At 41.6% G+C, this 113,477-nt stretch carries 100 protein-coding genes, 1 tRNA gene and 5 pseudogenes (1 of these 106 only partly in view); 37 read left to right on the top strand and 69 right to left on the bottom strand.

Translation table 11 applies throughout. The features are described from left to right. Positions 1–443 precede the first annotated feature (443 nt). From H571_RS14660 to H571_RS0107755, 3 genes are all read left to right on the top strand, one after another. Positions 444–1,700: a GGDEF domain-containing protein gene (locus H571_RS14660; protein ID WP_036217901.1), complete on the top strand. Its 1,257-nt coding sequence runs from the start codon at positions 444–446 to the stop codon at positions 1,698–1,700. Positions 1,701–1,703: 3 nt separating this feature from the next. Next, positions 1,704–2,375 (top strand): SOS response-associated peptidase, encoded by a 672-nt coding sequence (locus tag H571_RS14655; protein ID WP_051168230.1) that lies wholly within the window; start codon positions 1,704–1,706, stop codon positions 2,373–2,375. 82 nt (positions 2,376–2,457) lie between these two features. Next, positions 2,458–5,211, top strand: coding sequence for an insulinase family protein (locus H571_RS0107755; RefSeq protein ID WP_169445767.1), 2,754 nt, complete (start codon positions 2,458–2,460; stop codon positions 5,209–5,211). 7 nt (positions 5,212–5,218) lie between these two features. On the opposite strand, the gene H571_RS0107750 is transcribed toward H571_RS0107755, so the two are convergent. The 3 genes from H571_RS0107750 to H571_RS14650 form a co-directional block, all read right to left on the bottom strand. Beyond that, positions 5,219–6,403, bottom strand: a complete 1,185-nt coding sequence (locus H571_RS0107750) for a multidrug effflux MFS transporter (RefSeq protein ID WP_027848800.1) — start codon at positions 6,401–6,403, stop codon at positions 5,219–5,221. Between the two features lie 93 nt (positions 6,404–6,496). Next, on the bottom strand, positions 6,497–7,960 hold the full coding sequence (sbcB, locus tag H571_RS0107745) for an exodeoxyribonuclease I (protein WP_027848799.1): 1,464 nt from the start codon (positions 7,958–7,960) through the stop codon (positions 6,497–6,499). Between the two features lie 3 nt (positions 7,961–7,963). Beyond that, positions 7,964–10,414, bottom strand: a complete 2,451-nt coding sequence (locus H571_RS14650) for a phosphoketolase family protein (protein ID WP_084482752.1) — start codon at positions 10,412–10,414, stop codon at positions 7,964–7,966. A 260-nt stretch (positions 10,415–10,674) separates the two neighbouring features. Between H571_RS14650 and H571_RS0107735 the strand changes: the two genes are divergently transcribed. Continuing rightward, positions 10,675–13,278, top strand: a complete 2,604-nt coding sequence (locus tag H571_RS0107735; RefSeq protein WP_027848798.1) for a DUF349 domain-containing protein — start codon at positions 10,675–10,677, stop codon at positions 13,276–13,278. A 79-nt stretch (positions 13,279–13,357) separates the two neighbouring features. On the opposite strand, the gene phbB is transcribed toward H571_RS0107735, so the two are convergent. Beyond that, positions 13,358–14,095 carry an acetoacetyl-CoA reductase gene (gene phbB, locus H571_RS0107730; protein WP_027848797.1) on the bottom strand — a complete coding sequence of 246 codons (738 nt, stop codon included), beginning with the start codon at positions 14,093–14,095 and terminating at the stop codon, positions 13,358–13,360. Between the two features lie 242 nt (positions 14,096–14,337). Here phbB and H571_RS0107725 point away from each other — a divergent pair. After that, a tRNA-Met gene (locus tag H571_RS0107725) sits at positions 14,338–14,414 on the top strand. 373 nt (positions 14,415–14,787) lie between these two features. Here H571_RS0107725 and H571_RS0107720 read toward each other — a convergent pair. After that, on the bottom strand, positions 14,788–15,015 hold the full coding sequence (locus tag H571_RS0107720; RefSeq protein WP_027848796.1) for a helix-turn-helix domain-containing protein: 228 nt from the start codon (positions 15,013–15,015) through the stop codon (positions 14,788–14,790). A 151-nt stretch (positions 15,016–15,166) separates the two neighbouring features. On the opposite strand from H571_RS0107720, the gene H571_RS0107715 reads away from it, so the two are divergent. From H571_RS0107715 to H571_RS0107700, 4 genes are all read left to right on the top strand, one after another. Next, positions 15,167–15,400 (top strand): hypothetical protein, encoded by a 234-nt coding sequence (locus tag H571_RS0107715; protein ID WP_027848795.1) that lies wholly within the window; start codon positions 15,167–15,169, stop codon positions 15,398–15,400. Next, positions 15,393–16,601 (top strand): site-specific integrase, encoded by a 1,209-nt coding sequence (locus H571_RS0107710; RefSeq protein ID WP_027848794.1) that lies wholly within the window; start codon positions 15,393–15,395, stop codon positions 16,599–16,601. The genes H571_RS0107715 and H571_RS0107710 overlap by 8 nt, the downstream gene beginning before the upstream one ends. 14 nt (positions 16,602–16,615) lie before the next feature. Next, positions 16,616–16,876, top strand: coding sequence for a hypothetical protein (locus H571_RS0107705; protein ID WP_027848793.1), 261 nt, complete (start codon positions 16,616–16,618; stop codon positions 16,874–16,876). 171 nt (positions 16,877–17,047) lie between these two features. Next, a complete protein-coding gene (locus H571_RS0107700) occupies positions 17,048–18,409 on the top strand; it encodes an ankyrin repeat domain-containing protein (protein ID WP_027848792.1) in 1,362 nt (453 codons plus the stop codon). A 46-nt stretch (positions 18,410–18,455) separates the two neighbouring features. On the opposite strand, the gene H571_RS0107695 is transcribed toward H571_RS0107700, so the two are convergent. From H571_RS0107695 to H571_RS0107660, 8 genes are all read right to left on the bottom strand, one after another. Beyond that, the gene (locus tag H571_RS0107695) at positions 18,456–18,875 is read right to left on the bottom strand and encodes a hypothetical protein (RefSeq protein WP_027848791.1); all 420 of its coding nucleotides are present in this window, start codon (positions 18,873–18,875) and stop codon (positions 18,456–18,458) included. A gap of 2 nt (positions 18,876–18,877) precedes the next feature. Further along, entirely contained in the window at positions 18,878–19,705 is an 828-nt protein-coding gene (locus H571_RS0107690) for a GAF domain-containing protein (protein ID WP_027848790.1), read from the bottom strand. A gap of 168 nt (positions 19,706–19,873) precedes the next feature. Continuing rightward, on the bottom strand, positions 19,874–20,104 hold the full coding sequence (locus H571_RS0107685) for a hypothetical protein (protein WP_036217899.1): 231 nt from the start codon (positions 20,102–20,104) through the stop codon (positions 19,874–19,876). A gap of 2 nt (positions 20,105–20,106) precedes the next feature. Next, positions 20,107–20,940 (bottom strand): hypothetical protein, encoded by an 834-nt coding sequence (locus H571_RS0107680; RefSeq protein ID WP_027848788.1) that lies wholly within the window; start codon positions 20,938–20,940, stop codon positions 20,107–20,109. A gap of 5 nt (positions 20,941–20,945) precedes the next feature. Then, entirely contained in the window at positions 20,946–21,503 is a 558-nt protein-coding gene (locus tag H571_RS0107675) for a hypothetical protein (RefSeq protein ID WP_036217897.1), read from the bottom strand. Continuing rightward, a complete protein-coding gene (locus H571_RS15925; RefSeq protein ID WP_051168229.1) occupies positions 21,500–22,705 on the bottom strand; it encodes a restriction endonuclease subunit S in 1,206 nt (401 codons plus the stop codon). The genes H571_RS0107675 and H571_RS15925 overlap by 4 nt, the downstream gene beginning before the upstream one ends. Continuing rightward, on the bottom strand, positions 22,698–24,335 hold the full coding sequence (locus H571_RS0107665; protein ID WP_027848786.1) for an HsdM family class I SAM-dependent methyltransferase: 1,638 nt from the start codon (positions 24,333–24,335) through the stop codon (positions 22,698–22,700). The genes H571_RS15925 and H571_RS0107665 overlap by 8 nt, the downstream gene beginning before the upstream one ends. A gap of 35 nt (positions 24,336–24,370) precedes the next feature. Further along, entirely contained in the window at positions 24,371–27,490 is a 3,120-nt protein-coding gene (locus tag H571_RS0107660) for a type I restriction endonuclease subunit R (RefSeq protein WP_027848785.1), read from the bottom strand. A 457-nt stretch (positions 27,491–27,947) separates the two neighbouring features. Here H571_RS0107660 and H571_RS0107655 point away from each other — a divergent pair, with 457 nt between their 5' ends. After that, entirely contained in the window at positions 27,948–28,166 is a 219-nt protein-coding gene (locus tag H571_RS0107655) for a hypothetical protein (RefSeq protein WP_027848784.1), read from the top strand. A gap of 135 nt (positions 28,167–28,301) precedes the next feature. Here the strand turns inward: H571_RS0107655 and H571_RS0107650 are convergent, their stop codons facing one another. The 5 genes from H571_RS0107650 to H571_RS0107625 form a co-directional block, all read right to left on the bottom strand. Further along, positions 28,302–33,668, bottom strand: a complete 5,367-nt coding sequence (locus H571_RS0107650) for a site-specific integrase (RefSeq protein ID WP_027848783.1) — start codon at positions 33,666–33,668, stop codon at positions 28,302–28,304. Positions 33,669–33,698: 30 nt separating this feature from the next. Then, positions 33,699–34,565 carry a hypothetical protein gene (locus H571_RS0107645; protein WP_027848782.1) on the bottom strand — a complete coding sequence of 289 codons (867 nt, stop codon included), beginning with the start codon at positions 34,563–34,565 and terminating at the stop codon, positions 33,699–33,701. 884 nt (positions 34,566–35,449) lie between these two features. Continuing rightward, positions 35,450–37,039, bottom strand: coding sequence for a sensor domain-containing diguanylate cyclase (locus H571_RS0107635; RefSeq protein WP_169445766.1), 1,590 nt, complete (start codon positions 37,037–37,039; stop codon positions 35,450–35,452). Positions 37,040–37,323: 284 nt separating this feature from the next. After that, on the bottom strand, positions 37,324–37,656 hold the full coding sequence (locus tag H571_RS0107630; protein WP_027848780.1) for a Rid family hydrolase: 333 nt from the start codon (positions 37,654–37,656) through the stop codon (positions 37,324–37,326). A gap of 27 nt (positions 37,657–37,683) precedes the next feature. Further along, positions 37,684–39,318: a methyl-accepting chemotaxis protein gene (locus tag H571_RS0107625; protein ID WP_051168228.1), complete on the bottom strand. Its 1,635-nt coding sequence runs from the start codon at positions 39,316–39,318 to the stop codon at positions 37,684–37,686. 370 nt (positions 39,319–39,688) lie between these two features. Here H571_RS0107625 and H571_RS16340 point away from each other — a divergent pair, with 370 nt between their 5' ends. The 4 genes from H571_RS16340 (at position 39,689) to H571_RS0107610 (ending at position 42,842) form a co-directional block, all read left to right on the top strand. After that, on the top strand, positions 39,689–39,955 hold the full coding sequence (locus tag H571_RS16340; RefSeq protein WP_156887855.1) for a transposase domain-containing protein: 267 nt from the start codon (positions 39,689–39,691) through the stop codon (positions 39,953–39,955). Positions 39,956–40,165: 210 nt separating this feature from the next. After that, a complete protein-coding gene (mhpD, locus tag H571_RS0107620) occupies positions 40,166–40,957 on the top strand; it encodes a 2-keto-4-pentenoate hydratase (RefSeq protein WP_027848778.1) in 792 nt (263 codons plus the stop codon). Between the two features lie 50 nt (positions 40,958–41,007). Then, positions 41,008–41,946, top strand: a complete 939-nt coding sequence (locus H571_RS0107615) for a 3-carboxyethylcatechol 2,3-dioxygenase (protein ID WP_027848777.1) — start codon at positions 41,008–41,010, stop codon at positions 41,944–41,946. Positions 41,947–41,987: 41 nt separating this feature from the next. After that, positions 41,988–42,842: an alpha/beta fold hydrolase gene (locus tag H571_RS0107610; protein WP_027848776.1), complete on the top strand. Its 855-nt coding sequence runs from the start codon at positions 41,988–41,990 to the stop codon at positions 42,840–42,842. Between the two features lie 75 nt (positions 42,843–42,917). On the opposite strand, the gene H571_RS14640 is transcribed toward H571_RS0107610, so the two are convergent. The 4 genes from H571_RS14640 to H571_RS0107590 form a co-directional block, all read right to left on the bottom strand. Further along, positions 42,918–43,682: an IclR family transcriptional regulator domain-containing protein gene (locus H571_RS14640; protein WP_036217896.1), complete on the bottom strand. Its 765-nt coding sequence runs from the start codon at positions 43,680–43,682 to the stop codon at positions 42,918–42,920. A 157-nt stretch (positions 43,683–43,839) separates the two neighbouring features. Beyond that, positions 43,840–44,598: an SDR family NAD(P)-dependent oxidoreductase gene (locus tag H571_RS0107600; protein WP_027848775.1), complete on the bottom strand. Its 759-nt coding sequence runs from the start codon at positions 44,596–44,598 to the stop codon at positions 43,840–43,842. Positions 44,599–44,607: 9 nt separating this feature from the next. Beyond that, positions 44,608–46,524 (bottom strand): TRAP transporter large permease, encoded by a 1,917-nt coding sequence (locus H571_RS0107595; RefSeq protein ID WP_084482748.1) that lies wholly within the window; start codon positions 46,522–46,524, stop codon positions 44,608–44,610. A 64-nt stretch (positions 46,525–46,588) separates the two neighbouring features. Next, a complete protein-coding gene (locus H571_RS0107590) occupies positions 46,589–47,596 on the bottom strand; it encodes a TRAP transporter substrate-binding protein (protein ID WP_036217894.1) in 1,008 nt (335 codons plus the stop codon). A gap of 305 nt (positions 47,597–47,901) precedes the next feature. On the opposite strand from H571_RS0107590, the pseudogene H571_RS14635 reads away from it, so the two are divergent. Beyond that, positions 47,902–48,918: pseudogene (locus tag H571_RS14635) on the top strand (IS30 family transposase). A gap of 86 nt (positions 48,919–49,004) precedes the next feature. Here the strand turns inward: H571_RS14635 and H571_RS15915 are convergent. The 11 genes from H571_RS15915 to H571_RS0107530 all read right to left on the bottom strand — a co-directional run bounded on the left by H571_RS15915 (position 49,005) and on the right by H571_RS0107530 (position 58,347). Continuing rightward, positions 49,005–49,142, bottom strand: coding sequence for a hypothetical protein (locus H571_RS15915; RefSeq protein ID WP_156887854.1), 138 nt, complete (start codon positions 49,140–49,142; stop codon positions 49,005–49,007). A 301-nt stretch (positions 49,143–49,443) separates the two neighbouring features. Beyond that, positions 49,444–50,244, bottom strand: coding sequence for a 2-oxo-3-hexenedioate decarboxylase (dmpH, locus tag H571_RS0107575; RefSeq protein ID WP_027848772.1), 801 nt, complete (start codon positions 50,242–50,244; stop codon positions 49,444–49,446). Next, positions 50,244–51,272 carry a 4-hydroxy-2-oxovalerate aldolase gene (dmpG, locus tag H571_RS0107570; RefSeq protein ID WP_027848771.1) on the bottom strand — a complete coding sequence of 343 codons (1,029 nt, stop codon included), beginning with the start codon at positions 51,270–51,272 and terminating at the stop codon, positions 50,244–50,246. The genes dmpH and dmpG overlap by 1 nt, the downstream gene beginning before the upstream one ends. Before the next feature lie 12 nt (positions 51,273–51,284). Continuing rightward, positions 51,285–52,196 (bottom strand): acetaldehyde dehydrogenase (acetylating), encoded by a 912-nt coding sequence (locus tag H571_RS0107565; protein WP_027848770.1) that lies wholly within the window; start codon positions 52,194–52,196, stop codon positions 51,285–51,287. A gap of 35 nt (positions 52,197–52,231) precedes the next feature. Further along, positions 52,232–53,017, bottom strand: coding sequence for a 2-oxopent-4-enoate hydratase (dmpE, locus tag H571_RS0107560; protein ID WP_027848769.1), 786 nt, complete (start codon positions 53,015–53,017; stop codon positions 52,232–52,234). Positions 53,018–53,035: 18 nt separating this feature from the next. Then, the gene (locus H571_RS0107555; RefSeq protein WP_027848768.1) at positions 53,036–54,361 is read right to left on the bottom strand and encodes a TRAP transporter large permease; all 1,326 of its coding nucleotides are present in this window, start codon (positions 54,359–54,361) and stop codon (positions 53,036–53,038) included. Next, positions 54,354–54,863 (bottom strand): TRAP transporter small permease, encoded by a 510-nt coding sequence (locus H571_RS0107550; RefSeq protein ID WP_027848767.1) that lies wholly within the window; start codon positions 54,861–54,863, stop codon positions 54,354–54,356. The genes H571_RS0107555 and H571_RS0107550 overlap by 8 nt, the downstream gene beginning before the upstream one ends. A gap of 90 nt (positions 54,864–54,953) precedes the next feature. Continuing rightward, positions 54,954–55,970 (bottom strand): TRAP transporter substrate-binding protein, encoded by a 1,017-nt coding sequence (locus H571_RS0107545; protein WP_027848766.1) that lies wholly within the window; start codon positions 55,968–55,970, stop codon positions 54,954–54,956. A 56-nt stretch (positions 55,971–56,026) separates the two neighbouring features. Continuing rightward, the gene (locus H571_RS0107540) at positions 56,027–57,031 is read right to left on the bottom strand and encodes a VOC family protein (protein ID WP_027848765.1); all 1,005 of its coding nucleotides are present in this window, start codon (positions 57,029–57,031) and stop codon (positions 56,027–56,029) included. A 4-nt stretch (positions 57,032–57,035) separates the two neighbouring features. Further along, entirely contained in the window at positions 57,036–57,482 is a 447-nt protein-coding gene (locus tag H571_RS0107535) for a lipocalin-like domain-containing protein (RefSeq protein ID WP_036217891.1), read from the bottom strand. Positions 57,483–57,507: 25 nt separating this feature from the next. Continuing rightward, positions 57,508–58,347 carry an alpha/beta fold hydrolase gene (locus tag H571_RS0107530; RefSeq protein ID WP_027848763.1) on the bottom strand — a complete coding sequence of 280 codons (840 nt, stop codon included), beginning with the start codon at positions 58,345–58,347 and terminating at the stop codon, positions 57,508–57,510. A 235-nt stretch (positions 58,348–58,582) separates the two neighbouring features. On the opposite strand from H571_RS0107530, the gene H571_RS0107525 reads away from it, so the two are divergent. Further along, positions 58,583–59,275, top strand: coding sequence for a GntR family transcriptional regulator (locus tag H571_RS0107525; RefSeq protein WP_169445765.1), 693 nt, complete (start codon positions 58,583–58,585; stop codon positions 59,273–59,275). A gap of 230 nt (positions 59,276–59,505) precedes the next feature. On the opposite strand, the gene H571_RS16335 is transcribed toward H571_RS0107525, so the two are convergent. Beyond that, on the bottom strand, positions 59,506–59,634 hold the full coding sequence (locus tag H571_RS16335; protein ID WP_084482746.1) for an ATP-binding protein: 129 nt from the start codon (positions 59,632–59,634) through the stop codon (positions 59,506–59,508). A gap of 5 nt (positions 59,635–59,639) precedes the next feature. Here H571_RS16335 and H571_RS16330 point away from each other — a divergent pair, with 5 nt between their 5' ends. The 7 genes and pseudogenes from H571_RS16330 to H571_RS0107490 all read left to right on the top strand — a co-directional run bounded on the left by H571_RS16330 (position 59,640) and on the right by H571_RS0107490 (position 66,598). Continuing rightward, positions 59,640–59,744, top strand: coding sequence for a Fic family protein (locus tag H571_RS16330; protein WP_211219781.1), 105 nt, complete (start codon positions 59,640–59,642; stop codon positions 59,742–59,744). A 358-nt stretch (positions 59,745–60,102) separates the two neighbouring features. Then, positions 60,103–60,207: pseudogene (locus tag H571_RS16325) on the top strand (Fic family protein); the annotation flags it as partial. Positions 60,208–60,859: 652 nt separating this feature from the next. Beyond that, a complete protein-coding gene (locus tag H571_RS0107510; RefSeq protein ID WP_027848761.1) occupies positions 60,860–62,404 on the top strand; it encodes a class I SAM-dependent methyltransferase in 1,545 nt (514 codons plus the stop codon). 139 nt (positions 62,405–62,543) lie between these two features. After that, the gene (locus tag H571_RS0107505) at positions 62,544–63,302 is read left to right on the top strand and encodes a transporter substrate-binding domain-containing protein (RefSeq protein WP_027848760.1); all 759 of its coding nucleotides are present in this window, start codon (positions 62,544–62,546) and stop codon (positions 63,300–63,302) included. Between the two features lie 56 nt (positions 63,303–63,358). Further along, on the top strand, positions 63,359–64,030 hold the full coding sequence (locus H571_RS0107500; RefSeq protein ID WP_027848759.1) for an amino acid ABC transporter permease: 672 nt from the start codon (positions 63,359–63,361) through the stop codon (positions 64,028–64,030). A 10-nt stretch (positions 64,031–64,040) separates the two neighbouring features. Continuing rightward, positions 64,041–64,787 (top strand): annotated as a pseudogene (locus tag H571_RS14625) (amino acid ABC transporter ATP-binding protein). 209 nt (positions 64,788–64,996) lie between these two features. Continuing rightward, positions 64,997–66,598 (top strand): sensor domain-containing diguanylate cyclase, encoded by a 1,602-nt coding sequence (locus H571_RS0107490; protein ID WP_051168226.1) that lies wholly within the window; start codon positions 64,997–64,999, stop codon positions 66,596–66,598. Between the two features lie 9 nt (positions 66,599–66,607). On the opposite strand, the gene H571_RS0107485 is transcribed toward H571_RS0107490, so the two are convergent. Next, positions 66,608–68,455, bottom strand: coding sequence for a hypothetical protein (locus tag H571_RS0107485; protein WP_027848757.1), 1,848 nt, complete (start codon positions 68,453–68,455; stop codon positions 66,608–66,610). A 97-nt stretch (positions 68,456–68,552) separates the two neighbouring features. Beyond that, a complete protein-coding gene (locus H571_RS15535; protein ID WP_084482744.1) occupies positions 68,553–71,183 on the bottom strand; it encodes a bifunctional diguanylate cyclase/phosphodiesterase in 2,631 nt (876 codons plus the stop codon). Between the two features lie 66 nt (positions 71,184–71,249). Here H571_RS15535 and H571_RS0107475 point away from each other — a divergent pair, with 66 nt between their 5' ends. Both H571_RS0107475 and H571_RS0107470 read left to right on the top strand, forming a co-directional pair. Then, positions 71,250–72,095, top strand: coding sequence for an ABC transporter substrate-binding protein (locus H571_RS0107475; protein ID WP_084482742.1), 846 nt, complete (start codon positions 71,250–71,252; stop codon positions 72,093–72,095). 85 nt (positions 72,096–72,180) lie between these two features. Continuing rightward, positions 72,181–73,167, top strand: a complete 987-nt coding sequence (locus H571_RS0107470) for a diaminopimelate dehydrogenase (protein WP_027848755.1) — start codon at positions 72,181–72,183, stop codon at positions 73,165–73,167. 70 nt (positions 73,168–73,237) lie between these two features. Here the strand turns inward: H571_RS0107470 and der are convergent, their stop codons facing one another. The 15 genes from der to H571_RS0107395 form a co-directional block, all read right to left on the bottom strand. After that, positions 73,238–74,740, bottom strand: a complete 1,503-nt coding sequence (gene der, locus H571_RS0107465; RefSeq protein WP_027848754.1) for a ribosome biogenesis GTPase Der — start codon at positions 74,738–74,740, stop codon at positions 73,238–73,240. A gap of 5 nt (positions 74,741–74,745) precedes the next feature. Beyond that, positions 74,746–75,924: an outer membrane protein assembly factor BamB gene (gene bamB / locus H571_RS14615; protein WP_051168224.1), complete on the bottom strand. Its 1,179-nt coding sequence runs from the start codon at positions 75,922–75,924 to the stop codon at positions 74,746–74,748. Next, entirely contained in the window at positions 75,924–76,568 is a 645-nt protein-coding gene (locus H571_RS0107455; RefSeq protein WP_027848753.1) for a YfgM family protein, read from the bottom strand. The genes bamB and H571_RS0107455 overlap by 1 nt, the downstream gene beginning before the upstream one ends. Before the next feature lie 55 nt (positions 76,569–76,623). After that, the gene (gene hisS / locus H571_RS0107450; RefSeq protein WP_027848752.1) at positions 76,624–77,910 is read right to left on the bottom strand and encodes a histidine--tRNA ligase; all 1,287 of its coding nucleotides are present in this window, start codon (positions 77,908–77,910) and stop codon (positions 76,624–76,626) included. 13 nt (positions 77,911–77,923) lie between these two features. Continuing rightward, positions 77,924–79,036, bottom strand: coding sequence for a flavodoxin-dependent (E)-4-hydroxy-3-methylbut-2-enyl-diphosphate synthase (gene ispG / locus H571_RS0107445; protein ID WP_027848751.1), 1,113 nt, complete (start codon positions 79,034–79,036; stop codon positions 77,924–77,926). Positions 79,037–79,060: 24 nt separating this feature from the next. After that, positions 79,061–80,041 (bottom strand): RodZ domain-containing protein, encoded by a 981-nt coding sequence (locus H571_RS0107440; protein ID WP_027848750.1) that lies wholly within the window; start codon positions 80,039–80,041, stop codon positions 79,061–79,063. A gap of 40 nt (positions 80,042–80,081) precedes the next feature. Then, complete coding sequence (locus H571_RS14610) at positions 80,082–80,783, bottom strand: tetratricopeptide repeat protein (protein ID WP_051168222.1); 702 nt, start codon at positions 80,781–80,783, stop codon at positions 80,082–80,084. A gap of 13 nt (positions 80,784–80,796) precedes the next feature. After that, positions 80,797–81,966, bottom strand: coding sequence for a dual-specificity RNA methyltransferase RlmN (rlmN, locus tag H571_RS0107430; protein ID WP_051168221.1), 1,170 nt, complete (start codon positions 81,964–81,966; stop codon positions 80,797–80,799). Between the two features lie 102 nt (positions 81,967–82,068). Beyond that, positions 82,069–82,497, bottom strand: a complete 429-nt coding sequence (ndk, locus tag H571_RS0107425) for a nucleoside-diphosphate kinase (protein ID WP_027848748.1) — start codon at positions 82,495–82,497, stop codon at positions 82,069–82,071. Between the two features lie 45 nt (positions 82,498–82,542). Continuing rightward, positions 82,543–82,866, bottom strand: coding sequence for a HesB/IscA family protein (locus tag H571_RS0107420; protein WP_027848747.1), 324 nt, complete (start codon positions 82,864–82,866; stop codon positions 82,543–82,545). 31 nt (positions 82,867–82,897) lie between these two features. Then, on the bottom strand, positions 82,898–84,043 hold the full coding sequence (locus H571_RS0107415; RefSeq protein WP_027848746.1) for an aminotransferase class V-fold PLP-dependent enzyme: 1,146 nt from the start codon (positions 84,041–84,043) through the stop codon (positions 82,898–82,900). Positions 84,044–84,056: 13 nt separating this feature from the next. After that, on the bottom strand, positions 84,057–84,536 hold the full coding sequence (gene iscR, locus H571_RS0107410; RefSeq protein ID WP_027848745.1) for a Fe-S cluster assembly transcriptional regulator IscR: 480 nt from the start codon (positions 84,534–84,536) through the stop codon (positions 84,057–84,059). Positions 84,537–84,590: 54 nt separating this feature from the next. Continuing rightward, positions 84,591–86,183, bottom strand: coding sequence for an ABC-F family ATPase (locus H571_RS0107405; protein WP_027848744.1), 1,593 nt, complete (start codon positions 86,181–86,183; stop codon positions 84,591–84,593). A 99-nt stretch (positions 86,184–86,282) separates the two neighbouring features. Beyond that, a complete protein-coding gene (cysE, locus tag H571_RS14605) occupies positions 86,283–87,083 on the bottom strand; it encodes a serine O-acetyltransferase (protein WP_084482740.1) in 801 nt (266 codons plus the stop codon). Beyond that, complete coding sequence (locus tag H571_RS0107395) at positions 87,083–87,853, bottom strand: RNA methyltransferase (protein ID WP_027848743.1); 771 nt, start codon at positions 87,851–87,853, stop codon at positions 87,083–87,085. The genes cysE and H571_RS0107395 overlap by 1 nt, the downstream gene beginning before the upstream one ends. 100 nt (positions 87,854–87,953) lie before the next feature. Between H571_RS0107395 and H571_RS15530 the strand changes: the two genes are divergently transcribed. The 8 genes from H571_RS15530 (at position 87,954) to H571_RS0107355 (ending at position 94,933) form a co-directional block, all read left to right on the top strand. Next, on the top strand, positions 87,954–88,733 hold the full coding sequence (locus H571_RS15530) for an inositol monophosphatase family protein (protein WP_027848742.1): 780 nt from the start codon (positions 87,954–87,956) through the stop codon (positions 88,731–88,733). A 191-nt stretch (positions 88,734–88,924) separates the two neighbouring features. Further along, positions 88,925–89,923 (top strand): iron ABC transporter substrate-binding protein, encoded by a 999-nt coding sequence (locus H571_RS0107385; RefSeq protein ID WP_027848741.1) that lies wholly within the window; start codon positions 88,925–88,927, stop codon positions 89,921–89,923. Between the two features lie 78 nt (positions 89,924–90,001). Then, positions 90,002–90,799: a DUF3450 domain-containing protein gene (locus tag H571_RS0107380; RefSeq protein ID WP_027848740.1), complete on the top strand. Its 798-nt coding sequence runs from the start codon at positions 90,002–90,004 to the stop codon at positions 90,797–90,799. After that, complete coding sequence (locus H571_RS0107375) at positions 90,799–92,178, top strand: MotA/TolQ/ExbB proton channel family protein (protein WP_027848739.1); 1,380 nt, start codon at positions 90,799–90,801, stop codon at positions 92,176–92,178. Before H571_RS0107380 ends, H571_RS0107375 begins: the two co-directional genes overlap by 1 nt. Then, positions 92,175–92,621 carry a MotA/TolQ/ExbB proton channel family protein gene (locus H571_RS14595; protein ID WP_051168220.1) on the top strand — a complete coding sequence of 149 codons (447 nt, stop codon included), beginning with the start codon at positions 92,175–92,177 and terminating at the stop codon, positions 92,619–92,621. The genes H571_RS0107375 and H571_RS14595 overlap by 4 nt, the downstream gene beginning before the upstream one ends. 34 nt (positions 92,622–92,655) lie before the next feature. After that, the gene (locus H571_RS0107365) at positions 92,656–93,063 is read left to right on the top strand and encodes an ExbD/TolR family protein (protein WP_027848738.1); all 408 of its coding nucleotides are present in this window, start codon (positions 92,656–92,658) and stop codon (positions 93,061–93,063) included. 32 nt (positions 93,064–93,095) lie between these two features. Further along, positions 93,096–93,743, top strand: a complete 648-nt coding sequence (locus tag H571_RS0107360) for a TonB family protein (RefSeq protein WP_027848737.1) — start codon at positions 93,096–93,098, stop codon at positions 93,741–93,743. Beyond that, positions 93,740–94,933, top strand: a complete 1,194-nt coding sequence (locus H571_RS0107355; RefSeq protein ID WP_027848736.1) for a tetratricopeptide repeat protein — start codon at positions 93,740–93,742, stop codon at positions 94,931–94,933. The genes H571_RS0107360 and H571_RS0107355 overlap by 4 nt, the downstream gene beginning before the upstream one ends. Before the next feature lie 38 nt (positions 94,934–94,971). On the opposite strand, the gene H571_RS15910 is transcribed toward H571_RS0107355, so the two are convergent. The 12 genes and pseudogenes from H571_RS15910 to H571_RS0107300 form a co-directional block, all read right to left on the bottom strand. Next, on the bottom strand, positions 94,972–95,145 hold the full coding sequence (locus tag H571_RS15910) for a YkvA family protein (protein ID WP_156887853.1): 174 nt from the start codon (positions 95,143–95,145) through the stop codon (positions 94,972–94,974). Further along, complete coding sequence (locus H571_RS0107345) at positions 95,132–96,007, bottom strand: hypothetical protein (protein ID WP_027848735.1); 876 nt, start codon at positions 96,005–96,007, stop codon at positions 95,132–95,134. Before H571_RS0107345 ends, H571_RS15910 begins: the two co-directional genes overlap by 14 nt. Next, the gene (locus tag H571_RS15525; protein WP_027848734.1) at positions 96,004–96,786 is read right to left on the bottom strand and encodes a HipA family kinase; all 783 of its coding nucleotides are present in this window, start codon (positions 96,784–96,786) and stop codon (positions 96,004–96,006) included. The genes H571_RS0107345 and H571_RS15525 overlap by 4 nt, the downstream gene beginning before the upstream one ends. Positions 96,787–96,797: 11 nt before the next feature. Further along, positions 96,798–96,998 (bottom strand): annotated as a pseudogene (locus H571_RS0107335) (type I restriction-modification enzyme R subunit C-terminal domain-containing protein); the annotation flags it as partial. 531 nt (positions 96,999–97,529) lie between these two features. Beyond that, a complete protein-coding gene (locus H571_RS0107330; protein ID WP_211219780.1) occupies positions 97,530–98,681 on the bottom strand; it encodes a Fic family protein in 1,152 nt (383 codons plus the stop codon). Between the two features lie 138 nt (positions 98,682–98,819). Further along, a pseudogene (hsdR, locus tag H571_RS16320) lies at positions 98,820–101,306 on the bottom strand (EcoAI/FtnUII family type I restriction enzme subunit R). Between the two features lie 173 nt (positions 101,307–101,479). Further along, complete coding sequence (locus H571_RS0107320) at positions 101,480–102,619, bottom strand: Fic family protein (protein WP_051168219.1); 1,140 nt, start codon at positions 102,617–102,619, stop codon at positions 101,480–101,482. Next, positions 102,619–103,863, bottom strand: a complete 1,245-nt coding sequence (locus H571_RS14580; RefSeq protein ID WP_051168218.1) for a restriction endonuclease subunit S — start codon at positions 103,861–103,863, stop codon at positions 102,619–102,621. The genes H571_RS0107320 and H571_RS14580 overlap by 1 nt, the downstream gene beginning before the upstream one ends. Then, a complete protein-coding gene (locus H571_RS0107310; protein ID WP_027848730.1) occupies positions 103,863–105,347 on the bottom strand; it encodes a class I SAM-dependent DNA methyltransferase in 1,485 nt (494 codons plus the stop codon). The genes H571_RS14580 and H571_RS0107310 overlap by 1 nt, the downstream gene beginning before the upstream one ends. Before the next feature lie 83 nt (positions 105,348–105,430). Beyond that, on the bottom strand, positions 105,431–105,625 hold the full coding sequence (locus tag H571_RS0107305) for a zinc ribbon domain-containing protein (protein ID WP_027848729.1): 195 nt from the start codon (positions 105,623–105,625) through the stop codon (positions 105,431–105,433). After that, on the bottom strand, positions 105,618–105,881 hold the full coding sequence (locus tag H571_RS16315; RefSeq protein ID WP_084482754.1) for a WCX domain-containing protein: 264 nt from the start codon (positions 105,879–105,881) through the stop codon (positions 105,618–105,620). Before H571_RS16315 ends, H571_RS0107305 begins: the two co-directional genes overlap by 8 nt. A gap of 116 nt (positions 105,882–105,997) precedes the next feature. Further along, positions 105,998–106,780, bottom strand: a complete 783-nt coding sequence (locus H571_RS0107300; RefSeq protein WP_027848728.1) for a TSUP family transporter — start codon at positions 106,778–106,780, stop codon at positions 105,998–106,000. A 108-nt stretch (positions 106,781–106,888) separates the two neighbouring features. Between H571_RS0107300 and frdA the strand changes: the two genes are divergently transcribed. The 4 genes from frdA to frdD are packed head-to-tail and all read left to right on the top strand — an operon-like array spanning position 106,889 to position 110,150. Further along, positions 106,889–108,676: a fumarate reductase (quinol) flavoprotein subunit gene (gene frdA, locus H571_RS0107295; protein WP_027848727.1), complete on the top strand. Its 1,788-nt coding sequence runs from the start codon at positions 106,889–106,891 to the stop codon at positions 108,674–108,676. After that, positions 108,676–109,413 (top strand): succinate dehydrogenase/fumarate reductase iron-sulfur subunit, encoded by a 738-nt coding sequence (locus H571_RS0107290; RefSeq protein WP_027848726.1) that lies wholly within the window; start codon positions 108,676–108,678, stop codon positions 109,411–109,413. The genes frdA and H571_RS0107290 overlap by 1 nt, the downstream gene beginning before the upstream one ends. Then, positions 109,410–109,787, top strand: a complete 378-nt coding sequence (locus H571_RS0107285; protein WP_027848725.1) for a succinate dehydrogenase/fumarate reductase transmembrane subunit — start codon at positions 109,410–109,412, stop codon at positions 109,785–109,787. The genes H571_RS0107290 and H571_RS0107285 overlap by 4 nt, the downstream gene beginning before the upstream one ends. Before the next feature lie 3 nt (positions 109,788–109,790). After that, positions 109,791–110,150 (top strand): fumarate reductase subunit FrdD, encoded by a 360-nt coding sequence (gene frdD, locus H571_RS0107280; RefSeq protein ID WP_027848724.1) that lies wholly within the window; start codon positions 109,791–109,793, stop codon positions 110,148–110,150. An 8-nt stretch (positions 110,151–110,158) separates the two neighbouring features. Here the strand turns inward: frdD and H571_RS0107275 are convergent, their stop codons facing one another. The 6 genes from H571_RS0107275 to H571_RS0107250 all read right to left on the bottom strand — a co-directional run. Next, positions 110,159–110,503 (bottom strand): hypothetical protein, encoded by a 345-nt coding sequence (locus H571_RS0107275; protein WP_027848723.1) that lies wholly within the window; start codon positions 110,501–110,503, stop codon positions 110,159–110,161. Then, positions 110,487–110,750 (bottom strand): type II toxin-antitoxin system Phd/YefM family antitoxin, encoded by a 264-nt coding sequence (locus H571_RS14575; protein ID WP_036217883.1) that lies wholly within the window; start codon positions 110,748–110,750, stop codon positions 110,487–110,489. Before H571_RS14575 ends, H571_RS0107275 begins: the two co-directional genes overlap by 17 nt. A gap of 116 nt (positions 110,751–110,866) precedes the next feature. Beyond that, positions 110,867–111,343 (bottom strand): acyl-CoA thioesterase, encoded by a 477-nt coding sequence (locus tag H571_RS0107265; protein ID WP_027848722.1) that lies wholly within the window; start codon positions 111,341–111,343, stop codon positions 110,867–110,869. A 64-nt stretch (positions 111,344–111,407) separates the two neighbouring features. Further along, positions 111,408–112,415 carry a virulence RhuM family protein gene (locus H571_RS0107260; protein WP_027848721.1) on the bottom strand — a complete coding sequence of 336 codons (1,008 nt, stop codon included), beginning with the start codon at positions 112,413–112,415 and terminating at the stop codon, positions 111,408–111,410. Positions 112,416–112,453: 38 nt separating this feature from the next. Next, on the bottom strand, positions 112,454–113,248 hold the full coding sequence (locus H571_RS0107255) for an ABC transporter ATP-binding protein (protein ID WP_027848720.1): 795 nt from the start codon (positions 113,246–113,248) through the stop codon (positions 112,454–112,456). A gap of 2 nt (positions 113,249–113,250) precedes the next feature. Further along, on the bottom strand, positions 113,251–113,477 hold the 3' portion of the coding sequence (locus H571_RS0107250) for an ABC transporter permease (protein ID WP_027848719.1). It continues 664 nt past the right edge of the window; the window shows 227 of its 891 coding nt (coding positions 665–891); the start codon falls outside the window, past its right edge; it ends in the stop codon at positions 113,251–113,253.

Genomic DNA, 113,477 nt, shown 5'->3' with positions numbered 1-113,477 from the left:
AATTATGCTAGTTAACTAACCTAATCAAGCTTCTTATAAACGCTTGCCTTGATATCTTGTGACTTCATCACAAGCCATCCCGCAAGCGCCCACATGAATGTTCCTGATGCTTCATTCTTAAAGAGCGTTGATTCGTTACCGCTGAATCAGAGGAGCGTAGTCTACAGCGTTTCGCCCCAGTGTCAAGCCTTGTTTTTAAATTCTTTTAGAAAGAAACCGTTTAAAAACAATCCTTTACACCCCTTGCCAGCTTCTAAACTCAACCCCGTTTCCAAGGCCTCCCTGACAAGAGAGGCGTATTATAGGCACTAACTTTTAGAACGCAAGCCCTTTTTGAAAAAATATTACACAGCTGCACATTTCATCTTTAGCCTTTATACTCGCAAGCCTGTGGACTCGTCATTTTTAGGTAATTTTACCCAACCAGACAACAAGGATTTCCTGTGTATTACCGTTTAACTTACATCTTACAACTTTTTTTAGCACCTCTAGTGTTGGCTATTGCTTGCTTAGCTTTAATTGTGTTTGAGCTTTTGCCCACCTCTTTACACAATTTCAGCGAATTACTTGTTTGGGTCTTTGCTTTAACGGGAGGCTTGTTAGCAATTAGCTATGCAAGAACACGTATTCTCTTTGCTTTATTGTTTGTTCTTCTTAGCTATTGGCTAGTTGAACACCAGGTACAGCTTCCTAGCCTAAAAAATGCTGCTGCTCCTTTTAACCTAGATGCCCCGCTTTCTTATTTATTAATTAGCTTTCTATTACCTATCTTGTTCACCGTTAACTCAATTTGGTCAGAACGCTTCCATCTACTACAAGATTTGCTTTTACGTTTTTTAGCTTTTTCGTCTATTTGTCTAATATTCTTTGCTGTATCACAAAGCTTTCCACTTGAACTGAGTGAGTGGTTATCAACAACTTATGTTCCTACTAGGCATCTAGCCATATTGGGTTTAGCACAAATCCCACTGCTCACTTTTTTATTGTGTGCGCTTATTTTATTGATTCAATTAATAAGCAATCCGCAGCCTTATTTTGCCTCCCAGCTCATTGGTTTTATTTCAATGATGTTAATGCTGCAGTGGTTTTCTCAACCCATGACGCCAACACTAGTTACACTGGCAACACTATTAATGCTTAGCCTTGCTGTTTTACAAGAAGCATTTCAAATGGCTTTTCGTGATGACTTAACTGGCTTACCTGGTCGCCGCGCACTTAACGAACGCCTACAACGCCTTGGACGAAATTACAGCCTTGCTATGTCGGATGTTGATCATTTCAAAAAATTCAACGATACCTACGGCCATGATATTGGTGATCAAGTGCTTAAAATGGTGGCTGCGCAACTGAATAAAGTGAGCGGTGGTGGTAAAGCATATCGCTATGGTGGTGAAGAATTCACCCTCGTCTTTCCTGGTAAAACAGCAGAGCAAGCAAAACCTTATTTAGAAAAGCTGCGTATTGCCATAGAAAATTATCAAGTCAAAATTCGTGATGAAGCCCAGCGCCCTAACAAAGATAAAAAAGCGAAGGCAAAACGCAAGAACTCATCATCTGATAGCGTCTCTGTCACTATAAGTATGGGTGTTGCAGAGCGAAGTGCGGAGCTTCCCACACCTGAAGATGTTATTAAAGCAGCTGATGAAGCACTTTATAAAGCTAAAGGAGCAGGCCGCAACCAAACGGCTGTATACAAATAACCTATGAGTGGACGCTTAATTGTTACCCCCTACAATGCTGAACAGGAGTTAGGTCAGCCGATAGTGCAAATGAACGAACTTCGCACTGGCTTTAACTTTATGCCGACCAACACCCTATCTATTCTTCGTTGGCAAGATAAACACATAGCGCAAGATGATGCTTTTTGGAGCTTCACCCCTAGCTGGATGAAGCAGCTGGATGAAGCGCCTTATATCCTTCGCAGTGATAGGCTTACTTCTAGCCCCATGTACCAAGAAAGCTTTAAGAAACAGCGTTGTCTTATTTTAGTAACTGGCTACTACGTTTGGGTAGCTCTAAGCCGTGGCAAGCACCCTTTTGCAGTTCGCCGCCCACATAACCGCCCCTTCTTTTTAGCAGGCCTCTGGACACGCTACCCAGTTGCACCCGGACGAGCCTACGATTCTTTTGGATTAATTAGTGTTGAAGCTGACCCATGGCTGGCAAGACTAGCCCAAAGAGTTCCCTTAAAGCTAGCTGCTACGCAAGCCCTTGAATGGCTAAACCCTAAAACTACTGAAGAAAATCTAATGGAACTACTGGCAGTAAAAGATGACGAACTAGAAGCTTATCCAGTTAGCCAGCTAGTAAATGACCCAGCTAACCAAAGCAACCTAGTCGTTTCACCCATTTCAGATCGTTTAATTAGAAAATAAGTAGATCTAAACAATGAAAAAACTTGTTTACGTTTTTAGCCTCGCCCTAATGTTAATTACCTTGAGTGCCTGCACCTCGCTTATGTCAAAGTTTTCCACTAACACCAACCAACCCATTGCCAGCCCCAACGATAAAAACGAATACCTTAACTTTGAGCTTAATAATGGCTTAAAGGTTTTAGTTATAAGCGACCCAACAGCCGACAAAGCTGCTGCTTCAATGAATATTGCTGCTGGCAGCTACCACGAACCTGATGCTTGGCCAGGCCTAGCACATTTTTTAGAACACCTGCTTTTTTTAGGCACAGAAAGCTTCCCTGAACCTGATGCCTACCAAAATTTCATTAGTCAGCATGGAGGCAGCCATAATGCTTTTACTTCTGCCAGAGACACCAACTACTTTTTTGATATTCAGCCAGCCTACTTAGACCCAGCTTTAGAAAGGCTTGCCCAGTTTTTTATCGCACCCCTTTTTAGTCCTGAATACCTAGAGCGTGAAGTCAAGGCTGTACATTCCGAATGGAGTGGCACATTGCAAAACGATGCCCGTTTGCGCTTAACTGCCTTACGCCAAGCATTCAACCCTGAACACCCAGCCGCACGTTTTAGTGCAGGCAATAAAGAATCCTTAGATATTTCTAGTGAGGCAATGCGCCAAGCTTTATTGGATTATTATCAAACCTATTACACCACTGACCGCATGACTCTAGTAGTGCTAGGTAAAGAATCAACTAGCCAACTACGCACCTGGGTTGAAACCCACTTTGCTAGCATAAAACAGGGGCAGCCTGCAGAAGAACCCCTATGGCCTAGCCTTTTTGCAGCCAATCAACTACCTGCACAGGTTGACTACCTACCCCTGCGCCAGCAACGGCAACTACAGCTTCTGTTTCCTATTGATGACCAAACCACCAACTACCGCAAAAATGCCGACAGCTACCTAGGTGGTTTAATAGGGCATGAAGGAGAAGGTAGTTTATTAGCCGTGTTAAAAGAAAAGAACTGGGCAACCAGTTTATCTGCTGGTACCCAAATGAATACCGGCAGCGAAGCCTTATTCTCAATCAATATAGAACTAACGCCAGCAGGCGATAAAAACAGGGAAGCAATTCTTACTTTAGTCTTCAACCACCTAGCTTTAATAAAAGAACAAGGTATAGCAGCCTGGCGTTATCAAGAAGATGCTCAGCTAGCCAATAACGCTTTTCGTTTTTCTGAACCCAGCAAAGCCAGCAGCCTAGTGACACATCTAGCTATGAACCTTGCACGCTACCCAGCTCAAGATGTACTTAGAGCCCACTATCTATTCGATGAGTTTGATCCACTACTAATAAACAACCTACTAGATCAACTAACACCTCAACGCTTACTCCTTGTGCGCACCAGCCCAGAAGTTAAACCCAACCAAACGGGTAAATGGCTACCTGCTAAATTTAGTATTAATAAGCTATCTTTCGAGCCAAACAAAACTCAGCCCAAGCTAGCTACTCAGCTTCCCCAAGCTAATGATTACTTACCTACCAACCTAGGGTTAAAAGAAGGCACTTGGGTTAAGCAGCCCCAAGTACTATTAAAAGAAAAAGGAATAGAAATTTGGCATGGGCTAGACACCAGTTTTGAAGTGCCACGTGCACAGGTTTATATCAGCCTACAAAACCCCAAGGTAGCCAAAAACCTAGAAGACCGTCTATTAGCGCGTTTAGCTGCCAGTTGGTTAAATGATCAACTCAATGCCACTGCCTACCCAGCACGTTTAGCGGGTTTGAATTACGACATTTACCCCCATGCACGAGGCCTAACCCTAGCACTAGGTGGTTTTAATTCAGAACAACCCAGACTTGTTAAGCAAATGCTACACCTGCTTCAAGCAGCCGAGGTAAAAGAACAACAGTTCGCCCGGTTAAAACAACAGCTAAAACAAAGCCTTCACAACCAACAAAAAGACCGCCTAGTACAGCAACTGATTCGCCAGCTTTATGACGACACAGTACAACCTGGTGGCTGGAGTTTAGAAGAACAGCTTGCTTCGTTAGATAAAATTAATGCAACAAAATTAAGCAGCTTTTTAACTAGCTTTACCCAAGACCTCTATATTCAACTGATGACTTGGGGCAACCTAACTGCTGATGAAGCCCTAGCGTTGGGCAATCAAGTTAAAAACCAATTACAACCCAAGTTAATGGCTGCTGATGTTGATCTTATTCAAGTTAAACAAATACCAGACGGTCAGTGGAGCAACAAACTAAAACTAGACCACAACGACCGCGCACTCCTCTTTTATGTTCAAGCTAAAGACACCAGCCTGCAAGAAGAAGCTCTACTGCGCCTGCTGAACCAGCTACAAGCAGCTGCCTTTTTCCATGATTTAAGAACCCAGCAACAGCTAGGTTATGCAGTTTTTAGTAATCACCTGCCACTAATGCATCAAGCTGGAATTTTTTATTATGTGCAATCACCCAACAAAGAGCCTGATTACCTAGCAGAAGCTATCGAAGTTTTTTTACGTGAAGACAAGCAACGCTTAGAAAAACTTAGCTCTGTAGACTTCCAACAACACCAACGCAGCTTAATCAATAATTTACTTCAGGCAGATCAACGCCTAGGTGAAAGAGCACAACGCCTATGGAGAGAAGTAGGTAATCAGCGCCAAGAGTTTGGTCGCCAAGAAGCTTTAGCCGTAAGTGTTGAACAGCTAACCAAGCAAAGCCTATTAGATTTTTATGATGAACTAATCAATCGCTACCGAGGTGCTTACCTACTTGGTACTACACCAGAAGCCAGAGGTAATCCCTTACCTAGCATGCCAGCAGCAACAGAAAGTTGGACGGCTAACTAGTTTAAAGTTAAAGGGTTAAACCTCGGTGAAGTAAGCGTCTTAACGTAATTCCTAATAGTGGACTGGCCGCCATTACTCCTAATAAGGGTAGTGGCGAACCATCACCCAATACTCCCACTGCACCACCAGCTAAAGCACCCATCATAAACCCGCTGGCATTCATTACTGCACTAGTTGTTGCTGCACTATGTGGAAAATACTCAGCAGCACTGGCCATGCCATTGGCAATAATTAAACCCTGCATACCAATAAAAAGCATAATTAAAGCCACTGTTAGCCATAAGGGCGGTGACACTAGAAGAAAAACCAATAGCAGCAGGCTGGCAGTAACCAACTGCATTGCCTGTCCAATACTTAAAATCCGTAAAGGACTTGCCCTCCCCAATAGGCGCACATTCAAGCGATTGCATGCAATCAAGGCAAGAATATTCAAGCCAAAAACAACAGGGAACAACTGAGCACTAACGCCGTAATACTCCATATACAACAAAGAAGAACCAGTAATAAAAGCAAACATACTCGCTTGGCTAAATGCCGTGGCAACCAAAAAGCCTAATACAGGGCGATGCTTTAAAACCTCTAAATAGCGACGCAAAGCACTTTGACTTGGGCCAGAAGAAACACGCCTAGTTTCAGGTAACTTCCAGGCCAATACAGCCAAAAGTAAAGCACCATAAACAGCTAGCCCAATAAAAATACTGCGCCAGCCACTAGCTAACAACAAACCACTACCTAAAAAAGGGGCAAATAAGGGAGCTGCCATCATAATGGCTACAACGCGTGATAGTGCTTTAGCAGCTTCGCGTCCGCTATATAAGTCTCGAATAACTGCCATGGTATTAACCACACCCAAGCCGCCACCCAAAGCCTGAAATAACCTTGCAACCCAAAGCAACTCAATAGACGTACTAAAAGCTGCCACCAAGCCACCCGCCACATAAAGTGTTAAACCACTAATAATGGTTGCTCGACGACCATAGCGGTCAGATAAAGGCCCACCAATGAGCTGACCCAGTGCAAAGCCCACCAAAAAGACACTGAGCGTTAATTCAATTTGATGAATGGAAACGCCTAAGCTAGAAGCAATTACAGGCATTGCAGGAAGGTAGGCATCAACTGCTAAAGGGCCGACTGAAATCAGCCCTGCCAGCATCCAAATAAAACCACGATTAGACGTTTGTTTTGTATTCATAAAGCACTCTTAAGCTAACTAGGTTTACATAAAGTTAAGCAAAAAACCTAGACTAAAGAGTCTAGTCTACACTTCTAAGGCTAGAAGTGTGCACTATTCCATAAACTGTAAAGGCAACATCGACTCAACCCAAAGCTGCACCTCTTGTAATAAAAAGATTTGCTGGTCGTCTAAAGCTTGCTGGCTTAAACGAATTAGCTCCGCTTCTAACGCCTTCAAAGTTAAGCTTGAAGTAACAGATGAATGAAAGCGCTGCCAACGAAATTCATCCCACTGCTCTCTTTCGGTAGAGGTTAAGTATTCTGGCCAGTTACGTGCACGAAAACGAAACAGCATTTCTTCACAGCGAGGGTCATCAAAGCTTAATTCTAACTCGTTTAATTCTTCTGCAGGGGTAGCACGCACCTGCTGAAAACGCTGCCTATCATCAGCAGAAAAGAAAGCCCCTGAATAAAGCATTAAGTCAGGGTCGCCTTCGTCTTTAAAGTTACCCTGCCCATCAGCAAAAACCTGCTGAATTTTACTGATAAAAGCCGCATCCAAACCACGCAACTGCTGCCAGTGACTTTCATTTAACGCCAAATTTATACCATGCCGCTCAGCAATGGCTGGCTCCATAGCTTTAACAGGCAGAACCACCGGACAACGGTTTAAATGAATGAGTTTTAAAGGAATACGGCTTAAACCCTGCGCTTCTAAATCGGCACTACTCACAAATACCCGCTGCATAATTTCTTGTGCAGTTAAAGTAAGTAAAGCTTGAGGATCTTCAGAAAGATCATAAACAATCACCCCATTAGGGTTACTAGGGTGACGCGCCAAAGGCAGAACTAAACCCGCACAACCTCTATTCGCTGGAAAGCGGCTAGAGATATGCAAAAAAGGCTTGGGGTCATCTAGGTTAATTGCTTTAGCAACCTGCTGCTTACCCCGCATATTAAATAGGTGATCAAACAAACGTGGCTGGGCTTTTTTTAACAACTTAGCTAACTCAAGAGTAGCTCGCACATCGGCCAAAGCATCGTGTGCAGCCTCACCATGCGCTATACCATTAGCTGCCGTTAAATCTTCCAGCTTAAAACTAGGCGTGCCATCTTCTTTACTTGGCCAATTAATTCCTTCTGGGCGTAGCGCATAAATTGCCCTAACTACGTCGATTAAATCCCAGCGTGAATTACCGTTTTGCCATTCCCTTGCATAGGGGTCAATAAAATTACGGTAAAACATGTGCCGTGTGACTTCATCATCAAAACGTAAAGAGTTATAACCCACGACACAGGTATTAGGCCGACTCATTAAATCATTAATAGCGCCAGCAAAATCAGTTTCTGCTAAGCCATTGGTTCTAGCTTCTTGGGGTGTAATACCAGTAATTAACACCGCCATAGGATGAGGCAGAAAGTCATCGGCAGGGCTGCAGTAAAACATTTCTGCCTCACCAATTTGGTTGAAATTTTCATCGGTACGTATTGCCCCAAACTGGCTGGGGCGATCTAAACGTGGATTAGCACCAAAGGTTTCATAATCATGCCAAAGAAAAGTAATGGGTTGCTGCATAACTCAGCGTCCTATGGGTAGTAAGTCAGTTAAGGGGCGCTCCCCTTGTAAAGCAGCTACTTCATCTTTTGTTAGCCACTGGTTTAAATCTTGTTTAGCTAGCTCAGCAAGCTTGGCTAATAGGTGCGCCCAGCTACAGCCATTAGCCAATAACAAATCATGCACATCTAAGGTTCCACCACGGTTGATATAGCCAAGCGCTGCTGTTTTACCCACACCCAAATCTAAGCCGCGCAAATGCCCTAATAAAACTTCAGGGCGGGTATGGGTTAAAAATACTCTAGCCTCTACACTGCTGGGGAAAAGGCTGTTACGCAATTCATCACTGGCTTGCCAAGCTGCTTCATAAGTATCACGCGCTACACGAAAACGCCCCGGCTCTTGCAAATAAACCAAAGAGGCCGCAACACCTTTTTCTTGTAAACGCTGCCAAGCTTTTAAACCCTGCTGAAGCTGGTAAGCCCCCACTGCCACTAACTGCAAAGCGGCTTCAGGATTGCCTTCAACACAAAGCGCACCCTCTTTACTTAATTGGGTTGCTTGTTCAGGTGTTAAATAAGAGGGCAAGCCACGCTTAGGTACAACCAAGTTAGCAATTTGCCCTGTGTGCTGATAAACCTCTAATAAAGCCGCACCAGCCGAATTAGAATCAGCAGGAAAAATGACCCTAGCCACGTCGCTCATCTCACCTAGCAAAGCTTCCGCTAGAGTAGAATCTTGGTGTGACTGCTCATTTTTACCATTTTCCCATAGGTGTGAACTAGAAATAATTGCCACGGAACGCCAGCCAGGTTGCTCACCCGCTTCTATTTGATGCCTAGAAAAAATAATTTCTTGGCGCAAAGCCCCCAGCATTTTTACTGAAAAAGCTTCGTAAGATACTGCCAAGTTTAAGCCACCCTTATTGGCTAAAACGGCACTGACCACAGCCTCTTCATTTAAAGCCGTAATAACCCCGCCATCTAAAGCTTCATCTTGCGAAAACTCAGGGGAGGTTACCCGATGCTTTAACTTAGAAAGCGCCAAGCTCATATTATTGCTCGACATCTCATCTGGGTTTCCTACCCTAGCCCTTAACTTGGGATTTTTTTTAATTAACCCACAAAAAGCCACATCTACCGATGCCATAGGCGAATGCAAGCGTAGATCGGCAGGAATCCAAGGCGCTTCGGGCATTACAGGGTCAGCTACTTTTCTTACAGCTAAGGGGTGGTCTTTTTCTTGCGGTCGGTTTTGTGCTTGATGCTGAGAAAAACTAGCCACTGCCTTCTGCAAGCTTTCAGGTGACTGCCATAAACGCGCTGCACCTTCATTAAATAAACGTAAAGATTCTGCATCTTTAGCTGGGTTAGCAGGCAAGGGCGTACCATGTGCTCGGTTAGTACCAGCACCTGGAAAACCATAACCCTTAGACGATTCGGCAACCAAATAAGGCAGGCGTGCTGGGTAAGAACGGTCGCCTCGCTTAATGGCAGCGGCTTCATCTTCTAGCCATTGCTCACCCACCAAAATACCCCAAGCAAAAGCGGCTGGGTCCTGACCATCAATAACACTGGGTTCAAAACCTTGGTGTTCCAAATGTTCAGCAAACCAATCCACACCCCCTTGCAACATCATGGTTGTACGCTGATCAATACGACGACCATTGGCAATCATAATGGGCACTACCCAGCCAGTATCTTCAGCACGCCACCATAAAGGCGCCCAATCACTGCCTCGCTGTTCTTCAAAAGCACCGTCGGATAAAAATGCCACAAGACGCTCATTCTTTTCACTGGCATGTACATACTGCAAAGCAGTAAAACCTAAATAGCCGCCTTCACTCACTGCACCAGCGGTATTCACATTTAAGTGACTACCTAAAGGCGAAGCAGGTTTGCCATCCTTGGTTAATTCATAGGAATAAAAATCTTGAACAAAACGGTTTAATGTTTCTTCAGACCAATCAGGGTAAGCCGCTGCATGGCGTGACTTTTGATTACCCAGCAGAAGATTCACACTGTCGATAGCAGAAACACAGTGGCCTTGTTCCATTAACCAACTGCGTGTATCGCCACTAAACAGGTTAGCCAACATATAACCCACATAGGCAGGCACCATATTTAAAGACCCACCGGTATGACCTTGCGGGTCAGCTTTAAAGTCAGCAGCACTTAAAGGGTTGCCGTGAATATCAACCCGCTTAGCATAGGTAGAATGCACCACCAGCCACATGGCTGCATTGGCTAGCTGGTCCGCTGCTTTTAATCTTTCGAGTAAAACTGAACGATCTTGGCCTTCAGCCACTAGCTTATCTAGCAACTGAGCGATACGAACCTGCGTTAAATCTTGGTGAACTATCACCCCCAAACCTGCTGCCCAAGCAGCAAATTCCGCATCACTGGCACGTAACCGCTGCGCCTGATCGGCCACATGACAAACATCCATCTTAGCTACTGAAAAATGAGCAGACATAACAACTCCTTAATTTACTTCAACTTAATCTGCGCTACCCGCTACTTCATCTGCTAGAATGTGCGGCTTATCAAAGATTGGGGTAGTGCTTGTTTTGTTTAGTCTAAGCCTCCTGACGCAGCTTTGCACCAGACCTACTGGTTGTTTTATATCATTTTTTTGTAGCAAGGGCCGCCACAACCATGAATGCGCTGTTCATTAGAATTGCACCGTTTTTATTTAAACCATCTCTGGAACACCGGAATCCTAGTATCCGGTTATTGGCGTTAAATCGCCTCGACCTCAGTGTTGATCAACAACAGAGCACTTTTCTTAACTGGTTACAGCAGGAAGAAGACCAACAACTGCTTAAAGAAGCACTGGTACGCTTCCCTAACCGACAAAAGCTGGTTGAACTACTCAACCAAAGCCAGCCAACCAGCTTACTTAACCAAGTACTTAGCCAGCATTTAGAATCTTTACTGCTAAATGATACCCAGCTTAACAGTGAAGAGCGACAAACACTGGCGCTGCAAATTACCGACCAATCACTTTTGTTCAAGCTCATTCAACAGGGCGAAACCCAAGCGCTACGCCTTGCTCTGTTAGAAAAGCTAGAAGCAAAAGAAGAAGACTGGCTAAACCTTGCCCTAAGCAACAGCCTAGCCAAGGTTCGTCAAGCAGCGGCTGAAAAAATAACTTCAGAGCTAGCCCTAGAGCAATTAATAAAAGAAGCTCAAGGCGATAAGCGTGTACACCGCCTAGCCAGAGAAAAGTTAAATGCCTACCGCGCAGCCCAACAGGCTGAAGAAGAAGCAGCAATGCAGCGCCAGCAGTTAGTTGAACAGCTGCAAAAGCTAGTTTCAGTGGGTGATGAAGCGCTTTATGAAGCCCGCTTTGAACACCTCACTAACCAATGGCAAGAACTAGCGCTTGCAGAAAATGCCGAACTAACCGCGCTGTTTCAGCAACTAAGCCAAGAGGCTAGCAACTTTATAGCCAAGCTTCAGGCAAAAGAAGCAGAACGCCAAGCCAAAGAAGCCCAACAACAGCAAGCTAAGCAGCAACAAAAACAGCTTCAGCAACAGCTAGCAGACCTAGTAGAAGCACTGCTTGCTCAGCCTGCACAAGCAGACCAACCTTCAACCAGCCAATTAGCTGCTGCTTGGCAAGAAACTTTAACCCACTACACACCCAGCAAAAACGATCAAAAAAACTTTGATCAACAGCTACAGCTTGCAGAAGAGCTCATTGCCTGTTCACTGGCTTGGCAAGAAACCCAGCCGCAGCTAGCAGAGCAGCTAGCAGCCCTTGGTGAACAACCCAGCCAAGCAGAGCTACAACAACTTAGCAGCCTAGTTGCTGGCGTTAACTGGCATAAAGACTTAGCTATTCCAGAGCTTATTCAGCAAGCTAACCAGCTGTTAAATGCCAACAACCAGCAGCAAAAAACAGCACGACAAGCAGTTCATCAAGCCAAAAAACTTAACCTAGACCGCTTAGAACAAAACCTAATTCAGCTAGAACAGCTAGTTAACCTAGGCCAAAGCCGTGAAGCCATCAGGCTGCATCAACAGCTACAAACCGAAGTAGACCAGCTAGCCAACAGCCATCGCCTAGCCGCTTTTTATCGCAGTTTAACCGCTAAAATTGCAGAGCTAAGAGACTGGCAAGGCTATGTTGCAGCACCCAAGCGCGAAGCCCTTTGTGAACAAATGGAAGCCCTAGCCGCAGACGACGACATGCTTCCCCAAGTAAAGGCAGATAAAATTCAAGCACTTCAGCAAGAATGGCGTGAACTCGGTTCAGCGGCGGCCAATAAGCCACTATGGGATAGATTCAAACAGGCTGCCGACACAGCCTATGAACCTTGCAAAGCTTGGTTTGCAGCACAAAACGAAGTGCGTGAATACAACCAAAAACAAAAAGCCGTAATTTGTAGCGAACTAGAACAGCTAGCCGCTAGCGGTGGTCATTTAGCTATGGAAGAACAACCCCTAGATGAACTACTCAGCCAAGTGCACGAAGAGTGGCACAGATTCAACCCAGTAAATCGTGCTGAAGGTAAGCAACTGGCAAATCGCTTCCAACAAGCCATAGCGCCCATACGTGACCAGCTTTACCAACTGCGCCAGCAACATGCAGAAAACAAACGGAAACTTGTTGAAAAGGCTAAAGAGCTACTAACCAGTGAAGACCTGCAAGCAGCAACAGAAACCAGCAAACAAATTCAACAAGAATGGCGCACTCTAGGTACAGCACCCGGCAGCCTAGAGCACCAGCTTTGGAAAGAGTTCCGCACCCACTGTGATGCACTCTTTAAACAGCGTGATGAACAACGAAAAAATCGCCTAGAAGAACGCTTACAACGCTTTGCACTGGCTCGCCAACAACTAGCCGAAGCCAAAGAAGCCCTTGCTACAGGTGAAGAACAACTCGCAGCCAAGCTTCTTAAACAAGCAGCTAGCCTACGTAATATTCCTAAAAAGGAACAACAAAACTGGCAGGCAGAGCTTGAAAATTTAGCCGAGCAGCTAGAACGACTAGAGCAACAACAAGCACGCAAGGGTTTAACCCAGCAGTTAAATAAACTATTAGAAGCCCTACCTGCTGAAGGCGAGCCACAAGACACTAAAGCAGCTAAACGCCTAGTTGTTGAGCTAGAACTCCTAGCAGGTGTAGCAGTACAGCCAGAAGACCAGCAACTACGCCTTAAACTACAAATAGAACGCATGAATTCAGGTTTAGGTGCGCCAACAGAAGAAAGCACCCAGCAAGAAATTCAGCAACTATTAGAAGCCTGGCAAGCTATGGGTGGCAGTAAAACCAGCCAACTTAGCCCACGCTTAATGGCAGCCATTCATGCCTACCAAAACCCTACATAAAACTTAAGTTATGTAATAAGCAGGCAATAAAAAACCCAGATAAAAATCTGGGTTTTTTTGTTTCACACTTAAGCAAAACCTAGTGCATGAACTGACCACCATTGGCAGAAATGTTCGCACCAGTAATAAAGCTTGAAGCTTCATCCGCTAAGAAAACCACAATGCGTGCAATATCTTCTGGCTCACCAAAACGGCCAACTGGAATTTGCGCACGTATGCCTTCACGAATTTTTTCTTCAATCTTCATAATCATATCGGTAGCAACGTAACCAGGCGAAATAGTATTCACCGTCACACCCTTACGTGCACCTTCTTGCGCTACAGCTTTAGTAAAGCCATGAATACCTGCTTTAGCAGCAGAGTAGTTAGCCTGACCAAACTGACCCTTCTCAGCGTTAATAGAAGAGATGTTAATAATGCGCCCGTACCCTTGCGTTAACATAGCGTCAAAGCAAGCTTTAGACGTATTAAACACGCTATCTAGGTTAGTGGAAATAACATCACGCCATTGACTAGCTTCCATACGCTTCATGGTTGCATCACGCGTAATGCCTGCATTATTGACTAAAACAGAAACCACACCAAACTGCTGAGTTATTTCTGCATGGCTTTTTTGAACTGAATCAAAATCACCCACATCAGCATAGCTAATCGCTATATCAAAACCTGCTGCTTTTTGTTCTTCTTGCCAAGCTTTAGCTTTTTCTTCATTAGAATAACCAGCTACCACCTGATAACCAGCTTTAGCTAAAGAACGACAAATTTCGGCACCAATGCCGCCCGTACCACCTGTAACCCAGGCCACACGTTTTTGCATAGCAAACTCCCTCTGTTTAACACTAGGTTAGAAACAAATTTCTAAACTTAGCGCCTGAAACACTAAATAAAACAGGATAATTATTTTTAGACCTGCTCAAACCCGCAAAATAAACAACATCTTATTTTTGTTATATTCATTCTTCTGCACCTATTAAGTTACACTGTTAGTTCACTTAAGCCAACATTCTTTAGTATTAGGTTGACAGCTTAAAAAAACACGCTATACTGTGCAAACTTTGATGCGGGGTGGAGCAGCATGGTAGCTCGTCGGGCTCATAACCCGAAGGTCGTTGGTTCAAATCCAGCCCCCGCTACCAAGATTTATTAAGGCAGAACATTTATTGTTCTGCCTTTTTTTTATGCCTAAAATTCAGTTTTTCAAACCTTGCCTTAAGGTCACTAACTTTCTCACCTTGTAGCAAACCTTCTTAAAAGCCTTTAAGAATCAACCTTATAGGCTTTCAAAACTCCTTACCTACCAACAATGACCTTAAAGCTATTTTTTGCTGCTTTAAGATCCTGATGAGTCTATCCAAAAATAAACAACCATTTAATTTAAATCTGGGCAAATAACTGTGCATCCAAAAGTGGCATTTTCTTGCCAAAATACCTCATGTGCCCAAAATGTGCCCAAAATGTGCCCAGTATTACCATTTCAATTTTTTAAAAAAATCAGAAACGACCTTCGGGCTAGTCTTCTTCTTTTATATGCGTCACTAAATCTTCAATCTCACAGCCAAAGTAAGTGCAAAGTTTATCTAGATTATCTGTACCAGTATTATGACCTGGATGATTAATAATTCTAGAAAGTGTCATTCGGTTAACTCCCGTAGCTTCAGCAATCTCTGCCACAGTTATCCTTCTTTTATCAGCAAATTCCTTATCAGCAATAAGCCTCTTCAAGTGAAAGCGCAACATGTTCCCTCCTCAAAGGATAATTACAAGTATCAAAAACAACTAACAACTATCAAATAATGCTTGCATTAATCTAAAATTGACCTATATTAGTATCAGTCGCTACTTATAAGTAGCATTCGATAGGTGTAGATACCGCGTAGGGGATACTCTCATGAAAACCACTTACCTGACAACAGAAGAGTTGGCTGCACGCATCAAATATGATGCAAAAACTATCCGCAACTCATTAAAGGATAGCGTTCTATTTGAAGGGAAGCATTATATCCGCCCTTTTGGCGGTCGTAAGATTCTATTTTTATGGGAGTCTATTGAAAAAGATATGGTAACCGCCTCTAAACATGCTTTGAGTATTCCTATGGCAGGCGGAGGTGTAATCCATGGGTAAAGTTCGCGTTAGAAAAGAATCTAATAATCTTTTTATTGATTTTTATTGCCAAGGTGTTCGTTGCCGCGAGCAAACAATGCTTAGGAATACTGTTCAGAATCGTAAAAGGCTAGAAGCACTACTAGAGAAGATGGAAGCAGAAATGCTCCTAAATACATTTAGCTACGAAGAATACTTTCCTAACAGTATTAATTTAAAGAAATTTAATCCTGCTACTGAAGAGGAGTCTAACCAACCAGCTGCTATTAAAGTAGAGCCACAAAAAAACAATGCAACACCTACTTTTAAGGCTTTTGCTGAACAGTGGTTTGCTGAACGAAACATCGAATGGCGTAACTCACACATTCGCAATGTACGCAGCTTACTCGATAGTGCGCTTATCCCAGCATTTGGCGCTAAGCAGCTTCACACCATTAACAAAACAGATTTACTTAACTTTCGTACAGAGCAAGCAAAGATACCCGGCAGAGGCGGGAATAGCACTATTTCACCTAAGACGTTGAATACACGTATGGGGTTAGTAAAGCTAATCATGGTTGAAGCTTCAGATCGCTTTGGTTTTGAAAACCCTTACCGCAACATCAAACCCTTGAAGCTACAGAAAGCACATATTGAGCCTTTCTCACTGGCTGAAGTAAATAAAATAATCGAAACGGTTAGATTAGACTATAAAAACTATTATATTCTGCGATTTTTTACTGGGATGCGAACGGGTGAGATAGATGGCTTGCAATGGAAGTTTATTGATTTTGAACGTAAGCAAATTCTTGTAAGGGAAACTTTAATTGCCGGTGAAACTGAGTATACCAAGACCAATGGTTCGCAACGGGAGATTCCAATGCTTGGGCCGGTGTTTGATGCCTTAAAACAGCAAAAGAAAAATACAGGAAAAGTAAGTAAATACGTCTTCTGTAATACAGAGGGTAAACCGTTAGAGCATAATAATGTGACTAAGCGCGTTTGGTATCCACTACTTAGCTATTTAGGTTTAACTAAGCGTCGCCCTTACCAAACACGCCATACAGCAGCAACACTATTGCTTGCCTCTGGCGAGAACCCTGAGTGGGTTGCACGACTACTCGGCCACTCATCAACAGAAATGTTATTCAACGTTTATTCACGCTACATCCCCAATGCTACTCGGCAAGACGGCTCAGCTTTTGATCGCCTAATACAACAACAAACTTCATCTGAGTTTTAATAGGAGAAAAAACAATGATGGAATACAGCTACCTACATCGTGTACACGCTTTAGACAAAGCCACTGGCATTGCTGACTGGCTAATTAATTACTACAACATCCAGTTAGGCTACGGCTTATCGAAATATTTAGGTGTTCGTCCTACTTATCAAAACCACGAAGCGACACGCTTATGGGTTCATTCACAGATGATTGTGCTACCTAAACGTTACAAAACTCTAGGCGAGTTGCGTAAGGCATTTGAAAGCCTGCTGCCTAGTGAAGCTTTTGGATAGTGGCACACCTACAGGACAGGTTACCAATTACAGCATAAACGAAGAAAGCCAGATAACTGATTTTCTTCGTTTGTATTGCCTCTACTATTAAAATAATTTGCACACTGACTTATGATATTATTCTATTTATAATGAATTTATTTAGTTACAATTAATTAAAGGAAGGAAACCATGATAAGTGTTTGGGATGACGTTTGGGATAGGTTACCTGAAGCTATTCAAGAAGCCACAACTATTGACAGCTATGGTGATTACACACCGCTAACAGCTGCCGCAGCTTTAGGTGATACAGAAACCCTAACTTGGTTACTTAAGCTTGTATCACCACAACAAATTAACCATGAGTTTGAAGTACAAGACAATATGGGCAACCTGCTAAAAACAGGTAACGCTTTAACTGAAGCCTTGCTCAACAATCACCTTAATTGTGCCCAAAAGTTATTTGATGCTGGCTGTAGTGTTGATATTTTAACTTCAAATTGCATTGACTATGACAATGCTGACTTAGCTAATGTAGGCGATTACTCTTATTACTCAGCAATTGAGCTAGCTTATGCCAGAAAAGTTGATAACTTTGACAGCTGGCTGTATCGAGCGAATGATTTAACTATTGAGGCACCTGATGGCAATACACTGATATCCAGAGCCATTCGTAGCCAAAAGCATGACTTAATTCAGTTGCTTGCCAATCACTGTAATCCTAAATATCGTTTTATGACGACCCATAGCGAAGCTGATTACTTAATTCCAGCAGGTCACTATGCTGCATTACGTGTTATTTTTAGTAATAAAAAAGCGCGTGAATCTGCTTTAGAAACGCTGCGGGTGGTTGGGCGTTCCATTGGGTTTTGCATAAGTTGGCCTGGGAGCGAAGAATCTTGTGAAGAAGAAAGCTTAGTATCTTTACTAGTTGCTATTGCAGACCCTGAAGTATTACGTTTGGCTCAGTTAGACAAGCTAGACTTTAGAAGCACCTTTGCCTTACGCGAAGAAGCCTTAAAGGTGAGTTATGAGTCCAAGCGTTTGATTGATAAGGCCTACACTTTTATTGACCTATTTAACACCGTTGCCCCTGAAATAGATCCTTATGTGCTAACCGATAACTCCTTGCTTTCACGTTTATATAATCTTCAAAACACGGATGACCCTATCGCCAACTCTGATTGGGCTTATACAGCACTTGATGCATTATGCTCATCAACCAAGTGGGATAAAGAAAACGAAAAGGAAGTTTTTTCACAGCTAAGCTTACTGGAAGAATGTATTTATACCATTAGTGAGCTAATCAACGAGTGGATAGATAAGGATGATCAAGTTTTATACGATACTGGTTTAAATTGGTTAAACAGTAAGCTGGTTGAATTTAAAAGCTTAATTCATCGGAGAAATACCAAGTTTAGCTTTGCTGATTACCCGCACATGCGTGGCTATATGGATGCTAGACAGGTTTCACCCTTGTGTTTTGGTTTTGAGTGGTTGATACAACTAAGAAAGCTCGACCAAAGTAATACAGTTTTTGGTCGAGCAATTTAATTTTAGAAAAAAACTACCTATAAATAGTTAAAAATAGGTGTCGAGGTTATGCAGGCAGCAAGTCATGCCTGTAAGTCTCTGACTTGAAGAAATTTTTCAATGCGTCGAGATTGTTTTTGCTGACTTTACTCTCTTGAAGCGCAGGCTCTATGATGAACTCAAGCAGCAGTTCTGCATTGAAGCTGCCAGTCTGGGCATCTGATTTAGCAAAATCTTTTATGGTGGCCTTGTAAACTCTGCCACTGTTGTTGCCTACCTTTAAGACAGCATTTTTTTCCTTGAGAGTGAATACCTTTTCTTCACTCATGTATTTGAATTCTATGACCAAGTCCTCACCAATAACGGAGGACTTAAATGCAGTTGGTACATCCCATGGCGAGAGGGTGAAAGTGATTTTACCGTCTTCGACAAGAGTGCTTGGTTTGTTTATTGTTTCTTGAGGTATCTTAAACCAAAGATTTTTCATGATTACCCCTCCAATAACCGGCCAATCAAAGCCAAGGTTACAGTATAGTTTGAAATAGCGTCTGAAGATATGCCTGTTGGGTGAACGCTATCCAAAACCAAAACACCCCAGCGCTTGTTATTTACTTCAATTGGGATTGCAGTAATTGAGCGTGGCAGAGTCTTGTTTTCGTTGGCGTACCTTCTAACCATGTTTTCACCCATGAATGAGTCTTCTGCATATTTTTTTAAATTTCTAACAGATGTTGAACTGTTAATGTTTGCCAGGTTATCAATAGAAACCTGACGATTTGTACTATATGCTCTGCCAGCAATGCCTTCTGTATGCCTGCTTGAGTTGGGCACAAGAAAAACCGCACTTGATAGCTGTGATTGACAGCCTGATCGCATAAATGGCACCAAGTATCCATGCTTTCGAAAAGGGAGCGGCATCCCTTTTCTCTCCAAGAAACAGAGCCAGCATCTTTTTTTGTACTTAAAAAGCGTGACTCGGTTCTCGTCTTCTGATTCCCCTTCCCGCTTATCGAAGACCTTTTCTTGGTAGGTATCTAGTATAAATTTGAGATTTTTTACACGCCAAGGTTCCATCATTTTTGTGAAAGCAATACCTGCAATGAAAAGAATTACAGCAACTATATAGATAGATACAGCATTGTCTGACACTTTCTCCAGTAGACCTGTCAGTGCCCACTGTTTGACCGAATCTTGTGCTTTTACCGTGAGCACTATGCCCATGCTGAAAGCAAGAAAGGAGCCAATATGCTGGAGTTTGGATAGTAGCCAGTAATAATCAGCAATAAAGCCACTTTCCTTGTCTAGATTTATAGCCATTCGTTACATTGGCTCCACTTTGTTGGACGGTACGTTTAAGTTGATAGCACACTACTACTTCTCTAAAGTCATGCTTGTTTTTTTCAATCGTATTGTAGTGGCATAATTAATATAGCTAAAAAGCTAGACCTAAGTAACACTTATGTTGGTCGAGACTTTAAGCTAGCATTATTTTTTAATTACTACCCTATTCTTGGAATTTATGACTAACCCATCAGGTAAATCTCTATTCACCAGATTAATAAGTTTTTTACAGTTTTGCTGCTTGCAATTTAACTTATTTCCATCAACTTTACCTACAAACCCATAGGCATCGTTGAGAAAGCCTATAGTCCAGTCAATAATTTCATTTTTTTCTTTTTCGCTTAAGTTATCCATATTTTTTATCCATTTATTCATTCTTAACTCATAGGCTGAACAGAGTTTGCTAGCCTTTTCTCTTGCCCAAACAGCGTGGTATAGAAACGCTGTTCAATTCCGTAAAGTAGTAGTTTTAACTCATCATCGGTTGATATTTCAAACTGTTTAGCTACCTCATCGAACTTGAGCTTTTGCTCACAGTATTCATCAATATATGAAAGGATACCTACTTTATCCTGATCTGACATTTTGGCTAACGAGTCAATCGCCAAAGCAATACGCTTTCGATTTGGTTTTGAGACTTGGCTTGCATCATAGTTATCTTTAAGGTCAATAAACTCTGACTGCAAGAAAGTTTCTGCTTCTTGTTGGGTAGCTTCACGGTATAAAGCATCAATACCTTTAAAAATACTAGAAATAGTAGCTAGGTTACGAAACACTAGTGTGTCCGACTCCTTAAAATAAATGGCATCAGGCTGGTCATTAATCACCAAGCGATTGCCCCCTTCTTCAATTGCTGCTGCCTCCCCAAAATCAATAAATTTTTTCTTGATAAAAAGAGATGGTGTAACTTTTTGAAAGTAAAAATTGTCGCCCTGAATAGCTAATATATAAGCGATATTAGAGAATTGCTTTTTTTTCAAGTCGTCATAGTCCTTTGAATCAAAGTTACCTTTTAATAAATCAATACAAAATGGCTGCTGACTAAATTGTTCAATCTTAAACCATGAATCCTCATCCAGATTATGATCAGGTGAATAAGGGACACAGGCGGCTAGGCTGACGTTTGTGTTCTCATACAACGTGTGATCTGACACTATTTTTAAGAAAGGCTTCTTGATAAGCCGTTTTACCCTAGCAAGAACATGATCCAAGCCTATTACCCTCGTTCAATAAATGTATAGTTGTTAATTCTAAAAGCTTTAGAAATAGCTACTTCATCCGGTTTCTTGTATTTGTGGCGACTGATCAAAAAGATGGCTGTGCCATTTCTTGTGGTGATGTTGTAAAACTCGTAGCCGAAGATCAAAAATAGCGGATTAAAGTACAGCGCTTGTGACAGGAACGTAAACGCAAATAGTATGGCATAGACAAACGCCAAGGTTTCACAGTTGCCGATACTGAGTGCAACGAAGAAGTAACCTAAATAGCTGGGCAAAAAACTATTGTTAGCATGTTCTATACTGACGACTTCGCCCTGTTTGAAATCATCCTTCCCAAGCTTTGAGCTTAATAAAATGCTTAACCCTGTGGAGAGTAATGGCACTAAAATATATAGCACATAAGATACCGCGTTCGGCAAGGTATAAAGCCAGTCTAAGTTGGCCGCATCTGCCAAAAAATAGCTAAGCGTATAGCCTTTCTGCACCATAAAAATAATAACCAACAGCGATGTAGCATTAAAGGTCAGCAACAGCCGGAACGCATTATTGATCATTTCACTGTGACCTGACCATTCATTAGCATAGGCAGCAACCAGTCACGCAGCTTAGCTAATTCAGTATTTTCTCTTTGATTAATAACTAGTTTCTTAATCATTGGCTCTAGCTTTTCACCAAGTGCAACAGCTATATTTTTATCAAAAGGAATTTCAAAGCGCATCATAATATTTGGGTTTACTCGTTTATGACTATTAGAAGTACCAGTTGCTGATTGAGTGCAGTACGTTATAAATTGTGGTGAAGTGGCAACCATATAGAGAAAGTTTTTAATATTATTACTAGAAGTTCTCCATACTACTAATTCAGTTGAACAGATAATATTTTCTTCTTCCATGGCATAGATAACTCTGTTAAACCATGGGTTTAGTTTTGATACCAAAATATCATTTTTTTTAACTGTAAATTTATTGCTACCTATTGTTATTCCAGCTTCAAGATCAAAAGTTTTTGTTGCGTCATAAACAGGAATGCTAAAGTGCCTGAAAACTTGATTAGGGTAATCTGCTGGGTTAAGTAATTGATTACTTACTGACGTAATTTTTAATAGCGGAACTGAACTCCAGCCTTCTGGTATTTCCCTTTTAAGAATGGGATTATAAACCATTTTACCGCCAGAAGTTTTATAAGGCTTACCGTTAGCACCAGGAAAATCGAACTGTACAAACCAGTAGTCGTACAAGGTTTTGGCCATCGCCTCCAACTCGTTGTTAATACGATTGTTAATTGCGATTTTTGTATCAACACTTTTAAGAACTGCTGATATTTTCTTTTGATCACCTAAATCTGGGATTGTAAAGATAAAGCCAGCCAATATATCACTGGTTAAGTTCGGGAATGTAGAGCCATTTGTATTGTTAAGTAAGGAATTGAGGTTGTTTTCTAGCAGATATCTAAGAAAGTGATTATATTCCGAACCAGATTTATGCGATATCGCAGCCAATCCACGTCCAATGGCATACTCTTGGTCAGACCAATTCATACGCCCCGTAGTAGAGCCACGTACACAAAATAGAATATCATCAGGTTTACTTAATCTTTTTGGGGCGGAAGTAAATTGGGCAGGCACAGGGTAAAAGTCTGTGAACTCAGCTGGGCCATTCAATAGGGGCATACCTATTATTTCAGCTCCACAAAACTCACCAGCAGGAGAGGTGCCCATAGTTATATTTGCTAAATCAGAAAGTGAAGCCTTAATCATTGAAAACCAACCCCTTTAACTGCTTTTTAATATCTGCTTCTAATTGATGGGATTGCTTAAATAGGCTATCGAGGTTTGTTGTAAAGCCTTTCATCTTTTCAGTAAACTGCGCTGGGGTAATATCGGTGTATTCAATTTTCACATCAAAATATTGACCAGCGCTGAAGCTGTAGTTTTTAGCGGCAATTTCGTCATAACTGACGGCTACCGACAAATCCTCCACCGTTTCTTTATTATTAAAAGCATTAATAATTTGCTGTTCTTCTGCGGCGGTCAATACAGTTTTTTGGGTTTTGCCATCTTTAACTTTCTCACCCAAATTAGAGGCATCAACCAGTATCACCTTGCCATCGTTGCTGTCATCAATAAACAAAATAGAAACGTTAGTGCCAGTGGTAGCAAAAATATTGGAAGGCATAGACACCACCCCAGCCAGCATTTTGTTATTGACCAAATGCTCACGTATTTTTTTATCTATACCGGCATGGGCAGTAATAAAACCCGTAGGTACCACCACCGCAGCTTTTCCACCAGATTTTAGTGAGGCAATAATGTGCTGTAAAAATAACGAATAAATCGCCATACCCGCTTTGTTTTTTGCAGGCACGTTAGGTAAACCGGCAAAGAAGCGCTCTTTATTTTCTTTGCTGTCTAAATCATCCCTAAAGTCGCTAAAGTCCAGCTTAAACGGCGGGTTAGAAACGATGTAATCAAAGTGTTTTAGTTCTTTACCATCTTTATGGTAGGGGTACTGAATGGTATTTCCCTGAATGACATTCGGGATAGAGTGAACTAGGTTATTTAAAATTAAATTTAAACGCAGCAGGTTAGATGATTTTTGCGAGATATCTTGTGTGTAAATACTGCAACGGTTTTCACCTATGGCGTGTGCCACATTCATTAATAATGTGCCAGAACCTGCTGAAGGGTCGTAACAGCTAACGTTTTTAACCTTACCACGCTGGTCTTGCGGTACTAAAATTTCCGCCATAATCCGTGCAACGGCATGAGGGGTAAAGTATTCAGCGTATTTGCCGCCTGAATTACTGTTGTAGTCTTTAATTAGGTATTCAAAAATGGTGGCATAGAAGTCGAATTTTTGGGTGAAGATACGCTCAAAGCTGAACTCCACCAGTTTGTTGATAATCGCACGGCAAAAGTCATCACGCTTAGATTCATCAGCAATGTATTGGCTTAAACGCTCGAACAAAACTATTTTTGCGCCACCATCCGTTTTTACTGCAAAAACGTCATTGTTACTGGTTGCAATATCCGTGAGGGTATCGTCAAACAGCTTGGCAAAATCTGCTGTATTCTGCTGGCTGAATAAGTGGCTGATGAAGTGTTGTGGTTTTAAACGGGCAGTATTACCCCCCATTTGCAATTGCAGCATATCGAAATCGTCTTCGCTCATGCTAGCAAGGGCTTCTTCCCAGTTTTCAGCTTTGGCGATAGTTTGATCAATCTTCTTTGCTTCATAGGCAAACTTATCATTCAAGAATTTGTACAAAAAAGTTTGAGTAATAATTTTAAATTCATTGCCGTCATTGCCTAGGCCGTAATTAGCACAAATGCTTTTTAAGCTATCAATCAGTTCTTTAGTTTTTTGCTGAAACTCAATTTCGACCACGGATTATTCCTACTCTGTTGAGATTACTTGCGGCATTACCAAGTTTGGCTGCCGGTATTAAATGCTTTTAAATACTCACCCACCACCAGATGGTTAATGTAACGTGAGGTGCTAGCATTCAGTTTAATTTGCTGTTCTTGCATAAACCGTTTAATCACTAACGGCATCATTTGCCGTTCAAAATAACTTTCGTTATCTAGCAGCTGACTATTGTTAAGCACCTGCGCATCGGCATCTTTTTTTACACCTTCTAAAGCAGCATAAATTTTACGTTCCGATTCGCTAATATCTTTGTGGCTGTTTTGGTGTTCTTGCAGGCGCTTATGAATTCGGGCGTATTTAGTATCGCCGCTGTACTTCTGGCGCAGTAGTTTGTTCTGGCGGTTAAGCTCTTTAACACGCTCATGAATTTTGTTTAAAGCACCAATATTGGCAATCATTTCTTCTTGTGTCACTTCACTTAAATTTTTCTTTTTAAATAAGCGCTCTAGCTCTTCTTTTAAGCTAATGAACTGGGGGTCTTGCGGGTCAAAATTGCTGGCTAGTCCTTCACGGGTTTGGCGCAGAGTATTCTTTAACTTATCAGCCAGAACCAATTCTTCTTCGCCAATTTTAACAAACTTGAAGATGACTTCTTCCAGTGCTCTATTTAATAAGTTGGTTGTATCCTGACCACTTTCTAAATCGTGCTTAAGGTTAAGCAAATCTAGGTGATTGCTAGTTTCACGGTAGAGAACATTAAGCTTGGTAAAATCTAATGCTTCTAGGAAACTATAGTCACCTTGCAAACGAATGAGGTTATACAGGCTGCGAGCATCAGCCAAGGCTTTCTTTAGGGCTAACACCTTGTCACGATCAGCTATTTGGCTTATTTGATTACAAAACTCTTCCATATTGCTGGTATCAAAATGGAACAAGGCATCTTTAATTTGCTCTACTTCCTGCTTAATTTCTTCTGACGATTTAAATAGGTGTGAATAATGCTCCATTTCATCGCCAAGCTCGGCTTGCAGCTCTTCAAAATAAGCTTTGTTGGTAGCATCGAATTCTTTACGAATATCAGCAAAATCGACAACATACCCATAGCGAAAGTTTTTGTAGGTACGGTTTACTCGGGTTAAGGCTTGCAGCAGATTGTGTTTGCGTATCACACGGCCTAAATAGAGTTTTTTTAGCCGCTTAGCATCAAAGCCTGTTAATAACATATTGTAGACAAACAAGAGGTCGATTTTACCAGCTTTAAAGTCTTCTACCCAATTTTTACGCTCTTCTTTAGTACCAACATCGTGCAAAATCAATGCCGCAGTTTGTACTTTGTTGGCCTGTTTAACTAAAGACAAATAAGGGGCAGGCACTGGTTCCGCTGCTTCTAGTTGTGTGGTTAAAACGGGGTTTTCTGGTGTTTCATTTATTACTGTTTGCTTGGCATAAACCACATTAAAAATTTCAAACATTGTCTTGGCTTGTGCCGAACTATCACAAATCACCATGCCACCAATGCTGGCATCATTCATAGCGCCACGGCTTTTTTCAAAGTCGGTCACTAGGTAATTAAGCATAGGTTCTACAAAGCTTGGGTGGGCATAAATCAGTTTACGATCTAAATCGCCTGTCTTTATTTCTGCTTCTTCTAACGCTTGCTGTAGTTGAAGCTTGTATTGAGTTGAAATTTCTTCACGAATTAAGCGCAGGGTATAACCATCAGCAATTGAGGCGTTGTAGTAATATTTGTGAATATAGTCGCCAAATAATACGCGTGAATTGTAATCATCACCCAGCAAGGGTGTACCTGTTAAACCTACCTTAATGGCGTTGGTGTCGGACTGGCTTAAGTTGGCTAAAAAGCTACCTTTAGGGTTATAGCTGCGGTGGACTTCATCTAAAAAGTACACACGTTGGATGCTAACGTCATAATCTCTAGTCGAGACGATATCAGGGTCATCTTGAAACTTTTGAATATTAACCACTGTGATTTCTGGTTTTCCAGAGTGGTTGTGAATAACTTGGGTCGCTTTAATATCACGAGCAAAGGCATCACGAGAATTGATGGTGTGTACTGTTAGTCCCCGTGCTGTAAATTCACGTTGCACTTGTTGCAGTAAATCTAACCTGTCAACAATAAAATAAAACTTAGGAATAACTTGTTGCTTTTGAAAGTAATCAGTTAAAAACCGCACGTTATAAAAAGCAAGTGCTGTTTTTCCACTGCCTTGGGTGTGCCAAATAATGCCTTTTTTTACGCCTTCATTTAGCTTACGTTCAATGGCTTTAGTGGCAAATAACTGGGGGTAACGCATGATGTGCTTTTGCAGGCCACCACTTTCTGCTACATAGGTTAAGGCGTAGCGTAATATAAAGGCGAGGCGGTCTTTGCTTAATAAAGAAGTGCAAATTCGATTGGTAGGCCGACTGGGTTCTTTGTTAGTTTGGAACTCTGGGCTGGCATGAATAACATGCAGGTTATTATCTTCTAGTACAGCTGACTCATCTTCATCTGACAGGTTTTTTAATAAGCGTGTAAGGTCGAATGTTTCTTCTTCACGAAAGTAGTTAAAGATTGGCTGATGGTAAGAACTGCTGGCATAAAAAGCCCCTTGCACCGGTTCTGGATCACTTTCGTCATACTCCATGTTATTAGAAAAAATCATAAACTGAGTAATGTTGGCGAAGTGCTTAAACTTTGGGTTTTGAAAGCGGGTGTTAATACGCTCACGTTCAGCGAGTATGCCATCACGGTTATTCGGCTTTTTCACCTCAATAAACACTAAAGGCATACCGTTAATTAGCAGGGTGATATCAGGCCGGAATTCTTCATCACCATTTTGACAAGTTAACTCGGTGACAACATGAAAGCTGTTGTTATTAAAATTATTAAAGTCGATAAGCTTGGTGTTAGATTGCTCAGACAAGCGCTCAAAAAAAGCACGGCCTAAATCTTCGTTGTCTAGTAGTAGCTTTACATCTTCTAATAGGCGACCGGCATCGTCTGTATCCAAACTAGGGTTTATCTTGGTAATCGCTGACTTAAAAACTGCCGGAAAAATATTGGTCGTTAAGTCCCATGTTTGCTCTTTAAGCGAAAGGTACTGATACCCCAAGCGCATCAAGTGTAGCAGGGTGGGAATTTTGACTCGGGAATCTTCGTTAAACTTCATAACATTCCTTGTAAAGGGTGTTTTTTTATGGCCAGTTGATAGCATACACATTTTTGCTAAGACTGTTGCCCCCAAAAATATGCTTATGTCTTTATTAATGTTCAAAAAAACAACTTCAGAAAGCCCTCTACTCGGTACTGGTCAAGCCCAATCATTTTATTGTATGTCGGGGGGGGAGGGACAGAGAGTGGTGACTTTTAGATTTTAGATTTTTTAAACCCTGTTGAAGTACGACAATCACTCCTACTTACAACTACAGCCCAACTAAAAAAACACTATATACATGCACGAATTCAAAAAAAACACACCACATGTTGTGTTTGCCACCTAGTTTAGCTATAGTTGGCTGCTATTGAAAAACACTGAACTTAAAATCAGGTTTGGTTTAGAATTTTCTCATAGAAAATGAAGAGCGCTGAGCCCTTCAATTATGTCTAAATAATTCAGGAGTAGTAAAATGGATAGATTTATTATTAATAAAAATCAGCAGACTAATGGTGACCACGAAGTTCACAACGCAACTACTGGCTGCTCGCATATGCCAAGCCTTGAAAATCAAATTGATTTAGGTTTACACAATACATGCCAGCAAGCAGTTGCTGAAGCAAAGCTTAGGTGGCCTAACAACAGAATTGATGGTTGCTACTATTGTGCTAATGCTTGCCATACAAGCTAATGTTCAGAATAGGATAAAAAACGCCTGCCTATTTAATCAGGCGTTATATTGAAGAAACTGAGTGACTCTTGGTTAACAGAGGTCACTTTTTACTAAAATCTTTATCATGATAAAGATCTAAGCTTTTTTTAATACCTATCTAGATACTTGCCTAGTCTCTGCAAATACCCCTAACCCCAATAGCGCAACCACCAAGTCATTGCTACAGCGTAATACCCCTTCGTTTCTGAACAAATTCAGCACACCGTATTCGTAGCGAAGACCTGTTTTTTTACCACCCTCATAAATCTCATACTGATCAACTGTAAGTCGCGTTGCTTTGTAAGAAGCTTTTTCTACCGGTACAACACTAAAGCTTTGCGCCTCTAAAAAACTTTTAACTGCCGGTTCGTTGCCTCTTGCGCTCACTGAGTAGCAGTCTTGTTTAATCAAAAATAAATCGAGTACCAGCTTAACTAAATTAGCACTTTCTTCACTATCAATTAAAATCTGCCCGTTGTGGCTGACCATATTATGCAGCTGATCCACTGCTGGCAGCTTTGGTAAGTTGTTAGCTTGGCTTGGTGTTTTTGCTGCTATGGATAGAATACGCTGCCACGCATCATTGGTGATGTACCTAAGCAATGTATTCGGGTTTTCACTGCCTAAGATTTTTGTTTTGCTGCCACGCGCATTGAACCGCATTTTGCCATTTGCTTGTTCAAAAGTTGATACTAGTTGATTGATGTGCTCAGGATTTAGCTCTAACTCACCACCTGCTTTTTCAAAGCTCCACCCTATTGCTACAAGCCTTAATACCTTGAAGGTATTCTCAAAGGTTAAAGGCTGGAATTTAATTTTTGTTCTTTTAGCTTTTGGTGGTGTGTAGCGAGTAAAGCTTTTTGTATCTATGCAGTCTTTAATTTCTATTCTTTTAGAGGTTACCGGTGTTAGCTTATCTGCCCACTCGGTTAGCAGGTGGTTGTAATTACGCATCCCTGTGGTTGGTGCGCTGTGCCCCATTAATCGTGCTAGTGCCATCGAATTTCTTCTTGAAACCTGATGGTTGCGTCCAAGTACAATTTGTTGAACTTGGGTTTTATCCAACCCTTCATTTAATGCTTTAGTCAGGGGTGTATCTATTTCAAGCAAAGCAGCTGCAACACGATTATGAAAGCTGTGCCTTGCATGGTGTAGAACCAGGTTTGTGCTTCCGGTAATGATTCTTAGCACTTCTATAATCGCGCTAGGAAATCTAGCGGTATGCGAATGACTTTTAATGCCCCCTTCTTCTAGTTCACAAAATAGCGGGTTGTTTTTACTTTTTCCTGCTAGCGTTTCATAGCGCGAAAATACCTGTTGAAGTGTTTTAGTCTCTAAATTGGAGAGCTTAAATAACAGAGGAATTGCTCGCTGGCTACTTTCAGTTTTTAATCTACGCAGCTTATTGTTCCTTATCAGCACCCATTTTAGATCCTGATACTCACACCAGTCTCTTGCCAATAAGCCGGTCGCTTCACTGCTTCTTAACCCAAAGCGGTAGGTTAGCAACAGCAAGAAACTCATTAAAATTCGTGTATCTTTATCTTTATAGGCAGAACGTATGTAGGTAAGTGCTGCTTGATAATCTTTTTCTGACAGTAGGCCTGACCTTACTAAACGTCCTTCGTCCTCAAAGTCTAATTCTGACCAATCAGGATCAATCACTCCCCAGTCTTTAGCCCACCGATGAAAATCGATAAGACGGTTAGCAAAGTAGCCAGTGGTACTCGACTTAAAAGTTTTGTAATCGAGCATGTCACGATAAAGCCCAGTGATTTCTTCACTGTCTAAAGCAATCAAGTTACTCTCATACGCTAGGCGCTCAAACACGGTAATTAGCGTAGCCCAGTAAGTTGTTATGGTTGATATTGCCAGCGGCTTAGACTTTCTATCCCGCCTACCACGCTCAACAATATGTGCTATCCAAAAACCTACTAGTAGCAGTGCATTAGATACCTTACCTTCAAACTCCGAGCAGATTTTACTAACTTGCTTTGCCGTCACTTTAGCTTGTGAAGGTTTGTATTCGTTTAACTCAGATAAAATAGCTTTTCTAAAATTGATGGCATTACTTTTAAGGTTTTTGGTGTCTTTTGTTTCTACCTGCCCCTTAAGCGCAGACTGAATGTCTGTTTGTAACTCTTTTGAGTTAGTAGCGGATGCAACTTCCCAAACCCGTTTTTGATTATTCTTAACACGTAGATAATCTTGTATCGGCAAGCTCGTCGATAACACCCTGCCTGCTAACATTGCTGCAACCATCCCTGGCATATCCACATGATTAGCTTGCTCAATTACTTGAGCCAGCTTTTTAAGCACGTTAGCTGAAGTGGTTTCATAATCAAGCTGCAAAATACTTTTTAAGCTTTTAACTGCCTCAATATTGGATGCTTCAGGTAGCTTTTTACGACTTGAACCCAAGGTAATTAATGAGCCTATTTGTTGATTGATTTCATGACGTTGTACTGCTGCAAAAGGATCATCAACTTCTAGCGTCTCACTGTACTCAATAAAAAGCTGTTGCTTGTCTTTAAGCACACGAAAATTATTTCCTTCTAAAATTTCAAGCAGCAGTCTTGGGTAAGCAATGCGTTTTTCAATCGCTAAAACTGCTACTCCTACCAAACTTGCGTTAGTTTTTGAGTAGTTACTGCGCCCAACCGGTAATGATGCACTCCATTTTTCTAACGCTTTAATGCATTGGTAATCTTGTGCAACCGTTTCACTTAATGTGTTCTTTTCATTAGAGTCCTGCACTATCCGTCGACGGATAACACTTTTATGAACGGGTGCTTCACGGTGTATTTGTTTACGTAAAATCTCTAAGCGGGTAGCAGCAAATGGATGGCCTAACTGCCCGCCCCTAAAAAGCATTTTATTAATTAACTCTTGTACTTCATCTACAGAAAGATCACTTAAAGCACGCCCTCTTAGTGCACTACGAATATCATCCCTAGCTTGTCGAATGTTTTTGCGTAGGGTATCTGAGCGTTTTTTCTTTCGTAAGGCTTGCCCAAATAATCTTATTTCTAGCGCTAAATTAGCTTCGTTAGTAAATGTAGGAGCGGGGCTAATAACAATTTTACTGTTTAGATCAAACACCTTAAAAGGCAGTGCAGCAAATACACGATCAATACTTGGTGAGTAAATTGCTACATCATTAAGCCAGCAACGGGGGGATGTATCACCGTAGGTTATCGCTCCCCTTTCAGCGTGACCCATTAGCCCATCAATTACTTCAACGGGTACATTTTCTTTATAAAGCTGTTGGTTGTAACGATGACGAAATAAGTTTTTAGGTAGACCCCATTCAAATAAAGGCACGCCAGGTAAGTCATTTTTATTCATGCTGTGCCAATACAAACTTTGATCGAGCAGAAAAAATAATGGCAGTACTTTTGAGTTTCCCTCTACTAGCTCGGTGATGCAATCGGCTAGCTCTGAATACAGAATTTTTAGCTGTGCTGATAGCATTACTAGGTGCTTTAAATATTGCTGCAAAATTTGAATAGCAAGTTGTGGCAGCGGAACAATCCGGCCCTGATGAATGCCACCATCGGATTTATCATTTATAAATACAAAGCCTTGCTCTAGGTTAAAGTGCTCTAGGCTTTGAAATGGATCAATCAAATACCTAGCGCCCGTTGCTGCATAAAGCGCATAGGTTGTGTACTGAGCAATCTGGTTATGAAACTCAACAAGCTCAAACTCATTTTTATCTAGCAAGGCATTGGCTTGTTTAATCTTGTCGATCAGTAACGCTTCAAGCGGTGAAAGTAAGCTACCTAGCAAATGGGTTGTTGGTGAAACGGAACTAGCAACTTCTAGTGGTTGTTCCAGCCCTTGTTCTATCGCATCAATATCCCACGTGCCATACCCGCAAGCAGCAGGTAAGCCACTGTTGGGATGTGCGGTGATGTTTCTAGCTAAGTTATGATCTGAGGTATTTTCAAATACTTGTTGACCAATATAAGAAGCAAGTTTACTGCTCGTAATACGTTGTAAATCATTAGGCAGTGCATTGTTTAGCCAGACTTCTGGCTTGATATTCACTAGGTTAATACGCCAAAGGTCGTGAAGTGTTTCTGCCTTAAAGCTGAGTTTACTTGCTGCTTCACTAACTACAGCTGAGAGTTTTTGATTAAGTTTTATGCTTAATTCATGGGTAAAATCTGCAACTCGGTTAATTGATTGCTCATTCGGTTTCCACGCATTGCGACGACGAATCACCTTTTTATGGAGATGACTAAAGTCTTCGCTCAACGACCACTCATAATCTTTATTATCATTGATCTTAAAACGACGAACGCCATCCAAACTTCGACCTGTTTGCAAAGCTAACCAGCAAAGTGCGGCTCCTAAGGCTGTGGATAAATTAGTGCTTTTAAGGCTTAGGTTTACCCAGTTTTGGAGTCGAGTGTGTTCAGGTGGTAAAATTTGGTCGAGTGACCAAGGCAGGTAAGAAGCTTCTTCTGCTGTGTGCAAGAAAACACTTCGTGTAGCTAAAAGCTGCTCTGCTTCATTTTTACTAGGATCAACTTCAACTAAAAGTTCAGGCTCACGTTCTTCGTAAGTGCTTTCATCATCTACTTGTTCTTCAGCCGTTAGCGATTCAGGTAAAACAGGCAAGTAGTTAAACCCTAAATCAACAGACGTATATTCATCATCCGTTTCAAGAAGCTGTAAGCCTTCGACCAGCTGCTCACTCACCAAAGACAAACTAATAATAGGCAAGCGACTAGTCTTAGCTAAATCAGCCTGGTCATTTGGATGGCATTCATAATTAGCAACCGCGATGACATTGTTTAGAAAGATCTTTTCTTTACGTCCATAGGTACTAGATTTTTCATGCAGCAAAATTTCTGCTGCTTGAATTAACGCGTAATTAAAGTCATCAAAAGAGCTTTGAAGGGTTAGTCGCTCAGCACGCAACAAAAAGAAGTCAATAAAACTCCATTCAGCTATGGAACTAGGTCCTAGCACTAACGAGCGCGCTAAGCTGCTTAGTTTAGTATCACCATGATAGTGATACCGTGTTACACGAATAACGCTGTGCACTATCAACCACAAGCGTAGTTTTTGTCTTTTTTCGTAATGTTTATCGCTATGCGTTAAAGGGTTTAGGATCATAGCGAGCAAGTAAGTCTGCTGTGTGTACCCTTTGATCCTTTTGACTGCTTGTGCTGTATCTCCCGCTGGTACAAGTGAGCCATACGACATAAAAAGATCAGAATGACGGTAGGATTGAGCAAAGCGTAACAACTCTCTTGCTACCACCGTATCCTGCCACTTTTTTAAAATGCTGATGGACTCTTGGTGCAGTATCTCATCGGTAATGTTTCTTAAAGAAGTTCTTCTAATACCGTAACTAAAAAAACCTAGCACATGAATCAGCACTTTGACTGTTTCATTAAATTCTTCACGACTAGCCCAGCCGATTAAGTCTGTTAGTTCTTTTTTGTAGGTATCTAAAATACACATAACAAAGCCTTTATACTCTTATTTATAAAATTAATTAGTCAGCTTAAAAGTATTGTCTTCGATTATCTCTAATGCTCTCAGCTCATATTTATCGGGTCTGCCGACGCTTTGTTTTTTATAAGCTTTAAATTTCAGCTTCTTATTTTGGATTCTAGATTCAATCAGAACATCAATGTGCTTTACATCACTGATACTAAGAAAAACCTTCTCATGCTTACTGTAGTCCTCACCAGAAAAGACAATTAAAGATATTTGGTTATCTGACTCTATAAATCCATTTTGCAATGCAATCCCTTCAATCTCGATTGTTAACTCTTTTGTTACTTCATATTCAACATAGGATTTAACAGGTATTTGTTTATCATCATCAAGTCCAAAGCCAACAGAAAAATTATTATTAATATCTCTCGATGAGTTTTTTGCTAAGAAGTCATTAACTACCTCTTTTAAGCATTTAGTTTCATTTTCATTGTATTTTAAATCACTATCTAGCTCTTTGGAAAAAAGGTCTTTTTTAATTATTGTTGTATCTGACCTTAATTTATTAACAAGCCCTTCTAACTTATTTCTTATCAAGGAGTCAAAATCACCTTTTAGCTGAACACAGAAGAAAATGCAGTTATTGTATTTACCTTCTTCAATATGATAAGCATCAAAATTAGCATTAATTTCTCTAGATGGAAAGTTATTTGCTAGATAGATATTTATTGAGTAACAAATAAATCGAGTATAGAAATAACCAGATTTAGGCCCAGTATCATAATTAGTTATTTTACTAAATCCCTGGCTTCTTATTATTGCTGGAATCTTAATCAACTCTTTTATTATGACAACAGAGTTTTCTTCAAGCTCTTTAATCGAGCTAGGAACATCCAATACATTAATTACACTGCTCATAAAATACCCACTTAATTGTCAGAATTGCTAAAGCTAAAAAGCTTCTTATAAAATCAGATCAAATTGCAGTTTTGCTGTTAAAAAAACACAGCAAATCCGTTGGCTTTTTTAGCAGTATTTTCTGAATTAAAAAAACAGAAAAACCCGCTTTAAAAGCCAGCAGTTTTTTTGAGGGGTTGTTTTTCTGAAGCTAAAAAAGCCACAAAAAAAAGTGGGTCTACAAAAGCAGAACCTGATTTTAGAGCAACAAGCATAAAAACATGACTGCAGCTTTTTTTAATTTCGACAAGAAAGTGATTTCTAGCAAAGCTAGTAATTAGTGTTAACGATTAATATTAATCGTTTCTAGTGGACAAGTAGCAAAACTTGCCCAATTTTTATGAGGAGATAACAAGATCTCGCCATACCTCAGCTAAGATCAAAAATTTTAGCTGAGAATATAATATTAGCTTCACGAGTCACCGAAAGTCAACACCGTTTAAATCTAACTTACCAACCCGAGTTTAACAATGGCCTCTTACAGCAAAGAAGGGCGGTGACTGGGAGCTTGATACTATTGTTGGCAAATACCACAAGCAAGCCGCTGTGACGATTGTTGATAGAAAGATGAAAATAACGCTGGAAAAAAAGTTGAATTGTGACTTTTACTTTACTATCCCTTATGCCTCTTAGCAAAGAGGTCTGAATATAAATACGAATGGCTTAATAATTCAATAATGTCCCATGGGCTCATACTTTAATAAACTAGATGATGAGCATTTTTAATTCATTATTCATTCTTTAAATAGCCTACCTAGGAAAACAACTAGCATTAAAAAATACGAATCAAGTAATACTTTAATAAATACAGACTGTAATACTGATAAGTTTAGCTGCGATCTGCATTACTCATCAAAGTATACAACTGTTTTATTACGACCAAGCCTTTTAGCACTATATAATGCATTGTCAGCATTATTAATTAGGTCACTTTTATTTTCACCAACTACCAAACTTGTAGCAATACCTATAGAAACAGTTATAGAACCTACAGTATTGAATTTATACTCAGCAACTTTAGACCTAATTAACTCAGCCTTATTAATTACATAGTGCTCATCTTTTTTTGGTATTATATAAATAAACTCTTCTCCACCAGTTCGTGCTATAGACTCACCTTCATTTAGTAGTGACATCATTATTTTTGCTAGGTCAATTAAAACCAAGTCACCTACACCATGACCAAACTTGTCATTAACTTGTTTAAAATAATCAATATCAATTGCTAACACAGAGTAAATAGACTTTGTACTATTTAAATCCAAAATTAATTTATTAAGCCCTCTTCTATTATAAAGCCCAGTTAGTGAGTCAGTTACTGTTTCAGCTTCAAGTGCAATAATTTGTGACCCAACTAAATCAATACCCTTAAGTATTGCAGATTTTAATCTAGAGCTTTCAAAGTACCACGCATTGATACATTTGATTCGAGATTTTAACCCTTGTGAGTTTTCAAAATAAACTTCTTCTGCTAATTGATTAATTGGCCTTGAAATCAACTTGGCGAAAAAATAAATAACCAGTATAACTATAACACCTATTATAAAAGTATTTAAAAGTACTTTTATAATTGTTTCCTCCATGATTTTTACTGTTTTTTCTATAGGCCTATAAATAACAACTTTAAACTTAGACTCACTTGTCATAACAGAGCTTCCTAAAAAATTATCGCCTTCATTATTAATTATTATGAATTTAGAAAAATCAATTTTATTTTTTAAAAAAATTTTTAATTTGTTTTTTTCAATAGCCTGATTAGTAATTTTTTTTGTTCCTATTTTTTCTCTATCTGGATGATAAATTACAAAATCATTATTATTTAATAAGAAAGTATAGGAGCCATCCGTGTGATAATGATCTGATATAATATTTTTAAGTACGCTTTCGGTTTTAAAATCTATAATTCCAAAAGCAAACCCAATTAACTGACTATCAAATTTTAAAGGATAGCGTAATACTAAACTCGGTTCATCACCAGTAAAAATTATGTAAGCATCAATATCAGAGTCTGCATCATACGGCTTAGTTAAGATGTTTTGTATATTATTGTTATCCAAAAGATACTTATTACCCTTATCATTTATCAGATCTCCATTATTATTAGTAATAAAGAAACCATTAAAAACATTAAAATTTATAAAAAAACTTCTTAATTCATTTTCTACTAAATACATACCTTCTTGATCTTTAAATAATGAATTTACAGATTTAGATATCTGCCTTGTAACAAAAAAGTTAAAGTAATCAATCGATGATGCTACTTTTGATACATAAACCATGTTATTTTGGATAGTATTTGATAGCAATTCACTTTTTTGTATTTTATAGCTAGCATAAAAACCACCAAATAGTGTAATAGAAATTCCTATAAAGCTTAGAATCACAATTAAAGAGTGAATTCTGATTTTTTTAAGCTTTAATAAAAAATATGACATAATATATTCCATCCTTGAGCTTTCCTAAAATATAACGAGATAATTTTTAGCAAACTTTAATTAACATAATATTTTATATTATCTGATTAACTTAAACTTTATGCTACCCTATTTTTAATACTTTCTAGGACAACCATAAAACTTTATTTTTAAAGCCTAGAAAAGCTTATTTTCAATCTAATATATGTATATTGTTAAGCTTGAATCATGCAATAGCAATGTGAATTTGTGTCCCTAAAAATAAATCAAAAGTCATTACTAGCGGCACTGTTAAGCCAAACAAACTAATGTATCAGAGCTGTTGCAATTATTTCTATTTGTTTATTTTCTCTACCTACACGTGGTTGTATTAGTATTTTTTTATCAAGTTTTAGTCTATTAGTGCTTAAGAAATTATTCCAAGCCAGATTTAAATCTTCAGTTTCTTTATCGCTATCTAAATAAATAGTCATACTGATAATGCTACTCAATGAGCTTCCTTGATTGTTTAGCTTTATTTCCAAATCTCTTAAAGCATAATTAAACTGATCATTAAAAAAATTACTAAAACCACCACTATTACTTTTTACTGTAAGTAAGCCTCTTTTTTTTATTTTAAAACTCTTAATTGAAAACATGGATTTATATCACTAATATTGCATAGTTTAAATTTTAAAATTACTAATCTGATTCTGTAAATTGGCCGCCATTTCAGAAAGCTCTTCACTACTTTCTGCAACTGCAGTAGCTCCAGCTCGTGTTTGTAACGAGGCTTCAGTAATTGAAACTAAGCTTGTACTCATTTCTTCTGTTACATTCCCTTGCTCTTCAGTTGCTGTAGCAACTTGAATCCCCATGTCTCTAATCAATTGCATACTCTGAAGTATTTTTTGTAATTCAGTACCCGCAAGATTTACTGATTCAACACTTTCTAGCGCATAAACTTGTGATCGCTCCATGACCACTACTGCCTCATTTGATGCTTTACGTAACAATTCATTCATTGTGCTTATTTCTTCTGTTGAGTTTTGTGTTCTTTGCGCTAACTGTCTAACTTCATCAGCAACAACTGCAAAGCCACGCCCAGAATCACCTGCTCGTGCAGCTTCTATTGCAGCATTTAGTGCCAGCAAATTCGTTTGTTCAGAAATGCTCTGTATTTCACTAAGCACACGGCTGATATCCTCAGTATTTTTTTCAAGCTCTTTTATAACCGATGCAGCTAATTCAATTTCAGAGGCCAATGTTTGTATTTTTACTATCGTATTTTCAACTTCTTTATTTCCAATAATTGCGTCTTTGTCAACTTGATCTATTGCATCAGATGTTTCACTAGCAGAACGTGCCACCTCTTGAACTGTTGCTGCCATTTCATGCATTGCTGCTGACAATAAGTCCGTTTCATCACCCTGGGCTTTGAGTGCTGAATTAGCTTGATATGCACTCGATGACAGCTCTGATGAGGCGCTACCTAGTTGTGCAGTGGAGCTGGCAATATGATTTATAAGGTCAGAAAATTTTAATATCATTGAGTCAATACGCTGGCTAAGCACACCTAGCTCATCTTTTGTTTTGATGTTAGTTCGTACAGTTAAATCACCTGTAGAAACGACTACCATGAGCTCTTCTAATTTACGAATAGGTACAATGATTGATCTAGCGATAGGAATTACAAGAGTAAGCAATAAAACAATAGAGCCAATCATGAATATGCCCATTGTCTTTACATTATTCATGAAATCTGATTGAAGATCGTCTAAATAGACACCAGCACCTAAAGTCCAACCCCAGGGTGCAAAACCTTTCATATAACTTTCTTTTGGATAAAGCTCACTACCGCCAGGCCTAGCAAAATCATATCTGAAAAACTCACTTGCTCCATCACCTTTATTTACTACACCTCCCATCTCTTTAAAAATAGCACGTCCATCAGAAAGCAAAGTAGTAGATAAATCTTTTCCAACAATATTTGGGTTGCCACCATGAAGCAATAAAACCCCTTGAGGATTGAGGACATAATAGTACTCATCATCACCAAAATTCATCTGATGCATAAGCGCACGTGCTTGCTCTTGCGCTTGAGTTAACGAGAGCTTACCAAGAGTAACCTGACTATTTAATGCACTAAGTAGGCCGTACCCACTATCAACCAAGTGTACCAACTGTGTTCTACGCTCAGTCAAGGTCGTGTTATACAGGTTAAAAAGAGACAGACAAGCAACTAAAAAGATCGAAATTATCGCCAAGAGTACCAAAAGGCTTAAGCGGTAGGAAACACGGAAATTGGATAACATCTGCATAGGAATCTTCCTTAATTTTAAATTAGGCTCATGTCATACTGTGGCAACATTCTATTACAGGTACATTGCAAAGCAACACCTTTTTAGTACAAAAACCTACCTTCTTACTAAGAAAAAACTTTAGGACATTATTTATACTGAAGTATGCACTGCACTACAACTTGCTGTACCAATTAAAGCCAAGCAATACGCGTCAACTTGTTGACGTACAACCTCTATTTCTAGTTGTAAATTTGACTTGGATTAACCGCCACCATTTTACTTACTTCATCAATACCCTAACTTATTCTGTCACCAAAGGTCAAAACCTCTTATTTAAATTAGAATTTATATTTACACTTTTAATTCATCATTTACCTCCAGCTAGACTGTGCCTATTCTCCAAAACCAGAAGTGTGGCTCGTGCCATACATTACTCTACAGCTTAGTTGAAACAGCCAAAGCCAATGGCATCAAACCTAGTGCTTACTTACAGCCTTGTTTGAGTAACTACCGCTCTGCAAAAAAAGCGATAAGCTCGACCACCTCCTACCTTGGACAATCAAAATTTAAGCAACAAAAACCGACTAGGATAGTTGTCGCTAGACTAAATAGGTGGGGGTGTTGCTATTACGCTTCTAGAGTTACTTTTATCTAAAAATAAGTGTTTTTTAATAATAGCTACATTACATTACCTAGACTCAACTCTCAAACGCAAATTTTAAATCAAGCATATTTAAAATCAACCAAAGTGCACCAAGTGCACCATTTTTATGTTTTCTTTGTTTAATTATGATAAAACTAATATCATATACCTGTAATTTTTCTTAATTAGAATAGTAAAAACTTTTATGAAGTAGGTGTATTAATGAGTGAAAACAGTAGTCTGTTAAAAATCCTTGCTGCAAACCTTTTTGAAGCTGAAAAAACCAGTATGACAATTGCTCCTATTAGATCCCAACTTAACGAACTGGATGTAACTTCAGCTTACAAAATTCAACAACTTAATGTTGAAACAGGCATTTTGGCTGGCAGAAGAGTTGTTGGCCGTAAAGTTGGCCTAACTAACTCTAAAGTACAGCAGCAGTTAGGTGTAGATCAGCCAGATTTTGGAACTCTATTTGCAGATATGGCTTTTGAAGAAGGTGAAACTATTCCTTTTAATAGAGTGTTACAACCACGAATTGAAATGGAAATAGCCTTGGTGATGGATAGAGACTTAGATATTAAAGACTGTTGTCTTATAGACTTAATTAGCGCTGTAAGATTTATTTTGCCTGCATTTGAGATTGTTGGAAGCCGTATTAGTAATTGGGATATTAAATTTGTAGATACCGTAGCTGATAATGCTTCAAGTGGTTGTTTTGTACTAGGTGGCCCAATACGTCATCTGACAAACCTTGAACTAAAAAGTGCAAAAATGCAAATGACACGTAATGGGACTGTTGTTTCAGAAGGTTCAGGCAGCGAATGCTTAGGACACCCTTTAAATGCAGCGGTCTGGCTAGTACGCAAATTAAGTGAGTTAGGTACACCTATCAAAGCAGGAGATATTATTCTAACGGGCGCTTTAGGCCCTATGGTTAAAGTTGAACCAGGTGATCGGTTTGAAGGTTGGGTTGAAGGAGTAGGTAAGGTAACCACCTGTTTTAGTCAGTAGTTTATATACTTCATTGTTAATTTCTTATAAATAAAATTTAAGGCAGATCTATGACAATAAAACTAAAGTGTTTGTCGCACACACCTCTACGTGGATACAATGATCCAGCACCCGAAATTGTTGCAGAGGTTGAAGACCAGCTTATTAAAGCCAAGGCAGAAATTGATGCCTTTAACCCTGAGTTAATTATTATTTTTTCACCCGATCATTATAATGGTTTATTTTATGATCTGATGCCACCTTTTGTATTAGCAACTGATGCAGAATCAGTTGCTGATTATGGAACCCTTCAAGGCAAATTATCTATTCCTAAAGATATTGCCGCAGCATTACATCGCCATCTTTTAGATAGTAATATAGATATGACTTTATCACATCGGTTACAGGTAGATCATGGCTGCACTCAAACCTTAGAAGAAATGACAGGAAGCCTGACACGTTACCCTGTAATACCTATTATTATTAATTCAGCAGCACCACCCTTCTGTTCTTATCGTCGTATTCGTAAACTAGGTGAAGCCGTTGGTAACTTTATCTCCAGTTTAAATAAACGTGTACTTATTTTAGGTTCTGGCGGTTTATCACATGAACCACCTGTTCCCTTATTAAATGGTGCTCCAGAAGATATAGCTGAATTTTTAATTGCTGGCCGTAATCCAACACCAGAAGAAAGAAAAGCTCGTGAAGCACGTACGATTGAAGCCGGAAAAATTTATGGTACCAGTGAATGCTCTTTAACCCCATTAAATATCAAGTGGGATGAGCAGTTTATAGAAATACTGGTTAAAGGCGACTTACAGAGCATTGACGCTTTTGATGTCGATGAAATATCCAAAACTGCAGGCCGCTCAACACATGAAATAAGAACATGGGTTGCTGCTTTCTCTGCATTACAGGCAACAGGAGATTATATTGCCAAAAAAGATTACTACCGACCAATCAATGAATGGATTGCTGGATATGGCATTATTAGTGCCACTCAAAAATAAACTTCAAACTTTATATATTTTAGAAAAGGTTAGGATAACAGATGATAGTTTCTGAAGAAAAAAGCAGTAAATTTGTTGAAGTTGAAGCTGATGGCCAAAATTTTCGCATTCATTACAATGACTTAGGAGCAGGTTCTGAAACAGTTGTTATGCTGCATGGTTCTGGGCCAGGCGCTACTAGCTGGGCTAACTTCAGCCGTAATATTGAGCCATTATTAAATGCGGGCTACCGTGTTTTATTAATGGATTGCCCAGGCTGGGGTAAAAGTGACTCAGTCGTTTGCACTGGTTTTCGTTCAGTATTAAATGCCAAAGTATTAAAAAGCCTGTTAGATGCACTTGGTTTAGACAAGGTGCACCTTATGGGTAATTCTATGGGTGGACATAGTGTAACAGCTTTTGCACTTGAAAACCCTAAACGTATTCGCAAGTTAATTCTAATGGGTGGTGGCACAGGTGGCCCCAGCCAATCAACACCAATGCCTGCCGAAGGTATTAAGTTATTACAAAAACTATACCGGGAACCAAGCATTGAAAACCTTAAAAACATGATGAATGTGTTTGTATATGACACAAGCCATTTAACAGAAGCATTATTTAAAACACGTTTGGACAATATGCTTTCCCGACGTGATCACTTAGAGAATTTTATTAAAAGTATAGAAGCCAATCCCAAACAATTCCCTGATTTCGGACATCGCTTAAATGAAATACAGGTACCTGTGCTTATAGTCTGGGGGCGCGATGATCGCTTTGTGCCTATGGATATTGGTCTACGCCTGTTATGGAATTTGCACCAGGCAGAACTGCATATATTCAGTCGCTGTGGTCATTGGGCTCAGTGGGAACATGCAGACCGCTTTAATAAACTAGTATTAGATTTTTTAGCTAATTAAAAAATAATTTGCAGTTTAGGTTAAAATATGACTTGAACTGCAATCAAAAAAACAATATTTAAATTAAATAAAAAATCAAAACAATATTTGAAGTGTTTCACCAATACGCTCAGATTGCTTTTTTAAATAGGAATAAAATTTATCTGCTGCCTCATCCGGTGTCATATAAGAGCGATGAAATATTATATTAAGACTACCAAATATATTATCTTTTACATAAACAGGAACTGCAATAGAAGCAATATTTGAATAACTATCCCACTCACCTGAGTTTTGCCCGTACCCTTTTCTAATAGTTTCACTGAGTGTACGGTTAACATAGTCTTTATCGTGAGCTAAATGAGAATCTAAAGACATTCCAGATTTCAATATGTCAATAATATATTCACGTTTCTCTTCAGAACAATTAGCAAGATAAGCTTTACCACTGGCAGTAATAAGCATAGGTAAGCACTTACCTATCATAGATGAAGTAAGAGATAACCTGCTGGACCGATGAGTAGATTCTATAACCATCATTGAATCAAGCTTAAAAGTAGACAAATCAGCAGGCCACATTATATGTTCTGTTAACTCATTAAGAAGCTGCAATGTTCTGGCAGAGTGAACACTTTCATGACGATAGCCATCACTTAAGTTGCGTACTTTAGGTGATAGATAAAAAAAAGCATCATCAGCAGAGCGCTGAACATAGTTAAGTTTCACTAGTGTTTCTAAATAGCGCCGAACAGTAGTCCGGTGGATTCCAGTCATCTCAGAAAGTTGATGACAGGTTGCTGGACGACCAATTTTGTTAATCGCTTCCAGAATCTGCAGTCCCCTCTCCACCCCTCTATTCATTTTATACACAAACACCTCACAAACTAAACATTCTTCACAACAAGTTAAACGCAGCCAACCCTTAAACCAACAGGCTGACTACCTTAAAATGCTTAGGTTATAAACAAAATACTCTAACCTATTACATACTAATTAATAAATTAATGTAATTTTTCAATTAAGCCATCCGATAACCACCATTCACATCAAGCGAGGCACCTGTGATGTACAGTGAATCAGGTGAAAGCAGGAATGCAATAGCTCCTGCCACATCTTCTGCTTCTCCTAGCCTACCAAGAGGCACTTTAGATGCTACATTATCAGCTGGGTTTCCTTGCTGAAACATTTTGGTATCAATAAGACCAGGACATACACAATTAGCCAGTACACCATACTCGGCATAATCACGCGCAATTGACTTAGTTAAAGCAATTACTGCTGCCTTACTTGCAATATAAGCCGGACAAGATCTATACCCGCCCAGTTGAGCAGCAGCAGAAGAAACATTTACTATACGAGGATTATCTTTTTCAGTCAGAACACCTTTCTGATTTAAAAATGCCTGACACATTAAAAAAACACCCGTACTATTAATCTGAAATACCCTATCCCACAGATCAATAGAAGTTTTATCCAAACCAATCCTGTCACCTTTTGAATCTACAGGAGAAATACCAAAGGTATTAATTAAAAATGTAGCTTTTAAATTCTGGTCTGACAGCTCGTTGAATAATTTTTTAATAGATTTCTTATCGCCTACATCAACAATAAAACTTTGATTTTCTCCGCCAGGTAAATCATTAATAACTTCTTTTAAACCCTCGTCATCTATATCACACAGAATAAGCTGATAATTACCTTTTCGTGCTAAAAGCTTAGCAACTGCACGACCAATACCACCAGAAGCACCAGAAATAATAACAACTTGATTATTCATTAAACTTCCTCACATAACACTAGGTAGCCAAAGAGCAATGGCAGGAAAACTAACTAAAAGAATGATACGTAGTGCATCAGCAACCAAAAAAGGTGTAACACCTTTAAATATTTCAGTCATTTTAATACGATCACCCACTACAGATTTCATAACAAAAACGTTAATTCCTAATGGTGGCGTAATCATCCCTACCTCAACTAAAGAAAGTGTTACAACTCCCCACCAAACAAGGTCATATCCCATTCCTAAAATTAAAGGAAGAACTACAGGAGCCGTTACTAACACAGCAGCAACAGTATCAAAAACCGTACCAATAACTAAATAAATGACAACCAGTGAAATTAAAATAATTAAGTTAGAGGTTTCTGCTGGATTTACATATTCCAAAATAAGATCTGCTGCGCCAGCAAAACTCATCAAAGCAGCAAAGACACTTGCCCCAATGTAAATTAAATAAATTGCGGCAGAGTTACGTGCTGTATCCTGAAGGCTTTCCCAGAAAGTTTTAGCACTGAAACTAGGAGAAAAAATAAAAAACACTAATGACAACACAGCTCCCACTGAACCCGCCTCCTGAGTTGTAAACACCCCTCCGTATAAACCACCAATAACTAGGGAAAATAGAACAACAGGGCGCCAGGCGTTGATTAAATCAATTAACGCTGTTTTTTTGTTAAAAACCTGTGGTTCAGGAGTCAGTTCCGGCCTAAGACGAACAGTAACAAAAATAGCAACACAGTAGAGCACCAGTGCCAGCAACCCAGGAATGAGTGCAGCCTGAAAAGAATCCTGAATGGATACTTCAGCTATTATTGAGTAAATAATAAGCACGACTGAAGGCGGAATCAAAGCTCCCAGGGTACCACCAGCGGCAATAGTTCCTGCAGCCAGCGCAGAAGAATAACGCCGTTCAACCATTTCAGAGAAAGCAACTTTACCAAAGGTTGCAGTAGTAGCAATAGATGAACCGCAAATGGCTCCAAAGCCACCACAACCAACAATAGAAGCAATTGCTAAACCACCTTTTTTGCTGCCCAGCACAGAAGATGCTGCCCGATATATCTGGCCAGACATGCCAGAAACAGTTGCAAAGTTACCCATTAATAAAAAAAGCGGAATTGCAATAAGATCTAGATTTGTTGCAGTGCCAACCACCACATTTCTAGTTATTGCAAAAGCCTGATTTAAACCAAGATAACCACCTATAGCAAAACCACCTACAACCAATAAAGCCACACCTACAGGAACCTGAATTAAAATCAGTGCATAGGCTGCAATAAAGCCCCCCACAACAAGAAAAACGGGGGAAGTCTGAATATTTGCAGCCTGAAAAAAATACATCAGTGTTATCACCACTATACTTCCAACCATCAGCATCGGAGCCAGTAGCTTTTCATTTGGAAGAGCACACAAATGTTGCCATATAAGCCGAACCATAGATATGGCAACCAGAAACAACAAAATTACAGACACCAGTGCAGCAATAATCCATATAGGGTAGGTTTTTAAACCTAATACAGAAGTAGTATCACCATATTCATAACTTTCTAAAACTTTAGAAAAAAATGACCAGCTAATAATAGAAAGTGCACCCAGAGATAATAAAATCTCAAGCAAACTATTTATGCCACTTCTAAACATACTGAATTTAGAAAAAAGCTCAATTTTTATATTATGAGATTCAAAAAAAGAAGACGCAATTAAGCCGGCCACTACCACCGAAATAAACAACTCTGATAATTCATAAGTACCAGAAAAAGAATAAAAAAAGAAAGTTCTGGCAATTACATCAACACAGGTTAACAAGGCCAAAATAATTAAAAAAACAATGCACAGCCGTGTAAATAGTGCAAAGATCCGGTTCAGCAAACTACTTGTTTTACGCTTTATCGGCTCAACCAAAAAAGAATCTGACTGCTCCACCATAACCGCTCCAATTATATAAAATATTTAAGCATGCCATACCCTTGGTACAGCATGCTTAAATGAGTTACTTCTGCTTACGTACTGCTTCTATTGCTTCAAGATAAGTTGACCAAATCAGCTGACCCTTAGGCACTGTTTCAGCCCATTCATCAATAACAGGATCCAGACGTGTACGCAATAACATAACCTCTTCTTCAGAAGGAACGGTAATAACGTCCTGCGCAGAGGATGCAACCTTTTCACGCAGACGAATATTTTCTCCACCCAGGCTGTCAGACCAGTAGCGAATAAAGTTACGTCCACCCATTTCATTTAAAACCTGACGAACATCTTCTGGTAGTGCCTCATACTTACGTTTATTAATTGTAATAAATACAGGACTAGAACCAAAAGAAGCATCCAGATGCCATTTTACATAGTCTGCCAAACCCCAAGTAAATACGGCATTCCAGTCATTAATACTTCCGGTTAACACATTTTTAGAAAGGTTTTCTGCAATACTTGGCACAGGTAAAGCTACCGGATCAGCATCCAGAATTTTTAAAGCTTTTGCAACTAACGGGCCAGCAGCACGGTAACGATTTCCGGATAAATCTGCAAAAGATTTCAGCGGTTTTGTGGAATGAGCTCTGAGAATACCGGATGACACTATGGCAAACACATAAACATCATCAAACCCTTTTAGCAGGTTTTTTTCATACAAACTCCAAAGACCACTGGAAGCTTCGTAGATATTATTTGCATAGAAAGGAACTTCAACTACCTCAGTTTCAGGAAAGCGACCAGGTGTATAACTGGTAACGCCCCAAGCCATATCAACTAAACCATTTTGAACCGCACTAAAAGTATCTTTAGCATTAACTAAAGTACCACCGGAATACATTTTGATTTTCAGCTTTCCGTTAGTACGCTCTTCAATTTCTTTAAAATAGTTAGCAAATAAATCGGTTGTCATAAAAGCTGTAGGTCCAGCTATATTAGAAAAACGAAGAGTAATTGGCCTTTCATTTGCTAAAGCCGATGAGGAAATGAGTGCGAATGCAAGACCGAATATCAGACTTTTAATTCCCATGGTTATACCTTTTTATATTGTTTTAGGACTGGCAATTTAAAGCCATCACTAAAAATCGCGCAACCAACAATCAATAATTGTGCACCAGGTGAACAACAAGCATAAAAGGATTATAGGAAGATAAACGTAAGCGTTCATTTTAGGGCGTTCTTGACTCATACCTAAATAAGCTATTTAACCTTTTTAATCGGCGTCAGAAGCTCTGTGGAGACTTTGTGTTGTTTACGCCCATTGTCATCTTCGCCTAACACCTTAGGCGCTAACTCTGAGTGCAACACCTAACTTTAATACGTTAAGGTATTGCCATGAATTATACAGAACTTTCCATCGAAGAGCGTGCCACCATTCAAGTGGGGTTAGCTCAAAAGCTTAGTTTAAGAGCCATTGCACGAACACTTGAGCGTAATCCTTCTACGATCTCTCGTGAAGTTAAGCGCAATACAAGCCTGTTTTCTGGCTACCAAGCTCGTAATGCACAATTAATAAAAACCCAGCGCCGTATCCCTTGCCGACCTAAAAATAAGCTTATATTAGGTTCTGAGTTGTTTGATTTCGTTATTTATTTACTGCGCCAGAAGTTCTCACCGCAGTAAATTGCAGGTAGGCTTCGTACTATGAAATTACCAGGATACGAAGACACCTACATGTGTCGTGAAACCATTTACAACGCTATCTATGCGCTGCCAGTGGGTGAGTTAAAAAAAGAACTAATCATCTGTCTGCGCCAAGGTAAGTCAACCCGTAAGCCACGCGCTGGCGGGGTTGATCGACGTGGACAAATCCCTGAGATGGTCAGCATTCATATGCGTCCACCTGAAATTGAAAACCGCGTGATGCCTGGTCACTGGGAAGGCGACCTTATAAAAGGAAAGATGAATGCTTCGGCTGTTGGTACCTTAGTTGAGCGTACCAGTGACTATCTTATTTTAGCCCGAATGCGTGATGCAACAGCGACTTCAGCCGTTGAAGGCTTCAGTGCAGCACTTAACCGAATGCCGCTAGAGCTGCGTAAAAGTATGACCTACGATCAAGGCCGTGAGATGGTAAAGCACGCTGAGATTACACAGAGAGCGGGCGTAGCAATCTACTTCTGTGACCCACACAGCCCTTGGCAGCGTGGTAGTAATGAAAATATCAATGGCTTAATACGTCAGTACTTGCCTAAAGGCACGGACTTATCAGGCGTTACACAGGAAGAGTTGGATGCGATCGCTTACCAGCTTAATATAAGACCCAGACAACGCTTTAATTACGACTGCCCAATTGAAGTGATTAGCAAAGTTTTTAAAGAACAAACAGAAAACCCTGCTTCAACACACTAATGTTGCACTCAGAGTCTGCAACCGCCCACTATCACGCTTTTTCGATTGATTTTGGTTACTAAACTACCTTAAACCCATCTCGGGCTTCAAAGGTTACCTTTCATGCTTAGATGCAGCCTAACTAAAGCCTGAAGGGTTTCTTTTTCACGTAATTCGTCAATACGGCGGCAGATTTGATGGTACAGTTCAAGTAACTGATCCAGTGTAAAAAATTCAAAATTCATGGTGTTTATTCTCTACAGGCTTTATTGTCGCTGGCGGTCGTGGCGATCAATCAACGAGCACAAGGGGTTGTCGGCAAATCGTTCTTTCCACTGCAGTGGGGTCAGTTCGTTAACTTTACTAGCCGGTTGCTGGAATATGTGCTTCTTTAACTTCACCACTACGCCCCTCTAAAATATACAGCTGTGCAATAGGCATGTTAGCTCCAAAATAAATCTTTCAGTATTTTTAAACAGGGTTACAAGCCAATAGGCTCATAGCCTTTTTTTTAGTTAATGCTTACTCACTAAACAACTAAAATTACTAAACAAACTTTGCAGTAATACTGCCTAGGTCTTGGTAACGAATATTGATTGAGTCACCTCGGTTGACCGTTACTGCCGCTGTAATACCGCCGGTCATAATGAATGTGCCTGCTGGAATCTCTTCACCCCGTTCGCCCATCATATTGGCCAGCATGGCAACAGAAGCAGCTGGGTGGCCTAAGACTGCGGCACCGGCACCTGTAGCTACAATTTCACCGTTAATTTCCATAACAACACCTAGGTTTTTAACATCAACATCTTCTAAGCGTGCCATGCGGCCACCGGTAATAAAGCGGCTAGAGCTGGAGTTGTCGGCAATCACACTTTTTAAGTCGAACTTAAAATCTTTGTAACGTGAGTCGATCACTTCTACCGCTGGAATAATAAAGTCAGTGGCTCTTAACACATCACCAATATGGATACCTGGGCCTTTAAGTGGTGCTTTGGTAACAAAAGCAATTTCTGCTTCAATTTTGGGGTGAATCAATTCATCCATCTTGATTTCACCGCCTTCTGGAACGCTGAAGTAATCGGCTAGGTAACCATAGCAAGGTTGCTCTACACCCATTTGGGCCATTTTTGCCCAAGAGGTTAAACCCATTTTCATACCAACAATTTTATGACCACGTGCCACTTTACGGCGGCGTACTTCCCACTGCACATCAAAGGCATCACGGTAGGTCATTTCCGGGTATTTATCGGTGACCTTAATAATTTCTTGTTGCTTAAGCTCTGCATCTTCACAGTAGGTCGCTAACTCATCAATTTGTGCTTTAGTGAGTTTGTTTGTATTTTCCATTAGATTAACCCTTGTTCTTTTGCCATGGTCAGTGCCAGGTCTTCAATCATGTCTTCTTGTCCACCCACGGTACCGCGACGACCCAGTTCAACGAGTAAATCACGAGCGGAGATGCCGTATTTTTCTTCTGCACGTTTAGCAAAAAGCAGAAAAGAGGAGTACACACCGGCATAGCCTAAGGTGAGTGCGTTGCGGTCAACCCGAACCGGGTGATCCATCATGGGCACGACTAAATCTTCGGCCACATCCATAACTTTGAACAAATCAACACCGGTTTCTACACCCATGCGGTCAAGCACTGCACAAAAAACTTCGAGCGGTGTATTACCCGCACCCGCACCTAAACCTGCCACTGATCCATCAATGCGATTAGCGCCCGCTTCAATGGCAGCCAGTGAGTTAGCAATGCCCATACCTAGGTTATGGTGACCGTGAAAACCCACTTCGATGTTTTTGGGTAATTCTTTACGTAGTAAGCCAATACGCTCAGTCACATCATCAGGCAGCATATAACCCGCTGAGTCAGTGGCATAAATACAGTTAGCACCGTATTCCACCATTAACTTAGCTTGTTCCAGGATTTTTTCTGGTTTAACCATGTGCGCCATCATTAAAAAGCCCACCGTGTCCATGCCCATTTTGGCGGCTAGACCTATGTGCTGCTGGCTAACGTCGGCTTCGGTACAGTGGGTGGCCACACGAATACTGGTGACACCACAATCACTGGCCATTTTTAAGTTTTCTACTGTTCCGATACCCGGTAGTAGTAAAGCTGAAATTTTGGCCTGTTTCATTTGTGGTACAACGGCTTTTAAATACTCTTCATCGCTGTGGGCAGGAAAACCGTAGTTAACCGAAGCGCCGCCTAATCCATCACCGTGGGTGACTTCAATCATCGGCATACCGGCTTCATCTAAGCCTTTAGCAATGCTGACCATTTCTTCAATGGAGATTTGGTGCTGTTTAGCGTGCATACCATCGCGCAGGCTCATGTCGTGCAATGTGACTTTTTTACCTTGCAGATTCATCTTATATCTCCCCTAGCCGCGTGCTGGCAAAGTGATGGTTTTATTAGCCGCTTCTTCAGCAAACATTTCAGCGGTGCGAAGTGCCGCAGCGGTCATGATGTCAAGGTTGCCGGCGTACTTAGGTAAGAAATCACCTAGGCCTTCGACCTGCATAAAACAAGACACACGATTACCATCAAAGATGGGGCCATTCACTAATTGGTAACCCGGTACATAGCGTTGTACTTCTTTAACCATGGCGTGGATTAATTCAGTAATTTTTGCTTGATCTGGCGTGGTTTCAGTTAGGCAATGCACGGTATCACGCATCATTAAAGGTGGCTCGGCAGGGTTAATAACAATGATTGCCTTACCCTTTTTAGCACCACCCACCTGCTCTACACCGCTGGCAGTGGTACGGGTGAACTCATCAATATTAACGCGTGTACCAGGCCCTACTGAGCGTGAAGAAACGGTGGCAACAATTTCACCGTATTCAACTGGTTGCACACGTGAAATAGCCGCGACCATAGGAATGGTGGCTTGCCCACCACAGGTGACCATATTCACGTTCATGGCTAGGTTTTTGGTCTGCTCAACCAAGTTCACCGGTGGCACACAAAAAGGGCCGATGGCAGCAGGAGTCAGGTCAATCATAATCACTCCTAGCTCATTTAATTTACGGCTGTTTTCAGCGTGCACATAGGCTGAGGTGGCATCAAAGGCAATACGAATGTCATCTGTAATAATGTGTTCTAAAATTCCATCCACACCTGTAGAGCAGGTTTTTATGCCCATGGCCTCAGCACGCTTTAGACCTTCAGAGGTCGGGTCAATACCCACCATCCAAACGGGTTCTATCCACTCGGAGCGCTGCATTTTCATCAGTAGATCGGTGCCGATATTACCAGGTCCAATAATCACTGCTTTAAGTTTTTTGCTCATATCTATTTCGCTTTTTCTGCTTGATTGGATGTGGTTTAAACAAAACGCACAGAAGCGTTACCGATACCGCCAATACTGAGGCTCATATGATCACCCGCTTTTACTGGCACTAGCGGTACCAATGAGCCAGAAAGAATCACTTCGCCTGCTTTAAGTGGAATACCAAAATGACCGAGGGTATTAGCCAACCAAGCAACGCAGTTAACAGGGCTACCTAAGGCAGCTGCGCCTGCTCCGGTGCTAATCACCGAACCATTTTTCTCTACCACCATGCCACAAGTAGCTAAATCAACTTTTGTTGGGCTAATGGCTTGGTCACCTAGGATAAACAAACCACAAGAAGCGTTGTCAGCGACGGTATCTTGAATTTTGATTTCCCAGTTTTCAATGCGTGAGTCCACCACTTCAAAGCAGGGCATAACGCAGTCAGTGGCAGCCAATACATCGGCATTAGTCACACCCGGGCCCATTAAGTCTTTTTTAAGGATAAAGGCAATTTCACCTTCAGCTCTTGGCTGCATCAGCAGTTGGCTGATGGGCATTTCTTCGCCTTGGCTAAAGGCCATTTTGTCGGTTAAATAACCAAAATCAGGCTGGTGAACATTCAACATGTCTTGCACAGCTTTAGAGGTAACACCAATTTTTTTACCAATGATGCTTTCACCTGCAGCAAGGCGTAGCTCTAACATGCGCAGTGAAATTTGATAGGCATCTTCAACGCTAATGTTAGGGAAGCGTTCGGTTAAGGGGCGAATCGCTTGACGATTAACCATGGCTTGGTACAGCTCATCACCACAGCTTTGAATAAGTTCATTATTCATTAATTTCTCACTTAAGGTTTATAGCAACACTAGAACAATGCCAGGAACAAAAATAATCAATGCAAGGCGTAAAATATCCGCAACCCAAAATGGAGTTACTCCTTTAAATATTGTCCCCGTTGAAATATCACCAACCACTGACTGTAAAATAAATACATTCATACCAATTGGTGGTGTAATCATGCCTATCTCTGTAACTACTACCACAAAGATACCAAACCAAATTGGGTCGTAACCTAACTGGGTAATTACTGGAAAGAAAATAGGTACCGTCAATAATAATAGTGACAAGCTTTCAAACACACATCCCAAAGCGATATAAATCAAAGCAATAACTAGAATAATAGCCAAGGATGGCCATCCAAGGCTATTAACAAAACTTACTAAAATCTCTGGTAGGTTTGCCAAATTCATAAAATTAGAAAATAACGCTGCTCCAATTAAAACAAGAAATAAACCAGCAGAAGTTAAAGAAGTATCTCGCAGCACTTCTAAAGTATCGACCCAACTTAAACGTCTTCTGGAAAGCGCAATTAATAAAGCACCCATGGCACCTATTCCAGCAACTTCAGTGGGTGAAAAGGTTAAATTAAGTGGTTCAAAGTCGAAAATTCCATACAGTCCACCAATAATAATGACAAAGAGTAATACCACAGCCCAAACTGATACCAAAGCTTTACCGCGCTCACGCCAGCTATGTGTTTTACCTCTAGGACCTGATTCAGGTTTAAAAAACACTGTCCAACGTACTGCTAACAAGTAAAATATAATCCCTATCAAACCTGGAACAATACCAGCAATAAATAACTTGGCTATAGAAGTTTCAGTAAGTAATCCATAAATAACTAAAATAACAGAAGGTGGAATTAAAATTCCTAAAGTACCTCCAGCAGCAACTGAAGCTGTTGAAAGTTGATCTGAATATCCATAGCGTCGCATTTCTGGAATCGCTACTTTTGACATAGTTGCAGCTGTAGCTAGTGATGAGCCACTAATTGCCGAAAATCCACCACAAGCAACAACTGTTGCCATAGCTAAACCACCACGCATATGACCAAGGAAGGTATTTCCCACAGCATAAAGCTCACGACTTAAACCACCTTTGTTAATAAGCAAACCCATCAATACAAATAAAGGAATAACGGAAAGACCATAGTCCTGTGCAGTATCTGAAATCTGGCGCGCTGCCATAGATACAGCGGGAATATATGAAGAAAGCTCAAACATACCACCACGCTCATGTGCAATACCTAACACTCCGATAAATCCCATCGCAAAAGCTATAGGCACACGTAGGAACGCTAGAACTAGTACGCAAAATAAACCTATCAATGCTTCAAACATTGGTTTTGCCTCCAGGAACCTTACCAAACAACACTAAAAGTCCTTTGACCAACGTTGCTATAGCTGTAATTGCAACTGCAAAGGTTATAAAACCAAGTACCCAATATTGTGGAAGACGTAAAAACTCAGTTACCTCACCATAACTATGCGTTCGTTCAACAAGCACCCACAAGCGTTGTACTGGCCAATACAAAACAATGCCAATAAAGATATCAATTAAACCTAGCTGAACGCGTTCAACTCCCCAGGAGCGGAACAATGTATCTAATAAATCAACAGAAATAGCACCCTGACGAACCATCATGACTGGCAATGAAGAAAACACCATTATTGCCATGAAAACACGTGTTAGTTCAGTAGAAACCTGAATAGGTGCGTTAAATAAAGATCGCATCATGACATCTGAAAATGTCATTAACATCATTGAAAAAAGTGCAATAGAAGCTAGGAGCATTAACATAAAATCAGTATAACGGGTCAGTCTTTTTAGTAACAACAACATCACCGTGCCCTCCATTAACCTAATTAAATAAGCTTTTATCCCCGACTCTTAAATGCTTAATCAACTTATTGAATCGGGGGATAAATCTAATTATTTTTCATTAGCTGCATTTTTTAATATTTCAACTACAGCTTCAGTATTAATACCTTTTGCTTTAGCTTCATTAATAATATCTTGAGTAACTTTCGCAGTCTTACGAACAAATTCAGCCTGATCTGACTTGTTAGCAGCATTAATAGTGTTACCTTCTGTTTCCAAAGTACCTATTATGCCAACCTCATCAATCTCATCCCAAATACGCCCTAGCTCACGACTTAACGGCTCACCAAATACTTTCTCATCTAGCTTTTGTCGAATATCGATAGGTAAAGCATTAAAAACATCCTCGTTCATAACAAAAGCGAATGAAAAACGCCCAAAACCACCAGGCATCGTATAAGCATTTTGAGCTATCTCTGTTAGACGAAAGCCAACCCGAGCTTCAAGTGGCATTAAGACACCATCTGCAGCATTAGAAGATAAAGTTTCATAGACTTTGGGAGCGGGTACTTGAATACCACTAGCGCCTAATTCATTTAACATTCTAGCCATAGCGTCACCAGTACTACGCAACTTCATACCTTCGACTTGCTTCAGTTGAGTCACTTTTTTGTTGGAATGAAGCTGTGCTGCACCATTGGTATGTAGAGCTAATAATTTTAATCCACGGTGTTCATTAGCTTTTTTCATATACTTATCATAAGCACGCCAATACGCTGCAGATAAAGCTTCTGTGGAAGCTGTATAACCAGGTAGCTCTGCAAGCTTAGTGCTAGGAAAACGCCCTGGTTGATATGAGTGTGCAATGATTGCTACATCTGCAATACCATCTTGGATTAAGTCAGTTTGTGCAGGCGGTGGCCCTAAATCCAACTTCAACTCAGCAGTTACACGACCATCTGTCGCTTCTTCAATCATTTCAATAAAACGTGGCCACATTTTTGCATTAATACCGTGCTGAGGTGATGCCCAACTAGAAATAATTAGTTTGTGGTCAGCTGCCATTGCAGCTAGTGGTGGCATGATTGCTAAGCAACCCAAAACCAAACCTGAAATAATCTTTTTCATCTTATTAACCTCTATTATTGTTGTTTAGGTAGCTAGTTTCTTTCTACCCTGAGTATTTATTTTTTGCTACGAAGAAAACTCTCCCACCATTCACAGTTTGTAGGCATTTCAAAGTGATTGCCTGGTAAAACTTGCATAGGTTGACGTAGTCCTATCTCAGCATTACGCTTTTGCTGTTCACGTGCTATAGCATTAGCTTCATCACTTAACCAACTACGGTTATGCCCCCAAATACTAGGACCATCAACCAACTCAAAAGGTTGGCAATTACGAGGATCAACTTCTTTACCACCCCAACCGTACTCAACCATAAATTTAGAAGGTGAGTAAGTGTAAAAAGAAGTCATATAATCATTGGTATGTCGACCTAGGGTTACACCTATCTCCTCATCTCGATGGTCAGCTAAATCATAGGCATGGCCGACATCATCAAACTGCATTAGCTCCATCATGATGTGGTGTACTCCTTTCTCACCAGTTTCAACCAAGGCTAGACTATGGTGACGAGGGTTAACGTGAAGAAAATAAGCTTTGAAGGGTTGTAGTACATAGTCAGAAATACCAAAACCCAATATTTTGGTATAAAAAGGCAATAGATCCTCTAAACTTTTGCAGGTCAATACAGCATGACCAAGACCATGTACACCGGTGCGAAATCCACCGATATCACGACCAGGGCTGAAAGCTTCACTAGCTATTTCAGCTCCATAGAATATCTCTATCCTATTACCACCTGGATCTAAGAACCAAACTAATTCACGAACAAATCGCTGTTGTGCTAAAATACCATTATCGTGATGAACAGTTATTCCAGCAGCTTCTACTTTTGCTGCTATACCTTGTAGTGCTGCACTATCTAGTACTTCCCAACCAAAATACTGTAAAGATGATTTACCATTTTCTTCTACATAAAGACGCTGCCTGCGATCATCCATACGAAAAGCTGTTGTTTTATTTGACTTATCAACTGCTTGTAAGCCAAGTAATTTGGTACCGTAGTCCTCCCAATCAGAAAGGTTTTCTGCATTAATACCAAGGTAACCTAAAGATAAGATCTGCATCTTATTACACCTCTTTTTTGTTTTTTGGAGTCATACGTCGCCACTCTAAAATTGCTTTCCTCGCCTCAGGAGACCCTTCCTCTAGTCGGGCAATTAGTTTTAGACTATCGTCTTCTAAACATACTTGACGTTTTTGAGTAACCCCTTTCCAGTTAGGGAAGGATGCAATCTCTATATCATGAAAGACACTATCGCCGTCAACTCGGTAAGTACCTGTGTAAAACAAACTGGTTTCATAGGCATGTGCTTTTTCCCTATTGTCAGAATCCCACTGTCCACCAGTTGTAAAAGGTGCACGAGTGTCATCAATAACCATTATAGTGACTCGACCATCACGGTATTCGGCAAAGCCACTGACTTTATCACCCATGGGTAAAACGACACGCCCGTCATCGTATTCTTGACGCCAAGATAAAAGACTCCAACGCCCCTCAAGGCTTAATTTTTTCATGTAAATCTCCTATTTTTATACTTTTTTATTTTCTAGCTTTATGTTGAGAGAGAAACGGCTTTACGATATCGAGAAACTCTTTACCTTTTTCAATTTGTACCCAATGTCCACACTGATCAATTGGATATAACTCTGCATTTGGTAAACGCTGAGCTAAAATTTTAGATACAGCAAAAGGGATCACCTGATCATCTTTTCCATGAATAATGATTGTCGGCTGCTCTATCTTGAGTAGCTCTTTATTGCTAAGTGATAAACGCTCGACACCTTCTTGACGAGGTGTTGGAAACAGACTTGAAAAACGCTCTTGTACATCAGCTCTAATGCTTGCCCGATAACGCATTTCAACCAAATCATCACTAATGATTGACTGATCGTAAGCAAATATATGTAACAACTCACTCATTGCTTCAGGTGATGGCTCATAACCCCATACTTTCTCTAACCCATTAGTAATCGGGAAACTAACACCCACTGAGCCCATTAAAACTAATTTATTAACGCGGCTTGGATTTAAACTCGCTGTTTTTAATGCAATAGCTCCACCGAAAGAATTCCCTATAATAGTTACTTTCTCTAGGTCTAATGCATCTAACAAACCTATAACTTGACGCACCCAGCTTTCTGAAGTTGCAGAAAAATCTGCCGGTGCTTGGGTATAACCAAAACCTGCCATATCTGGTGCAATAACTCGATTATTCTTAGCTAACTCAGGGATAATCGTACGCCAATTAGCCCATGCTGTTACCCCTGGACCTGATCCATGAATAAGCAAAATTGGCTCACCCTCCCCCTCATCATGGAAATTAATATTTACCCCTTCAACAGTTAATGATTTGCCAATTTCAGGGCTAGCTATACTCATATTTCATCCTCGCTTAAGGTGGACACTCCTACATCCATCGCAGGAGATGACTAGAATTAATATGAAAACTAACAGACGGTATAACACACTGTCAATAGTAGATTATGTAAAGGATTATATCATACACTTATTCTGATAGATGCTATTATTACCAAAGCCAGCACAAAGCAAATCTTGGCTTTGGGTATTGTTTTCACCTATGATCATCAAAATTAAAATAAGGACAAATAATTCTATGCCCATACTTTTAAAAAACACTCGAAGCACACTAAGACGCTCTCTAGCCAACGATCTGACTAACCATTTACGTAATGACATTCTTACTGGACGCAAGAAACCAGGTGACTACTTACGTCTACAAGAACTCAGTGATGAGTTTCAGGTAAGCCTAAGTCCTATTCGTGAAAGCTTGTCTGTACTATCAAGTGAAGGATTAGTTGAACAGGTAGGACAGCGTGGACATAAAGTAGCCCCTCTTTTACGTGACCACTTCATCGATGCTACTCGTGCACGTATTGCGCTTGGCACACTATGTTTACGCATCTCTATTGAAAAAGGTGGTGACGACTGGGAAGCTAGTGTCGTTTCTAGTTTTTGGAAATTAAACAAGATAGAGCAATCAGTCTGGGAAGATGGCACTGTAGCGCAATGGGAAAAACATCATCATCGCTTTCACGAATCATTAGTTGGTGGTTGCCAGTCTGCAATGCTTTTAGAGTTCAGCCAGATATCTCGTCGTGTCACAGACCGTTTTCGTAGAGTCTGTATCCAAAAAACCTCACCTGACCAGAAAGTTTGGAAAGAACATGAAACTATCTATGAGTTAACTATTGCCCGTCGAAGTGAAGAAGCTTGTGAAGCTTTAGCTGCACATATTCAAAGAGCATCAGATCGCATCTTACAAGAAGCCTCATCGATGATGGAGTAGTTATATTTTAAAAAAATTAAGCTCAAAAAAAACTGCAAATTTTTTTTCAGCGCAAAAAGTTAGCTCAGTTTGATTGGGCCTATACTCTTGACTTGCTATTAAAAAGCGAGATGCCTTTTTCATAACGCTTTGCAATCACAATACAATAATTAGCTTAATCACGTCTGGAGGGTAAATACCCTATATCATCAATAATCAGTAGCTTATTACTACATGCTGCAAATAGCTTTTTAACTTATGTGTCGCAGTAAATCAGGTGCAATAATAAACCTTACCTTTATTTTGTCTTGGATTGCTAAATAACCCAAGGTGATGGCTAGCTGAGTTTTACCGATACCGCCGGAGCTCAACGTAACCACATTTTATGCCATACTATAAAGTTAGGCATAATCAGTTCACTTTCCACTATGAGCTTGAGTTTATCCATCCTTTTGCCGATGGTAATGGCAGTATCGGGCGTATCTGGTAAAGCCTAATTTTAGCTAAATGGAATCCATTGTTTGCCAATTTACCAATTGAATCTTTAGTTTTTGTGCACCAAGAAGGATACTATGGCGCTATTTCTGCTAGCACAACGCAAACTGATAGTGCACCTTTTGTAAAATCATGCTGGGCATTATTGCTGAAACTTTGAGTGCTAAAATCTCAGAAACAGCAACACCAATTTACAAGCAAGCACTTGACCAGCGGCAAGAGTAAGCATTAGCAGCTAAAATTATGTTGCTGTTACAAAACAAGCCTCTCAGCAAGTCTTAACTAGCAGGTTTTTTAGGACATAAAAGTGTGTCGGGTGAGCTAAACAAGCAAGTAAAGCACTACTTAACCTTGCTTATATTGAGATGACTATCCCTGATAAGCCGAGCAGCCGCTTGCAAAAATACCGTTTAAGTACAAAGCATTTGGTACCAAACATCAAAGATTCAATCTTCTAGTTCAATAGTATACGTACTTGTTAATGTGCGCAGGCCGCATTTAAGAGTAGTGTAACAACCTGCTTAACTAGTACTAAACTTATCAAAACAGACCGAAGGTCATTTCTTTTTTACAAACCCTGTGACGCAACCAAAGAGCTTTAACCAACTTTAATGTACTTCGAGCTGGCAGGTGCTTTTCTAAAAAAACGCCCTAATATGGTGGATTAAGACACTTTTAGTCAATTTTAAACCTTTTAAAAGGGTTTAGATTCATCACTCTCATAACCGTCGTTGGTTCAAATCCAGCCCCCGCTACCAAGATTTATTAAGGCAGATCAATCATTTAGATTGATCTGCCTTTTTTTATGTCTAGTTAAAAATATTCCTGTGACGCTTTTGTGCCCAAACTGTGCCTAAAAATTGATCTGTTGTTTTTTTATGTGTTTGATAAATGACCTTAGGGTTTTATAGATACTAAAATTTAGTGTACGTCTTGAGTACAAGCAACCAAGCCTTCTATTGTTTCCAATATATTTAAGTAAGTAGTAGGAAGCAATGCTAGATGTACTCATTATGTCGATTCTGTCGCTGAATAATCTTAACAACTGCTTTACTCTTTATTTATTACACTAGCAAAAATTAAACCTAACACCTTTTAAGGGAAAAGCGCATGAATGAATTAAACGACTGGACTAGTGGTTATGTCACCGATATAGGCTACACCTTTGGCTATTACAGTGAACTTAACCCGCTTGCTCTTAAACTAGCATTTCTTAATAGTGGCATTATTCCGCCAGAGGTAGGTTATGCTTGCGAGCTAGGCTTTGGCCAAGGTTTAAGCACTAATATTCATGCTGCGGGTTCACTGGTGCACTGGCACGGTAACGATTTTAACCCAGCGCAAACTGCTCATGCGCATGAACTAGCTGCTGCTTCAGGTGCTAAAGTAGACCTAGTAGATGACAGTTTTGCCGAGTTTGTTAACCGCCCAGATTTACCAGAATTTGATTACATAGGCTTGCATGGTATTTGGAGTTGGATAAGTGATGAAAACCGCAACCACCTTGTTGAATTTATTCGTAAAAAGCTAAAAGTTGGTGGTGTTGTCTATATTAGCTACAACACCCTACCAGGTTGGAGCGCGTTTGCACCGGTGCGCTACCTAATGACAGAACACGCAGAACTAGTTGGTGCTGAAGGGCAGGGTATTTTAGGGCGTATTGATGAATCACTCCTATTTACAGAAAAACTGTTAGCTGCTAGTCCAGCTTATGCCCGCGCTAATCCCCAAGTGGGGGAGCGTATTAAAAACCTTAAACAACAAAACCGCCAATACTTAGCTCACGAATACTTTAACCGAGACTGGCAACCTATGAGCTTTTCTAGTGTTAAAGATTGGCTAGCGCCCACCAAGCTAAGCTACGCCTGTTCTGCCAATTTGCTAGACCATGTAGACGAAATAAATTTTTCTCAAGAACAACTAGCCTTATTGCAGTCGGTGAATGACCCGCAGCTTCGTGAAACAACGAAAGATTTTATGGTTAATCAGCAATTCCGTCGTGACTATTGGGTAAAAGGTGGACGCCGCCTATTACCACAACAACAGCTAACTAGGCTGCGTCAATTCGCTTGCGTGTTAGTAGTTCCCCCCAACAGTATTTCAATGAAGTTTCAGGCCAGTCAGGGCGAAGTTAGTATGACTGAGTCAATTTATCTACCCATCATTCAACTTCTTTCTAATCACCAACCTATCACCTTAGGCGAGTTACACCAGCAGTTAGCCAGCAAGGCAATTTCTTTTACTCAAATGTTTCAGGCAATAGTAGTGCTAGCAGGTCGTGGCTGCTTAGCAGCAGTGCAAAATGAAGAAACCGTTGCCAAGGTAAAAGAAAGCAGTCAACGCTTAAACAACTACCTTTTAAATGGTGCCTGCAACGGCAGCGAAATTAGCTATTTAGTCAGTCCATTATTAGGCGGCGGAATAAGTGCTAGCCGCATTGAACAATTATTAATTTCTGCTTACATAAATGGCGAGCAAACACCCACAGCTATGGCAAAAAAGGCTTGGTTCTACTTAAAAGAATTAGGTCAAAGCTTAATAAAAGACGGTGAAGCGATTAATGAAGAAGGTGAAAACTTAGCAGAAATGCAGCGTTATGCAGAATTATTTGTAGCAACTCGCCTGCCAATTTTTCAAGCATTATTAATAGTTTGACAAGGCTTTTTTTACACTAAACCTTTAACCTCCTGCCGCTTCATAGTATCGTAATAAAACGACTGTTTCGGCAGAATTTTTTAAAATAAGAACAAGAGCCCTTGGCAACTTCCAAGCGGTCTCTGAGAAAGGAGCTAAGATGCCTACAAAATGGATAAAAGCACTAGGTTTAGGTGTAGCTTTCACCTTTGCAACAACCCTAGCTAACGCAGCCACTTTAAAAGCTTTAACAGACCCCAGCTTTGTACCCTTTGAAATGATGGACCCAGCAACGGGTGAAATGATAGGTTTTGATATGGACATTCTAGCCGAAGTTGCCAAGCGTGCAGGCTTTGAATACAACCTTAAAACCATGGATTTCAACGGCATTATTCCCGCCTTGCAAACCCGTAATACCGATATCGCCTTAGCGGGTATCACCATTACTGAAGAAAGAGAAAAGGTAGTCGATTTTTCAGACCCCTACTACGACTCAGGCTTGCGTATTCTTGTACGCTCTAATAACAACCAAGTACAAAGCGTAGAAGACCTAAAAGGAAAAAAAGTAGGCACTAAAATTGGTAGCACCAGCTACAACTTTTTAATTGAAAAGCTAGGTGAGGGCAGTGGTGTTACCCCCTACCCAGGCAGTTCAGATATGTATATGGCATTAATGTCTGGCGCTATCGATGCAGTTTTTTATGACGCACCCAATGTTGGCTACTTTTCTAGCACCAAAGGTAAAGGCCGTACCAAGGTTACAGGCCCTTTATATGAAGGCCAGCAGTACGGTATAGCACTGGTTAGTGGTAGCCCTTGGGTTGAAAAAATAAACCAAGCTTTAGCTGAAATAAAAGCTGATGGTACTTATAAAAATATCTACGAAAAGTGGTTCGGTGCAATGCCTGAAACTAAATAAATTTGTACAAGGCCGGTTAATCCGGCCTTTTCTTATAGTTAACGGAGCCTAATCACGTGGATAACCAGTTCGAGTTTGACTGGCAAGCAGCATTCAATTCAGTGCCTTTTCTTTTAAAAGGTCTACCTTACACCCTAATGATTTCCTTTGGCGGTTTAGTTATAGGTTTTTTATTAGGCATACTCTTTGGGTTACTCAGCCTTAATAAAAAATGGTACTTCCGCTGGCCAGCCACAGCCTATATTGAAATTTTTCGTGGCACACCCATTTTAGTTCAGGTGCTATTTATCTTTTACGGCTTGCCCGATTTAATTGGCGCACCAATAGACCCAGTAACCGCATCCATAGTTGCCATAGCATTTAACTCAGGTGCTTACATTTCAGAAGTGGTACGTGGCGGTGTGCAATCCATTGCCAAAGGCCAACAAGAAGCAGGGCTTTCACTTGGCTTAACACGGGTACAAACCTTTTGGTATATCACCTGGCCACAAGCCTTTCGGCGAATGATTCCACCACTAGGTAATCAAGCCATAGTTAGCATTAAAGACACTTCGCTATTTTCAGTCATTGGCGTGGGTGAATTGGTACGCCAAGGGCAGGTTTATATAGCAAACACCTTCACAGCCTTTGAAGTCTACTTTGCTGTAGCCATTATTTATTTAGGTATTACGCTATCACTTTCTTTACTGCTACGCATTTACGAACACCGCAGCAAGTCTGCAGTTTAAGGGTAACTCCATGCCTTACATTGTTAACATAGAAAAACTTAACAAACACTTTGGGCAGCTGCATGTGCTTAAAGATATCGACTTACAAGTAACTCAAGGTGAAGTGCTGGTTATTATTGGCGCTAGTGGTTCAGGAAAATCGACTTTAATTCGTTGCATCAACGGCCTAGAAGAATACGACTCAGGCGAACTCAAGGTAGATGGTCATAAGCTAGAGCCTAAGGGTAAAAGCCAGCAGGCACTTAACACCATTCGCAAAGAAGTAGGAATGGTGTTCCAACAGTTCAATCTCTTTCCCCACCTAACCGTGCAGCGCAATATCATGCTGGCACCTTTAAAGGTAAGAAATAAAAACACTCAGGATGCAGCCAAGCTAGCAGACAAACTATTAGCAAGGGTAGGCATTGCCAACCAAGCACACAAACACCCAGAGCAGCTTTCAGGCGGCCAACAACAGCGTGTAGCCATTGCCAGAGCCTTAGCAATGGAGCCGCGTTTAATGTTGTTTGATGAACCCACCTCAGCCCTAGACCCAGAAATGGTTGGCGAAGTGCTTGATGTAATGCGTGACCTAGCTAAAGAAGGCATGACTATGCTGGTAGTTACTCACGAAATGGGTTTTGCCTGAGAAGTAGCAGACCGTGTAATTTACATTCACGAAGGCTGCATTGTTGAAGAAGGCACGCCAGAAGAAATTTTTGATAACGCCCAAAATGAACGTACCCAAGCCTTCCTTTCACGGGTTTTATCAAACTAATAAAAGCAGCCTAAACTTAGGCTGCTTTCTTTTGATTTATTTTAAATATATTTTTCTAGATTATTATTTCCTCGTATAATCATAAGAATGCTTTATCCTAACGTTAAGTCATTCTTGTGATTAGCTCTCATGGCTTCATCCGTTAAATAAGTTAAATTCATGTTATAAATATGCCATTTAGATGGTTAAGCCTTTAGAGTAACCTAACCATGCTGCCTACGCCCTTCTACTCTCGAATGCTGAACATTAAAACTCTAATAGTTTTTTTAGCATTTTTAGTTATGTTCATTACTCTGGTTAATACACTTTATGCTAGCTACAAAGTACAAAAAAACCAGTTAATTAAGCACACCCTAGACACCAACCAGGCTTACACTCAAAAGTTAGCAGCAGCTACAGATGACTTAATAAATGCCGCTTACGAGCAACTAGGGTTTGCAGCTAACATTATTGGCACAAATTTTTCAGACCTTTCTGTGCTTATGCAAGAAGTAGAACGAATTCAGTACCAAACACGAACCTTCAACTCAGTCACAGTTGTTAGCAAAGAAGGTGAAATTCTGGCCGCTTCTTCGAACAGACTCAACATTATTGGCTTAACCCTAACTGTTGGCGGTGGCCCAGAAGCCATAGCAGTTAAAAAACCCTTGGTAGGCACACCCCACCTAACGCGTGCAGGTGAATTGTTATTACTTATTTCTTACCCTATATTTAATGCTAAAGGTGAGTACTTAGGCTATTTGGGCGGCAGCCTCTACCTTAAAAAAGATAGCATTTTAAATGAGCTATTAGGGGAGCATTTCCACCAAGATGGCTCTTATATTTATGTTGTTGATAAAAACAAACAACTTATTTACCACCCTGAACAAGCTAAAGTTGGTGAGTTTGTTTTAGATAATGCAGCCATTAATAAGGTTATCAATAATGAAAGTGGTTCTATTCAGCTAACAACAAGTAATGGCATTGAAATGCTTGCTGGATTTTCTACAATTAAAACAGCAGGTTGGGGCGTAATTGCCCAGCGCCCTTTAAAGACAACATTAAGTTCACTCGATGAGTTAATGATTCAGGTTGGCTATTACACCCTTCCTTTAGTTTTATTTACCTTGGTGTTAATAGGGTTATTAGCTAATTATATTTCTCGCCCTTTATGCAGGCTAGCAAGCATTGCAGGCAAGATGAATTCATCAAAAGCTGAAGCTAATTTAATGAATATCAAGGCTTGGTATTTTGAAATAAGTGAACTTAAAAAAGCCATGTTAGAAGGCTTAGGGCTTAATAACAACCAAATTATTCAGCTAAAAGAAGATGCCGCTACCGATCCTTTAACCGGTGCAGTCAATCGGCGCAGCTTGCACCTGCTACTAAAAAAACTAGAGCAAAAGAACATTCCTATCTCTGCACTGGTTATCGACATAGATCACTTTAAAGCCGTTAATGACACCTTTGGTCATGCCCTTGGTGACAAGGTTTTAATAGAACTTACTCAGCTAATGCAAAAGGTATCTAGAAAACAAGATATAGTAGCTAGAACTGGTGGTGAGGAATTTCTTTTAATTTTACCTAGTACACCCAGCGACCTAGCTTGGACTATAGCGGAAAGGCTGCGAGAAAGAGTGGCTAAAATGCAAATAGAGCCAGTAGGTAAGCTAACGGTATCTATTGGTATAGCAACCAGCTCTAAGCACATCAAGTCTAACGAAGAGCTGCTAAAAAGAGCCGACCTTGCTATGTACCAAGCAAAAAAGCTTGGGCGTAATCGTTGTGAAGTTTTTGACACATCAAAAAAAGCACACATACACCCAAACTAATTTAACTTGCTAAATATTCTTAGCTATCAAGTCAGCTTTTAAAAGGCCTCCTTTAGTTAACAGCTTAGCTGAGAACTTGGGGTTTCTTTTTGAATTATAAGCTTCAAATATTTTCTTTAATCCTTTTGCTTCAAGCAGAGAGATATTTACCTCGGTATCCATTTCTGCAGACTCAATAAAATCAGATGAAAAGCTAGGCGCAATAATTAAAACTTGAGTAACTCTTTTACCAATTGACTCATAGCGAGTAACGTAAGATTTTATTTGGCGTGATGTAGTTGAGTATTTCGCAAACTCACCATTTTTAAGCGTTTTTGCCTCCCCGATTATTATATCTTCATCAGTTAGTGATATAACAATGTCAGCCCTATCTTTTGCTGAGTTACTAGCTCTTCGTAAATCTTCATCTACAGTTAAACCTAACTGCTCAAGTATTACTTTTGTTGCTTCCTCAAACTTAACTCCAATTTCTGCTTCAGTTACTGCGACATCATTTTCTTTAAGCTTTATAAAATCACGTGTTGCTAGCAGCTCATAGTTCTCTATCAGCTTATCAGTAGCACCAGCAAAATTTTCAAGTATCAATAACCGTGTATTACCTCTTGGAGAAATATTTAGCTTGTCTCGAATATCTTTTATTTCATTATTATTTATTAAATAAAGAATATCATGAGGTGTAATACCTAATGATCTTAATTTTTCCACGTCAAGCTCTTGCGTTTCTTCTAACTCAAAATCTGTCTTAATAACTGAAACTAAATTAGGTAACAGCTCTTGCAGGCAATTATACATTTCTTTATAACCTGCGGCACTTAGTGAGTTAAACTCTATATCAGATGAGTTTTTTAATGTTTCTAGAATAATACTACTACGCTCATCCAAAGTAGAACCTATCCTTTCAGCCTGAATATCCAAATCTTCAATCAACTTTTTTAAACGTTCTTTTCTTTCATTAATATTGAAGTCTTGGTTATGCATTTCAACTTCTATGAGCTTTTTAACACTAAGCCCCATTTGAATAATCATCTTTATTTTCTGATCACGCTCAACACCACGGATTTTCTTTTCATGAGATTTTAAGACATTTGATAGCTCTGCATCGGAAAAGGTTCTTAAAATACGCAACAAATATTTATCGGCAACCTCTTTGTTTTGAATATTATGTAAAATGCTAACAATTTCATCAGGTATATAAACAGTTTGGTGCTTTCGACTAACAAATAAAAGGCCAATTTCACGAAGCGAGTCTAGGCAAGCCAGCACATCACTTTTATGAATTGGAGCAACAAGATGCTCAATTGCAATTTTATCATCATTGGCTATATCTAACTGGACAGCTAATACATTTAGTATTCCACGCTCATCATTACTTATCTTCGCTTCTCTTTTTAACTTCTCATCATTAAAGTAAGCTTCTTTAAAGCACTCATAGTATATTCTTAGTTTTTTATCTTGGTTTAATAAATTACTATCTGTCGCATCGGATAAAATAATAGGTTTAAGAAATTGAGCATGAGTATTTATATTTTCCCACTCTTTTTCATAAAGTGCTTCTACCCATGCAATTCGAGCAATACAGTTTCCATCCCTACTAATAATATTTATCAGCAAGTTAGCCTGTGCTCCAAGCAAAGAAAGTTCTTCTTTTATACTCAACTCTAAATAAGGTAAAACAACTTTAAATAGCTCTGTTACTTCACCACTAGAAGCATTCTTAACTTGTCCGTCAATATTTTTAATTTTTTTACTAATTTCGTTATCTCTTCCAGCTGCTTCTGAACATACCTTATCTAAAAAATTTAGGAATTTAGATTTTTCTATTTGATTGACAGTTGAAAGAACATTTTTAAGCTTCATAGTAGCTTCCTTTTCCTATGTTATTATATTTTTAAAACACTGCGTCACTCTAGCATAACTTTTCAGCACTTTTCGTTCTAAACGCTACTGCTAAAACTTATGCTTCAAGAAACTGCTCAAAACCTTCTACCGTTAAGGGTTTAGAGAAGTGGTAACCCTGAATATAGTCGCAATCCAGTGCTTTAAGGAAAGCTAGTTGTTCTTGGCTATCAACACCTTCTGCGACGGTTTCAAGTTTTAAGCTATGTGCCAAGGCAATAGTGGCGCGAATAATGTGTTCGTCTGAATCTTTCTCACCTATACCAATAATAAAGCTACGATCTATCTTTAAGTGGTCGGCATCTATTGCTTTTAAGTAGCTCATTGAAGAATAGCCAGTTCCGAAATCATCAATAGATAAAGCAATACCTGCTTTTTTCAGCTGTTTTAGGTTATCCATCACCCTTTCAGAATCCGTCATTAAGGTGGTTTCTGTTATTTCTACACACAGCTGTTCTGCAGGTATAGCATAGTCTTTCATCAAGCCCAGCATCCGTTCGGCTAGCGTGTCTCTAGCTAATTGCACCGCAGAAATATTCATGGAAATTTTGCCAAACTGAATGCCTCGCCTATTCCATTCAACCATTTGCTGAAATAGATTTTTCATTAGCCAAGCACCAATTTCTAAAATTTGGCCTGTTTCTTCTGCAAGCGTTATAAATTCAAAAGGAGAAACCCACTCACCTTCAGCCACTTCCCAGCGCATTAGGGCTTCTGCACCATAAATAGCATTGGTTGCTGTATTAATCTGAGGCTGGTAACGCAGGCTAAAAGCCGATTCAGACTTAATGGCTACTTCTAACTGCTGCTGTAGGTAAACCCGTCTTTTAATGAGTGCATCCATAGCTTCATCAAAAAAGCGATAGGTGTTTTTACCTGCATGTTTGGCTCGGTACATAGCCATATCTGCTTGGCGTAGCATTTTTGATGCATCCGATGTTTGAGTAGCGCCAGTGGCCACACCTACACTACAGGTAATATTAAAAATACTATCACCATAATGAAATGGCTTGGCGACTACTCTAACCACTTTACTGGCAAAGCTGTTTAGCTGCCTTTGGCTAGTTACATTTTTTACTAGTATTGCAAACTCGTCGCCACCCAAACGGGCTAGCAGGTGGTTTTCGCTCATTAAGCTTTGTAAATTCGATGTGGTGTGAATTAAAAGCGCATCACCTGCCTCATGCCCTTGGGTGTCATTAATGTCTTTAAAGCGATCTAAATCGATAAACAAAACGGCTATTTCTGTTTGCTGTTCTGAATAGATAAATATTTGGTTTAGATGCCTTTCAAAATAACGCCGATTAGGTAAATCAGTTAAGGAATCATGGTCTGCTAGGTAGAGTGCTTTTTGTTCTGCATATTTACGTGCCGTTACGTCTTCGTGCACTGCAATAAAGTGCTCTATATTGTTTTTTGCATCTAAAATAGGCGTAATGGTTTGGTCAACCACCATAGTATGGCCGGTTTTATGCCGATTGATCAGCTCACCTCGCCAGCTTTTGCCCGCTAAAATGGTTTCCCATAATTCTTTAAAAAAGGCTTTTGACTGAAAACCTGAGTTAAGTATTCTTGGGTTTTTTCCGTTTACTTCTTCAAAGGTATAGCCTGTTAATTCGGTAAATGCCTTATTTGTCCAATGAATATCACCTTTCCTATTTGTTATTACTATGGCGTTGGCGGCACTTCTAATGGCTGTACTTAAAAGCTGAATATCACCCCTAGCCCGCCAGCGTTTTTCTTGAATAACTGCAATTACTAGCGCAACACCTAGGGTAAACAAGGAGATAACCATTAAAAATAAGCGCATCATTTTTTCATCATGGCGCCAAGAGGCAAGTGCCAGCTCTTCGTTAGAAACCAATACTAAAATTAAAGGCAGCAAAGAGGTGGACCGGTAGCTAACCAGGTAGTTAACTTCTTCAATGGAGGTTCTATACTGCCCCCAACTTTTTTCTTTTAGTTGTTGTAAAACCGTATCTATTTTTGGTTCAAGACTGCTTGCTAGCAACAACCCTTCACCATCGTAGCGATACAAATGAATGTGCGCAGCAAAGGTGTCTGTAATAGATGAAAAAAGGTTGTAAAAATACTGGGGGTTTATTGAAGCCACCAGCACGTTAATTAGTTGCTGGTTAGCATCACGCACTGGCACACAAAAGGGAATGTAGCGGTGGGTAGATGTTTCTGCATAAGGGTCGTTGGGGTAACGGCCTTTTTGGGGCGACTCAATAACAAAGTCTAGCAAGGGTTCACTTTTTAAAGTATCAAAGCAAGAATAACTGGCAATACTGCCCTTACTTTTAGTTACGGAAGCTATAACTAAGCCTTGCGTATCAAGCAGGTCAATGGCTCTTAGTTGGGGAGAAATGCGTAGTTGTTCAGCTAGCAGGCTTTCAGTAGCTAGAGTTGAGCTAAGTTGGGGCAAGCTTTCAGCCAGGGTTTGCATAGAACTATTCACCGACTGAAAGGAGCGAACAACTGTGTCTTCTAGTGCATGTAATAAAACAGCATTGCTTGTATCCTGCTCTGCAAGGCTTCTCGCAACACCTTGTTGTGCTGTATGTTGCAGTACTAACCAAAAGCAAAACAAAATAATAAATGCTGTAAGGAAAACCCACTTTTGACGAAAAGCAGCATTTTTTATTAATAAAAAAATATTAGGTAGCACTGGTATAATCAATTCCATATCAAGACACAAAAAACATCTGACCGTTATATTAACATCTAATACGGCTACACGTAGAGGTATTCTATGCAACAGCAGCTTCAGCTCAATTACCCTGTAAAAAAACTAAAAAAAACGCTGTTACTTAGCTTGGTATTAATATTTTTAACCAGCTTTATTTTTCAGTCGGCGGCCTTTGCCTTATCTGAAAGAGAACAAAAAATTAAAGAGGCTGGAAAGTTACGTGTTTGCATCTGGCCTGACTATTTTTCTATTTCTTATAAAAATAGAAAAACAGGGCAGTTAGAAGGCATCGACATAGGCTTGTCTAAAGAGTTTGCTAAAGACCTAGGTGTAGAGCTGGAATACGTTACCACCCACTTTGGAATTTTTATGAATGATATTCAAGCTGATCGTTGCGATATTGCGATGTTTGGCGTGGGTGTTACCGAAGCTCGCGCCCCTTACATTGACTACAGCGAACCCTACCTAAGTAGCGGCATCTATGGCGTTGCAAGCAAAGGTAACCCACTGCTTGATAGCTGGGAAGCCATGGACCAAGAGGGCGTAATCGTTGCGGTTCAAAAAGGCACTTATATGGAAGGTGTAATGCGTAACACGCTAAAAAATGCTGAGCTTATGGCAGTGGTTAAAAGTAGCCAGCGAGAAATAGAAGTACGCTCTGGGCGTGCCGATGTGTTTATTGCCGACTACCCCTACGGTCAAAAAATACTGCAAGTTTACGACTGGGCAAAGCTATTAACACCTAAAGAAGCCACCACACATATTCAGTATGCCTACGCCATTAAAAAAGAGCAGCCTGAATGGCTAGAAAGAGTAAATACCTTTGTAAGCGCTATCAAAAGCGATGGCCGCTTAGAAAAACATGCCAGAGAAAATGGCTTGCTGCCTATAGCGCTCATTAAGCCTTAAAGAATTAGCGCATTTACTGTTAAACTATTTTATGTGAGTCATCACTTTTAGCACTAACTCGTTTTAATCAGTAAGGAAAATCTTTATGTCGAATAAAATTAAGGTGGCAATTGCCGGTTACGGTAATTTGGGGCGTGGTGTTGAATCAGCACTAGCGCAAAACCCAGACATGCAGCTAGTCGGTGTTTTTAGCCGCCGAGATCCTGTGACTGTTGAGCTTCTCAATAAAAATGTGCCTGTTTATGCCATGGCTGATGTTGAGCAGTTCCAAGATCAGGTTGACGTAATGATTCTATGTGGTGGCTCTCGCTCTGATTTACCCGAGCAAGGTCCTTATTTAGCCCAGTTCTTTAATACCGTTGATAGCTTTGACACTCACGCCAAGGTGAATGAACATTTTGATGCTTTAGATGCACCCGCTAAAAAAGCAGGCAAGGTTGCCCTGCTTTCAGTCGGCTGGGATCCAGGTCTTTTTTCCCTAAACCGCATGTTTGGTGAAACCATTTTATCTGAAGGTGAAACCTATACCTTTTGGGGCAAGGGTTTAAGCCAAGGGCATTCTGATGCAGTGCGCCGTGTAGCTGGTGTTAAGTTGGGTGTGCAATATACCCTGCCCTCTGAAGATGCCATAGCACGGGTTCGTGCGGGCGAACAACCTGAACTAACCACCCGTGAAAAGCATGTACGCCAGTGTTTTATTGTTTTAGATGAAGGGGCTGATGCCGAGCAAGTGCGAACCAGCATAGTGACCATGCCCGATTATTTTGCTGACTATGACACTGAAGTAAACTTTATTGATCAAGCAACGTTTGAAAAAGACCATAGCAGTATGCCGCATGGTGGTTTTGTTATTCGTAGTGGTGTTACTGGTACTGGCAATAAGCAAACCATTGAGTATTCTTTAGCCTTGGGCAGCAACCCAGAATTTACTGCAAGTGTACTAGTGGCTTACGCTAGGGCTGTGCATAAGTTAGCAGGCCTTGGAGAAGTGGGCGCAAAAACTGTTTTTGATGTACCGCCCGGTCTGCTTTCACCTAAAGACCCAGCACAACTGCGTTTAGACTTGCTATAAGTTTAAGCTGCTACAAAAAAAGCCGATAAACACTAAACAGTTATCGGCTTTTTTTATTAGCTAAGGCTGGCTATTTACGCCTACGTTTACGATCAGTACGCGCTTCTTTAGTCATTTTTAGCTGCCTAGCTTTAGACGCTTCACGGCTATCTAGCTTTTCTGTAGCAAAGGGGTTTTCACCACTGCGAAATTCAAACCTAAGCGGTGTACCCGTTACTTTTAATACCTTGCGAAAGGTATTCATTAGGTAGCGTTTATAACTGGTTGTTAAGGCCGCCGTTTGATTACCGTGGACCACGATAATGGGCGGATTCAAGCCGCCTTGGTGGGCATAGCGCAATTTAATGCGACGACCATTCACCATAGGTGGTTGATGCTCACTTACAACGTCTTGTAACAGGGTAGTTAAGCGATTAGTGGACCAGTGGCTAGTTGCAGATTTATAGGCTTTTTCAACCGAACGGAAAAGCTCACCAACACCCGTACCATGCAGGGCAGAAATATAATGCACATCTGCATAGTCTACAAATTCTAAACGGCGGTCGATGTCTTTTTTAATTTGATCACGGCTTTCTTGGTCTAGGTTATCCCACTTATTAACAGCAATAACTAAAGCTCGACCTGATTCCAATACAAAGCTAAGTAGGTGAAGGTCTTGCTCTACTAAACCTGTTTGGCCGTCAATCACCACAACAGCCACATTGCATTCTTTAATGGCTTGCAGGGTTTTTACGATAGAGAATTTTTCAGCAATTTCGGTTACATTTTTACGGCGTCTAATACCCGCAGTATCAACCAGGGTGTAAGGCTTACCTTTACGTTCAAACGGAATGGTAATGGCATCACGCGTTGTGCCGGGCAAGTCAAAAACAATAACGCGCTCTTCACCTAAAATTCGGTTAACTAAAGTTGATTTACCCACATTAGGGCGACCAATAATGCCAAACTTTAACTGACGGTCGGCATGTTCTTTAGCTTCTTGTTCTAGTGCTTCGTCTTGTTCTTCAGCTGTTGGCTCGTCTAAATTCACTTCGCCCCAAACGGGTTCTTTTGGCCCTAAGTCTACTTCTGTCATAGGTCCAAGCAAATCATCTAACAAACCAGTAATCATGGTACTAACACCACGATTATGAACCGCTGCAATCATAAAGGGTTCGGTATTCATACCCAGTGCATAAAATTCGGCACTATGGCTATAAGCATCTAAACCATCAGTTTTATTAACCACTAGGTAGGCTTGTTTATTATGCTCACGCAGGTATTTGGCAATCATTTCATCGGCTGCGGTCATGCCAGAACGTGCATCAACAATAAATAAAACTAGGTCTGCTTCATCTATCGCAAGCAGAGAGTGGCGTGCCATTTCAGCATCTATGCCTTCTTCATCACCACTTATACCACCGGTATCTATCACTATATAAGGGCGACCGCCTACCTTACCTTCACCATACTGGCGATCTCGGGTAAGACCGGGAAAGTCTGCAACCAGTGCATCTCGGCTACGCGTTAAACGATTAAAAAGGGTAGATTTGCCGACATTGGGTCGGCCAACTAAAGCAATTACAGGAGTCATGGTGTTTATTTCTTAAGGGTGAAAAGCCCAAGGCGGCCGCGTATGGAGTGAACCAGTAGGCGGTTATTATTCACTATTGGCAGGGCGCGAATACCGTCTAGATCAAATCCCTTGCGGCCTGTTACTTCGCCTGTGTTTGAATCAAGCAGGTGTAGATAACCCTGATAGTCGGCAACAACAAGACTATTTTCTAGAAGAACGGGTTCGGTTAAATCGCGGCCATAAAGGGCATCTTGAGTCCAAAGGCTGCTACCAGTGAATAAGTCTAGGGCATGAATGCGGCTAGCTTCATCAACAACAATAACCTGATTGTTGATTATAAGTGGTGCATGAAAACTAGAAAGGTCACGGCTCCAACGACTACGCCCTGTAAAAGGATCTAACGCATGGGTTTGGCCTTGGTAGCTATTAACAATTAGCATACCCTGAGCTTCTTTAGCCTGCCCACGAACATCGACCAAACGTTCAATATCGGTTCTACCTGTAGGCTGGGCTATGCGGCTTTCCCAGCGCACTTGTCCGCTGGCATTATCTAGAGCAACTAATTTACCGTTAGCAAAGCCAGTAAAGCTTTGTAGGCTAGTTAAGGTAGGTGTTGAAGTGCCACGCAGGGTAAGTGATGGCATTGAACTGGCGTAGGTCCATAACTGACGACCTGTTGTTGCATCTATAGCCGTTAAATGGCCATCGGCAGCAAGCACAACCAATAGGTTGCCATCTACCTGAGGCGGTGTTAAAGCTTCGCTAGGTAGTTTAATGCGCCAGTTGGTATCACCTGTACGTGTATTAATGGCTAGTAGCTCGCCATTTTGGGTAGCTAGGTACAAACTACCTTTCGCAAGGGTTAAGCCAGCACTAACGCCATGATCTAATTGCTGTGACCAGATCAAATCTGATTTAAAAAAACCACTAATAGAAAGATCAAAAGCTTGTACTAAACCTTGGGCATCAGCAGCAACAAGTAAGTCACCATCTAGTGCAGGCATTAGTTGATAACCGCGCCAGCGTTCGCCATAACCTGAGTGATCTTGCCATTCGCTAACCAGTTGGTGTTTACCGTTAGTTTTAGGCAGGTCTGCTGGCGGGTATTGTGGTTCTGGTAAGCTGCTGCAACCAGCCAAGAGTAAAACTAGGCCAGCAATAGCCCCTTTAATTAGGCCTCTATTTAAAAGGGCTTTAGGCATTAAGCGTCACCGTTAGCTGCAAGCGTGTCTAACTTCATTTCAACTAGAGGCGTTGAATCGCCAGTTGCACGGCTGGCATCGAGTGCACGTTGGTAGGCTTCTCTTGCTTGAAGTGCATCGCCTTTGCTCATTAGCAAATCACCACGCAAGGATTGAAAATCGGCCGTAAAACCACCCGCATCAGCAACATCGAGTAGTGTTAAAGCTTCTTCCACTTTTTCTTGCGAGTTTAAAATGCGTGCTAAACGTAAACGCACAACCAGTTCTATTGCATCAATTTTGGTGGTATCCAAAGCACCACGTAAATGCGCTTGGGCTTCGTCTAGCGCATCACGCTCTACCGCTAAACGTGCGGCAAATAAACGTGCGTAATCTGAATAAACACTACCTTCAAACTCACCAATTAAACGGTTAATCAAAGCTTCAGCTTGTTCTTGACGCGCATCACCTGTGCCGTTCATTACAACCTGGTTTAATTCTGTATAAAGTTGTGAGGCGCTTTCCGCTTGGCTTAGCTGGTAGCCTTCCCAACCCTTCCAACCACCAACACCTGCTACAGCAACTACAGCGCCGATAATCATCGACTTACCGTTTTTGCTCCACCACTCCTTCAGGGATTCCAGTTGTTCTTCTTCGCTATGCATAAACAAGCCTATTAGATGGTTTTTATCTGCAAAATGTGGGCTATCTTAACTTAGCTCAGCGGCTTTGCAAATACTGGTGTAAAAATCCGGCCAAATCGCTTAGTGTCACTTCACTTTGCTCTTGGTCTTCTCTTAGGTATTTAACGCTAGCTACACCTTGGGCAATTTCATTTTCGCCCAATAAAATAGCCAGCTGTGCGCCTGATTTATCAGCACGTTTAATTTGTTGCTTAAACCCACCACCACCGCAGTGAGTTAAAATTCTTAAACTAGGCTGCTCGCTACGTAAACGCTCTGCCAATAGTAGAGCATAAGCCGCTGCGCCTTCGCCTGAAGCTGCCAAATAGATATCGAGTTGTTGGCTTATTTCTGCTGGAAAAACCTCAAGTGTTTCTAGCAAAAGAATTAAGCGCTCAATACCCATAGCAAAACCAACGGCTGGTGTTGCCTTGCCGCCTAGCTGTTCTACGAGTGCGTCATAACGTCCACCTGCACAAACCGTGCCTTGTGAGCCAAGTGCTGTGGTTGTCCATTCAAATACCGTTTTGCTGTAGTAATCTAGGCCACGTACCAACAAGGGGTTAAGTTTATAAGTAACGCCTGCGGCATCTAAAAACTGGCAAAGACCGGCAAAATGCTGCCGACTTTCGTCATCTAGGTAGGCATCAAATGAAGGGGCATTTTCTAGAATTTTTTGGGTAGTGGCCGATTTTGAATCTAAAATTCTAAGCGGATTAGTGGTTAAACGGCGCTGACTGTCTTCGTCTAGCTCGCTGTAAAACCCTTCCAAGTAAGCCGTGAGCGCTTGGCGATAATTGGCACGCGCTTCAGCACTACCTAGGGTATTTAGCTCTAGGGTTAGGTGTTCCAAAATACCCAGCTCGCGCCATAAGCGTACCGTTAATAGAATTAGCTCTGCGTCTATATCTGGGCCATTCAAACCAAAGGTTTCTACACCTATTTGATGAAACTGGCGATAGCGGCCTTTTTGTGGGCGCTCATGGCGAAACATAGGGCCTTGATACCAAAGGCGCTGTTGTTGGTTATAAAGTAGGCCGTGCTCTTCTGCAGCACGTACACAACCAGCCGTACCTTCGGGGCGAAGGGTTAGGCTGTCACCGTTGCGGTCGTCAAAGGTGTACATTTCTTTTTCGACTATATCGGTCACTTCACCTATGGAGCGTTTAAACAGTGCCGTTTGCTCTACAATAGGCATACGAATTTCTTGATAGCCATAGCGGGCTAAAAGGCTGCTTACGGTTTTTTCTAAATACTGCCAGCGCGGACTTGCTTCTGGAAGCAGGTCGTTCATACCACGAATTGCTTGTATCTTTTTTGCCACGAAATAAATCCTATTAACTGCGTGCTAAGAGTTGGTCTAAGGTTGCTTGTTTTGCTGCCGCTTTTTCACGAATCATGGCTTCTAACTGATCAACCAAATTATCGCTGGTGAGTTTGCTGGCTGGCTTACCATCAATATAAATAAGGTGTTGTGGCTCGCCCCCAGTTAAACCTAAGTCGGCTTCACGCGCTTCACCTGGGCCATTCACCACACAACCAATAATTGCAACATCTAGGGGGGTTAATAAGTCTTCTACCCTAGTTTCTAGTTGGTTCATGGTGGCAACCACATCAAAATTTTGTCTAGAACAGCTAGGGCAAGCAATAAAATTAACCCCCTTGCTGCGTAGGCGTAGGCTTTTTAGTAGATCAAAACCCACCTTCACTTCTTCTACTGGGTCTGCTGCCAAAGAAATACGCAAGGTATCGCCTAGGCCTTCCATCAACAAAATACCCAACCCAACAGAAGACTTCACTGTTCCTGAGCGTAAACCGCCTGCTTCTGTAATACCCAAGTGCAGGGGTTGTTCAATTTGTTTTGCTAACTGGCGGTAGGCTTCAACTGCCATAAACACATCTGAAGCCTTTACGCTGACTTTGTATTCTTGAAAATCTAAACGGTCTAAGTAATCGACATGCCGCAGGGCTGATTCAACCAAGGCTGCGGGGGTGGGTTCGCCATATTTTTTCTGTAGGTCTTTTTCTAACGAGCCAGCATTCACACCTATGCGTATAGAAATGCCCTTGTCACGCGCTGCTGCAACCACTTCTCTTACGCGGTCTTCTCGCCCAATATTGCCCGGGTTAATACGTAAACAATCAACGCCCAGTTCGGCAGTACGCAAAGCGATTTTATAATCGAAATGAATATCTGCAATCAGTGGTGTTTTAACTAGCTTACGTATTTGCCCAAAAGCTTCTGCCGCTTCCATACTTGGTACAGAAACACGAACAAGATCAACACCGGCTTGTTCCATTTTTTGTATTTGCGAAACCGTGGCAGCAACATCGCAGGTTTCTGTATTGGTCATGCTTTGCACACTAATAGGGGCATCACCACCTACAAGTACAGAGCCAACGTTTATTTGACGGGATTTACGGCGTTTAATTGCGGAGACATGCTGCATGGTAGGTATTAAAACTCTTAGGAATTATTCAACTCGGATTGAAGCATAGCCATTAGGACGAATGCGTGATGAAAAATCAAATGCTTCACCTTGGTAAAATACCTTCGCCGCTTCGCCAAAACCAAAGACCATGCGGAAGGGTGGCTCACCTTCTAATAGCACTTTATCGCCAGACTGCATTAGTGCGGCATGTAAAATACTACCGCTATCGTCTCTTACTTCTACCCAGCACTCACCGTCAAAACTTAATGCCACCAACTTATTGTTACCTAGGGTGGCAAGGGCAGGGTCACCTTCAATAACTTTCGCTTCTGCTACGGCTTTTAAAGGGGCTGCTGGTTTAGGTTCTTCAATTTTAGGTTTTGCAACAACGGCAGGCTTAACCTGCGGTTGCTCTTCTACTGGCGGGGTGTTTTCTACTAAAGGCTGTTCTTCTACTGGCGCTTCAGCTTCTTGTTTATCTGGCGTTGGTGCAACAACAACTTCCTCTACACTTACTGGTCCAACTATGGTGTTGCCATCCAGCGTATCTACTTGCACATCTTGGCTGCCCACACTAGGCATAGGCTCTGCCGTACGGCTTTGCCACCAAATAATAATAACGGTAATTAACGCTACAACTATAAGCAGGGTAAAAAGCTTAAAAACCAGACTATTGGTATTTTTTTCTGGTTTCATTACTTCAACGGTCTGCTGGGTTTCTTGGGCAACTAGCTCTGGGTGATGCATAGCAAAACAATGCATTACTTCATCTGCATCTATACCAAGAAAGCGGGCGTAGGCCCTTAAGTAACCCTTAATAAAAGTTACGCTGTGCAGGGGGGCAAAGTCTTCATTTTCTAGGGCAGGCACATAAATAGGCAGGAAGTTAAGCTTTTTGGCTACTTCAATTTGCGATAAGCCTTTTGCTTCGCGTGCCTTTTTTAGTAGTTCACCTGGGCGGCTACAGTCAATTTCAACAGGTGTTTCTACTGGCTGCTGATCTTCGGCTTGTTGTTCTGTCATAGTCTGTGGAATCCTCGTTACCAGGATCTTCCTGTTTTTTTTAATTAGTGCTGTTTAGCAGGCTATTAATATAGCGTGCTTCTTTTTGATTACCGGTATGTTGTACCACAATCAACGCTTGTTTAAGTGTTGTCTCATCATTTATTTGTGCATCTCGCAAAGCCAACCAGTGCTGTTCTGCTTGCTGCCACGCTTGCTGCTTACTAAATAACTCTAGTAATGCACGATGGGGTGGAATAAATGTTGAATCTAAAACCAAGGCTTGTTGAAAATAACCTAAGGCTTTGTCTGTTTGCTCTAGCTTTATTGATACATAGCCTAGATTAGTAAAAACCAACCTTCTATCGGCATAATAAATATCTTTACTGGCTATTTCTAGCTGCTTACGTGCTTCATCATAGCGGCTCTGCTTGAATAAAAAAGCTGCGTAATTGTTTCTAACGTCCGTTTCATTACCTTTAGTTTGTAACGCTTTTTTAAAATACCTTTCAGATAAATCAAATTCACCCTGTTGCTGTAAAGCTAGCGCAGTACCGTGTAAAGCTTCTGAATAAGAAGGACGAGCCTTCAAAGCTTTTTTAAAATTGATTAACCCTCTGTTGATCTGACCTTGGTTTAAATAACCCATCCCTAAATTAGTGTAAGCCTCTGCTTGCTGATCTAGGTCTACTTTTTCCCAAGGTGCTTGAGCCGCACAACCTGATACTAGTATAAATAATAGTGCTATTGCAAAGCGCTGCATCACTTCAAGCCTTTTAAACTGTTGGGTGTTGCTCAGGGTCAACTTGATGAACTTGAATCAGTGCTTGTTCAGCATAGCGGGCGCTACGTCTTGTTTTATCTTGCACTCGCCCAACTAACTGACCACAAGCTGCATCTATATCATCACCCCTTGTTGTGCGTATGGGTGCTGAATAGCCATGCTCGTGCAAACAGGCTTGAAAACGCATTACCTGATTTCTTGATGGGCGCTGATAATCTGAACCAGGAAAAGGGTTAAAAGGTATCAGGTTTATCTTACAGGGCAGCTGTTTAAGTAACGCAGCCAGTTTTGTAGCATGTTCTAACTGATCATTCACACCGGCAATTAGGGTGTATTCAATCGTAATATCGCGTGAGTCACCGCATTTTTTTAAATAACGATTACAAGCATCTAAAAGCTGTTGTATAGGGTATTTGCGGTTAATAGGAACTAGCTCATTACGCAGCGCATCGGTGGGCGCATGAAGCGAAATAGCTAAAGATACATCAACTTCATCACCTAACTGATCTATTTGCGGCACTAGGCCAGAAGTAGAAAGCGTTACACGCCGCTTAGATAAACCGTAGCCGTTGTCGTCTAACATAATTTTCATGGCATCAACGGCTGGGCGATAGTTCATTAAAGGTTCGCCCATACCCATCATCACCACATTGGTGACAGGGCGGTTTTTAGTGTCTTTACGTGGGCCAAAAGACTTTTGTGCCACCCAAACCTGACCAATAATCTCTGCTGGGGTTAGGTTACGCTGAAAACCTTGCTTGCCCGTTGAACAAAAAGAGCAATCTAACGAACAACCCACTTGTGAAGAAACACAAAGGGTACGGCGGTTTTCTCCCACAGGAATAAGTACAGCTTCAACATGGCTGCCAGTGCCTACTTCTAACACCCATTTGCGGGTACCATCGGTAGAAATATCTTCTAAAACAACTTTGGGAGGTCGAATTTCTGCACAGGCTAACAGCTTTTCTCTTAAGCTTTTGCTTAGGTCGGTCATCTGTTCAAAACTATCAGCGCCACGGTGGTGCATCCACTTCATTATTTGTGCAGCACGAAATTTCTTTTCGCCAAGGCCTTCAACAAAAAAAGCCTCTAGCTCGGGTAGTGTTTTACCCAGCAGGTTTACTTTTTCTGTTACGGGTTGCGCTGCATTATTCGATGCCATGAGGAATGACCTGTCGCTGACTGTTAAAATTAAATCGCTTAAAGCATCAAAGGGCAGACTTTAAGTCTACCCTTTGCTTAGCACTGGTTTAAAACCTAGCAATTAACCGCGTGGGCAAATTTCGCTGGTTTCAAAAAAGTAAGCAATTTCGCGTGCTGCCGATTCTGCTGAATCTGAACCGTGTACAGCGTTAGCATCTATAGAGCTAGCGAAGTCTGCACGAATAGTACCGGCATCGGCTTCTTTAGGGTTGGTAGCACCCATTAGTTCACGGTTTTTTAGAATAGCGTTTTCGCCTTCTAATACTTGCACAACCACAGGGCCTGAAGTCATAAAACCAACCAGGTCTTTATAGAAAGGACGCTCTTTATGTTCTGCATAAAAACCGCCAGCTTTTGCATCATCTAGCTGTAGCATTTTGGCAGCAACAATTTTTAAACCAGCTTTTTCAAAACGCGCCATAATTTCACCGATAACGTTTTTACCAACAGCATCGGGCTTAATAATAGATAGCGTACGTTCAACAGCCATGTAATTCTCCAGTCATATTAAAAGAACAAAATTGAGTTTGCAGGATTATACGCTGAAGCTTTCGCCACAACCACATTCGTCTTTAACCAAGGGGTTATTAAACTTAAAATAGCTGTTTACCCCCTCTTTAACGTAATCCACTTCTGTACCATCAAGTATAGGTAAGTTTTCTTTATCAACAATGACTTTTACGCCATGGTTTTCAAAAACAGCATCGTTGGCCTCAACCTTGTCAGCAAAATCTAAAACGTAGGCATAACCAGAGCAACCACTAGGTTTAACCTTAACTCTTAGCCCTTCGCCTTCGCCACGTTCTTTTAGGCAGTGGGTAATATGCTCGGCTGCTGCTGATGTAATGGATATCGACATTTTGACCTCCAGAGTAACTTTTTAGACGCGACTAACTTTTTAGGCGTTCTAAGGCTTGATTCAACTGCTGACCGGCAAGGGCTGCTTGCTCTAGCGTCAGGTAACGACCAAAACTAAAACGAACTGAACTGAGTGCAACTTCTCGACTTAAACCCAAAGCAACCAGCACATAAGATGGATCAATACTGGCTGCATTGCAGGCAGAACCAGTAGAAACGGCCAAATTAGGCAAAGCCATCATCAGTGTTTCTGCTTCTACGGTTGGAAAAGCTAAATTCACTATTCCCGGCCAGTTACTGGTATTTTCTGCTGTTTGTACAAATAGGGCTGGGTTAAGCTGCTCTAAAAAAGTAGCCCGACACTGGGTAATATGACCCTTGTCTGCCGCCATTTGTTCCCCAGCCATTTGAGCCGCCAATCCTATACCCACTAGCTGATGGGTTGGCAAAGTACCAGAACGCATACCCCGCTCATGCCCACCACCATGAATCAGCGCTTCTAGGTGAACAGCAGGCTGCCGACGCACATAAAGCGCACCCACACCCTTAGGACCATAAAACTTGTGCCCACTTAGCGATAATAAATCTACCTGCAACTGGTTAACATCTATGGGCAGTTTGCCAGCCGCTTGGGCTGCATCTACATGAAAAAGTGCCGAATGGCTTTTTAATAGCTCGCCTATTTCTGCAATAGGGTTCACCGTACCCAGCTCGTTATTCACCAACATTAACGACACCATTAAAGTGTTTGGCGTTAAAGCTTGGGCAACCTGCGCAACCTCTATTAGCCCTTGGCTGTTGGGCTTTAAATAAGTAACTGAATAGCCCTCTTTTTCTAGCCAATGGCAGGTATCTAATACCGCCTTATGCTCTAAAACAGAGGTAATAATGTGCCGCCCTTTATCGGGGTTGGCTCTGGCTGCACCAATAATGGCTAGGTTGTTGGCTTCGGTTGCGCCTGAAGTCCACACAACCTCTCGTACATCAGCACCCAACAAGCTGGCAACCTGCTGGCGGGCTTTTTCTACTGCCTGCTCTGCTTGCCAACCTGCTAGGTGTGAACGAGAGGCAGGGTTAGCAAAGCAACCATCAAGCGTTAGGTGTTTAGCCATTAACTGGGCAACTTCAGGCGCTACAGGTGTGGTAGCGGCATAATCTAAATAAATTAAGGAAGGCATTTTAGGCAACTAGTTACACAGCGGTCAGTTGAATTTCATCTTTAGCAAGGTTTGCAGCAGCCTGTTTAGCAGCTTTTTGCGAGCGTTCTAAATGCTCTTTAGTAACCAGCTCTGCTAGGGTGATATTGCTTAAAAACTGATGAATTTGGTCGGATAAATCACACCACAAATTATGCGTTAGGCATTTGCTACCTTGCAAACAGTCGCCCTTACCGCCACAGCGAGTAGCATCAACCGATTCATTAACCGCATCTATCACTGAAGCAACACAAATGGACTCTGGTTCACGGGCTAGCTGATAACCACCACCTGGACCACGCACACTAGAAACTAACTCGTTACGGCGTAAGCGGGCAAAGAGTTGTTCTAAATAAGATAAGGATATCTCTTGGCGGCCAGATATATCGGCTAAAGACACTGGCCCTTCTTTTGCATTAAGAGCCAGGTCTAGCATAGCGGTGACCGCATAACGGCCTTTAGTGGTCAAACGCATGACAAAATCTCCCTGACATAATTAGGTGATTTGATTATGCAAAGACCACGTGTTTTAGTCAAGTAATGACTGACTACGCAAATAATCTTCGTAAGTGCCGTTGAAATCCACTATGCCGGTTGAAGTTAATTCAATAATGCGCGTTGCCAGTGAAGAAACAAACTCACGGTCGTGGCTAACAAACAACAAAGTACCTGGGTAGTTTTCTAGGGCTAGGTTTAACGACTCTATGGATTCCATATCCAAGTGGTTAGTGGGTTCGTCCATCACCATAATGTTGGGCTTTTGCAGCATTAACTTGCCAAACAACATACGGCCTTGTTCACCACCTGAGATAACACCAACTTTTTTGTCGATTTCCTTTTGAGAAAAAAGCAAACGACCTAAAGTGCCACGTATCACCTGCTCGTCATCACCCTCTTGACCACAAGCAGCCATCCATTCATAAAGCGTGACAGGTTCGGCAAATTCATGGGCGTGATCTTGAGCGTAATAGCCTAGGTTGGCATTTTCTGACCACTTCACCTTACCTTGGGTTGGCTCTAATTCACCGACCAAGCATTTAAGCAGGGTAGACTTACCTATACCGTTAGGGCCAATAATGGCAATGCGCTCACCTACATTCACTTGCAGGTTAAAGTCACGAAAAAGCTCTTCATCAAAAGACTTAGACAAACCTTCCACTTCTAAAGCAATACGGTGCAGCTTCTTTTCTTGCTCAAAACGTATAAAGGGGTTTTGGCGGCTAGAAGGCTTAATTTCATCTAGCTGAATTTTATCTATCTGCTTAGCGCGTGAGGTTGCCTGCTTAGATTTAGACGCGTTAGCCGAAAAGCGACTTACAAAGGCTTTTAAATCTGCAATTTGGGCTTTTTTCTTGGCATTGTCGGATTGCATCTGCTCACGTGCTTGGGTAGAAGCAGTCATGTATTCATCGTAGTTGCCGTGATACAAACGCAGTTCACCATAATCCATATCCGCCATGTGCGTACACACACTGTTTAGGAAGTGGCGGTCGTGCGAAATAATAATCATGGTGCAATTACGCTGGTTCAAAATGCCTTCTAACCAACGAATGGTATTAATATCCAAGTTGTTGGTCGGTTCATCTAACAGCAGAATTTCTGGGTCAGAAAAAAGCGCCTGCGCCAAAAGCACTCGCAGTTTAAAGCCGGGTGCTATTTCGCTCATTAAACCAAAGTGCTGCTCTACAGGAATGCCCACACCAATCAGCAATTCACCGGCACGCGATTCAGCGGTGTAACCATCCATTTCAGCAAACTCGCCTTCAAGTTCGCCAGCACGAATACCGTCGGCTTCGGTCATTTCAGGGTTAGAATAAATAGCATCCCGCTCTTGCTTCACCTTCCATAACTCATCATGCCCCATAATAACTGTGTCGATAACAGTAAATTCTTCATAGGCAAATTGATCTTGGCGCAGTTTACCTAGGCGCTCATTAGGGTCTTTAGAAACATTGCCTGCGGTTGGCTCTAAATCGCCACCCAGAATTTTCATAAAGGTGGTTTTACCCGAGCCATTGGCGCCGATAAGACCGTAGCGGTTACCGTTACCAAATTTAACGGATACATTTTCAAACAGTGGCTTAGCGCCAAACTGCATGGTGATATTTGCAGTGGTTAGCAAGGGAATTTACTCAATTAGTAGTGAAAGAATTAAAAAGATAGGAAAACTGGCGGCGCATTATGACACAGCGCAGCCAGTTACCGAAACGGACTCGAGGGTTTAAGTCTTGCACTCATCTGTTTTATCTTCTAAATCAGAAAAGTCATCTTTTGGAAGCTCTGGCATTTGCTCTGCTTTGAAGTTTTGATCTAAACGCTGCAAAGCCTGACACATTTTATCCATACGACCATCCATTAAATACAGGTGATCTAACAAACCACGAATGGATTTAGCCACTGGGTCGGGCATTTCTTCGCTAATACCATAGGCATCAAACCCATAGCGTTTTTGCGCGGCGGCTCTTAGCTCTGGGTCTACCTTAATGCCTTCTTCTGGTTCATCTGGCTGGCTGCGTAAAACAATACGCCCCGGAATACCCACTACCGTAGCACCGGCAGGTACGGCTTTATTCACCACCGCATTAGAGCCAATTTTAGCCCCTGCACCCACCGTAAAAGGACCTAAAATTTTAGCACCAGCACCCACAATAACCCCATCTTCTAAGGTGGGGTGACGCTTGCCCTTATTCCAGCTAGTACCACCTAGGGTAACACCATGATAAAGCGTGACATCGTTACCAATTTCTGCGGTTTCGCCTATCACCACCCCCATGCCATGATCGATAAAAAAGCGGCGACCAATTTTAGCGCCTGGGTGAATTTCTATACCCGTAAACCAGCGGGCAAAGGTTGAAAGCCAGCGGGCTAGCCATTTAGCACCTTTATTCCACAGCCAATGGTTGCAGCGATGGAATAACAAGGCATGTAAACCTGGGTAGGTGGTAAGCACCTCAAACCAGTTACGTGCTGCTGGGTCACGCTTGAACACGCTGGCAATATCTTCACGAACTTGCTTAAACATTAGTGACTCTCGGATGATTTTCTAGCGGCTTTTTGCGTAGCGGTTAAAATACCACGCAGCATATTTACTTCCATAGTATCAGGCCTTGCTCGCATATAAAGGCGGCGCAAACGGCTCATGAGTTGCCGAGGTTTATTGGGGTCGTGGAAGTCAATTTCAATTAGAGTATTTTCTAGGTGCTCAAAGAAGTGTTCTAACGCCTCACCGCTGGCAAAAGGCACATCCCATTCTGTACCAAAGGGCTGCTTTTCATTTGGCAGGTTTTTTTCTTCTGCACTAAGCACTGCCATACGCAACTCATAGGTAAGCACCTGCACGGCAGCAGCAAGGTTTAAAGAACTAAAATCTGGGTTGCAAGGAATATGCACATGCAAATGGCACAGGTGCAATTCTTCATTGCTTAAACCCCTATCTTCTCGCCCAAATACCAAAGCAATGCGGTGCTGGGTATGGGTTAATTCTTGCTCTAGCCTACCAGCTAATTCACGCGGGTTTAATAACGGCCAAGGCAAATGGCGTGAACGCGCACTACTACCAGCAACCAAGGTGCAGTCGGCAACGGCATCTTCTAAGCTTTCATAAATAGTTGCGTTATCTAAAATATCGGTAGCACCCACACTACGCAAAACCGCTTCAGGGTGAGGAAACTGCGCACGGGGTGCAACCAAGCAAAGCTCGGCAAGCCCCATGTTTTTCATAGCACGGGCAACACCGCCAATATTGCCCGGATGGGAGGTGCCTACCAGTACTATTTTTATTGCCTTAAGCATAATTTTTCTCTGCAAATACGGGTCGCGCAGCTTGTTATTACGCGAAAAGGGTCTATCATACTCCCCCCAAACGTTCCTTAACAATTATGATCGGTGAAGTATGCACCCAACTATCCAATTGGCCCTACGTGCTGTGCGTAGTGTTGACGAGCATTATGAATACGTTGCTGAGCGTTTAGACTTAGCACGCGTTGACAATACTGTTGCAGAATTACTTAATAACTGCGGTTGGCGTGTAGAGCAAGCACTAGAGCGGCAACTCGTTAGAGCCCACCCAGATGCTTCATTTCAAGGTCGTAATATTCAGCTAAGTGGTAGCGGCGATATGACTTGGGCAGTTAACCCACTGCTAGGTTACGAAAACCTTGGCCGCGCCTACCCAGCTTATGGCATTTCTGTTGCCATTTATCTTAAAGAAAAACTAGAACACGTAATTATTTTTAACCCTGCTACCGAGCAAGAGTTTATTGCTAGCCGTGGTCGTGGTGCTACGCTTAATGGCAGGCGCATACGTGTTACTTCTGGTTGGAAAGCCGAAAAAGCCACCCTTGCCTTCCCTTTTCCTGCTGCCAAACTGCGCGAACAGCTCTTACCTGTATATGCCAATTTAGTGCCTAACTTGGGCGTTAAAGATATGGTTGCTAGCGGTTGTACCGCTTTAGATATTTGCGCCATTGCTGCAGGCCAGTTAGATGCGGGTATCTTTTTAGGAGCAGATGAAGCGGAACTAGCCCCTGCTTTATTGGTGTTAAAAGAAGCTGGCGGTTTGTACGGTGATTTAACCGGCGCACCCGCTTTAGATAAAGAAGGGCGTTTATTAGTAACCAACCCCAAGGCTTTTCGTCAGTTGGTGGGTCAGCTAAAACCACATTTAATTTAAACCCTAAGCTACTAGCAGTTTTAAAAATCCCGCTTACTCAAAGTTTGCGGGATTTTTTTTGCTGATCTTGTTGATTTTAAACAAGCTGCGACTCTTGCAGTTGGGTATAGTTATCATTTACAATGACTCTAAAGATGATAAAGAATCTCATTACCAACCAAATCACCAAGACCCAATTTAAGGAATGCCTTATGCGTAAAAACCTCTTTGCTCCCCTAGCCATTATTACTAGCTTGCTAGTAGCGCCTGTTGTTTCTGCTACTTCCCTAACGCTTTATTCTGGCCGTGGTGAATCCATGGTTGAACCCATTCTTAAAGAATTTGAAAAAGAAACCGGTATTGAAGTGAATGTTCGCTATGGTGCTACTGCCCAGTTAGCGGTTCTTCTACAAGAAGAAGGTAAGCGTAGCCCTGCGGATGTGTTTTGGGGGCAAGATGCCGGCGCTATGGGTGCGGTTAGCCAAGCAGGTTTACTTGCCCAGTTGCCTAGTGATATTTATGAAAACCTACCGGGCATTTATAAAAGCGTAACCGGTAACTGGATAGCTACTAGCGGTCGTGCACGTTTGTTTGTTTATTCTTCAGAGCGTGCACCTAGCGCAGAGCACCCTAACAGTGTTTTTGACTTAACTGCTTCACAGTTTAAAGGCCGTGTCGGTTGGGCGCCAACGAATGGTTCTTTCCAATCTTTTATTACTGCCATGCGTGTTGAACAGGGTGAAGAACGTACCCTTGAATGGCTCAATGCTATGAAAGCTAACGGCGCTAAAACCTACCGCAACAATGGTACTCAGTTAGAAGGCATTGCTGACGGTGAAATTGATTACGGCTTGGTGAATAACTACTACCTACCCCGCTTTACTAAGGTAGATGCCAAATTCCCTGTTAAGCAAGATTTCTTTAAAAATGGTGATATCGGTAACCTAATGAATGTTGCCGGTGCAGGTGTGCTTAAATCGAGCAAGAAACAAAAGAATGCGGTTGAGTTATTACGCTTCTTAACCTCTAAGCAGGCACAAGAATACTTCGCTCTTGAAGTGAATGAGTACCCAGTTATTCCTGAGGTTTCTCACAGCAGCGATGGCACTAGCTACGAAAAAGCACTAAAAGCTAGCCCAAGTATTGACCTAGATAAGTTAAACGACCTAGAAGGCACTTTAGCTTTACTAAGACGTGCTGGCCTTATTTAAGCTTACTTTCACTTTTAATCAGTAACACTTCTACGAGCTAGCTTACTGCTAGCTCGTATTCTAATCGGATTACCCAAGATGAATAATAAACTTGCCAGCCTAGGTGGTGCGCTTACTCTAGTGCTATTTTCTGGGCTACTTCAAGCTCAACCTGACGCATCGGCTAGACAAGTTGAAGCCTCTAGCCAACAGCTGGCGATTAAAATTCAGCAGCAAGTAGAAAAATTAGATGCCCAACGCCAAGCTGATTTTCAAGAATGGCGACAGGTAAGACGTGAACTGCTGTTATTAGAAGCTTATAACCAGCGTCAGTCGCAATGGAATCAACGCCTGCAAGAACAAATTACTAGCCTAGAAGAACAGCTAGCCAGCCTAGATACCACCCGTGAAGCCTTAGAACCCTTGCTGCAACAAATGGCTGAACGCTTGGGTGAATTTATTCAACACGACCTACCTTTTAGACAAGATGAACGCCTATTTAAAGTGAAGTCTTTAAGCAGCCTGCTAGCAAGAGTCGATGTAAGCCATGCTGAAAAGCTACGTCAGCTATTAACTGCTTATCGCAATGAGGTTGAACAGGGTCGTTCCTTAGAAGTGAGCCGTGAGTTTTTACAACTAGGTGATGCCAAAGAAAAACAACGCTTAACCCTGCTGCGTGTGGGTCGTATTGGTCTTTATTATTTGTCTGAAGATGAACAAAAAGCGGGCTACTGGTCGGCAGAAAAAAACACCTGGTTAGCTTTAAATTCTAGCCAGCGCCAGCAAGTAGTTCGTGGTTTAGCCCTAGCTGAAGAAAGAGGTTTACCAGAATTTTTAACCCTACCGCTTTCTGTGCCTTTACGCACGACTGCCTCTACTCGCTTGGAGGCTAACTAATGAAAAACTTACCTTTATTAAGCATTCTTCTGTTAACTTTTTTATTAGCCACTAGCGCTACTGCACAAAGCTTGCCTGAAGATTATTGGCAAGAATTATTAGAACAAACCCAGCATAAAAGTGTTGAACGTAAGCTAGCCGAAGAAGCCCGTTTACAACTCAACAGCCAAGAAACTCAAGCTCAGGCCCAAGCCCTTGCTGAAACCAAGCAAGCTTTAAAACTGGCCGAACAGCGCCGTACTCAGTTAGAAAGTGAACAAGAGCAATTAGAAGCGCAACTGCAAGAAACTCAGCAGCGTTTACAAATTCGTTCCACCGCTTTGGGTGAAGTGTTTGCTGTTTACCGTGAAGAAAAATCCAATTTATTTGGCTTGTTAAGCAATGCCCGTTACAGCCAGCAATACCCCGAATTATTAGCCTTTGCTAAACCTAACCCTAGTGAAGACCGCCTTCCTTTAATAGACGATTTTTATCAGCTTTGGCAGGCATTACAGCAAAGCTGGTTAGCCACGGGGCAGGTCACCAACTACACAGCACCTTGGGTCAATCTTGCTGGGCAAGTCGAAGATTCACAGCTAACCCGCTTAGGCGATTTACAGTTAATGAACGCTCAAGGGGTGCTGCGCTTAGGTGACCAAGCCCTGCCTTCTTTATGGTTAAGGCAACCCACCAGCCTAGTGAAAACCAATCAAGCTTTTATTGCTGGCAAAAGCCCAAGCGTCACCCTAGACCCAGCCCGTGGGCTAACACTAGAACTACATAGTCGTCAGCCTTCTTTATTAGAGCGAGTTAAGCAGGGCGGCTTTGTTGGTTATTTAATTATTATTCTTGGCTTGGCGGGTTTATTAGTCGCCTTTATTCAATCCCTGCGTTTATGGCTGGAACAGCAGCGTGTTGTTAAGCAGTTGGCTAAACCAGACGATTTACAAAAGCAGAATGCTTTAGGCCGAATTTTGTCGGGTATGAATAGTGCTAGCCAGCAACAAGAAGCGACTGCGCCCGAAGCCTTAGAAGCTAACCTAGATGAACTTTTGGTTAGAGAAGCTGCTGCTTTAGAAAAAGGTTTAGCACTGGTAAAACTGCTTGCAGCTATGGCTCCGCTGTTAGGTTTACTTGGCACAGTAACTGGCATGATAGCTACCTTCCAAGCCATTACTCTGTTTGGTACTGGCGACCCTGCCATGATGGCTTCGGGTATTTCGCAAGCCTTAGTAACCACGGTATTAGGTTTGTTAACCGCTGTGCCGCTGCTTTTAGCTCACCTATTATTACAAGGCCGTTCACGCAAATTGGCTAGAATTTTAGAAGCCGAAAGCTCTGCTTGGTTAGCTAAGCTGCTTAACAAAACACCAGCCGCCAGCAAGGAAGCCAAGGCATGACAGGGTTTGTAACCCTAATGCAGCAGGGCGGCCTAATTATGTGGCTGCTCTTTATAGTGGCTTTGCTGCAAATTTATTTATTTATGCAACGCTGGCTAACCTGGCCTAGCCTAAACTGGCTGCCAACCGCTAGCAGCCAAAGGCCGCAGCTACTAAGACGTGCCGAACACTTGTTGGCTTTAAATCAGTTAGAAAAAGGCTTACCACTACTTAAAGCCTTGGTGGTGATTACACCGCTCTTAGGTTTAACCGGCACAGTTACCGGCATGATGTTGGTTTTTGATGGTTTAAGTTTAGGTGAAGCTGCCGACCCACGCCGTTTATCGTCTGGCATAGCCCGTGCCATTTTGCCAACCTTTGCGAGCATGGCAGTGGTTTTGTTGGGGATGTTTTTTCTTAGCTTTTGGCAGCGTAGGGCACGTAAAACCCTTCAGGGTCATTAAACAAGCGTGTCATTAAATTCTTTTGGAGCTATTCGTGCGTAGAAGCAGCTTATTAAATCAAGAGCAGGATGATACCGAAGTTAACCTAACGCCCATGCTGGATGTGGTGTTTATTCTGCTGATATTTTTTATTGTCACCACCAGCTTTGTGCGTGAAAGCGGCATTGAAGTCGACCCACCCCAAGCCTCCACGACTGAAGTGCAATCCCAAGCCAGTATTCTAGTTGCCATTACTAGCGAAGGGGATGTTTGGGTCGATAGACAACCATTAGCTTTAAGTGCGATTGGCCCAGTGGTGGCTCGCCTACAAGCGGAAAGACCCCAATCCAGCGTGGTTATTCAAGCCGATAAAGCTTCTCGCTCTGGCCGTTTGGTGGAAGTAATGGACAAGCTGCGCCAAGCGGGTGTGGATAAAATAGCTTTGGCCGCTCAGAAGCCTTAGCGCCTGCGGCTAAGTATTAAAAGGTAAAAATCATGTTATCGCCACGCCTCATGCCCCTTATTGTATTCCCTCTAGCCCTAGTTTTATCGCTAGGTTTGTTTGCTGGGTTAGGCTGGATTATTCAAGGCCCTAGCGGCAGTTTAGGTGAAAAAAATCCACGCCTAGCTTTAAACTGGGTGCAGCTAGCTGGCGAAACAGAAGTAGAAACCCTTAAACCACCACCACCGCCTCCCCCACCGCCACCACCCGAAACTCAACAGCAATCGACCAGTAGCAGTGCCAGCCGCAGTGAATTTGCTATTAGTGATGCCAGCGATGCTTTAAATCTGCCACTACCAGCGATAGATACTGGCCTAGATGCCACTGCCGCACCTAGCCTGCAAAACTTAGGAATAGATTCCAGTGCCGATGTGCCGGTTTACCGTGAAGCACCTCGCTACCCACGCCAAGCCATGGCAAGGCGGCAAGAAGGTTGGGTAGAACTGGCTTTTGAAGTGGATGCCGAAGGCAAAGTGTTAGCAGACACTATTCGTGTATTAGATGCTGAACCCAAGCACCTATTTGAACGTGCCGCCCGCCGTGCCATAGCTCGCTGGCGTTTTGCTGCCTATGAATTAGGTACAGGAAATAACCGCCAACTTAGGCAGCGTTTAGAATTTCGTTTAGAGGGCAACCAATGAAGCAGTTAATTCTAGCCAGTTGCTTGCTTTTTTGTCTTAGCATTTTCACAACAGCCCAAGCAGAAAGCGTGGCGCTTACGCCTAGCCAATATCAGCAGCTACATAAAATTAATGAAGCACTCGCCAATGATGCCCAAGACGAAGCCCTTAACTTGGGTGAAGCCTTGTTTAAACAACCGCAGGGAACACCCGAGCAGCAAGCCTTTGTGCGTGCTTTTGTGGCAAGGGCATTAGTGCAGGTTTATCAGCAACAAGATGCATCTAAAAAGGCTTTAGCCCTACTGCAAAAAGTTCTGCAAGAAGAGGCTGAACAATTAGACTTACCCAGCCTACAAGCCGTGCGTTGGCTAGCCGTGCATCTTTTAACCAGCGACAGCCAGTACCAGCCAGCACTTAAACTGCTAGAAACTTGGTGGCAGGATGAAGAACAACCCAGTGCCGAAGCTAACTATTTAAGAGCAGCACTTTTAGCCCAGTTAGAAAAATGGCCAGCAGCAGAACCTTGGTTATTAAATGCCTTAGAAATTCGCCAGCCCGATTCTTGGTTAAGCCTAGGTGTGGCTATTTTTCAGCGCCAAGAAAAATGGGCAAGTGCGGCTGAATTACAACATAAGCGCCTAGTGTTAACGCCAGAAAAACAACCGCTTTGGGGACAGTTAGCCCAACTGCAACTGTTAGCAGGGCAAGATAAACCAGCCCTAGTCACCCTAGAGTTAGCGCAAGAAAAAGGTTATTTAAACGCTAGAGAAGAGGTGCAGCTAGCCAGACGTTTATTAGCCGACCAGCAACCTTTAAGAGCAGCAACCATTTTTGAAGCGCAACTAGCTAACCAGCCAGATAACCTAAAGTTAAATAAATTAGCAGCTCAGGCTTGGCTGCAAACCAGCAATAAACCATCCACCCAGCAAGCGTTAGAAAGGCTAGCAAAACTAAGCCAAGCAACCCATGATTGGCGGCGTTTAGGTGAATGGCATTTTAATCAAGGCAACTGGCAAGCCGCTATAGATGCATGGCAACCCTTAACCAAGCAGTTGGAAGGTAAGCAGCAAGCAAGATTAGAACTGTTAATTGCCAATGCTTATATAGAAATGCAGGCTTATGATTTAGCCAAGCCACTACTTGAAAGCCTACTAGCCAGCAATGAAGCCGACACAGCCAAGCAATGGCTAAACTACTTGAAAGCGCTTTAGATTTTCTCTTGTTGCCTTTTAATACGCATCACCAGCAACTAACCCAGCCATTTCTGCAACATTTGCTGGGCTTTTACTTGGTGTTCTTCTTTTATATAGGCTGAAACTACAGCTAAGGCAGCAACTAAAACTCCCACATCATCGGTATAGCCAACAACAGGGAGTAAGTCGTTGTTCCTTTTTGTATCCTGCCTAATTTTAAGCTGCTTCAACTATTTTAACTACTTGCTCTGCCGCTTCTTGAGCTGAGTGTACAGAAGCAAGCTTAATGCCATCCTTATCAGCTTGGTCTTTAATGTTTTGAATTTGTTCCATTATGCGGTTTTGTATATTAGCAGTAACGTAGGGGTCATCTGAGCGGGGAATACCTAAAATAATGCTGTAATTAGTAACAGGTATTAATCCATGAAAATTTTTAAGTAGTTGTAAATCAAATATTTTAGCTTTAGCTATTTGAACTGTAGAGGAAAGTCTTGTGGGTACTATTAAACCAAAATTAATTGCACAACTTCCATTCATAAAGCCATATTTAACTTTACTGTTATTTGTAAGTGGCACAGTTTGCTTAAAGTGCTTAACAAGCGATGGATTGGTTAACCGGATATTATCCAAAATACTATTCGGCCACTGCTGATCTTGTTTGCTTGGCACTGCCTCATCGTCTTCAGCTTCTGCATCCATCGCTATTTGACTAAGACTTGCTGTCATTCTGAATGCTTGATTCAGTAACCCGTTAAGAGAGTCGTCATGCGCCTTAATCTTTTTGCCAGCACTCACGCCTGCAAAGGGTGGGGCCCATTCAGATAAACAGCCATTCTTGTTAAGTTCTGCTTTGGCTGATTCAACAACCCATTTAATCATATTCTGAATTTTTGGTGCTTTTTTTCCATAAAGACAGTTAAGAAGTTGCTCACTAATGGATTGTGAAACCTCAGCTTCATTCAAGGTATAAGCAGCACAAGCAATAGTAATACGCTCACCAGAAAGAACGATAGGTTCGAGGTAAATAGCTTGCCAATAACCTGTCAATGCAGGCACTGAAGGAAACAAACCAGTATCGAAGATGGCATTCATAATTTTATATCCAATTGATCGCTTGCCCTGTTTACACCTAGTCTTTGTGCTAGCAGAGTAGACATTTCATCTATTCTTTTTGAAAGAAACTCAACAACATCGGTGACTGTCGATTGCTCTGTGTAGTGTACTGCATGGGTGTTCCCAGAAAGAAGAGCAAGTGGGATATTTTTGTATTCTGGCACAAGGTCTTTTGTTGCATCTCTATGGGCACGAGTGCGGACAAGTAGCTGCGCCTGCTGGTATTGATGACTTAACAAAAGGTTGCGTTTAGCTGGTGTGTTAAATGCAAGCTGGTTAGAAATAGAAAGACCATGATCTATAAACCAAAAGTCATCACTTCCATCATAAAGAATATTGCCAGTATTTCTGTCAGGGTTTGCAATCCACTCATCGAATACACCCACATGAAAACACTGCAAGTCATTTTTAATAGCTTTCAATATTGCCTGCTGTTCCACCGACCTTCTAATACTAGGGTGTTCTACATCTTCAGAGGCAAAACCTAGCTTATCTTTTTCTAGTGAAGGAATAATGTTTTTTGGTAGCAGAACTAAAATTGGCTTGGGGATTTGTATGCCAATATAGCGACCAATAAGCGCACAAACAGCTTCTATAAAAATTTCTCTTGGAGGAATTAGTTTAGAAAATGCTGAGACAGTTTCGCCATCCATTTTTCTAACTTGCGTTCGCCAAGTTTTATTAATATTTTCATCGTTGAAGCTTTGTGCGGATAAAACTAAACCTCGCTCGATTACTTCTAGGTCTTTTGAACTCATTTTCCTACCCCCTACCCACTATACAAATATTGCTGAAAGCCTATAAAGGTTTCGCGTATTACCGTTGGTGGTCCTAGTTCGCTGGCTGCATCGCTAATGGTGTTGTATTTCAGCTCAATCAAACTTCGCATTTTGGTGGCGGCTAGTTCTTTCACGCCTTCGGCAACATATTTATCTAATATAAAATCTATAAACTCGTACTTTTTGCCAGTACCCGTAACCAAGGTAAGCAAAATACGTTGTTTGCCCTGTGCAATGGCTTCTAGTGTATTGTGAATGGCATTTCTTGATAATAACGTGGTTGCCTGTCGCCTTTAACTTCAAACGGAATTTTTGCAAAACGCTTGCGCCACACTTTAGCATAATCGGGTACTTGGGCATCTAGTTCAGCAAAGGTAAGTTGCCATAAGGCTTCTGGGCTAAGAAAACTAAGTTCAACCTTTCCCCAGCCAACATCTACAAGCTTAGGGTCAATTAAATTAGCGCGAGTATCGCGCTTCGTTCATAGCCATGGTCTGCAATTCCTTTAGCATCAAGAGATTAAAACTTCTACTGGACTCTATAAAAACAGTGCTCATTTTATAGCTAAGATACCCAGCACTTTGCTTACACACAGAAATCCTTATGTAAGTAACAGCATCTTTGCCTTACATATAAAAACCCATATGTAAGGCAAGCATTGAAATACTTACATATGGGACTCTATATCTCCAGCTTGCGAGCTCTGTCATACATACAGATTCTTAATCAGTAAACAGTGCTAAATAACGACGGAAAAAGAATACCCGATTACGCTGATAGCCTGTCACCTCATCGAGCACCTGATCCTCAGTGAGCTTTTTAAGCAACGCCGATGCCGCTTGATGGCTAACACCCAACAACGCAGCAGTATCATTGGCTGAAATCGAAGGGCGGCTATACAAGCGTTTCAGTAAGATTCTCGCATTGTCCGCCCGCTGACCGTAACCAAATATCAACGCATCCATCTCTTGGCGCAAAGCCAAAATAGCTTGGAAGGTTTGTTGGCCCTTGCTGGCGGTTTCTATCACCGCAGATAAGAAAAACTTTACCCAGTGAATCAAATCATTAGACTCGCGCACACGGGTCAAAGCATCGTAGTAGCTGTTGCGATTGCGTTCAAAAAAGTCAGATAAATAAAGCGACGGTTTTCTCAGCAAGCCTTTATCAACCAGATACAGCGTAATCAGCAAGCGACCAATACGACCATTACCATCTAAAAACGGGTGGATAGTTTCAAATTGGTAGTGACTAAGGGCGATACGAATCAACTGCGGCACATTAATGTTTTCGTTATGCCAAAACTGTTCTAAATCGCTCATTAAATCGAGCACTAAATCCTGATGCGGTGGTACAAAAGCCGCATCGTTTAAACCGCTACCGCCAATCCAATTTTGACTGATACGAAATTCGCCGGGGGTTTTATGTTCGCCACGCACACCCTGCATTAAGATTTCATGCGTATGTTTGAGCAGTCGATTCGACAAGGGCAGTGTTTCTAACTCGGCAATGGCATCGTTGATGGCTTGCACGTAATTACGCACTTCAGTCCAATCATCGCGTTTTTCTGGTGCAAGCTGGGCTGCTTCCATTACGGCTTCATCCATCTGCGTTTGCGTGCCTTCAATGCGCGAAGAAGTGTTGGCCTCTTTAGTAATGTGCATCTGAATAAACAAATCCACATCTGGCACGATTAATGTAAAGGCATCTAGCTCGGCTAAGGCGCGTGAAGCTTTTTCTAGCAGAGTATTAATGATCGGATCTTGCCAGAGCCATTCACGATTAATTGGTGTTGGTGCAAAGCTTTTGTATTGATACTGCTGAACCCATTGGCCAGCACTGAACGCTTCGAATTTTATTGGCTCTGGGTGTGTCATTAGGCTCGCACTCCTTGCTTTGTTGCGTTTGAAATTGAATCCAAGTTTTGAATTTGTTCCATTATGCGGTTTTGTATATTAGCAGTAACCTAGGGGTCATCTGAGCGGGGAATACCTAAAATAACTTTATCTATCCCCCTACCCACTATACAAATATTGCTGAAAGCCTATAAAGGTTTCGCGTATTACCGTTGGTGGTCCTAGTTCGCTGGCTGCATCACTAATGGTGTTGTATTTCAGCTCAATCAAACTTCGCATTTTGGTGGCGGCTAGTTCTTTCACGCCTTCGGCAACATATTTATCTAATATAAAATCTATAAACTCGTGCTGTTTGTAGTTGGTAAACGCTTTTTTAATTAAAGGCTGGGCACGCTCGGCGCGTTCGCTTCGGGTGCGTGTTTCCGTGGTGTAGGCCACATAAGCAAGCACGTCGTAAACATCGCTGTCTTTGGCATCAATTAAATCTTTCATGCTTTCGAGTTTTTCATCGTCGTAGCCAGCTTCGGCTAAATCTTCTAGCAGTTTTTCACGGGTGGTTGGGTCGCTCCAAATTGCCCGTAGCTGGTCTTCGTCTTTAAAAAACCTGGGTAAGTCATCAAACATCCGCTCTATAAATTCTTTAGCAGTAATTGGTTTTCCGTCTGGGCTCCAATACATAGCTGATGAAACATGCTTGATCTGTCTTACTTTTCCGTCACTCAACTCAATAACTATTTTTTCTTCACGGGCGCATTCACACGGCTGCATACCACAGTCAGAACAAGGTTCTGGCTCACTAATTTCTTCTTCACACTCGCAAGGTTCAAGATTGCATTCAGCACAAACTTTAGGGCAGTTACAGGGGTTAAAGCCGCATTGCTCACAAGGTTCTTTGGTACAACTGCAAGGCTGGTTATTACAAACTTTGCAGCTTTCAGCTTCTAAAGGTTCGCCATCCCATTCGGGGTCGGCAAAGTTGTAATGGGCTTTTACAAAATCATAAATAGTGAAGTAATCTTTGCCGTCATACATACGTGTGCCACGGCCAATAATTTGCTTAAACTAAATCATATTATTGCAAGGGCGCATTAAAACAATATTGCGTACATTACGTGCATCTACACCGGTAGAAAGCTTGCGTGATGTGGTCAAAATTGTCGGAATAGTTTTTTCGTTGTCTTGAAAAGTTTTAAGGTCGTTATCACCGGCGACACCATCGTTGGCAGTAACACGCACGCAGTAGTTGCTGTTGGTCGTCCAGCCTTTTTCTACAGCATACTGATTGATATAATCACGCACCCTACCAGCATGTTCTTGCGTGGCACAAAAAACGATGGTTTTTTCTTTAGGGTTAAACCTATCCATCCAATAATGCACCCGCTTTTCTTCACGGGATGGAATTGTAATTATTCTATTAAAGTCACCTTCTTTATAGACCCGCCCTGGCTCTGGCTCGCCCTTAATCACCTCACCATCGCCTGGCGTATAAACGTATTTATCCATAGTGCCAACAATGGGAATTAGCTTAAAAGGCGTTAAAAAACCATCGTTAATACCGTCTTTTAAGGTGTAGCTATAAACTGGCTCGCCAAAATAATTATAGGTATCGGTATTGCCAGTGCGCTTAGGCGTGGCTGTTAAACCCAGTTGCACTGCTGGCGAAAAGTAATCAAGAATTTCGCGCCAGCTACTTTCATCATTAGCCCCACCACGGTGGCACTCATCAATAATAATTAGGTCGAAAAAATCTTGCGGGTAGTCACCAAAGTAGGGCATAGGTTCATCTGCTTCGTCTTCCCCACCGCTCATAAAGGTTTGGAAAATAGTAAAAAACACGCTGGCATTTTTAGGCACTGTGCCAAGCTTTTTAATTTCTTTAGTACTAATCCGCACTAGCGCATCATCGCCAAAGGCGCTGAAGTCATTAAAGGCTTGGTTGGCTAAAATATTGCGATCCGCTAGAAACAAAATACGTGGGCGTTTTTGGGCTGCACTCGGGTTTTGCTGGGCATTCAAACTCCAGCGGCTAGTGAACAACTTCCAAGCGGTTTGAAAAGCAATGCAGGTTTTGCCCGTGCCCGTTGCCAAGGTAAGCAAAATACGTTGTTTGCCCTGTGCAATGGCTTCTAGGGTGTTGCGAATGGCATTTTCTTGATAATAGCGTGGTTGCCAGTCGCCTTTAACTTCAAACAGAATTTTGGCAAAGCGCTCGCGCCACACTTTAGCGTAATCGGGTACTTGGGCATCTAGTTCAGCAAAGGTGAGTTGCCACAAGGCTTCTGGGCTAAGAAAATTTTCAACTAGTTCTTCTTTACCCGTTAGCAAATCTATTTGGTAAATCTGACGACCATTGGTGGCATAACCAATACGGCACTGCAAACGCTCGGCATAGTCTTTCGCTTGGCGCACGCCTTCGGTGTAGCTAAGGTTTTCTCTTTTTGCTTCTACAGCAGCTAACTTATGGCCTTTATATTCCAGCACATAATCGCTAATAACTGGGCTAGTGCGCTTACCGCCACCAATAATTCGCCCTTGGGTAATGTTTACCTCACGGCGAATAAAACTAAGCTCAACTTGCCCCCAGCCAGCATCTACCAGCTTAGGGTCAATTAAATTAGCGCGTGTATCGGCTTCGTTCATAGCCATTCAACTAGTCCTTTAAAAATACTTATGTAAGAAAAACCTTACCCACATTTTACCTAGCAATTTTGTTTTGTTGCGTTTGAAATTGAAAATAGACTCTTCTAATTAGTTTGAGGAGTCTGTACACGCCACAAGCAACCTTGAGGAGCGCATTTGCCAATATAGACTCCTCAAACTTATTTAAATACTTCGCGCCCTTCTGCCAAATTGAGTAATTCAGGAAAACATAAAACAGCGGCTCTACGGCCACTTCCTGCTTTTAGTTCCATTAACACGCCAGCTTCTTTAAGTTGCCTTAATAAGCCTGGTGTCGTTTTTTCGTGAATACCATACTCTTGGCTAAAGCGTGTAATTAAGTCAGTAGTTTTAAAAATTGGTTTGCTAAACAGTGCATCCAATAAATATACCGAGTACTGAGAGCGCGTTATTTCATGGATGCGTAATTTCATATCATCGTATAAAGCCATAATGGTTTTTACACGGCCACTGTTTTGCTTTGCTTGTACGGTAATAGCTTTTAAAAAAAACGCAATCCAACCGTTCCAATCACCTTCTTTAGAAATGTTATTTAGGCGTTGGTAATACTCATCACGATTAGCTTCAAGGTATTCACTTAAATAGAACATAGGTTGCGACAGGGCTTTTTTCTGAAACAGAAACAACGGAATTAACAAGCGACCGATACGCCCATTGCCATCTTTAAACGGATGCAACAATTCAAACTGAGCATGAACAACGGCCACTTGCAGTAAAAAGTCGGAATCATCAAAATCTAAATAGGCTTGCCATGCTTGTAGGTGATCTTGTAGCTGCAAGGGTGAAGGGGGTATAAAACTCGCCTCCTCCATGCTACAGCCTGCACGACCAATCCAGTTCTGATCTTTGCGAAACTCGCCGGGGGTTTTCCCTTGACCACGCACACTGTCTAATAAAATACGGTGTAGTTCTAAGATAAGCGACAAGCGAATGGGGTAGCTTTTTAAATGCGCACTGGCTTGAAAGAGTGCCGAGCGGTAATTGGATATTTCTTGAATATCCTTGTATTTTTCACCGTGCTTTTCTAAGCCTGCTTCATGCTCTAATACCTCATCTACTGTGGCTTGTGTGCCTTCAATCTTAGAAGACAAGACTGCTTCTTGAGTCGTTAAGGGCGACAACATCACCGCAGGGTTGGGAATGCCCTGCAATAAACCATCATAACGCGCTAGCTCGGCATTCGCAGCGCCGACTAAAGCAAATAACTGGCGATAGTCTAAGTTTTCAAGTGGCAGCGAGTCTGGCTGATAGGGCTTAGAGGCATTAGAGTTAGGAAGCATTAGGCTAGTGCTCCTTGCTTTGTTTTATTGTCAGAGGTTTTGGTTAGCTCACCGGAAAAGGCTTTTTGTAGGATGGATTTTTTGAGTTCGTCTAAAAACTCGAGTTTTTTATTATAGTTCGCCTGAACATTTTTTGTTTGTTCCTCAAGTTCATGTAACTTGCTCAATAGTCTAGTTTGCTCTTCAAGGGAGTTAGGGTAATCAACCTCAAATGTTTCTATCTGACTCTTAGTAATTGCCTGACGTGTTGCACCTGCTTCACCGATGCCAAGCAGTTGATCTTTATAGTGTTTCGAAGTAAGAATAAAGCTCAAGAACTCAGAATTTAAAACAGATTGGTTAGGCCGAATTATAGATACATGCTGATTTACGCGAGCTGGTAAAAAGCTATCTGGCACAACTGCACACCTAGCGACTGATGCTCCAGTAATGTTTAGTAGCACATCACCACTTTCGACAACAACATTGCTCAATTTACCTGCTTGTTCATCATCAATGAAAGCTAGGTTTTTTTCTCTAAAAGTGCGGTCATGAATATTTAAACTTCTAATTAAAGAAATCCCTTCTTCTTTGTAAGCAGCTCTACCGCCTCTTGGAGTTGCGCCACTACCAATTTTAGATGTTATATCTTTTAGTTTAGACGTAACCCACCCGTCACCTCGCTGACTAAACACTTGCTGCAAGTAGCTTTCAAAAAGCTCGCGGGCATTTTTTAGGTTTTGCTCGGTTTTGGCGCGGACTTGTTCGATATCAGCAAAGACTTCATCAAGGATGGCGACAATGCGTTTTTGCTCATTTATTGAAGGAATAGGTACTTTCACTTTTCCTAAAGCTGTTTTAGATAACTCTTTAAAAGTTGTTCCAGTTCCCAGCGTATTTAACAAATCTATATTGCATAATAGAAAATAAAAAAGATACTTTGTAACTATAGCTCCCTTAGAAACTAAGCCTCTACAGCCTTGATTGGTTGCCATTGGCACTGTGTTTATTGCTAAATGTCCAATGGGTGCTCGAGTTGACAGAATCACCGAATTCTCAGGTATTAATTTAGCTGATGATTTACTTAAGCCAAGACTAGATATTTTTCTTCTAGTATCAGAAGCATATATTCCCTGCATTTTCCCCATATCTGCTGGGGTTATCCAAAATATATCATCACTCCAATATTCAGAAGTATCGGTTTTAGGTGTTCCACCACTGATAACTTCAGTTAGCTCTGAAATTTTCTTGATAGGCCACTCCATCACAACATCTCCTGAATACTTTCCAGAATCGCGGCACTTTCTGTATCTAGCGCAATAATCTCAGCAATAATTTCTTCAGGTTCGCGTAAGGCCGCTGCTTCCGGTGCATTGGTATTTTTAACCGACAAGTCCCAAGTGCTTTGGTCAATATTCGTGACATCAACCGACCAAGATTTTTCAGTTTCGGCGCTTTCTTTGCCTTGCATGGCTGCTTTTTGCAGCTCTACAAATTCGGCTAGGTCTTTGTCATTTAGCGGATTGGTTTTACCAAGGCTGCGGCCTGGGTCTAGCTGGTAGTACCACACTTTTTGCGTGGGTTCGCCTTTGGTGAAAAATAGCACCACGGTTTTAACGCCTGCGCCTAAAAAAGTTTTGGCTGGGCAGTCTAATACCGTGTGTAGGTTAAAGTTTTCTAGCAGTTCTTTACGCAGCGCTACCGATGCATTGTCGGTATTACTTAAAAAGGTATTTTTAATAACTATCGCAGCACGGCCACCGGGTTTTAGTATTTTCATAAAGTGCTGCAAAAACAGGAAAGCAGTTTCGCCGGTTTTAATGGGGAAGTTTTGCTGCACTTCTTTACGTTCTTTACCGCCAAAGGGTGGGTTGGCAAGAACAAGGTCATGCTGATTTTCAGGGGTAATGTCTTGCAGGCTTTCCGCTAGGGTGTTGGTGTGCATCACATTGGGCGCTTCTATGCCATGCAAAATCATATTCATTATGGCGATAACGTAGGCGAGTGATTTCTTTTCTTTAGCGTAGAAGGTTTTTTCTTGCAGGGTTTTTAAGTCACTGGTGGTTAGCTGCTTTTGTTCGCTACCGCCTTGGCGCAAATAATCGTAAGCCTCACATAAGAAGCCTGCCGAACCTGCTGCACCGTCATAAATGGTTTCACCTATTTTGGGTTGCAGCACATCTATCATGGCGCGAATGAGTGGGCGAGGCGTGTAGTATTCGCCGCCATTGCGCCCTGCGTTGCCCATGTTTTTAATGCGTGTTTCATACAGGTGCGATAGTTCGTGCTTTTCTTCTTGCGAGCGAAAGCGCAGTTCATCAATTCTATCTAGCGCATCACGCAGGGAATAACCGCTTTGAATTTTGTTTCTTAGTTCACCAAATATTTGCCCAATTTTGTATTCAATGGTGTCGGGGCGATCAGCTTTTTGCTTAAAGGATTTTAAGTAGGGAAAAAGCTCTCGATCAACAAACTCAATTAAGTCGTCGCCGGTTAGTGCGTTGTTATGGTCTGGGTTGCCCTTTTCATCTTTAGGCGCTGCCCAAGTACCCCAGCGAAAATATTTATCAATAATGTATTGGTACTCTTCGCCCATAAGTTCTGCTGCAAGGGATTTTTCGTATTCCAAGTCATCAAGGTATTTAAGGAACAGTAGCCAAGAGCTTTGCTCGGCATAATCTAGCTCACTAGAACAGCCAGCATCTTTGTGAAAGATATCGTCTATATTTTTAAAAGTTTGTTCAAACATACTGGTGTGTTAATCCTTAAAAGTGTTGCCGTTACTCTGGGTGGTTGCGCATATTATTACAGCCTTAGCAAAACTTTGTAGGCTTAAAACTTGCCTCTTATTTCTGCCAACAACCCTTTCACCGCCCCTACCGCTTTATGCTCTAACTCTTCATTGCCACATTTAGGGCAGCTAGCTACCAAGTCTTGCCCTGGGTGAAGCACATCACTGGCTGGGGCGAAGGTTTTGCTCCAGCCACATTGGGTGCATTTAAGTTCAAAAGGCTGGGGTTTAATCATGGTTTATATCCTTGGCTTGGCCGTAAAAGTTGCTTAGCTTGTTTAGGCTGGCTTTAATTTCTTCTACCCAGTTTTGTGGTTCATGCAGGTGAATTTTGTCGTTTAGCCCATAAATCCACCAAAGGGTTTCTTTGTCTTGTAATACGGTGGCTTCTAGCCTTTCCCAGTCGCTACCATCTATAGGGGTTAGCTGTTGTTCTTCGCTTAGCGGGGTTTCTTTTAATATCCAAGCCAGTTGTGGGTGAACATCGGCTATTAAATTAAAGGTTTAAACATATATCCAAAAGTAGTGTTTTCTTTAAGCTTTGGTTGTATAACTAACTTAACCTGCTAGTGCGACATCCAGTGTCGCCTATTAACCAGCTTTAACCTCTACACCCCAAACCAATGCTGCCAAGCTAAACGTGCTGCTAAGGCCATAACTACCAAAATAAACACGGGGCGAATTAGCTGGTTGCCGCCGCCTATTGCAACTTTTGCGCCCACTGTTGCACCTAACATTAGTGCTGCGCCCATGCCCAAACCTATAACCCAAGCAACATTGCCACTAATAACAAACATGCTGAGTGCTGCGCCATTGCTAATAAAGTTCATAGAGCGAGCAACACCACTGGCACGCAATAAATCTAGGGGATAAAGCATAAGCGTGCTGACTGTCCAAAATGCGCCAGTACCCGGCCCTGCAACGCCATCATAAAAACCCAAGCCTAAACCCTGCGGCCATTGGCGGGTGGTTTTAATGATTGGTTTTGTTTCTTTGTGTACTTTTGGGGTTGGTCCAAAAAGCAGATACACAGCGCAAGCAAAAACAACCACTGGCAGCATTTGGTTTAACCATTGCGCTGGTAACTGCTGCGCTAGAATTGCACCCAAGATAGCGCCTAGACCAGTTGCCCATAAACCTCGCTGCCACTGTTTAGGGTCAAACAAACCTTTACGATAAAATGCCAAACTTGCCGTTGCAGAGCCAAAAGTAGCACACAGCTTATTAGTACCTAAAACTAAATGAGGCGGCAAACCTGCCATAAGTAAAGCAGGAAGGGTTAATAAACCACCGCCACCAGCTATGGCATCTATAAAGCCTGCAATAAAAGCTGCGGCAATTAGAATAAGTAAAATATGTGGTTCAATAGCCACACCCAATGTTAAAGACATAACCACCTTCAGCTGTAATGCAAAAAAGATTAAGCTTTATAGCACGTTTGGTTGTGAACAAAAATTCAGGGTAGTATTAACCTACTCAAACCATTTCAAGGATGTGCAATGCAACAGTCTGACTTTGATATTTTAGTTGTTGGCGGTGGCGGTGCAGGACTGCGTGCCAGTATTGCTGCGGCTGAAAAATCGCCCCACTTAAAAATAGGCTTGGTTTCTAAAGTTTATCCCATGCGCTCGCATACCGTTGCTGCCGAAGGGGGAGCAGCGGCTGTTACGCTAGAAAAAGACAGTTTTCAAGCACACCTTGAAGACACAGTGATGGGGAGTGACTGGTTAGCAGAACAAAAGGTAGTTGATTACTTTGTTCGCCATGCCTACCAAGAATTAGTGCAGATGGAGCATTGGGGCTGCCCTTGGAGCCGTAAAGAAGATGGTTCTATTCAAGTTAGGCGTTTTGGTGGCATGAAGGTTGAGCGCACTTGGTTTGCTGCCGATAAAACCGGCTTTCACATGCTGCATACCCTCTACCAAACCTCATTAAAGTTTCCACAAATTCAGCGTTTAGATGAGTTTTTTGTACTCGATTTATTGGTTTTGGATAATGCCATTGCTGGGGTAATTGCTATTGAAGTAGCCACGGGTGAGTTGCATTTACTTAGAGCAAAATCGGTAATTTTGGCAACGGGTGGTGCTGGGCGTTTATTCCGCTTTAATACCAATGGCGGCATAGTAACGGGTGATGGTATGGCTATGGCTTACCGTCATGGTGTTGCACTTAGAGACATGGAATTTGTTCAGTATCACCCCACGGGTTTACCCGGCTCGGGAATTTTAATTACTGAAGCATCGCGTGGTGAAGGCGGCATTATGGTCAATAAAGATGGCTACCGCTATCTGCAAGACTATGGTTTAGGGCCTGAAACGCCTTTAGGTAAACCTGAAAATAAATACATGGAATTAGGGCCAAGGGATAAACTTTCTCAAGCTTTCTGGCAAGAACAACAAGCGGGTCGCACAGGTAAATACGGTGACAGTGATGTGGTGTATTTAGACCTGCGCCACTTGGGTGAAAAGTATTTGCAGGAACGCCTACCCTTTATTAGTGAACTCGCTAAAGCCTTTGTGAATATCGACCCAGCGCGTGAGCCTATTCCTGTTCGCCCAGCCGTTCATTACACCATGGGTGGCATAATGACCGATGCCCAATGCGAAACCAGCATTAAAGGCTTATACGCTGCTGGCGAGTGTGCCTCGGTTGGTTTGCATGGGGCTAATCGTCTTGGTTCTAACTCCTTAACAGAGCTTTTGGTATTTGGTCGTTTAGCAGGCGAACAAGCGGCTGAAAATGCTAGTAACCAAGACTTTGCGGCTATGCCTGCCTTGCAAGAGCAGTCTAGTAAGCTGCAACAACAGCTAGCCGCACTTAATGAACGTACTAGCGGTGAGTCTTGGGTTGAGATTAAAAAAGAGCTACTTATAACCATGGAAGAAGGTTGCGGTATTTACCGTACCGAAGCGGGTATGCAAAAAACTTTGCAAACAATTCGTGAGCTTAGAAAGCGCTACCAAACGGTGCATATTCAAGATAAAAGCAAAATCTACAATACAGAGTTTTTTATGTGTTTAGAGGTAGGTTTTGGTTTAGATATTGCCGAAGCAACCTGCTTGGGTGCTTTAGAGCGCCGTGAATCTCGTGGGGCGCATCAGCGTTTAGATGAAGGCTGCACTAGCCGTAATGACCAAGACTTTTTAAGCCACAGCTTGGTGTATTTCCAAGGACAAGAAGCAGCACGTTTAGAATGGCAAGAGGTTGACACTTCAATTTTGCCACCCGCTGAACGTGCCTATGGTGATGCTGCAAAATCTGGTGATGCAACAAAAGGAGCTAAATAATGGAGCTGGAAGTCACTATTCAACGCTATTTACCAGAGCAATCTAGCGAGCCGTTTAAGCAAAGCTACACTGTGCCCTACGATACCAGCACTTCGGTACTGGATGCTTTAACTTATATAAAGGAAGAGTTAGACCCAACGCTTAGTTATCGCTGGTCTTGCCGCATGGCTATTTGTGGTTCTTGCGGCATTATGCTGAATGGCAAGCCTATGTTGGGCTGCAATGTGTTTTTGCGTGATTATGTTAAAACTGGAATGCTTCTAGAGCCTATGGCGCATTTTCCTGTTGAGCGTGATTTAATTATTGATATGGAATCTTTTCTTACGCATTTAGAGGCCGTTAAGCCTTATTTAATAAGCAAAGACTCCAAAGAAAGTGTACAAACTTTTGAACCTAATAACCAAACGCCCCAGCAGTTAGATAAATACCAGCAGTTCTCTTCCTGTATTAACTGCGGCTTGTGTTATTCCGCCTGCCCTCAGTTTGGTTTAAACCCAGAATTTATTGGCCCTGCGGCACTTACCTTGGCACACCGTTACAACCTTGATAACCGTGATGCTGGACAAGCAGAACGTATGCCGATGATTAACTCTGAAGAAGGCGCTTGGAGCTGTACTTTTGTTGGTTATTGTTCTGAAGTTTGCCCGAAAAGTGTTGATCCTGCTGCGGCAGTTAACCAATCTAAGGTTACTTCAGCTACTGACTTATTGATGAGTCTTCTAGGAGGTCGCTCATGAGTTATCGTCCTACCCTTACACGCACTTGGTGGCTAAAAAACTCAGCTTTTAAAATTTATATGGTACGCGAACTAACTGCCCTGCCTTTATTGTTTTTCTTGCTTTGTTTAGTGATGGGGCTTTACTCATTAAGCCAGGGTGCTGAGCAGTGGTACGCTTGGCTAAGCGTTATGCAAAACCCTTTAGTGTTGTTAATTAATGCCTTGGCGTTTGTTTCTAGCTTGTTTCATGCCTGGACTTTCTTTCAGTTATTTCCACGGGTTATGCCTTTACGTTTAGGTGGCACACCACTTCCTGCGGCTGCTTTAATTGCGGGTCAGTGGGTGGGTGTTTTTGCAGTTTTTGCTTTAGTCGCTTGGTTATTTTGGGGATAAAAAATGCAACAGAATAAAAAACTAAAACGCAGTGATGAACCCATTTGGTGGGGATTGTTTAGTGGCGGCGGGGTTTGCTTTGCAGTTTTTCTACCCAGCGTAATTTTCTTCTATGGCCTTCTCTTACCACTGGAGTTAGTGACATTAGATTACCAGCAAGCAAGCCAATGGTTTTTTAGCTTTTGGGGATTAGTCTTTGTGGGTGCGGTGATTATTCTGCCAGCCTTTCACAGCCTGCATCGTATTCGCCATGCACTTTATGATGTGAAGTTTCAGCAAAAAACACTGATAAAATGGCTAACGATGGGGTTTGCAGCCCTGCTTAGTTTGGCATCTTTGCTTATTTGGGTGTTGGGGCTTTAGTGGGGCTGTTATTGTAAGCAATATTGAATTAGTGCTTCACGTATGCTTTGCCGTGTACTTAAAAATAACAACCCATATACCTTTTTATCTGCGTCAGCTATTCGATATACGGCTCTAAGTTGCCGTTTTGAATCTATAAAATCATGGTAGCTTTCTAACCCAATATCAGTAGCCTCTAAGCATAAAGGCGATGATTTTGGGTGGCTAGCAATTCGATTCTCAAAGGAATCAAGGAAGCCAGTTAGCAGTTCATGGGCGGCTTTCTCACCTAACTGCCTAGCTAAATATTGGAAGCGGTTGTAAAGCTGTTTTCTAAAAGTATCTGTGTATTCAATACTAACTGTGCTGGTCATCTAACAAACCTTTCAGGCCAGCTTTAAGGGAAGCAGAAGATAGAGTACTCCCACCTTTAACGTCTTTTTCAGCAAAAGATAATAAGCGTAATAATGCGAGTTGCTCCTGCTGCATATCAAACTGAACAGGATCTTGTACCACATAAAGCGGCTCGCCATTCTGAGTAATCAGAATTGGCTCTGACACATCCATTGAACCCAGTTCTTTTTTAAATGCTGACACTGTGGTCATGCGCGAAACAGCCATAATATTCTCCTGAGCACTAGCAAGGCTAATATCCTTAAGATACAACTAACTTATGCTCAGGTCTATAAAAGGGACAAATTTAGACTTAGGTACTTTCGCTAGAAATCATTCAACAACTACTTTATAAGTGCTTCATAACGCTCACTTAGTTCTTGACGTATCTTTCGTCTAACTTCTGCATTAGCAAAGCGTCTTATTTCATCGTCTGTTTTGGGTTCAAATTTAGGTACTTCAACAGGCTTACCTTCATCATCTACCGCTACCATAGTAAAAAAGCAGCTATTAGTATGCCTAACCAATCTTTGATGAATGTCTTCGGTAATGACCTTAATGCCAATTTCCATCGAAGTGCGCCCTGTGTAGTTCACTGAAGCCAAAAAACTAACTAGCTCACCTACATGCACAGGCTGGCGGAAGGTAACTTGATCGACCGACAAGGTAACAACATAGCTACCCGCATAACGGCTGGCACAGGCATAGGCAACTTCATCTAGGTATTTTAGAAGCGCTCCACCGTGAACATTACCAGAAAAATTAGCTTTATCTGGCGTCATTAAAACACTCATACTTAAACTTGCAGCATTGGGTTGCATGGTTTTCTCTGTATTTAGTAAACAGGTTTATTTAAAAATGAAGGAGGTTTTCAAAAAACTGGAGCTACTTGTTGGGCGGCTTGGCCTGCTGTTTAATTATCTGCTCTAACTGCTCAATTTCTTTAAGGTCGTCTGCATCAGATTTAAGCACTTCAGCCTGTTGACGCTTTTTGTTAAATTCCTCATAACGTTCGTGAGCAATTTTTTCCATTTGTTTTCGGCTTACAGTACCCGCCCCTTCAAGAACCTGCTGATCATTAAATTCAAGCACTTTATCTACGTTTTCACGCCAAAAGTTCAGTGTTAAGTCTTTCTTAGATTTAATCCGCAATTCTGCTTGCTCAAGAAAAATAACGACTAGGCGATTCAAGGTATCTACTTCATCGACTGTTAGGTAGTTTTTAGCAATCACTACATCTAATTTACGTACCCTTGAACCCAGCCAGCTAGTCAGTGCCATATTGGGCTCATTTGCATTAGAGCGTTGCAGCACTAATTCAGCTGCAGTAAGGCCAGTTACAGCAAAAAGTAGCTTGTTTTGTACTTGAGCAAAAAATACTTGAGTTTCTTTTTCTTGACCGCTGTAATCAGAACTTAGGGCAAAAAGATCTCGAACCTTCTGGTAGAAACGTGTTTCAGACGCACGTATTTCGCGAATACGCTCTAACAGTTCGTCGAAGTAATCCCAGCCATTAGGATTTTTCAGGCGCTCGTCGTCCATTACAAAACCTTTAAGCAAGAACTCTTTTAAATGAGTGCTAGCCCATTGGCGAAACTGAACACCTCGCTTCGATCGAACACGGTAGCCAATAGCAAGGATGAGATCTAAATTATAGAGTTTTGTCCGATAATTCTTACCGTCAGAGGCAGTTGTCAAGGATTCCTTGACAACTGCCTCTTGAATCAACTCACCATCTTCAAAAATATTTTTGGCGTGTAAAGATACGTTTTGCTTGGTGGTCTGAAACAGTTCAGCTATCTCTAACTGGCTTAGCCAGATGGTATCGCCTTCCACACGAAGATGAAGTTGCGCTTTACCATCATCAGAAGTGTAAAGAATTAACTCACTCATAACTTAGGCGTTCCTTTTTTATTCTTATAGATAAAAACCTAACTCAACAAGAGTGCATCATCAGTAATTTCTTCGCCTCTTACCTGCTCAAACATGGCTAGTAAATCGGTTATTTGCATACCTTTGCGTTCTTCTCCGGCAACATCTAAAACCACTTTACCTTGGTGCAGCATGAGTGTGCGGTCACCTATATCTAAGGCTTGGCGCATACTGTGGGTAACCATCATGGTGGTGAGGTTTTTTTCAGTTACTAGGCGGTTAGTGAGGTCTAGTACAAAATCTGCGGTGCGTGGGTCTAGCGCGGCGGTATGTTCATCGAGCAATAAAATACGTGAAGGCTGTAACGCGGCCATCAGCAAGCTAACGGCTTGGCGCTGACCACCAGAAAGCAAACCAATACGGTCGGTTAAGCGGTTTTCTAATCCTAAGTTTAAACGTGCTAGCTGTTCACGGTAATAGTCTCTTTGTGAGGTTTTTACCGCCCAGCTTAAACCGCGACGATTACCCCTTTGTTGAGCCAACGCCATATTTTCTTCAATGGTTAAATCTTCGCAGGTTCCCGCCATAGGGTCTTGAAAAACGCGAGCAACTAAACCGGCTCTTTTCCATACCGGCTGATTAGCAACTTCGGTTTCATCAATTAAAATACTGCCGCTATCAACTTCTAAATCACCAGACACTGCATTTAGAAGGGTCGACTTACCTGCACCATTAGTACCTATAACCGTAACAAACTGACCCGAAGGAATAGTGACAGACAAACCTTGCAGGGCACGGGTTTCTATTGGCGTGCCCGCATTAAAGGTAATATTAAGATCGGTTGCCTTAAGCATAGTTAGAGCCTCTTACGGCGTGTAAAGCGTTTTTTAATTAGGGGAATAACCAGTGCAAATACAACCAATAGGGCAGTTACTAAATTTAAGTCCTGCGCTTGCAAGCCTATAAAGTCACTATTTAAAGCTAGGGCAATAAAGAAGCGGTAAACGACTGCACCTAAAATAACAGCAAGCGTAAGCAGGTACATTTTACGCGCTGGCAAAATGCTTTCACCGACTATTACGG

Source organism: Marinospirillum minutulum DSM 6287 (genome assembly GCF_000422325.1).
Lineage (GTDB): Bacteria > Pseudomonadota > Gammaproteobacteria > Pseudomonadales > Halomonadaceae > Marinospirillum > Marinospirillum minutulum.
This window is presented reverse-complemented; position numbering and strand designations above follow the sequence as displayed.

Bases quoted from the DNA above. Each gene is read 5' to 3' on its own strand.
- H571_RS14655 (WP_051168230.1), top strand. From the start codon at position 1,704: ATGAGTGGACGCTTAATTGTTACCCCCTACAATGCTGAACAGGAGTTA.
- H571_RS0107755 (WP_169445767.1), top strand. From the start codon at position 2,458: ATGTCAAAGTTTTCCACTAACACCAACCAACCCATTGCCAGCCCCAAC.
- H571_RS0107750 (WP_027848800.1), bottom strand. From the start codon at position 6,403: ATGAATACAAAACAAACGTCTAATCGTGGTTTTATTTGGATGCTGGCA.
- sbcB (WP_027848799.1), bottom strand. From the start codon at position 7,960: ATGCAGCAACCCATTACTTTTCTTTGGCATGATTATGAAACCTTTGGT.
- H571_RS14650 (WP_084482752.1), bottom strand. From the start codon at position 10,414: ATGTCTGCTCATTTTTCAGTAGCTAAGATGGATGTTTGTCATGTGGCC.
- phbB (WP_027848797.1), bottom strand. From the start codon at position 14,095: ATGCAAAAACGTGTGGCCTGGGTTACAGGTGGTACGGGCGGCATTGGT.
- H571_RS0107720 (WP_027848796.1), bottom strand. From the start codon at position 15,015: ATGTTGCGCTTTCACTTGAAGAGGCTTATTGCTGATAAGGAATTTGCT.
- H571_RS0107715 (WP_027848795.1), top strand. From the start codon at position 15,167: ATGAAAACCACTTACCTGACAACAGAAGAGTTGGCTGCACGCATCAAA.
- H571_RS0107710 (WP_027848794.1), top strand. From the start codon at position 15,393: ATGGGTAAAGTTCGCGTTAGAAAAGAATCTAATAATCTTTTTATTGAT.
- H571_RS0107705 (WP_027848793.1), top strand. From the start codon at position 16,616: ATGATGGAATACAGCTACCTACATCGTGTACACGCTTTAGACAAAGCC.
- H571_RS0107700 (WP_027848792.1), top strand. From the start codon at position 17,048: ATGATAAGTGTTTGGGATGACGTTTGGGATAGGTTACCTGAAGCTATT.
- H571_RS0107695 (WP_027848791.1), bottom strand. From the start codon at position 18,875: ATGAAAAATCTTTGGTTTAAGATACCTCAAGAAACAATAAACAAACCA.
- H571_RS0107690 (WP_027848790.1), bottom strand. From the start codon at position 19,705: ATGGCTATAAATCTAGACAAGGAAAGTGGCTTTATTGCTGATTATTAC.
- H571_RS0107685 (WP_036217899.1), bottom strand. From the start codon at position 20,104: ATGAATAAATGGATAAAAAATATGGATAACTTAAGCGAAAAAGAAAAA.
- H571_RS0107675 (WP_036217897.1), bottom strand. From the start codon at position 21,503: ATGATCAATAATGCGTTCCGGCTGTTGCTGACCTTTAATGCTACATCG.
- H571_RS15925 (WP_051168229.1), bottom strand. From the start codon at position 22,705: ATGATTAAGGCTTCACTTTCTGATTTAGCAAATATAACTATGGGCACC.
- H571_RS0107660 (WP_027848785.1), bottom strand. From the start codon at position 27,490: ATGAAGTTTAACGAAGATTCCCGAGTCAAAATTCCCACCCTGCTACAC.
- H571_RS0107655 (WP_027848784.1), top strand. From the start codon at position 27,948: ATGGATAGATTTATTATTAATAAAAATCAGCAGACTAATGGTGACCAC.
- H571_RS0107650 (WP_027848783.1), bottom strand. From the start codon at position 33,668: ATGTGTATTTTAGATACCTACAAAAAAGAACTAACAGACTTAATCGGC.
- H571_RS0107645 (WP_027848782.1), bottom strand. From the start codon at position 34,565: ATGAGCAGTGTAATTAATGTATTGGATGTTCCTAGCTCGATTAAAGAG.
- H571_RS0107635 (WP_169445766.1), bottom strand. From the start codon at position 37,039: ATGTCATATTTTTTATTAAAGCTTAAAAAAATCAGAATTCACTCTTTA.
- H571_RS0107630 (WP_027848780.1), bottom strand. From the start codon at position 37,656: ATGTTTTCAATTAAGAGTTTTAAAATAAAAAAAAGAGGCTTACTTACA.
- H571_RS0107625 (WP_051168228.1), bottom strand. From the start codon at position 39,318: ATGCAGATGTTATCCAATTTCCGTGTTTCCTACCGCTTAAGCCTTTTG.
- mhpD (WP_027848778.1), top strand. From the start codon at position 40,166: ATGAGTGAAAACAGTAGTCTGTTAAAAATCCTTGCTGCAAACCTTTTT.
- H571_RS0107615 (WP_027848777.1), top strand. From the start codon at position 41,008: ATGACAATAAAACTAAAGTGTTTGTCGCACACACCTCTACGTGGATAC.
- H571_RS0107610 (WP_027848776.1), top strand. From the start codon at position 41,988: ATGATAGTTTCTGAAGAAAAAAGCAGTAAATTTGTTGAAGTTGAAGCT.
- H571_RS14640 (WP_036217896.1), bottom strand. From the start codon at position 43,682: ATGAATAGAGGGGTGGAGAGGGGACTGCAGATTCTGGAAGCGATTAAC.
- H571_RS0107600 (WP_027848775.1), bottom strand. From the start codon at position 44,598: ATGAATAATCAAGTTGTTATTATTTCTGGTGCTTCTGGTGGTATTGGT.
- H571_RS0107595 (WP_084482748.1), bottom strand. From the start codon at position 46,524: ATGGTGGAGCAGTCAGATTCTTTTTTGGTTGAGCCGATAAAGCGTAAA.
- H571_RS0107590 (WP_036217894.1), bottom strand. From the start codon at position 47,596: ATGGGAATTAAAAGTCTGATATTCGGTCTTGCATTCGCACTCATTTCC.
- H571_RS15915 (WP_156887854.1), bottom strand. From the start codon at position 49,142: ATGAATTTTGAATTTTTTACACTGGATCAGTTACTTGAACTGTACCAT.
- dmpH (WP_027848772.1), bottom strand. From the start codon at position 50,244: ATGGAAAATACAAACAAACTCACTAAAGCACAAATTGATGAGTTAGCG.
- dmpG (WP_027848771.1), bottom strand. From the start codon at position 51,272: ATGAATCTGCAAGGTAAAAAAGTCACATTGCACGACATGAGCCTGCGC.
- H571_RS0107565 (WP_027848770.1), bottom strand. From the start codon at position 52,196: ATGAGCAAAAAACTTAAAGCAGTGATTATTGGACCTGGTAATATCGGC.
- dmpE (WP_027848769.1), bottom strand. From the start codon at position 53,017: ATGAATAATGAACTTATTCAAAGCTGTGGTGATGAGCTGTACCAAGCC.
- H571_RS0107555 (WP_027848768.1), bottom strand. From the start codon at position 54,361: ATGTTTGAAGCATTGATAGGTTTATTTTGCGTACTAGTTCTAGCGTTC.
- H571_RS0107550 (WP_027848767.1), bottom strand. From the start codon at position 54,863: ATGTTGTTGTTACTAAAAAGACTGACCCGTTATACTGATTTTATGTTA.
- H571_RS0107545 (WP_027848766.1), bottom strand. From the start codon at position 55,970: ATGAAAAAGATTATTTCAGGTTTGGTTTTGGGTTGCTTAGCAATCATG.
- H571_RS0107540 (WP_027848765.1), bottom strand. From the start codon at position 57,031: ATGCAGATCTTATCTTTAGGTTACCTTGGTATTAATGCAGAAAACCTT.
- H571_RS0107535 (WP_036217891.1), bottom strand. From the start codon at position 57,482: ATGAAAAAATTAAGCCTTGAGGGGCGTTGGAGTCTTTTATCTTGGCGT.
- H571_RS0107530 (WP_027848763.1), bottom strand. From the start codon at position 58,347: ATGAGTATAGCTAGCCCTGAAATTGGCAAATCATTAACTGTTGAAGGG.
- H571_RS0107525 (WP_169445765.1), top strand. From the start codon at position 58,583: ATGCCCATACTTTTAAAAAACACTCGAAGCACACTAAGACGCTCTCTA.
- H571_RS16330 (WP_211219781.1), top strand. From the start codon at position 59,640: ATGCCATACTATAAAGTTAGGCATAATCAGTTCACTTTCCACTATGAG.
- H571_RS0107510 (WP_027848761.1), top strand. From the start codon at position 60,860: ATGAATGAATTAAACGACTGGACTAGTGGTTATGTCACCGATATAGGC.
- H571_RS0107505 (WP_027848760.1), top strand. From the start codon at position 62,544: ATGCCTACAAAATGGATAAAAGCACTAGGTTTAGGTGTAGCTTTCACC.
- H571_RS0107490 (WP_051168226.1), top strand. From the start codon at position 64,997: ATGCTGCCTACGCCCTTCTACTCTCGAATGCTGAACATTAAAACTCTA.
- H571_RS0107485 (WP_027848757.1), bottom strand. From the start codon at position 68,455: ATGAAGCTTAAAAATGTTCTTTCAACTGTCAATCAAATAGAAAAATCT.
- H571_RS15535 (WP_084482744.1), bottom strand. From the start codon at position 71,183: ATGGAATTGATTATACCAGTGCTACCTAATATTTTTTTATTAATAAAA.
- H571_RS0107475 (WP_084482742.1), top strand. From the start codon at position 71,250: ATGCAACAGCAGCTTCAGCTCAATTACCCTGTAAAAAAACTAAAAAAA.
- H571_RS0107470 (WP_027848755.1), top strand. From the start codon at position 72,181: ATGTCGAATAAAATTAAGGTGGCAATTGCCGGTTACGGTAATTTGGGG.
- der (WP_027848754.1), bottom strand. From the start codon at position 74,740: ATGACTCCTGTAATTGCTTTAGTTGGCCGACCCAATGTCGGCAAATCT.
- bamB (WP_051168224.1), bottom strand. From the start codon at position 75,924: ATGCCTAAAGCCCTTTTAAATAGAGGCCTAATTAAAGGGGCTATTGCT.
- H571_RS0107455 (WP_027848753.1), bottom strand. From the start codon at position 76,568: ATGCATAGCGAAGAAGAACAACTGGAATCCCTGAAGGAGTGGTGGAGC.
- ispG (WP_027848751.1), bottom strand. From the start codon at position 79,036: ATGCAGCATGTCTCCGCAATTAAACGCCGTAAATCCCGTCAAATAAAC.
- H571_RS0107440 (WP_027848750.1), bottom strand. From the start codon at position 80,041: ATGACAGAACAACAAGCCGAAGATCAGCAGCCAGTAGAAACACCTGTT.
- H571_RS14610 (WP_051168222.1), bottom strand. From the start codon at position 80,783: ATGCAGCGCTTTGCAATAGCACTATTATTTATACTAGTATCAGGTTGT.
- rlmN (WP_051168221.1), bottom strand. From the start codon at position 81,966: ATGGCATCGAATAATGCAGCGCAACCCGTAACAGAAAAAGTAAACCTG.
- ndk (WP_027848748.1), bottom strand. From the start codon at position 82,497: ATGGCTGTTGAACGTACGCTATCTATTATTAAGCCCGATGCTGTTGGT.
- H571_RS0107420 (WP_027848747.1), bottom strand. From the start codon at position 82,866: ATGTCGATATCCATTACATCAGCAGCAGCCGAGCATATTACCCACTGC.
- H571_RS0107415 (WP_027848746.1), bottom strand. From the start codon at position 84,043: ATGCCTTCCTTAATTTATTTAGATTATGCCGCTACCACACCTGTAGCG.
- iscR (WP_027848745.1), bottom strand. From the start codon at position 84,536: ATGCGTTTGACCACTAAAGGCCGTTATGCGGTCACCGCTATGCTAGAC.
- cysE (WP_084482740.1), bottom strand. From the start codon at position 87,083: ATGTTTAAGCAAGTTCGTGAAGATATTGCCAGCGTGTTCAAGCGTGAC.
- H571_RS0107395 (WP_027848743.1), bottom strand. From the start codon at position 87,853: ATGCTTAAGGCAATAAAAATAGTACTGGTAGGCACCTCCCATCCGGGC.
- H571_RS15530 (WP_027848742.1), top strand. From the start codon at position 87,954: ATGCACCCAACTATCCAATTGGCCCTACGTGCTGTGCGTAGTGTTGAC.
- H571_RS0107385 (WP_027848741.1), top strand. From the start codon at position 88,925: ATGCGTAAAAACCTCTTTGCTCCCCTAGCCATTATTACTAGCTTGCTA.
- H571_RS0107380 (WP_027848740.1), top strand. From the start codon at position 90,002: ATGAATAATAAACTTGCCAGCCTAGGTGGTGCGCTTACTCTAGTGCTA.
- H571_RS0107375 (WP_027848739.1), top strand. From the start codon at position 90,799: ATGAAAAACTTACCTTTATTAAGCATTCTTCTGTTAACTTTTTTATTA.
- H571_RS14595 (WP_051168220.1), top strand. From the start codon at position 92,175: ATGACAGGGTTTGTAACCCTAATGCAGCAGGGCGGCCTAATTATGTGG.
- H571_RS0107360 (WP_027848737.1), top strand. From the start codon at position 93,096: ATGTTATCGCCACGCCTCATGCCCCTTATTGTATTCCCTCTAGCCCTA.
- H571_RS0107355 (WP_027848736.1), top strand. From the start codon at position 93,740: ATGAAGCAGTTAATTCTAGCCAGTTGCTTGCTTTTTTGTCTTAGCATT.
- H571_RS0107345 (WP_027848735.1), bottom strand. From the start codon at position 96,007: ATGAATGCCATCTTCGATACTGGTTTGTTTCCTTCAGTGCCTGCATTG.
- H571_RS15525 (WP_027848734.1), bottom strand. From the start codon at position 96,786: ATGAGTTCAAAAGACCTAGAAGTAATCGAGCGAGGTTTAGTTTTATCC.
- H571_RS0107330 (WP_211219780.1), bottom strand. From the start codon at position 98,681: ATGACACACCCAGAGCCAATAAAATTCGAAGCGTTCAGTGCTGGCCAA.
- H571_RS0107320 (WP_051168219.1), bottom strand. From the start codon at position 102,619: ATGCTTCCTAACTCTAATGCCTCTAAGCCCTATCAGCCAGACTCGCTG.
- H571_RS14580 (WP_051168218.1), bottom strand. From the start codon at position 103,863: ATGGAGTGGCCTATCAAGAAAATTTCAGAGCTAACTGAAGTTATCAGT.
- H571_RS0107310 (WP_027848730.1), bottom strand. From the start codon at position 105,347: ATGTTTGAACAAACTTTTAAAAATATAGACGATATCTTTCACAAAGAT.
- H571_RS0107305 (WP_027848729.1), bottom strand. From the start codon at position 105,625: ATGATTAAACCCCAGCCTTTTGAACTTAAATGCACCCAATGTGGCTGG.
- H571_RS0107300 (WP_027848728.1), bottom strand. From the start codon at position 106,780: ATGTCTTTAACATTGGGTGTGGCTATTGAACCACATATTTTACTTATT.
- frdA (WP_027848727.1), top strand. From the start codon at position 106,889: ATGCAACAGTCTGACTTTGATATTTTAGTTGTTGGCGGTGGCGGTGCA.
- H571_RS0107290 (WP_027848726.1), top strand. From the start codon at position 108,676: ATGGAGCTGGAAGTCACTATTCAACGCTATTTACCAGAGCAATCTAGC.
- H571_RS0107285 (WP_027848725.1), top strand. From the start codon at position 109,410: ATGAGTTATCGTCCTACCCTTACACGCACTTGGTGGCTAAAAAACTCA.
- frdD (WP_027848724.1), top strand. From the start codon at position 109,791: ATGCAACAGAATAAAAAACTAAAACGCAGTGATGAACCCATTTGGTGG.
- H571_RS0107275 (WP_027848723.1), bottom strand. From the start codon at position 110,503: ATGACCAGCACAGTTAGTATTGAATACACAGATACTTTTAGAAAACAG.
- H571_RS14575 (WP_036217883.1), bottom strand. From the start codon at position 110,750: ATGGCTGTTTCGCGCATGACCACAGTGTCAGCATTTAAAAAAGAACTG.
- H571_RS0107265 (WP_027848722.1), bottom strand. From the start codon at position 111,343: ATGCAACCCAATGCTGCAAGTTTAAGTATGAGTGTTTTAATGACGCCA.
- H571_RS0107260 (WP_027848721.1), bottom strand. From the start codon at position 112,415: ATGAGTGAGTTAATTCTTTACACTTCTGATGATGGTAAAGCGCAACTT.
- H571_RS0107255 (WP_027848720.1), bottom strand. From the start codon at position 113,248: ATGCTTAAGGCAACCGATCTTAATATTACCTTTAATGCGGGCACGCCA.